Raw genomic sequence first — 115,343 nt, 5'->3', positions numbered from 1 at the left:
TTTTTAGCATTCCATAGTATAGAAGAACCTGTACCTAAAGTAGCTTTTGCCATTCCATTTGTAAAACATTCTTCACCAAAAAATGCTGCTTGAGAATCACCAATAATTCCTGTTATAGGAAGTGCTATACTAAGCGTATTCTCAAAAGTGGAATCGCCAAAATAGTCTGAAGAAAAAGTTACTTCTGGTAAGTTTAATGAATCAATATTAAATGCTTTTAAAAGTGATGCATCCCATTCTAAATTATAAATATTATAAAATAAAGTTCTTGATGCATTTGTATATTCCGTTTTAAAAACACTGCCATTGGTAAGCTTATAAAGTAACCAAGTATCTACGGTGCCAAAATAGGCTTCACCTTTATCAATAGCTTTTTTAACTGTAGCGTTATTTTCATATAACCAAATTACTTTTGTTGCAGAAAAATAAGGGTCTATAGTTAATCCTGTACTTGTTTGTATGTTCTCTTCTAAATTATTTTCTTTTAAACGCTCACAAACTTCAACAGATCTTTTGCATTGCCAAACTACAGCATTATGAAGTGGTTTGCCATTTTTGTCCCAAAGTACAAATGTTTCTCTTTGATTTGATATTCCGCAAGAAACGATTTTATGTTTTTCTTCAGGAAAAGAATCATTAAATTTCTTGATACAATTTTTAACGGCTTTTATAACAGATTCATAAATTTCTTGTGGATCTTGCTCTACAAAACTTGGAGTAGGGTAGTATGATTTTAATGGTTCTATAGTTTTTATGATTACAGTACCAAATTCATCAAAAATAATTGCTTTGGTACCACTAGTTCCTTGATCTATAGATAAAATATATGATTTTGACATGAATCATGAATTGTTTTTTTGATAGTAAACCTATGAATTAATTAGGTTTACACACATTTTATAAATTCCATCTTCTGAAATTCCATAGTGATTAAAAATTTCTACTTGCGATCCAGTAACAGTATATTCATCTGGAATCCCCATTATTTTAAAAGAATTTTTAAATCCTTTTTGAAATAAATAGGCAGCACAAGCTTCTCCTAAACCACCATAAACCATATGTTCTTCAACTGTTATTATTGGTTTACCATTTGCAGCTAAGTTTTCTAATAATTGTACGTCTAAAGGTTTAATGGTGTGCATACTTACAACAGTTGCTTTTAAGCCTTTTTCTTCTTCTAATTTTTTGGCAGCTAACCAAGCAGGATATACAGTTTCTCCGCAAGCGATTATGGTTAAATCGTTACCTTTTTTAACAACTCTTCCTTTACCGAATTCAAAGGTTTTGTCGTTTTCGTTTAAAAAAGGCATCGCTTTTTTACCATAACGCATGTAAATAGGTGTCTTTGTTTTTGCTGCTAATTTTACAGCTTCTGCTGTTTCAAAATTATCTGCAGGAGCTACAATTGTTAAATTATTGATGGCTCTTAAAACAGCAAAATCATGTAAACTATGGTGTGTTGTACCCAATGCACCATAACTTACTCCAGAACTAATGCCTACTAATGTTACAGGATTGTCAGAATAACAAACATCGTTTTTAATTTGCTCTAATGCACGCGCACTTAAAAAACATGCAGGAGAAATTGCAAATGTTTTTTTTCCTGCGGATGCTAAACCTGCTGCAACACCTACTAAATTTTGTTCTGCAATACCAACTTCTACTATTTGTTTTGGGTATTTTTGTGCAAAAGGAACTAATTTTCCTGAACCTCTAGAATCACTTGTAACAACAATAATATTTTTATCATTTTCTGCTAATGCCTGCAAGGTTTCAGAAAAAATTTCCTGATTTGCTTTTCCCATTTTTAAATTTTTCTCTTCAATTTTGTCTAACTCCATACTAATTAGATTAACGCTTCCGCTTCATTTAATTCATTCATTGCAATTTCATATTGTTCAGGACTAGGCACTCCATGATGCCATTTGATATTCCCTTCCATATAACTTACTCCTTTACCTTTAATAGTATGCGCAATTATAAAGTTTGGTTTTCCATCTATAAAAGGACCATTGTTTAATGCATCCTCTAATTCTTCAAGATTATGACCATCGACTTCTTTTACTGCCCAACCAAAAGATTCTAGCTTTTCTTTTACGGAGCTTGTATTCATTACATCTTCATTATTACCCGTAATTTGCTGTTTGTTATAGTCTAAAATTGCATATAAGTTGTCTAATTTATAATGTGCTGCTGCCAAAAAAGCTTCCCAATTAGAACCTTCTGGTAATTCACCATCACCTATTAATGTAAATATTCTATGCGTTTTATCATCTAGTTTAGCTGCAATAGCTTCACCAACACAAATTGGTAAACCATGTCCTAAAGCACCAGTATTTTGTTCTACGCCATTTACTTTTTTAGTAGGATGACCTATATAATGTGATTGATATTGACAAAGTGTTTCTAAATCTGATTCTGGAAAAAAGCCTCTATCTGCCAAGGTTACAAAAAGAGCTTCTACACAATGACCTTTACTTTGGATGTACCTGTCTCTATCTGGATTTCTAAAATTTGTTGAATCTACATTTAAAACACGATTGTACAAAACATTTAAAGTATCTACACAAGATAAACTACCACCTGTATGACCTGCTTTGGCTTTGTAAATATATTTAAGGAGATTTCTTCTAAGAAAAACCGATTTTAATTTTAATTCTTTATTTGTCATATTTTATTAATTAGCATAAAAGTAACTACTTTATGTATTAAGCTTTATGATTGTATAATTCCCATCCCATGTAATTTCCAAGAGCTTCTTCTAAAATAGAACCGGTTTTTGAAGCATTCATAACTACATGATGTTCAAAACCATTTCTACAAACATGATTCATTAAACCTTGTAAGTTTCCAATTTGTGCAACAGCTCTATTTCCAAAAGTTTTTAAAGGATCGTCTGTTAATTCTCCTTCACCAATATAGGCTTTTATAATGCCTTTTGGATCATCTGTGCTAATTCTACCATAGGTAAGTGGCATTGCTGGAGTTCTTCCATCTAAAGCTCCATAAGTATTTTCTATGCCCACAGAAGTTCCTAAAATAGGCGCATTACTAATTTCAATATCAGGTAAAAAGGATTTTGCCCAGTTTCCACAATGAAATAACACACATTTATTTGGGTCTTCAGCATAATTATTATTCCAATCTACCAAAGCACTTGGAGAGCCAGAAGCCAATTGCATTGCATACATACTTAACGTTCCTGTAACATCTACTTCACAAGCAGAAGGCAACATATTTTCTGACATAATACTCATAGTTGTACAAACGTTACAACCAAAATTTTGCTGTAAAGATGTCCAACATTGAATTGCTGTAGCATCTAAAGCATATTCTTCTACATAATCATTTAAAACTACGTCTAACTTTGCAATTTGAATCATAGCCTCATTTGGTGTCTTCCCTTTAGAAGCGTAGGCATTTATTTTTTCTAAATGTTGTTTTACAGATGTATCATCTTTTGTAAGTTTATTCGCTTTTCCTAAAATTTCCGATAAGTCTACAGTAGTAACTGTTATGCCATTTCTTTGTAATATTTTCTCTGAATAACGAACTGTATTAAAGGCTCCAGGTCTTGCGCCCACTGCACCAATTCTAACATTTTTTAATCCTTTTACAACTCTACAAACAGCAACAAAATCTTTTAAATCTTTTTGAAAAACAGCTTCTGTAGGAAAGGAAACATGCTGACTTGTTAAGGAATATTTAATTCCATATTGGTATAAATTATTGCAAACAGATATTTTACCACACCAAGAATCTCTACGGTTTACCACATTCATTTTAGACAATTCATCTGGATATGCTTGTATTAAAACTGGTACATTTAAGTTTGCTAATTTTAGAGTATCTGCAACACCTCTTTCGTCTCCAAAATTAGGTAAAAGCACTAAAACACCTGCTAATTCGTTACTGTGTTTTTTGAATAAATCAGCGCATTTTTGTGAGTCTTTATAGGTTTCTACACCACCTAATTTGGTGTCTGTAGTTTCTAATAAAATAGGTTTAATGGTTAATTTTGCAAAAACTTCTATAATTTCTGTTCTTGCTTTTTCTACTAAACTATCTGGAAAAAAATCACGATTTCCAATAATGATTCCAATACTTATTGCGTTTTTTGACATTTTATACTTTAAAAATTTAAGCTAATATTATCTAAATAATAATAAAACAATGTAATTTTTAAACGATGGTCAATTCTGTAAAGGCTTTTATTTTTTTTGTATGTTAGTTGGTTTTTGAGTCTTTTTTTAGCTTTTATACTTTCCAGGACTTATTCCAACACGCTGAGAAAAGGTTGAAGTAAAATGTTGTAATGATGAAAATCCGCAAGCAAAGGCGATGTCAGACATATTCATTTCTTTATTGTTTTTTATCAAATCAATCGCTTTTTCAATTTTTAAATTGATAATAAAACTATTTGGAGGATATCCTGTTAGTTTTTTTACTTCATAGGTAAATTTAGTTTTACCCATTCCAAATTTATAAGCCAAATCATCAATAATCCATTTTTTATTTAAATCATTGGTAACAAGTTGGGTTAATTTCTCAATAAAATGATCATCTTCATCTGTTTTTTGTTTTCTAAAAGATAAATGTCTGTGCAAATCAATAAAAAAATTCTCGATAATATTACCAACCATTATTTCAAAACCTTCTTCTTGATTTAGTAATTCGTTTTGCAGTTCGACAAAATATTTTTTAAAAACCTTTGTTTTTTCTAAAACTAAGGTGTTTTCGTTAATCATCATTGTTCCAAGATTTTCTTGAAACTCTTTTGTTAATTTAGACCAAGAACCAAGTTTTAAAGGTTTCTTAAGATCAAACTCTTCTGGTTTTATAACAATCCAATTTATTTTACCAATATCCATTTTACCTGTAGAACTACCATTTAATTGCCATGGTGTAGTAATTGATAAACTCTCTGGTAAAAGTTCTATTTCATTTTCATCTACAACCCATTTATATTTACCACTGTTAACAAAATGTATTTCTATGCCATCATTTAAATGAGGTAACATCGTTTCATCCATTCTAACTTTAGAAAATTTCATGCAGCCAAATTGCATGATATAAGGTAGTTTTTTTAGTGGTCCTAAATTATTCTTATGCCACCAAATACCAGAGTTACCAGAGTTCTTTTTTTTTGAAGAATCATCAGTATTATTCAAACTTTCCATTATAAATTTTTATGTTTTCAATTAAGTATTTAGTTTTAATCAATTTATATAACTTATTGGGTAATATACTATAACTTAATCAAAAATAAATAAAAAACGTTTATAAAATTGACCATCGTTTAAAAATAACATTGTTTTATTGCTAAAATACTAATTTAGCTTTTAATATTTTTTTGAGTGTACGTGTTTCAATTCAAAAAAAATATTGTCAATAAAATAAATAAATTATATAAAGTCTTACATTAATAGACTTTAACTTAAAGAATAAAACAATAAATGAAGTTGAATAAATGCTTGAACACCCTTTTAATCCTGTTGTTTTTATGTGTTGAATGTGCATATAGTGCTACCGAAATTTGGGTTAGTGAAAACGGAAAAGACACAAATATTGGTAACAAAGAAAATCCGTTAGCAACTTTAAATATGGCTTTAAGAAAAGCCAGGAATATGCGTCGTTTAAACGACCCATCTATAAAAGATGGTATTCATATTATTTTAATGGATGGTACTTATTTTTTGGATGAACCAGTTTTTATTAGATCTGAAGATTCTGGTACAAAAGAAAGTCCAACAATTATACAGTCTCAATCTGGAGCAAAACCTATTTTAAGTGGAGGGTTAGAAATAAGCGGATGGCAACCTACACAGACCTCTATAAATGGAGTAGAAGCTGGAAAAATTTGGGTTACAGATGCACCTAAAAAAGCGGGCTCTCTATTGGAATACAGACAATTGTGGATTAATGAAAAAAAAGGAGTAAGAGCAAAAAGCACTTCTGGTACTAAAATGGAAAGAATTTTATCTTGGGATAAAAAGTCTGAGACTTGCTGGATTCCGTATAAAGATAAGTCAATTAAGTTTGAACCTGGAATGGAAATGTTTATCATACAATGGTGGGCAATTGCTAATTTACGTATTAAAGATATAGAAGTTCAAAAAGATAGTGCAAAGGTATATTTTGAGCAACCAGAAAGTAGAATTCAAAGTGAACACCCATGGCCTGCACCTTGGATTTCGAAAAATAATGGAAATTCTGCATTTTATCTAAACAATGCAAAGTCTTTATTAAACGAACCAGGAGAATGGTATGTAGATAAACAAAATGCAAAAATTTATTATTACCCTAGAGAAGGAGAAAATATTGCTACAATAAAAGTAATGGCGCCTGTTTTAGAAAACCTTTTAGAAATAAAAGGAACTATAGATTTTCCCGTTCATCATGTATTTTTTAAAGGTATTTCTTTTGAGTATAGCAATTGGTTAAGGCCTTCTAAACAAGGGCATGTACCATTGCAAGCAGGTATGTATTTATTAGATGCTTATAAGTTGAAAACTCCAGGAACTCCAGATAAAGCAAGTTTAGAAAATCAAGCTTGGGTTGGCAGGCCAAGAGCTGCTGTAGAAGTTAATTTTGCTAATAATTTAGAATTTGAATCTTGTCGTTTTGAGCATTTATCTTCAACAGGATTAGATTTAATTAAAGGTACAAATCATAACACAGTAAAAGGGAATTTATTTAAAGATATTGGTGGAAGCGCTATAAACATTGGTGTTTTTTCTGAAGAGGGTTTTGAAGCACATTTGCCATACAATCCAAAAGACGAAAGAGTTGTAAGTTCTGATGAAGTAATTTCTGATAATTTAATTACCAATGTTACAAATGAAGATTGGGGAACTATTGGTATTGCAGCTGGTTTTGTGAAGAACTTAACTATAAAACATAATGAAATTTCTGATGTTTCTTACTCTGGAATTTCTTTAGGATGGGGTTGGACACCAACTTTAAGTGTTATGCGCAACAATAAAATTATTGCAAATAAAATACATCATTATGCTAAACATTTGCATGATGTTGCTGGTGTTTATACACTCTCCTCTCAGCCAGATAGTAGAATAGAAGAAAATTATATAGATAAAGTATATCATAGTCCGTATGCACATGATCCTTTTTTGTGGCTGTATTTGTATACAGACGAAGGGACTTCTTATTTTACTATTAAAAATAATTGGATTCCAGTTGAGAAAAATTTAAGAAATAATAATGGTCCTGCAGGAAATATTTGGAAAGATAACAACGCATATGTTAGCGAAACCATTAAAAATAATGCAGGTATTAGAGCTCCTTATAAAAGTGATTTACAAAAGGAAGTTGTTATAGATGAGTCTTGGGGGATGCAAAAATTACCAGATCCTGTTGTTGTAGAATTAATAGGTACTGATTTTGATGTTGCTAAAATTAAATCAACAATTAAAGGATTTAGAATTGTAGATCAACAATTATATCAATGGAAAAATCATTTAGTGATTTATGGAAAATTGAATCAACCAGAAAGAGTAAAAAGGAAATTGTCTTTAGCTTTCCCAAAACTTAAAATTAAAATTTACGAAAATCCTATTTATGATTTTAAAAAAATTGATAGATGTGAAAAATCTAAGCCAGAATCAGAATGGGATCATATTATACTAACAGCTAATTTAGTTAAAAATAAAAAGCTGCAGCAAGAGTATTTAGACTATCATAAAACACAATTTGAAAAATGGCCAGAAGTTTCTAAAGGCTTTTGTAATGCAGATTTTCAACAATTACAAGTTTTTAAAACAGATAGCCAATTAATGTTAATTATAAGCATCCCTAAAGGAGAAAGTTTAGATAAGTTAAATCCTAAAACAAGAGAAAACAACCCTCGTGTAAACGAATGGAATGCGTTAATGAAAAAATATCAAACAGGAATTAAAGGCACAAAAAGAAAAGAAATTTGGGTGTTTTTAAAGAAAATAGCCAATTAATGAAACTAACTAACCATCAGTTTTTTGATTTTCTAGATTTTGATACAAATTTACCTCTAGAACAAGGAATATCAAGACTTTGGAAAGCCTGTAAACCAATAGCTATAAATCAAAGTGATTTAGGTATTGTGTTAACAGTGCCATTTCAATGTCAATTATTATCAAATGAAATAGCGCCAGATACTTCTGTAGAACAGAAAAATTATCAAGTCTATTTACGAGCTTTTGGTAGTAAAATATTAAGAGTAAGTATAGGTTTTGATAAAGAAATAATGCAAACATCTGATATGTTAGACATAGCTTCTGACGTAAAAGAAACAAAATTAAGTTTTGAAAAGTCTCAAGAAGTTTGGGTTGTAAAAGATGCAGAGGGAGTTAAACGTGCAGTCTTTAACTTATCAGATTCCGAAATTGATTATTGGAGTGATTTACTACCAAATCCAGAAGAATCTATGGAAGCTACTTTTTATCCTGATGGTAAAAAAGAAGTTGTGGTAAGTGCATACGATCAATTTTTTCCAAACAGAATGGATGCTATGTGTCTTTCTTTTATAGAAAAAAATGGAAAACCTAATAAAGCGTCTATTTCATTTCATGCAAAAGCAGATGAAAAATTTGTAGGTACAGGAGAACGTTTTTCTAAAATGGATTTGTCTGGTCATACATTTCAACTTAAAAATCAAGATGGACAAGGTGTAAATAATAAAAGAACTTATAAAAATATTCCATTCTATTTGTCTAGCGAAATGTATGGAATGTTTTTGCATACATCATCCTATTGCAAATTTTCTATGGCAGATTTTTCTACAAGATCTGTTCAATTATTAGTTGAAGAACCCATTTTAGATATTTTTTTGATAGGAGAAGATACTCCAGAAAAAATAATTTATCAATATAAAAAACTTACAGGTTTTCCTGTTGTTCCTCCACTTTGGAGTTTTGGAGTTTGGATGAGTAAAATGACATATTTCTCTGAAGATGAGGTGAATGAAATATGTGATCGATTGAGAAATGAAGATTTTCCTTGTGATGTAATTCATTTAGACACTGGCTGGTTTAAAACAGATTGGTTGTGCGAATGGAAATTTAATTCAGAAAGATTTCCTGATCCAGAAAGATTTGTATCAAACTTAAAAAAGAATGGATATAGAGTAAGTCTTTGGCAAATGCCATACATTTCTGAGCAAGCAGAACAATATGAAGAGGCTAAAAATGAAAATTATATAGGTACTTTAAATGGTCAAGTTTTACAAGGAGGTTCAAATTTTAGCACACTAGACTACGCAGGAACCATAGATTTTACAAACCCAAAAGCGGTAGAATGGTATAAAGATTTGTTACGGAAATTGCTAAAAATGGGTGTTGCTTGTATAAAAACCGATTTCGGTGAAGAGATTCATTTAGACGCAGATTACCAAAACATGGCACCAGAATTTCTAAACAATTTGTATGCGTTATTATATCAAAAAGCGGCCTTTGAAGTTACACAAGAAGTAAGAGGAGAAGGAGTTGTTTGGGCTAGAGCAGGTTGGGCAGGTTGCCAACGCTATCCTATTCATTGGGGGGGTGATGCAGCTGCTTCTTGGGATGGAATGGCAGGTTCATTAAAAGGCGGCCTTCATTTAGGATTGTCTGGGTTTGGTTTTTGGAGTCATGATGTACCTGGTTTTCATGGAGTACCTAATTTTATGAATTCTATAATCCCTGATGATTTATATGTAAGATGGACGCAATTTGGTGTTTTTACTTCACATATTCGTTATCATGGAACATCAAAAAGAGAACCTTATTATTATCCAAAAATAGCATCTACTATTAGAAAATGGTGGAAATTGCGTTATGCATTACTTCCATACATTATTAAGCAAGGAGAAAAAACTACATCCACAGGTTTTCCTGTCTTAAGAGCTTTATTAATGCATCATCAAGATGATAAAATGTGTTGGCATTTAGATGATCAATATTATTTTGGAGATGATTTTTTAATAGCTCCAATGATGAATTCAGAAAACAAAAGAGATGTTTATTTACCAGAAGGTAATTGGATTAATTTTTTTACTGGAGAGTATTTTAAAGGACAACAATGGTTAAAGTCATTTGAAGCACCTATGCAAGATATGCCAGTTTGGATTAAACAAAACACAATACTTCCTATTTATCCAGAAGCTGTAAATTGTACAGATGAGATGGATATGAATAAAGTAGCGCAAATAAAAATAGATAAAAGCTTTAAAGGAATTTGGAATCATATAGATTTTATAGAATAGTCAATAAAGTAAGCAAACAACATTAAAAATTATAAATATGAGTAAAGTTATATCTAACGAGCAATTGCATCAGTTTAAAGAAGACGGTTTTTGCATTTTAAAAAATGTAATTCCGCAAGAACTTATAGAACGATTAAGAGGAGAATGTCAACGTTTTATCAAAGAAAAAGATGATGAAATGGATAGAAAAGGTGTTGAGGTAGATGAAATAAATCATAAAGGAAAGCGCTATTTTATAGCTTTACGTTATAAAGATAGTCAAACTATGCAAGACCTAATTTTTGGAAAAGAAATGGAACAAATCACAAGAAAAATATTAGGTGAAGATGTTTTTTTATTTTTAGAACAATATGTGGTAAAAGCTGCAGATAAAGGGATGACTTTCTCATGGCATCAAGATTCTGGATATTTAGATTTTGACCACAAACCCTATTTATCGATTTGGTGTCCATTAGACGATGTAACAGAAGAAAACGGAACTGTTTATTTACTACCATACAAAGATGCTGGTGTAAAAAATAGAATAGATCATGTACTGCAAGAAGGTACTAATGATAAAATTGGTTACTTTGGTGATAATCCAGGAGTACCTGCAGTATTAAAAGCGGGTGATGTTGCTTTATTTTCAAGTACCTGTTTCCATAGAAGTGGGTCTAATAAGACCAATAAATCAAGACGTGTTTTATTAATTCAATATTCTGCAGAACCAATTTTAAAAAGCACTGGAGAACCATTATATTGGGCAGAACCATTTATAAAGGAAGGGGAAAATATTAGTACACACACTGTTTAATTACAGTTTTAAAAAATAATTAACTAAAAATTTATTTTTAGACAAACTATAAAAATGAATATATACGATCAATTAGATGTCCTAGATTTTGCAGTTGTAGGTATATATCTTTTAGTATTAATAGCAATAGGAGCTTGGATAAGTATTAGAAATAAAAGACCTGCAGATGAAAATTATTTTTTAGCAGGTAATTCCCTAAACTGGACTAGTATTGGCTTTAATATGTGGGGTACTAATGTAGGTCCTTCAATGTTAATAGCTTCTGCAAGTATAGGTTATACAACAGGTATTGTTGCAGGTAATTTTTCTTGGTATGCATTTATATTTATCTTTCTTTTAGCAGTTGTTTTTGCACCAAGATATTTAGGAGCTAGAGTACAAACCTTGCCAGAATTTATGGGGAAACGCTTTGGTGATTCTACACAAAATATTTTAGCTTGGTATACTATTGTAACAGTTTTATTAAGTTGGTTGTCTTTAACCCTATTTGCTGGAGGTATTTTAATTAAGCAAATCTTAAATTTACCTATGTGGTTATCCGTAGTTATATTGTTACTTATTGCTGGGTTTTTTACCATGGCTGGTGGCCTTAAAACAATTGCATATACCAATGTAATACAAATGGTTTTACTCATAATTGTATCATTTGCTTTAATGTGGGTAGGTCTAGAAAAAGTAGGTGGAGTAAGCGGAATCATAGAAAAAACACCATCAAATTATTGGAATCTTTTTATGCCTTCAGATGATGCAAACTATCCATGGGTTGCTATTTTATTAGGGTATCCAATTATGGGAGTTTGGTTTTGGTGTACAGATCAATCTATGGTGCAATCTGTATTAGGAGCTAAAAATATAAAGCAGGGTCAGTTAGGTGCAAATTTTACAGGATGGTTAAAAATTATTGATGTTCCTCTATTTATTTTACCAGGAATTATGTGCTTTATTTTGTTTCCTGATCTTAGTAATCCTGATGAAGCTTATATGACAATGGTAACAGAATTATTTCCAACAGGAATGAAAGGTTTGGTTATGGCAGTTTTAATTGCGGCTTTAGTAAGTACAATAGATTCTGCGTTAAATGCACTAAGTACTGTGTTTACAATGGATATTTTTGTTAAAAAATTTCAGCCAGATGCAAGTCAGAAAAAAATAGTTAAAGTAGGTCATATGGTTACAGTTTCTGGAGCTATATTATCTATTTTTATTACTATGGCAATAGATAGCATTAAAGGATTAAATTTATTTGATGTATTTCAATCCGTTCTAGGTTTTATTGCGCCACCAATGTCTGTAGTGTTTTTGTTTGGTGTTTTATGGAAAAAAACAACAACAAAAGCAGCAAACATAATTTTAATATTTGGTACTTTATTAAGTTTATTAATTGGGGTTTTATATTTATGGGTTTTTCCAAACGATCCCAATTCAGCTGTAAAAATATGGCCACATTTTTTACTTTTATCTTTTTACATATTCGTATTTCTATCAATTATGATTGTAATTATATCAAAATTGGATAAACAAAGTAATCCATATTTAAGCACATTAAATTATACAAAGGCAAAATTATCTCCAAAAGTTAAATTTCTTTGGATTACCTTAATTACAGTAATGATCTGTTTGTACCTATTTTTCAACGGAAATTATTAGTACGATTACTTTTGATAAGAATAAATTTATAATTAATTATGATAAAAAATACAAACGATGGTTCTAAAAATGCCCCATCATTACGTATTGATATAAATTATGGAACCTGTGAAGATTTACCATCTTTTTCAACAGGGCCAAAAGGAAATGACAGAGAAAAACACATTAGAATAGTAAAAGCAGGTTTTCAAGGTATTCAAGATGGAAATCCAGAACTATGTAAAGAATTTGGATTGCAATTAACGGCACATGCTAGAATTAATGACGTTGGAGATTTAGATGAATTAGCACCAAAATGGAATGCAGAAAATTATAATTGTGCAACCATTCATTTAGGTTGGGGTATAGAATCTGATGAAAAAGTAGATGAATTGGTTAAATATGTTTTAGAGATATCTTCTAAATTCGACTTCCCAATTTACATAGAAACACATCGTGCAACAATTACTCAAGATATATTTAGAACAGTAGAATTAACAAAAAGATTTCCAGAAATTCGTTTTAATGGAGATTTTTCTCACTGGTATACTGGGCAAGAAATGGTTTATGGAGGTATAGAAAATAAATTGAATTTTATTCAACCTATTTTTGATAGAGTAAGATTTATGCATGGTAGAATTGGAAATCCAGGAAGCATTCAGGTAGATGTTAAAAACGATATAAATCTTGAATATGTAAATCATTTTAAAAAAATGTGGAAACGTTCATTTATAGGATTTTTAAAAACAGCAGAACCTGGAGATTATATCTGTTTTACAGTAGAATTGTTAAAAGCTGAAATTTTTTATGCAAGAACAATTCCTAACGGTTCAGGTATCGAACAAGAAGAAGGAGATCGTTGGCAGCAAGCATTGTTATATAAAGAAATTATAGAAGAATGTTGGAGAAATGCAAAACAAGAAATGTAAATTTCTGATAAAATTTTCAATATTAAACGAGACTAGTTTTAAATGATACCTTAAATTATATATAATAAAAATGGAACATAAAAAAGGAAGCTTAAAAAGTACGATTGCTGTATCGCTTACTAATTATCTTGATGCTGGAGCAATTGTAGCGGGAGCAAGCGGATTGACGCTTTGGCAAAATTACCTAGGACTTACTGAAGGGAATCTTGGCTGGCTTAATGCCATTAGTGCCAACTGTTTTGGTGCTGCAATCGGTGCGATTATTGGTGGTTTTCTTGCCGACAAGTATGGACGAAAAACGATTTACACCTACAATATGCTTGTGTATATGTTGGGGATTGCAATAATTATGTTTACAGTCAATTTCGAAATGCTGTTGATTGGATTTCTTATTACTGGCATCTCTGTAGGAGCAGGTGTTCCTGCCTCGTGGACATATATTTCCGAAAATTCAGAAGTCAATAATCGTGGACGTAATATGGGAATTTCTCAGTTTGCTTGGGGAGTTGGCCCTACAATCATTTTACTTCTGGGAATGCTGCTTGCTCCGGGCAAAGCTGATGCTGCAGCCGGTGTGCTATTCAGCTATGTAGAAAAAATCGCGACATTATTTTTAGGTAACGATGTAAGCCTTGAAGCAGTCAATGTATTCAGCAGCCGTATTATTTTCGGTTCCTTGTTTATTGTCGCGTTTATTGCATGGGTTTTACAACGAAAACTCAATGAATCAAAAGATTGGGAAGATGCTCAACTAGCTCAAGGGAAGGAGAAACAACCGAGTGTTTTTGCTTCGTTCGGATTACTTTTCAAAAATAAGGTAAATATTCGCACCATGCTTTTTCTTGCAAGTATTTACGTGTCCTGGAACATGGTTGCTTCGGTCATGGGTTTCTTTCAACAACATATTTATGAAAACGCAGGCGGTCTTTCCAACGGAGAAGCTAATATGGTATCGGCCGTACAATGGATTGTGATTATTGCGGTAACTTATTTCGGCTTTGCTATGATAGTCGACAAGGTAAATCAGCGTTTGTTGTATTTTATTGGCACGTTGATAGGTATAGTGGCATGGTGCATCCTCATTTTTATTGGAATAAAAAATTATGCCGCTTTATGGACTTTTACAATTCTTTGGGGTATTCACGCAGGTATAAGTGTACAGGCATTTTATGCACTTTGGGCTTCAGAACTCTTTCCAGCCAAATATCGAGCGGGAGCACAAGGGGTTATGTTCTTTGTGGTAAGAGCTATCGCCGCTATATGGGGATTAGGATTTGTACATATTTACGGTGAAAATGGTGAAGGATTTAACACAGCAGCCTACATTATGGTAGGATTGCTTCTTGTCGCTTTAATAATAGGAACTATTTGGACACCAAATACTCGTGGAAAAACTTTGCAACAAATAACAGAAGAAAGATACGGAGATCATATTTAATACGGAATTTAAATTATCATAAAAAAAACAAATAAATGGGTAAAACTTTTTTACCAAATAACTCTGCTACTTCAACTTGGATTTGGTATCCGGGCGATTTCGAAATTTGGTTGAGTAATAAAATGCAAGTAAGGCGAACAGAACGAGAAGCTGTATTTCCTCCGCTTTGGAAATATTACAGTCCTGATCCTTTGGTTACCTTTCAAACAGAAGTTGATATTCCAGAACAAGATGAAGTGAAAATTTACTCAGAGGGTACGTTTCAACTACTTGTTGATGGTATTCAAATTTATGGGCTACCTAAATCAATTACAATTCCGGCTGGAAAGCATAAAATTTCTTTTAAAGTATATAATCAAGAAGTACTGCCAGCTATTTATGTTGAAGGCAAATACGTTAAATCTAATGCAAATTGGATTGTAACGAACGAGGATAAACTTTGGATTGATGAGACTGGAAAAGCGCAGCAATCTGGAACGCCTTGGATACCTGTTGGTTCATGGAGTTTTAATTCACCTAAAGATAAACCTTCTGAATTTAGATTAGCAACCAAACCGTGGAATGCAAAAAAAATAGAAAAAATTGGTGATGGAAAATTGATAGATTTTGGAAAAGAAACCTTTGGTTATATTAAAATTAATGGTTTAAAAGGAAAAGGGAATTTAGCTTTGTATTATGGAGAATCTCGTGAGGAAGCTTTAGATTCTGAAAAATGCGAAACATTAGACTATATCCATTTTGATGGTAACCAGCCAAAAGAATACACCCATAATAAATCTAAAGCATTTAGGTATGTGCAAGTTCAAGCAGATGCAACATTAGAGTATGATTCTATTTCGATGCTTCATGAATATTTGCCATTAGAATATCGTGGCGAATTTAAATCATCAGATGATTTATTGAATGATATTTGGGATGTGTCAGCATATACCATGCATTTAACATCTCGCGAATTTTTTATCGACGGAATTAAACGGGACCGTTGGATTTGGTCTGGTGATGCCTATCAAAGTTATTTAATGAATTATTATTTGTTCTTCGATTCTCCATCTGTAGAACGAACTTTAATAGCCCTTCGTGGAAAAGATCCTGTAACAGCTCACGTTAATACCATTATGGATTATTCGCTTTATTGGTTTATGGGGATTTACGATTACTATTTATACACTGGCGATACGAGTTTTATAAAGACATTTTATCCAAGAATGAAAACACTCATGGAATTTTGCTTAGGCAGAAGAAATAAAAATGGCTTCTTAGAACCTTTAGAAGGTGATTGGGTTTTTATTGATTGGGCAGATGGATTAGCAAAAACAGGAGAAGTTAGTTTCGAGCAAATGCTATTGGTAAGAAGTTTAGAAGCTATAGCAGTTAGTGCAGACATAGCAGGAGAAAATGAAGACCAAAAACAATATCAAAAATTAGCCGATGATTTAAAAGAGAAATTATTTGATGTATTCTGGGATAAAGAAGCGCAAGTCATGAAACATCAGTATATAGATGGCGATGTGCAAGATACTGTTACCAAATACGCTAATATGTTTGGTATCTTTTTTGATTATTTTGATGAAGTACAAAAGCAAAGTGTAAAAAATAAGGTGTTATTAAATGATAATATTCAGAAAATAACCACGCCCTATATGCGTTTTTTTGAGTTAGAAGCGTTATGCGCTTTGGGTGAACAAGAATTTGTTTTAGATGAAATTCGTGATTATTGGGGAGGTATGTTAAAACTAGGAGCCACGTCTTTTTGGGAATTATATAACCCTAGTGATAAAGGAGAAGAACACTTAGCAATGTATGGTAGACCTTATGGAAAAAGCCTTTGTCATGCTTGGGGAGCAAGTCCTATTTACCTTTTTGGGAAATACTATTTTGGTGTAAAACCAATATCAGCAGGATATAAAACTTACGAAGTGAAACCTAATTTAGGGGGTTTACAATGGATAGAAGGAAAAGTGCCTACGCCTAATGGTTCTGTAGATATATATTGTAGCACGAAAGAAATTAAAGTGAAATCTTCAGAAGGAGTGGGGATTTTAATATTTAAAAGTACAACGAAGCCATTAACAAATTCAGGCAGTATCACTGCACTAGGGGAAGGTAAATATGAAATGAAAATTGAACCTAATAAGGGCTATCAAATAACATACAAAGCATTATAAATTCAGATGATTAAAGCAAAATATATATTTATTCTAATTTGTACTCTAGGAAGTTCTTTCGGAGTGGCTCAAAATTCAAATTCGAATTGGAAAGCAGCTTTATTTAAGATTGTAGATTCTAATTATGAAACTTTTGAAATTACACAATATGCGCATGTGTTTTCAGGAAGCAAACATAATATTGTACGAATCGCTTCAGAATTAGAAGGTTTAAAAGGTATTAAGTTACCTCTAGAAAATACAAACCCATTAAAATTAAAATTTAAAGTACCTGTAAAAGTTCTTGTTGGTGTATTTCAAGACGAAAAACCTATAGAAAATGCGGAGCTTGTTTTAAAAAATGCGCTTACTATAACAGGATTACCTCCTGTAAATGTATATGCTATATCTTATAAGAAAGGCACACATACAATTAATCCAAATTATAAAGAGTTGTTTACAGTTTTGGGTGTGGTTGAAAATAATCAAGAATTAGTGTTTCGTAATGCAGAATTTCCAGACGGTAATCTTTGGAATCCAACATTTATTGTTGAAGGTTTTTCAGATGAAAAACCAATCTTTGAAATATTAGGAGGTGAAAATGCACCAACTATAGATGAAGGCATGTCAGGAACAGAAGGTATACAAGGTGGTTTTGAAGGAGGTAGAGTTGTGAAAGTAGGAGATACTTATCATATGTTTCCAACAGAACGTGCTGGAGAAATTGGCGTAGAAGCTTATTACGATCGTGTAAAAACTAAAATTGGACATTGGACAAGCAAAGATGCTATTCATTGGAAACGTAAATCAACAATATATCAAGCAAGTGGAACGTATGCGGTTACAGATGACGATAATCCAATGAATGATAGAAGAGCTGCTATATGGTCTTATATGCCAGTTTTTAATAAAAAAGCGAATAAATGGTATGGATATTATTTGGCGTACACAGTTAGTAAAACAATAGAACCAAATCATTCTTTTGGACGTATTTGGCGATGCGAATCTGAAGTAGAAGGTATTGAAGGTGTTGGCGGACCATACAAAGATATAGGAATTATTATTGAACCTGGTTTGAATTCAGAACCTTGGGAAGGTCGCCAAGGAGTTGCTTCTTTTTTCCCATATCAAATAAATGAAAACGAATTTCTTGGTTTTTATAGTGGTGCATATCCTTTTAAAACTTGGGATGATTATCCTAAGAAAACAGGCAAAGGTTGGTTTGTGGCACTTGCTAAATCTGAAAGTTTAGAAGGTCCTTGGAAACGTTTAGATGCTTCCGTAAATCCAATCACTTCAATGCATCCTTTTTTCGTTGAAAACCCTATTGTTTCTAAACTTCCAGACGGAACCTATATAGCTGTTTTTGATGGTGGGCCAGATGGTTGGGGACATCATTTACCAAACATGATGGCATATTCGTTGTCTAAAGATGGCTTAAACTGGTCTGAAGCGCGTTATTTACCTATTGAAAAAAAGGTCGATAAATGGTGGGATATCATGCGAACGCCTTTGTGTTTAATTCCTGAAGGTAATGATATTTATACCATTGTGTATGCTGCTATAGATTTGGAAAAGAGATTTCATCCTATGGGTATGGTAAAAGTGAAATTGAATAGAGAAGCACTCGCTGAACGTGTTAAAAAGTTGTAAAGAATTGATAGATTTAAAATAGCAATTAGAAAATTTAAATATGAAGCCATTAAGTTATTGTATCATCATCCTAATTTCAGTCATATTTACTGGTTGTGGTCAGGCAAAATTTAAAAAACGAGAGATTACTAATGAGGTGATGCAAGAAATTTACAATGAAATTAAAACACCTTATAAATACGGGTTAATTATGGTGCCAACTGATAATTCCTATAAAATAGATTGTCCGAGTATTTTCAGAAAAGACGATAAATGGTATATGACGTATTTAATTTTTGAAGGACGTGGTTACGAAACTTGGTTGGCAGAAAGTGATGATTTGTTAAACTGGAAACATTTAGGAAAAGTGATGTCGTTTTCAAAAGACACTTCGGAATGGGATGTGAATCAAAAAGCAGGATACATTGCTTTGCAAGACCCTACTTGGGAAGGTTCTTATAAATGGGAATCTTATGATGATAAGTATTGGATGAGTTATTTTGGTGGAAATACAACAGGTTATGAAGCTGGAATATTATCTATGGGAATGGCTTATACTGATGAGTTACCAACAACTCCAAAAGAGTTTAAAAGATTGTCAGAACCCGTTTTAAAACCAAATGATGACAAAGCCAAATGGTGGGACAACAGTACCATGTATAAAAGTTCTGTGATTAGAGATGTGGATAAAGAAACAGGACATGATTTTGTGATGTATTACAACGCTCGTGGAGATAGTATTAACCCAGCCAAAGGAGCAGAACGTATTGCCATGGCTGTTTCTAATGATATGAAACACTGGAAACGTTTTGGAGATGGACCTGTAATCAATCATCATAAAGGGATTTCAGGAGATGCCTTTATTCAAAGAATTAACAACACTTGGGTGATGTTTTATTTTGGAGCTTTTTGGACAGGTTGGGATCAAGGGGCTTTCAACAGATTTGCAGTGTCTAATGATTTGATTCATTGGAAAGATTGGGAGGGAGAAGATTTAATTCAGTCATCAGAACCTTATGATGATTTGTTTGCTCATAAATCATTTGTGGTTAAACATGAGGGGATTGTGTATCATTATTACTGTGCTGTAAACAAAGCAGGGCAACGTGGTATTGCATTGGCAACTTCAAAAGACATTGGAAAAAGTGATATTCATTTTGTGACTCCTCCAAAAGATGAAATAGAGATTAAATAACCATGTGTCACCCTGAATTTATTTCAGGGTCTCATTAGGTTAGGTTGTAGAATATGAGATACCGAAACAAGTTCGGTATGACAAAACAGAATGTTTTAATAGATAATTAATGAATATAAAAACGCTTGTCATATTAATTTTTGCCTGTTGGATTTCAAATATGAAGGCACAAACAGTTACAGGAGAGCCTGCAGGGATTCCTAATGCCCCTCAGAAATATAAATCTACACCTTGGGAAGATCCGTTGGTAACAAGCATCAACAGGCAACCTGCAAGAGCTACGGCTTATTCTTATAAAACCGTTGCAGATGCTTTAGAAGGGAATAGAGAAAAAAGTCGTTTCATCATGTTAAATGGTGAGTGGAATTTTAAGTATGCAAAAAACTTAGTACAAGCTCCTAAGGATTTTTACAAGCAAGAAGTAAAGGAATGGGATAAAATAGAAGTGCCTTCTAATATAGAATTATTTGGTTACGGAATTCCAATTTACAAAAGTGCTGTGTATCCTTTTAGACCTATCAATCCACCTTTTGTTCCTAAGTATGACAATAGTGTAGGGTCTTATCAACGTAAATTCACAGTGCCTAGTGATTGGCAAAAAGACATGACGGTTACGCTTCATTTTGGAGCGGTTAGTTCTGCTTTTCAAGTATGGATCAATGGCGAGTTTTTAGGGTATGGAGAAGATAGTTTTTTACCATCAGAATTTAACATAACACCATATTTAAAAGAAGGGGAAAATGTATTGTCGGTTCAGGTAATTCGCTATAGTGATGGTGCTTATTTAGAAGATCAAGACCATTGGCGAATGAGTGGGATTCAGCGAGAAGTTTTTGTGATGGCTGAACCAAAACTACGCATTCAAGATTTTTTCTATCAAACAAAATTAGATAAAGAGTATAAAGATGCTGTTTTTCAATTACGTCCAAAATTAGAAAACTTAACTGGAGATACTATTAAGAATGCTTCGTTTGAGTTTCAGTTGTATAATGATAAAAACGAGGCTTTATTTGAAAAACCTATAGATACTTTAGCCAAAGCTATTGTAAATGAAAGTTATCCTCGTTTGGATAATGTTCGTTTTGGTTTTTTTGAAAAGACGATCAAAAATCCTAAAAAGTGGAGTTCAGAAGCACCAAATTTATACACGTTGGTCATGACTTTAAAAGATGAAAATGGAAATATTTCGGAAGTAAAATCTTGTAAAGTAGGGTTTCGTTCTATTGAGTTTTCTAAAGAAAACGGGAAGTTATTAATCAATGGAAAAAAAACATATATCTATGGGGTTAATCGTCACGATCATCATCCTATTAGAGGAAAAGCATTGATGAGAAAAGATATTGAAGATGATGTAAAAACCATCAAACAATTTAATTTTAATACCATCAGAACAAGTCATTACCCTAACGATCCATATTTCTACGAATTATGTGATGCATATGGAATTATGGTGATGGATGAAGCCAATTTAGAAACGCATGGTTTGGGTGGAAAATTGAGTAATGATCCAAGTTGGACAAATGCTTACCTAGAGCGTATGACCAGAATGGTAGAGCGTGATAAAAATCATTCAAGTGTAATTATGTGGAGTTTAGGGAACGAAGCAGGAAAAGGACCAAACCATGCAGCCATGGCTGGTTGGACTCATGATTTTGACATTACAAGACCAGTGCATTTTGAACCTGCACAAGGAAATCCAAGGTTAGACGGATATATTGACGAACGAGATCCAAGATATCCATCCACTGGAGATCATTCACACCGTTTTGAAAACCCAAAAGATGAACCGTATGTAGATATGGTCAGTCGTTTTTACCCAGGAGTATTCACACCACAGTTTTTGGTGGATAATAAAGCGGATACACGACCTATTTTATTTGTGGAATATTCACATTCTATGGGGAATTCAACAGGAAACCTAAAAGAATTGTGGGATGAGTTTAGAAGATTACCTAGAATAATTGGTGGTTGTATTTGGGATTTTAAAGACCAAGGTTTATTAAAGGTAGATGAAAAAACAGGGCAAGAATTTTATGCTTATGGAGGTGATTTTGGAGAAGTAAGACACGATGGGAATTTCTGTATTAATGGTGTGGTAGCATCTGATGGTAGACCAAAAGCAGCGATGTACGAAAACAAATGGGTGTATCAACCTGTGACTTGTCAATTAGATGGAAATACACTAATTATTAAAAACAGACAAGCCATAAAATCGCTGAAAGATTATACTCCTATTTTACAAATTTTAAAAAATGGAAACGTAGTAAAAGAAGTTGTTTTAAAACCTTTTGAATTAACAGCAGGACAAAAAATGGATTTGGATATAAAAAAGTACATCCAGAAACTTAAAGCTGATGCAGAATATTTTGTCAATATTAAATTTCAATTATCAAAAGATGAGCTATGGGCAACAAAAGGACATACTGTTGCAGAAGATCAGTTTTTAATTAAGAAAACTACGACTTCTTATCTTTCTGAAATTGATGGAGAGATAGATGTTTTAGAAAGTAATGATGTTTTTTCTATCAAAGGAAAAAGGTTTAATATAAAAATAGATAAACATAATGGAGCATTAAATTCATATGTTTTTAAGGGGACAGAACAAGTGTTTGCTCCATTAATGCCAAACTTTACACGTCCTTTAACCGATAACGATAAAAAAGGATGGAAGCCACATAAAGTGTTGAAGCAGTGGTATGAAAATAAACCAAAAATAACATCAGTAAAAACTAAAAAAGCAGGAAATGAGATATTGGTAATTTCTAATTACGAGGTGATCAAAGACAGTGCAAATGTTTTTATCACTTACAACATCAAACCGAATGGTTTAATTAGGGTTGATTATGTATTAAACGCTTCTTCTGATTTGCCAAATATTCCGAAAATAGGAATGCAGATGGGGGTTGAAAATAATTTCAATCAAATTTCTTGGTATGGAAAAGGACAATTAGAAAACTATATAGATCGTAGTCACGGGTTTATGGTTAACAAATATTCATTGCCTTTAAAAGATTTTACAGAGCCTTATGTAATGCCTCAAGAAAATGGAAATAGAACCGATGTAAGATGGTTGGCTTGTACAACTTCCACTCAAAACGAAGGGCTTTTGGTTGTAGGAGCACAGCCTTTAAGTATGAGTGTTTGGCCATATACACAAGAAAACTTAAATCAAGCCAAACATACTTTTAATTTGGTTGATGTAGGTTATTTAACCTTAAATATTGATTTGATTCAGATGGGAATTGGAGGAAATGATAGTTGGTCTCCGGTTGGTGCTCCCATGGAAAAATATCAAATTCCGTCAAAAAATTATGAATACAGTTTTTATTTATTACCGTTCAACACAACCAAAAATGGATTAAATAAGAATCTTGAAAAATTTAAGTATTAAATGAACTTAAAACACCTAATATACTTTGTTCTGTTTTTGGTTGTATTTAATTGTAAAACCAACCAAGAGGAAAAGCTGTCATTTTTTGAACCTACGGAAGACTCGTCGAAACCATGGGTGTATTGGTATTGGATGAAAAGCGCCTACTCTAAAACAGGAATTACAGCCGATTTAGAAGCCATGAAACAAGGAGGTATAAGAGGCGCTTATTTAATGACGATTAAAGGCCCTGATGATAAACCGCTAATTGATCCGCCTGTTTTACAATTAAGCAAGGAATTTTGGGACATGGTGCATTGGGCTTTAACCGAAGCCGATAGATTAGGGTTGAAAATCGCGTTTCATGCAGCCGATGGATTTGCAGTAGCTGGAGGACCATGGATTACACCTAAAATGTCCATGCAAAAAGTAGTTTGGACAGATACCATAGTTTCTGACAATGAAACCAATCATTTAAAATTACTCGTTCCAAAGCATTATCAGGATTACTATAAAGATATCGCAACGTTTGCGTTGCCAGTGAAAGAAGTTTTTAAAACTTCAATTAATTTACAGCCAAAAGTAACTTCAACTTTACAAGATTTTGATGCCTCTTTTTTAACGGATAGATCCACTGAAAAAAAACAATTCAGATTGTACGAAAACGGTTGGGTGCAATATAAATTTGAGGATTTTTTCAATTGTAAGTCTATTCAAATTGAAACCAAAGGCAATAATTATCAAGCCCAACGATTATTAGTAGAAGTTAGCAATGATGGTGAAAATTTTACAAGTTTAGGCAGATTGGAGGCACCAAGACATGGGTGGCAAGATACAGATGCTTTTTACACGCACAGCATAAAACCAACTAAAGCAAAGTATTTTCGATTTGTTTACAACCCAGAAGGTACAGAGCCAGGTGCTGAAGATTTAGATGCTGCCAAATGGAAACAGGCTTTAAAAGTGACTAAAATTATACTCTCAAACGAGCCTTTAATTGATAATTATCAAGGGAAATCTGGTGCTGTTTGGCGTATTAGTCCGCAAACAAGAAAAATTAATATGCAGGATGAAGATTGTATTGATGGATCTAAAATGATTAATATTTCAGAATTTGTTGATGCTGATGGTGTTTTAAACTGGAAGGCTCCCAAAGGACATTGGCGTATTTTAAGAATGGGGCATACATCTACAGGTCATGAAAATGCTACTGGTGGTGCCGGAAAAGGTTTGGAAGTAGATAAATTTAATCCGGATGCTATTCGTTTTCAACTCGATCATTGGTTTGGTGAAATGCTTAGAACGGCTGGTCCAGAATTAGTATCAAGAGTGGTTGAAATTTTACATTTAGATAGTTGGGAATGTGGCAGTCAAAACTGGTCGCCTGTTTTTAGCGATGAATTTAAAAAACGAAGAGGTTATGATTTAGTAGATTATTTACCTGTAATGGCTGGGATTCCTCTTGAAAGTATTGAAATGAGCGAGCAAGTTTTGTACGATGTTAGAAAAACCATTTCAGAATTAATTACCGATAATTTCTTCGGAACTTTAGCTGCAGAAGCAAAAAAAGCAGGTGTAAAATTCAGTTCAGAGAATGTAGCGCCTACCATGTTGAGTGATAATTTATTGCATTTTAAAACGGTCGATTATCCAGGAGGTGAATTTTGGTTAAAGAGTCCAACCCATGATAAACCAAATGACATGCTGGATGCTATTTCTGGCGGACATATTTATAATAAAGATATTATTCAAGCAGAAGCTTTTACAGAGTTGCGAATGGATTGGAATGAGCATCCAGGGAATTTAAAAACCTTAGCAGACAGAAATTATGCCTTAGGAATCAACCGATTTTTTTATCATGTATTTGTTCATAATCCGTGGTTAGATAGAAAACCAGGAATGACATTGGATGGCATTGGTACATTTTTTCAACGCGACCAAACTTGGTGGGAACCTGGCAAAGCATTTTTCGATTATTGTCAGCGCGTACAATTTCAATTGCAAAAAGGAAAACCAGTAATTGATTTAGCTGTTTTTACAGGTGAAGAGATTCCGTCGCGTTCTGTTTTACCAGATCGTTTGTTGCCTTTTTTACCAAATATTTTTGGAGAAGAACGTTTGGCTTTAGAAAAAATGAGATTAGAAAATTTAGGGCAGCCAACGGCGACCATGCCTAAAGAGGTGACGTATTCAAAAAACACAACCGATTTGTCGCAATGGGTAAATGCCTTAGATGGCTATAAATACGATTCTTTTAATGCCGATGTTTTGCTGCACAATGCAAAAGTTGTAAACGGTAAAGTGATATTTAGTAATGGGGTTTCTTACAGTATTTTGTTGTTTCCAGGAAAAACAAAAATGAATCCCAATAACAAAATGTCTTTGGCTGTTGCAGAAAAAATTCAAGCATTAATGAAAGCTGGAGCTACTCTTTTAGTTGGTGAAAAACCAAATGGTATTCCAGGAAAATATTCCAAAGAAGATAAAGTAACATGGCAAAAAGCAGTAGATTTTATTTGGAAATCGGATGTAAAACGTTTGCCATATTTAGGAGGTACGTTTTCTGAGTTTGGAGTGGCTCAAGATGTGAAATTTTTGAATTTAGAAAGAAAAGAAGTGGGTTCCATCGCTTGGACGCATAGAGAGAGTAATAAAGAGTCTATTTATTTTCTATCTAACCAAAAACAAGAAAAACAGGATTTAGAAGTTTCATTTCGAGTGTCTGGGAAAACACCGATATTATTCAATCCAGTAACAAATACATATACAGATTTATCAACTTGGAAGATTGAAAATGAAAGAACGATTATTCCAATAAAGCTTGATGCAAATGCATCTTATTTTGTTATATTTAAAGATAATACAAATAAAAAACTTTCAGAAGAAAACAAAAACTGGTCAACATTTGAAACTGTTAAAACTTTAAATCAAGATTGGACCATTCAGTTTGATAAAGCATTTCACGGTCCATCAAAACCAATTGAAATTCATGAACTTTTTGACTGGACTACTTCAACCAATGATAGTATTAAATATTATTCTGGAACCGCTATTTATACCAAAACATTTGATTGGAATAAGGAGGTTGAAAAGGATATGTTCCTAGAGTTTGATGAAATCAATAATATTGCTGAAATCAGTTTAAACGGAAAAGATTGTGGTGTTTTATGGACGTATCCATATAGAAAAAACATTTCAAAAGCTTTAAAAAATGGAGAAAACACCTTGATTATAAAAGTGACCAATACTTGGGCTAATAGATTGATTGGTGATGAAAAACTATCAAAACAAGATCGTTTAACATGGAGCACTGCACCTTATAGGTTAGATGAAACCATGATGGTGAAATCAGGGTTGTTAGGAGATATTAAAATTCAAAAAAAATTAAAAAAATGAGAAAATTAGTGACCATAACAATTGTTTGTTTGTATGCTGTTATGAATATACAAGCAGAAATTAAATTACCTGCTTTGTTTACAGATAACATGATGTTACAACAAGAAAGTATTGTTCCTATTTGGGGTTGGACAAACAAGCATGAAAAATTGACGATTTCTACTTCTTGGGATGCAAAAGAATATCAGGTTAAATCTGATAAACAAGGAAAGTGGAAAACAAACTTAACAACTCCCAAAGCAGGAGGACCATATATAATTATAGTATTAAATGGTAGCGAAATAAAAACCATTAACAATGTGTTGATAGGGGAAGTATGGTTGTGTTCTGGACAGTCTAATATGGAAATGCCTTTAAAAGGTTTTCCTGGACAACCGGTCATAGAAGGGAACGATGCTATTGTTAAGTCATCTAATAAAAATATTCGTTTGATTACAGTACCAAGAGCCACTGTTTTAGAACCAAAAGATGATTTTGAAGGGCATTGGGAGGTAGCAGGTCCACAAACAACAGGTCGTTTTAGTGCCACTGCTTGGTATTTTGGAAGTTTGTTGCAAGAGGTGTTACAAGTTCCTGTGGGGTTAATTCATGTGTCTTACGGTGGTTCTAATGTAGAGGCTTGGATGAATAAAGAAATGTTAGAAGATTTTGATAATACTTTACCATTCCCAAAAACAGAAAGTGATTTAAAAAGCAATCCAAATCGTGTACCCACAACTTTATTTAATGGAATGTTATCACCTGTGATTGGTTATGGAATTAAAGGGGCTCTTTGGTATCAAGGAGAATCTAATTACGAAAGACCTTTTGAGTATAAAGATTTGTTCAAAAAAATGGTAGGGTCATGGCGTGAGTTGTGGAATCAAGGAGCGTTTCCATTTTATTATGCCCAAATTGCACCGTTTAATTATGCACAATTTCATCCAACCGATCAGAAAGAAGAATACAATTCGGCTTATTTAAGAGAAGCACAATTAAAGGCTTCAAAGGAAATTTCTAATTCTGGTATGGCAGTGTTAATGGATGTTGGAGAAGAAAATAATATTCACCCAAATAACAAAAAAGTGGGTGGATATAGATTGGCTTATATCGCTTTGGCAAAAACTTATGGAGTAGATGGTTTTGAATATTTAAGTCCTGAGTTTAATGCCATGGAAATAAAAGGAAGTACGGTAACGGTTTCTTTTAACAATATACCTAATGGAATTACTTCATATAACAAAGAAGTAGTAGGCTTTGAAATAGCTGGAGAAAATAAAGTGTTTTACCCTGCCACAACTTATATGAGAAGAAAATCAGTGATATTATCTTCTCCAAATGTAGAAAAACCTTTAGCTGTTAGGTATTTGTTTAAAGATTTTACCAAAGCAGAAATTTTTAGCACAGGAGGTTTGCCTATGTCCTCTTTTAGAACCGATAACTGGTAATAAATATTGAAGAAAATCAAATCATGAAAAAGATCATAATTTACTTTTTTTGGATGTTTTCGATTATACTAAATGCTCAAATTCCTGAGCTTAACGATTACAATCAAGTTTGGACAAGCCAAAGTAAAAATGCTTCAGAATCTATGCCTCTAGGAGGTGGAGATATTGGAGTAAATGTTTGGGTTGAACAGGGAAGTGTATATTTTTATTTTTCAAGAAGTGGAACCTTTGATGAGCACAATACCCTATTAAAATTGGGTCGTGTAAAAGTGGAGTTAAGTCCAAATCCATTTAAAAATAAAGATGGGTTTCATCAGGAGTTGGTATTACATGATGGTTATGTGAAAATCTCTCAAAATAATACGGACATAAAACTTTGGATAGATGTTTCTCTCCCTGTAATTCATGTAGATATAAAAAGTAAAGAATCTTTAAGTGTAAAAGCCTCTTACGAAAGTTGGAGACATAAAAATAGACCAGTAAAAGGAAAAGCCAATAATGCAAATTCGTACAAATGGGCTCCTCAAGGAGATATTATTACCTATAAAGATTCCATTGATTTTGAAAACAACAGCATTTCTTTTTATCATCAAAATAGAGAAAAAACTGTGTTTGATGTGGCGGTAGCACAGCAACAAATGGGAGTTGTAAAAGACCAAATGATGAATCCTTTAAAGTACTTAACTTTTGGAGGTGTTATGAAAGGAAAAAACATGAAGATTGCTGGAACGTATACTGGAAAATACCAAGATACCGATTTTAAAGGATTTAGTTTAGAGAGTGAAAAACTGAGTAAAAAACATCAATTATCAATTTATTTACATATCGCTCAAAATAAAAGCATTTCGGTTTATAAACAAGGTTTGCAAGATTTTATAGGTTCTTATAAGGCAGACAAAAAAAAAACAAAAAAATGGTGGAATCAGTATTGGGATAGGAGTTTTATTTACACTCAGAATGAAAATGTAAAAGAACAGGATTCTGTATATCAAATAGGACAAAATTATCAGTTGTTTCGTTATATGTTGGGAGCCAATGCTTATGGAAAATATCCAACAAAATTTAATGGTGGTTTATTTACAGTCGATCCGGTTTATACAAAAGAAGATCATCCTTTTACGCCAGATTTTAGAAACTGGGGAGGGGGAACCATGACCCAACAAAATCAACGTTTGGTTTATTTTCCAATGTTAAAAAGTGGTGATTTTGATATGATGGATTCGCAATTGGATTACTATTTAAGTCTTCAAAAAAACGCCGAATTACGCAGTCAAGTTTATTGGAATCACAAAGGCGCTGCATTTACCGAGCAATTAGAAAATTTCGGATTGCCAAATCCTGCAGAATACGAATGGAAACGACCAGAAAGCTATGATCCTGGTATGCAGTATAACGCGTGGCTAGAATACCAATGGGATACCGTTTTTGAGTTTTGTAACATGATGTTGGAGCAAAAAGAATATGCTAAGAAGGATGTAAAAAAATACAATAAATTTATTTTAAGTTGTCTTCGTTTTTTTGATGAGCACTATCAATATCTAGCTAAAAAACGTGGCAGAAAATCTTTAGATGCTAATGGGCATTTAGTGTTGTATCCAGGGTCAGCAGTCGAAACTTATAAAATGGCAAATAATGCCAATAGTACAATTTCAGCTTTAAAAGTCATTTCAGAAAAGTTGCTAAAAGTGTCTTCTAAAGATTTAATTCAAGAAGAAATAGACTATTTAAAAGCATTTCAAACCAGAATTCCGCCTTTAAATTTTAGAGAAATCAATCATCAAAAAGTATTAGCTCCTGCAAAAACATGGGAACGTATCAACAACACAGAACCCGCTCAATTATATCCTGTGTTTCCTTGGAAGTTATATGGCATTGGACAAGCAGATTTGGAAGTTGCTCAAAACACATATTTTTTAGATGAAGATGCACTAAAATTTAGGAGTTACGTGGGTTGGAAACAAGACAATATTTTTGCTGCCAGACTAGGTTTAACAGAGGAAGCTTCAAAATATAATTTGCTAAAAATGGCAAATTCTGAAAGACGTTTCCCTGCGTTTTGGGGACCAGGATTTGATTGGGTTCCAGACCACAACTGGGGAGGTTCTGGGATGATTGGTATGCAAGAGATGTTATTACAAGAAATTGATGGAAAAATTTTATTGTTCCCTGCATGGCCTAAAGAGTGGAATGTACATTTTAAATTACATGCTTCAAGAAATACCACTGTAGAAGTTAAACTAGAAAACGGAAAAGTAAATATTATTCAGGTAACGCCTGAATCACGAAAAAAAGATATTCAAAATCTATTAGAATTAGATTTAAACCAAAAACTAAATTTGAATTAAATGAAAACTATTAATTATATACTGAAATATTTTATAATGACGGTTTGTGTTGTTATAAACATACAATGTCAAACAAAGCAAGATAACACCGTAAAACAAAGTCTTAAAGTAGATTTCGATTTTGCAGGAAGAAGGTTAGATGAAGTTCATGATCCCACATACAAATCATGGGTAATAAATGAAGCAAAAGAAAATGAAAAATCTTTTGACGATGTCTCGATTAAGTTAAAAGGTGATTTTACTTCGAAATGGTTCAAGTTAGGTATGAGTGCACCTCATTATGCTCAGTTGGTGAGCGACGGATTGTTCTCTAAAGCACCATTAGAAATGACAATTTTAGGATTAAAACCGGGAATACATTCTTTAATTACATTTCATAATACCTTCGATAAAATAGGAGATAAAAAGTATACCTCTATAAATATTTATGTAAACGATAAATTAATAAAAACGGTTTCGCAAAGTAATCGTGTATTTGCTAAAATAGCATCTGAAACAGCTTACTTAGAGTTTGAGGCAAAAGAAAATAAACCAGTTATTATTCGTTTTGAAATCAATTCAAAATCAAATTCAGAAATAGCAGAAATGCTTTTTAATGGTTTCGAAATTGATACACCCGATTTAAAAAAACAAACCAATACACCTTTTCCTGAAAATGGAGATGAACACGTTGTAGTTAATAAAGATTTAGAATTAAAATGGGCATCTCCAAAAGGAACGTCTTCATTTCACATGTATTTTGGAGAAGATAAAAATAAGGTGATTAATGCAAATAAAAATACAGATGAATTTAAAGGTGAATTAACTGATAGTAGGTTTGTAGTTTCAGATTTATATAGCATGCAAAAGTATTTTTGGCGCGTAGATGCTATTGATAATAAAGGGAATATTACAAAAGGAAATTTATGGTCTTTGAAACCAGCACAATTAGCATTTCCAGGAGCTGAAGGTTATGGGAGATTTGCTATTGGTGGTCGTGGAGGAAAAGTAGTTACAGTAACTAATTTAAACGACGACGGACCAGGAAGTTTTAGAGATGCTGTAAATCAGGAAATAGGGTCTAAAACCATTATTTTTAATGTATCTGGAAATATTGAATTAAAATCACGATTAGTAATAAATCAACCTTACACAACTATTGCAGGTCAAACAGCACCAGGAGAAGGAATAACAATTACTAGAGCTCCTGTCGGTTTAACAGGTGATGATGGAATTGCTCGTTTTATAAGAGTAAGAATTGGAGCTGGTAGAACTTATGATGGAATGGGGCTTACTGGTGCAAACCATAGTATTATTGATCATTGTTCTATTAGTTGGACAATTGATGAATCTTTCAGTTCAAGAGGAGCTCATTATATTACTTTACAACGTACTCTAATTTCTGAAGCATTAAACGTAGCTGGTCATGGTAAATATGAAAATGGAAAAATGCATGGTTATGCTGCAACTATTGGAGGAGATATAGGAAGTTTTCATCATAATTTACTAGCACATAACTACGGAAGAAACTGGAGTATGGGAGGTGGATTAAATGGTGATGGTTATTACTCTGGTCGTTTAGATATCAGAAATAATGTGGTATATAACTGGGGACATAGAACTACTGACGGAGGAGCTAATGAAGTAAATTTTGTGAATAATTATTACAAGCCAGGTGGTGCTTCAGATATTTTTATAGCCTTAACAGCTGATCACGAAGGCGTAGGAAAAGGAAGTCAGCGTTATTTTTTCAAAGGAAATGTGATGCCTGGATACTTTGATGAAAATAGTCAAGAAAAAGGAAGAAGGTCTAAGATAAGAAATAATGAAATAGTGAAATATGAGACTTTTGTAGATGAACCATTTTTCCTATCATATATAAATACACAATCTGCCAAAGAGGCTTATAAAAATGTACTATCTGATGTTGGTGCTACTCAGCCATTTTTTGACAAACACGATCACCGTATTATAAAGGAAACTTTAAAAGGAACACACAGTTTTAAAGGAAAGAAAAGTAATTTACCGGGGATGATAGATACAGAAAAAGATGCAGGCGGTTTTCCTGATTATGTAAGTGAAATAAGACCTAAAGATTGGGATACAGACAATGATGGGTTGCCAAATTGGTGGGAAACAATACATAATTTAAACGTAAATTCTACTGAAAATGATTTTTCAGATTCAAATTTAGATGATGATAAAAATGGCTATACACAATTGGAAGAATACTTACATTGGATGGCACAACCTCATTTTTTTATAAATGAAAATGACATATTAGATTTAAAATTAGTAAACTATTTTAAAGGTTTTGAGAAAAAACCAAAATACAGCTTCTCTAATGTTAAAAATGGAGAGATTTCCATTAAAAAAGATAAACTTGAATTTAAAGCAATATCAAAAGGGATGAGTTCTTTTGAGATAAAAGTGATAGATGCAGATGGAGATTCAATGACACGTAAAATCAATGTATTTGTAAAATAAAAACAATCAAATGAAAAAAAACATCATAGTAATATTCAGTTTATTTCTTGTAAATACTTTTGGTTTTTCACAGAATAATGGTTTGGTAGACAATTCAAATAGTCCACATACAAAATTGAAAAGCGTTAATTTACAAGATGTTATTTGGACTGATGGTTTTTGGAAAATCCAATTTGATGTAGAAACCCAAAATACACTGCCATATATGTGGGATCTATATCATAATGATACCATTTCACACGCCTATAAAAATTTCGAAATAGCTGCAGGTTTAATGAAAGATAAACATGCGGGTCCTTCATTTCATGATGGCGACTTTTACAAAATTTTGGAAGGAATGGCATCTGTCTATGCAATTACAAAAAATCCCAAACTAGACAAACAAATAGATGAAGCAATTGCATTATTTACAAAAGTGCAAAGAGCAGATGGTTATATAAATACACCTGTTTTAATTGAGGAGCGTTGGGGTACTTTAGGACCAGAAGAGTTAAAAAAGCAATTGGGTTTCGAGAAATACAACATGGGACATTTAATGACTTCTGCTTGTGTGCATTACAGAGCTACAGGTAAAACTAACTTTTTAGATGTTGCCAAAGGTGTAGCAGAATTTTTATATGATTTTTATAAAAAAGCATCTCCAGAATTGGCAAGAAATGCTATTTGTCCTTCTCATTACATGGGTATTATCGAAATGTATCGAACAGTAAAAGACCCTCGCTATTTAGAGTTAGCAAATAATTTAATAGATATACGTGGCACTACCAATGATGGGACGGATGATAATCAAGATAGAATTCCATTCCGAGAACAAAAAAATGCTATGGGGCATGCAGTAAGAGCCAATTATTTATATGCAGGAATAGCAGATTTATATGCAGAAACAGGTGAAGTAAAGTTAATAGAAAACCTAAATTCTATTTGGAATGATGTAGTGTATAGAAAAATGTATATCACAGGTGGTTGTGGTTCTTTATATGATGGGGTTTCTCCAGATGGAACTTCTTATAACCCAAAAGATGTTCAAAAAATACATCAAGCTTATGGTAGGCCTTTTCAATTACCAAACGCAACTGCTCACACAGAAACGTGTGCTAATATTGGTAATGTATTATGGAATTGGAGAATGTTGCAACTAACTGGCGATGCAAAATATACAGATGTTATGGAATTAGCTTTGTACAATAGTGTTTTATCCGGAATAAGTTTGGAAGGGACAGAGTTTTGTTATAATAATCCTTTAAATGTTTCAGACAATTTACCTTTTACACAACGTTGGGGTAATCAACGAGAAGGCTATATTGCTTGGTCAAATTGTTGTGCACCAAACGTAACTCGAACTTTAGCTCAGGTTAATAATTATGCTTATAATGTTTCAGAAAAAGGGTTGTATGTAAATTTATATGGAAGCAATGATTTAAAAACAAAATCTTCAAAAGGTGAACTTATTGAAATTGAGCAAAAAACAAATTATCCATGGGATGGAAATATCACTTTAAAAATTGTAAAAGCACCTAAAAAAGACTTTTCAATCTTTGTTAGAATTCCAGGATGGAGTACAAATTCAGAGATAAAAATAAATGGGAAGAAAGTAAGTGCTGATTTGAAATCAGGAAGTTATGCTGAACTTTCCAAGAATTGGAAAAAAGGAGATGTTATTGAATTGAATATTCCAATGCCTGTGGAACTTATGCAAGCAAATCCTTTAGTAGAAGAAACTAAAAATCAAGTTGCTGTAAAAAGAGGGCCTGTTGTTTATTGTATAGAGTCTGCGGATCTTTCAGAAAAAACAGATATCAATAGTATTGTTTTGGATGTGAATTCTACGTTCAATACAGAGAAATTTAATCTTAAAAATAGAGAAGTTGTTTGCATAAAAGGAAAAGCTTTTGTTGAAGACACAAACTGGACGAAGGCACTATATAAACCTTTAAATAGGGATAAAAAACAAATCGATATTACGCTGGTTCCATATTATTCTTGGGGGAATCGTGGTAAAGGAGAAATGACTGTTTGGATGCCTTACTAAAATATAAAAATAAAAAAAATGAAGTTTAAAAGTTTAATTGGAGAATTACCAAAGATTGGAATTAGACCTGTTATTGATGGTAGATTGGATGGTGTAAGAGAATCTCTTGAAGTATCAACCATGAATATGGCAAAAAATGCTGCTGATTTTTTATCAAAAAATTTAAGACATGCAGATGGTAGCACAGTAGAATGTGTTATTTCTGATACTTGTATTGGTGGTGTTGCAGAAGCTGCAGCTTCTGCAGACAAATTTACCAGAGAAGGTGTGGGAGTTAGTTTAACAGTAACCCCTTGCTGGTGTTATGGTAGCGAAACTATAGATATGGATGCAACCATTCCAAAAGCCATTTGGGGTTTTAATGGTACAGAACGTCCTGGAGCTGTTTATTTAGCAGCTGCTTTAGCAGGACATAATCAAAAAGGGATTCCTGCTTTTGGTATTTACGGTAAAGATGTACAAGATAGTAACGATACCAGTATACCTGAAGACGTTCAAGAGAAATTATTGCGATTTGCCAAAGCTGGTCTTGCAGTTGCAACTATGAAAGGGAAATCATACTTGTCAATGGGGTCTGTTTCTATGGGAATTGCGGGCTCTATATTAGACCCTGATTTTTTTGAAAGTTATTTGGGCATGCGTTGCGAAAATATTGATATGACTGAGTTTATCAGGAGAATAGAATTAGGTATTTATGATAAGGAAGAGTATGAAAAGGCTTTAAAATGGACTAAAGAAAACTGTAAAGAAGGCAAAGACTATAACCCAACTGAAAAACAAAAATCAAGAGAAGAATTTGATAAAGATTGGGAATACGTTGTAAAAATGGCTTTAATTGGTCGCGATTTAATGATAGGCAATCCAAAACTAAAAGACATTGGTTTTGCAGAAGAAGCTCTGGGTAGAAATGCTATTTCAGGTGGCTTTCAAGGCCAACGCCAATGGACAGACCATTTCCCTAATGGCGATTTTATGGAAGCTATTTTAACATCATCTTTCGATTGGAATGGCATTCGTCAACCTTTTATGTTTGCAACAGAAAATGATAGTTTGAATGGTATTTCTATGTTATTTGGACATTTACTAACGGGTGCAGCACAAATTTTTAGTGATGTTCGTACCTATTGGAGTCCAGAAGCCGTAAAACGTGTTACTGGTCATACATTAACAGGAGATGCTTCAGACGGATTTATACATTTAATAAATTCGGGAGCTTCAGCTTTGGATGGTACTGGAGAGCAAGAAATTGATGGTAAACCAGTTATGAAACCCTGGTGGAATATCACAGAAAATGAAGTCGAAAAATGTTTAGAACATACCACTTGGGGTCCAGGAATGTTAGAATATTTTAGAGGAGGAGGTTATTCATCAACCTTTAAAACCAAGGGAGGTATGCCTATTACCATGTGTAGAATTAACATCGTAAAAGGTATTGGTCCCGTATTACAAATTGCTGAAGGACAAACAATAGAACTTGCTGAAGATGTGCATAATACCATTAACGAACGTACCAATCCTACATGGCCAACTACATGGTTTGTACCAAATTTAACAGGACAAGGGCCTTTTAAAGATGTTTATAGTGTTATGGCTAATTGGGGGGCTAATCATGGTGCATTTACTTATGGGCATATAGGAGCAGATTTAATAACACTTGCATCAATGCTTAGAATTCCGGTAAACATGCACAACGTGCAAGAAAATCATATTTTCCGTCCAAGTGCATGGGCATCTTTTGGGATGGACAAAGAAGCATCAGATTACAGAGCATGTGCTACTTACAAGGGATTGTATAGTTAACATAATTTGGGCGTTTCCTAAAGGTGAGACTTGGAGTTTACCTGAGCGAAGAAGAAGAGTTATAATCTTTTTATCTCCTTCTCAAAAAGGATTTCCACTGCAATCCCTAACGCAAAAAAGCGGCTTCAATTTTTTAATTGAAGCCGCTTTTTTTATATAATTAAGTCTTTGATTTCATTAAAGACGATACCAAAAAACCAACAAGAAAAATAGCAATAGTTCCAAATACAATGGTTAAATACGTATGGAACGATGCACCAATAGAATCTGGTCCAAAAATAACCTCAGAAAAGGTTAACCACAAAATTATTAAGATTCCTGTAATCATACCAATAATGGCACCTGTTACATTTTTGGTCTTTGAGAAAATTCCAAGTAAAAATAAACCTAACATACCACCGCTAAAAATAGATGATAATTTCCACCAAGCATCTAAAGCACTTTTTACATTTATCATAGCAATTGCAATGGCAATACCAATAATACTAATTATAAAAGAAGATATATAAAGCACTTGCATACGTTTTTTATCTGAAGCATCTTGTTTAAAATATTTGTTATAATAGTCTGTTAAAAACACGGTAGCAGAACTATTAAAACTTGTAGAAATGGTACTCATGCCTGCCGCAAAAATCGAGGCAATCATTAAGCCAGTTAATCCTGGGGGTAATGCATTAACTATAAAATGAGGAAAAACACGGTCAGCTTTACTAATATCCTGCAGAGCTTCAGGTAATACTTCAACAGAATTATAATAAGCAAAAAGCGATGTACCAATAAATAAGAAAAGTGCAGAAATTGGTAAGTAAATTAAACCACCAATTAAAGCAGAACGTTGTGCTTCTTTATCTGATTTTAAAACCATATAACGTTGCACATAATTTTGGTCAATTCCGTAATTTTGAAGATTTATAAAAACACCATAAATTAAAACTACCCAAAATGTAGGTTTACTAAAATCTAAATCAAAACTTCCTAAGCTAAATTTATCATTCTCAGCAGCAATATTAAATATTTGAGAAGGTCCTTCAGGTAAGTTATAAAATATAAACCCAATGCAAACAAAAGCACCAATAATTAGAATAATGCCTTGTATAGCATCCGTCCAAAGTACAGCTGTAATACCTCCTAACATCGAATAAACTGCTACAATTAGTCCTGTAAAAACAATAACAGTAGTAATATCCCAACCTGTAATAGCATTAAGAGTTAAAGCTAATAAGTACAAGATGGTTCCTATACGCATCAACTGCGTTAATAAATAACAAAGGGATACATAAATTCTTGCCCAAGCTCCAAAACGCTGCTCCATAAAAGTATATGCAGAAGGGCTGTTTATTTTTCGATATAATGGAACAAAATATTTAACAGCAATTAGGGTAGCAATAGGCAATGATAAACTAAAAACCAAGGCATTCCAATTAGATTGAAACGCATTTCCTGGTAATGCCAAATAGCTAATACTACTTACAAAAGTTGCAAAAATAGACATGGTAACCACCCAACTAGGAATATCTTTATTTCCTAAGGTATAAGAAGACGAAGTTTTGTTCTTTTTAAAAAAAGAACCACCAAAAAGAGCAATTCCTCCTATATAAATAAAGAATACAATAATATCTATAGTGTTCATTGGTGGTTATATTTAACTACTAATTATTTAAGAATTTTGTCAAGTTCTACTTTTATTTTCTCTATATTTTCTCTAACAAGTTTCATTTCTTTTTCTTCAAAAGAATGAAATGGTGGAGCAATATTTGTTTCGATAATTCCTAAAGCTGCTAAACCTCCTTTCATTCCTTTTAAATAACTTGAGCCAAAAGAACCTAAGCTATAAATTTTGGTAGATATTTCCATTACCAAATGTTGAAGTTCATCAATTCTTTTAAAATCTTTTGCATTTGTTGCTTTGTAAAGCTCTACATATAGTTTTGGAAACATATTAGACCCACCATTTACGCCACCATTTCCGCCCATTAAAACAGTTTCAGAAGTAACTTCTTCAGGACCTACTAATAAACAAAAATCTTTATTTTTAAATAAATGACAAAGTTTTTGAAAATAAACGGTATTGGCTGAACTATCTTTTAAACCAATAATATTGGGATGCTCAGAAAGTTTAAGCGTCGTATCAATATCAATATTTGTTTTGGTATGTGATGGCATGTTATATAAGTAAAGAGGCAAAGATACTTGGTCTGCTAAATTCCAATAATATTTATAAAGTTCGATTTGTCCAAGTCTATAATAGTATGGAGGTGCAGCCACAACAGCTGTAGCTCCTGCTTCTTTAGAAATAGAGGCAAGTTTTATACTTTCTTCTATAGAAGTATCTGTAATACCAACAAATACGGGAATTCTATTATTTACAATTTTACAACTTTCAATAATAAGTTCTATTCTTGTTTTATAGCTTAAATTCGTAGCTTCACCAGTTGTTCCAAGAATAAATAATCCATGCACACCACCAGAAATAATATGTTCAATTAGTTTTTTAGTGCCAATTAAATCTAATGATAAATTATCAGATAAAAGTGGGGTAACCATAGGTGTAATAATACCGTTTATCATATTTTATTTGTATTAATATATTTTATTAACTTGTATTGAATATCAAGGTATTATTTTAAATATATAAAAATAATAGCAATGATTAAATTTGTAATTGATAGTAAAGAGGTATATTTATTATCATAATGTCAAAGTTCTGTAAATAAAATATAAGAGATTTATAAAATTGGTCGCCGTTCAAAAATAGCATTTAATTATCCTTAAATTGACAATATTAGCACTCTGAAATCAATCAATTTATAATCTTAAAAAGATACAATTTGTTCACCTATTATTTTAAATGATTGTAAACTAAATAAATAAGTATGAATAAAATATTTATAAAGACATGTATTGTGTTTTTTGTTAGTATGTTAAATTTCTCTGTACTAGCACAAAATACTGGTGGTAAAATAACTGTTACAGGGACTGTCATTGATGAGGCAGGTGTTACTTTGCCTGGAGTTTATGTTATTGAAAAAGGAACATCAAACGCTGTTGCAACAGATTTTGACGGAAACTTTACTCTTTCAGTAAAACCTAAAGCTATCTTAGTTTTTTCTTTATTAGGGATGAAAAAAGACGAATACCCAATAGGAGATAAAACAACTTTTAGAATAGTATTAAAAGAAGATGCACAATCTTTAAATGAAATAATTGTAGTAGGTTATGGTTCTCAAAGAAAAGAAGCTATTACAGGTGCTGTTTCTAGTATTAAAGGTGATGAAGTAGAAGATTTACCTGTTGGTAATTTAGCTTCTGCACTTGTTGGACGTGTTTTAGGGGTTAGTGTGACTGGGGGTGAATCTAGACCTGGTGTTTCTGCTAGAATCAGTATTAGAAGTCCACTTACAGGTGAAACAGCTAGGTCTAAGTATGCTACTGCACTTGGAGCTACTGATCCTTTGTATGTTATTGATGGTGTAGTTCAGATAGATCCTAATACAGGTTTTAGTGATCCTACTCAGTTTAATAACTTAGATGCTTCACAAGTAGAAAGTATTTCTTTCTTGAAGGATGCAGCAGCGGCTATTTATGGTTCTAGAGCTTCTCAAGGTGTAGTTTTGGTTACAACAAAACAAGGTAAAAAAGGGCCTGCAAAGTTTTCTTACAGTGGTAATTTTTCTATTTCAGATGAGAATTATAGACCAAAAGTTTTAAATGCCTACGAGTATGGTAAAACATTTAATATTTTAAATAGTATTAACCCAATAGGTAATATTGGTAATTCTTATGATCCTTCAGATCCATACCCTAATAGTCAATATTTCTTTTCTCCAGTAGAATTGGAGCATTTTAAAACGATAAAGTATAATGCTTTAGATGAATATTGGTCTTCTGCAGGAACTCAGAGACATAATTTAAATTTATCTGGAGGTACAGAAGATGCAACTTATTTTGGAGGTATTTCTTACTATACACAAGATGGTAACTTAGGCTCTTTAAATTACGATCGTTGGTCCTTTAGAGCTGGTTCAAACGTGAATTTAGGAAAAAGTTTAAAGGTTGGTTTTCAAGTTTCAGGATATTTTACTGATGTAAGTAGAACAGCAAGTTCTATTGGAGCTCAATCTGGTGAAGATGATTATAGGCAATTACAAAATAGAACACCTTTTATGCCTATGTATGTAAATGGTCTACCTGCAGTACTAAATGGTTCTGATGGAGGAGATGAGTTGTTTCAATTTCATTATGGTGAGTTATTAAGATTAAATAATCTAGCTCAAACATCGAGTAATAACATTACAACCAATATAAATTTAACGTATGAAGTACCTTTTATAGAAGGATTGAAATTTAATCTTAATTATTCTAGACAGCAGGCTAGTAATAGAGGAGATCAAAAAGGAAGTGTTTATAATTTATACCAATTTTTTGGAGCAGATCAACTTACAACTACTACGCAAGGGCAAACTTATATTGTTTATGAAGATGGTTCAGGGCCTTTAGGTACAAATTCTGTTAGATTAACGCAAGAAGTTGTAAATAGTGATAGAATATTAATTGATTATGGTAAAAGTAAAAATGAACAGGCTCGTTTTCAAGCTTCGTATGATAAAGATTTTGGAAACCATAGTTTTTCAGGTTTATTTGCAGTAGAAAGAGCTGAAAGACAACTTAACGAACTTCGTGTAATTAAATTTGGTATTCCAGAGTACTTTAATGGAAATTTACTTCAAACGACTGGAGATTTTGACCAAAATAACTCAACAAATAAAAAATCTGAATCTGGTGATTTAGGTTATATTGGTAGGCTAAATTATAATTATGATAATAAGTATTTTGTAGAAATTTTATTTAGATCTGATGCTTCGGCAAAATTTGCACCTGAAAATTATTGGGGTACTTTTTACTCTATTTCTGGTGGATGGATAGTTTCAAAAGAGAGTTTCTTTAAATCTAATGTAATTGATTATTTAAAAATTAGAGGTTCTGTTGGTTTAGCTGGGAATGATGATATTAGACCATGGAAATGGCGTCAAACTTTTCAATTCCAAGATGGTGAGGGTGCTATTTTTGGAGACGACTCTACATTATCAGTTGGTTTAGAAGATAATGGTCAAGCGAATAGAGATGTTAGATGGAGTAAGGAATTAAAAAGAAACCTTGGTATTGAAGCAAGATTTTTAGACAATAGATTGTCTACAACAATTGAGAATTATTATAATGTCGGTACTGAGCAATTAGTAGACTTAACTGCGGGAGTTCCTTTTACGGTTGGTGGGTCTACAGCACCATCAAATTCAGGAAGATGGGATAGATGGGGTTCAGAAGTAGGTATAAGCTGGGATGATACTATTGGAGATGATTTTAGTTATGGAGTTAACTTAAATACAGGTTGGTCTAGGTATGAATTAATAAAAGGTAATTTTGCCAATCCAGATTTTTGGTTTCCTTGGCAATCTAAACAACCTGGAGGAGATAGAGGAGTTTGGGGATATGATAATTTAGGGATGTTTAAAACTCAAGATGATATTGATAAGTATATTGCAGAGACTGGAGTTACAAAAGTATTTGATATAGATTCAGATCAACTTAAACCAGGTATGTTGTATTATAGAGATGTAAGAGGTGCTTGGGATCCAGAAACAAGAACATTTGCAGAAAAAGATGGAGTTATTGATCAATATGACCAAATTCAATTACAAAAACCAGCAAGAGGTCCTCAAGGATTTTCTTCAGTAATTAAAATGTCTTATAAAGGATTAAGTTTAAGTACTGTTTTAACCGCAAATTGGGGAGGTTATAGAGAAATTGGTAGAGCAAAAGATAGTTTTGACTCTTATGTAATTGGTGGAAATTATGAAAATAGACCTGCTTTTTGGGCAGATATGTATCACCCAGTTTTAAACCCAACAGGAAGCATTCCAAATCTTTCAGAATCTATTAATAGAGGTTCCCCAAATAGTGAAGGAGGTATAAATACTGTAAGCTCAAAATTTTGGCAAGTAAGCAGCTTTAGCTTGGTTATGAGAAATATTAATGTGGGATATACGATACCTAAAAAAATTACAGATAAAATGGGTATAAGTGCCTTTAGATTTAATTTTGTGGCTATAAACCCATTTATTTTATACAATCCGTATAAAAAATTCGGATTACCACCAACAGGATCATATGATAGTTATCCAAATCTTAGAACATTTTCATTGGGTGTAAATGTTGGTTTTTAATTTTATTAAAAGTATTTTATTATGAAATATATAAATATTAAAATTTTAGTTACTCTTTTAACTGCAGTCTTTATTTGTAGTTGTAGTGCAGATTTTATTGAAGAAAAAAGAGATTTTTCTAGTGTTAATGTAGAGGTATATCAATATGAAGAATTATCAAAAGCATATTTAGATCATTTGTATTATTTAATGTTACCAGATAGAAATTCTAATATGGCAATGTGGTCTAGAGCAGCAGTAGAACATTCTACCGCAGATTTATTTACAAAGTCATCAGATGAAATAGCTGGACAAACTGATTTAAATAGAGAATACCCAGATATTTCACCATTAAATAATCATTGTTTATTTTCAATTGGGCAAGCAATTAGAGCAAGTGTTACAAATAACACTTGGACAAGAATTAGGTATTGTAATTTATATTTGAGTAATGTTGATGAGTACTCAGGTCTTGATGAAGATTTTAAAGATCAAGTAAAAGGGCAGTTTTATTTTTGGAGAGCATGGCAATATTTTGAATTGGTTAGGTTATATGGTGGTGTTCCATTAATATTAGAACCTCAACCTAGTAATGTAGATGATTCAGAAAATCAAACACCAAGAAGTACTTCTAGTGAAGTTATAGATCAAATTGTAGCAGATTTAGAAATGTCTCAAACTCTTCTTGAAAACGGAAGACCATACACGCAAAATGATGCAGGTAGAATTACAGCAGCAGCAGCAGCAGCTTTAAAAGGGAGAGTTTTATTAACATGGGCAAGTCCTATGTTTAATAGAACTGATGATCAATCAAGATGGCAACGTGCTTACGATGCAAATTTAGCAGCTTATAATAAGTGTATTGCTTCAGGAAATAGTTTAGATTCAGATTGGAAAAACATGTGGTTCAATTTAAATACTCCAGAAGCTGTTTTTGGGTATAGATTTAACGAGTTTGCTTCAAATTCTGGAGAATTCCAAAAAAACAACTATACAGAGTATCAATCTCGTACTAGAGATCAAGGTGGTAATGGAGGTATTCATCCAACTAAAAATATTATGGATGCATTTCCAATGGCTGATGGCACACCATATAATCCTAATGGAAATCTAAATCAATTTTATAGAAATAGAGATCCTCGTTTTTACAATACTTTTGCTTATAATGGAAGCATATGGCCTTATGCACAAAATCCAAATTATAAGCATTGGGAATATTATTGGTATCCATTAGCAGCGGAACCAGGTAAGCCCACTATAGAAACAAATAATCAAAGAGATGGTACTGGTATTTTTTTAAGAAAATTTACAAACAGTAATTCTTCCAATATTAATTCATTCCAAAACAATGGCAATCAATATATGGAAATTCGTTTTGCAGAAGTAATATTAAATTTAGCAGAATCTGCAATAGGAATAAATAAACTACCTGAAGGAAAAGAATATTTAAAATCAATAAGAGCAAGAGCAGGAGTAACAAATAATGATGGAGATTATGGTTTAGCAACTGCTACATCAAGAGATCAGCTTTTTGCAGCATCAATTAATGAAAGAAAAGTTGAGTTTGCTTATGAGAATAAACGTTTTCATGATTTAAGAAGATGGTTACTTTACAATAATGATTATGGAACTTGTTCACGATTAAATCAAACACCTATAGAAGGCTCTAGAAGACAAGGGTATTATACGTTCGTAAAATTAGACGAGAATACAATTTATGAAAACGGTAGAGGAACAGATCCTCTTAAAGGGCCAAGTGCACCAATTATTAATAGAGATGCTACTACATATCCAAACGGAATTACAACATATGAAGAATATGTAGATTATTTATATGACAATCACTTTGAAGTTACAGTTAGAGATAACGTAGATCAAACGGATTTTAATTTTAAATGGTATAATGAATATTATTTCTTTGGTATTTACCAAAATTTATTAAACACAGCACCATATTTAGAACAAACGCAAGGTTGGGGCGGTACCTTTAATCCTTTGGATTAATTTATATTATTATTTAAATTAAAATACCTGCTTTTATTTTAGTGCAGGTATTTTTTTTAAATAATTTTAGCTGATTAAGAAAAGTAAAGATTTTAAAATATACTTATTGTGGTATACAATTTGTAAATAAATTATAAAAGTAAAACCTAATTATAATGAAGAACACAATTTATTACACATTATTCATTTTATTTCTTGGAATATTTAATGCAAATGCACAATATCCAAAATTAACAGATGAAGATAGACAAAAAGAAAAAGCAATTAAGGATGAGGCTTATAGACATTCTGATGAAGCCTGGGAAAAAGCAAAAATAATAGTTCAAAAAGAAGCTAGAGAAGGGAAACCATATATTCCTTGGGCAAGTAGACCAACAGATTTACCACAAGCAGAAATACCAGCATTTCCAGGAGCTGAAGGTGGAGGTATGTATACTTTTGGTGGACGTGGAGGAAATGTCTACACAGTTACTAGTTTAGCAGATGATGGACCAGGCTCATTAAGAGAAGCTTGCGAAAAAGGCGGTGCACGTATTATTGTTTTTAATGTTGCAGGTATTATCAAATTAAAAACACCTTTAATTATAAGAGCGCCTTACATTACAATTGCAGGTCAAACAGCTCCTGGAGATGGAGTTTGCGTAGCAGGAGAAACTGTTTGGATAGATACTCATGATGTTGTAATTCGTCATATGCGTTTTCGTAGAGGTGATACTTTTGTAGGTAGAAGAGATGATGCAATTGGAGGAAATCCTGTTGGGAATATTATGTTAGATCATATATCAGCAACCTGGGGACTAGACGAAAATATGTCGATTTATAGACACATGTACAGTCCAGGTGCCACTTATAAAGATGAGAAGAAACCTACTGTAAATATTACGATTCAAAATAGTTTATTTGGTGAAGCATTAGATACGTATAACCATGCTTTTGGAAGTACTTTGGGTGGAGAAAATTGTGCATTTATTAGAAATATGTGGGCAAACAATGCTGGTAGAAATCCATCTATAGGATGGAATGGTATTTTTAACTTTGTTAACAATGTGATGTTTAATTGGGTGCATCGTTCAGTAGATGGTGGGGATTATACAGCAAAATATAATATTATCAATAATTTTTACAAACCAGGACCGCTTACACCAAAGGATGAAGCTATTAGTTACCGTATTTTAAAACCAGAAGCTGGTAGAAGTAAATTAGATACAATGGTTTATGGAAGAGCTTATGTTAGAGGTAATGTTGTAGAAAATAACTCTAAAATCACTAAAGATAATTGGGCAGGTGGTGTACAAATTGAAGGTAAAAACGGTGAACTTTTAGATTTTAAAGGAGCAAAACCATATTTTGATTATATGAATGCATCAAAACCATTTCCAATGCCTTGGTTTAGAAATATTATGACTGCTAATGACGCTTATGACTTTGTTATCGCAAATGCAGGAGCTACTTTGCCAATGAGAGATGTAGTAGATACAAGAATTGCAAGAACAGTAAAAACGGGTGTGCCAGAATATGTAAAAGGTTTAGATCCAGATTCTTTTTATCATTTTAAACATAGACGTTTACCTAAAGATTCTTACAAACAAGGAATTATAACAGATATTGCACAAGTTGGTGGTTACCCAGAATATAAAGGAACACCTTATAAAGATTCAGATAAAGATGGTATACCAGATGCTTGGGAAAAAATTAATGGATTAAATCCAAATGATGCTTCAGATGCAAAAGGAGACCAAAATAATGATGGTTATACGAATATAGAAGATTACATCAATGGAATAAATCCTAAAGCAAAGGTAGACTGGAAAGATTTAAAAAATAATAAAGAAACATTAACAAGTCCACTTTTAAAATAAAATCATGTTTATCAAAAAAGAAAGTTTAAGTTTTATATTAATTGTATTATTTACAATTAGCATAAATGCGCAGCAATATTTAGACCCAGAATACATAAAGGTTACAGAAAAAAGAGCGTCAAAAATTGTTGATAATTTAGAGATATCAGATAAAAATAAATCAGAATTAATTACCCAGATTATTGCAAAACAATATCAGAATTTAAGTAAAATTCATGATGAAAAAGATGCGAAAATTGAAGCTGTAAAAAAATTAAATATATCAGGAGAAAAGCAAAAGTCTAAGATTGAAAAGATAAATGCGAAAGCAGATAAGTTGTTAAATAAATTACATAAGTCTTATTTAAAACAATTATCGGCTAATTTATCTAACGATAAAGTTGATGCAGTAAAAGATGGTATGACCTATGGAGTAGTGCCTAAAACTTTTTTTGCTTTTAAAGATATGATTCCTAGTTTAACCGATGAGCAAAAAATATATATTTATGACAACCTAGTAGAAGCAAGAGAACATGCAATGGATGCAGGTTCCTCTAAAGAAAAACATGCTTGGTTTGGAAAATATAAAGGAAGAATAAATAATTATTTATCTGCAAAAGGGTACGATTTAGAAAAAGAAAGAGATGGCTGGTACCAGCGTATTGAAGCTCGTAAAAAGAAAGAATCTAACTAGATTAAAAAAGCTAAAATAGTATTAAAATGCAAAATTTAACACATAAACAATTTCAAAAAGGTTTCGTTTTTACAATCTTATGCTTGGTTTATCAAATGTCGTTCGCACAATACCCAGAAATCCCTCATGAACTTCAGGCAAAAACAGATTCAATTTTAGCAAAAGAAAATGTAAGACTACAAAAAATCTGGGAAGATAATTATGACATTATTTTAGAGGAAGCTAAAAATGGTAGACCATACATTCCTTGGGCTGCATATCCTGGAGATTTGATAAAAGCAGAAATTCCTGCTTTTCCTGGAGCAGAAGGAGGTGCTGCATTTACTCCTGGTGGACGTGGTGGAAAAATATTTGTAGTAACAAGTTTAGAAGATTCAGGAAAAGGCACATTTAGGGAAGCTTGTGAAGCTGTTGGAGCAAGAACTATTGTGTTTAATGTATCTGGCATTATTCATTTAAAAAAACCGATTAGTGTTAGAGCTCCTTATATTACTATTGCAGGTCAAACTGCTCCAGGAGATGGTATTTGCATAGCTGGAGAATCAGTATTATTAGATACACATGATATCATTATTCGGCATATGCGTTTTAGACGTGGAGCAACAGATGTTACAAGAAGAGATGATGGTTTAGGAGGCAATGTTATTGGTAATGTTATTATAGATCATTGCTCTATAAGTTGGGGTTTAGATGAAAACATATCTTTATATAGACATCAGTTTAGAGCAAATTCCAAATCGAAATTAGAAAAATTACCAGCAGTAAATGTTACCATACAAAACAGTATTTCTTCAGAAGGTTTAGATACTTATAATCATGCCTTTGGTAGTACTATAGGTGGTTTAAATAGTACTTTTACAAGAAATCTATGGGCAAATAATATATCTAGAAATCCATCTGTTGGTATGTTTGGTAGTTTTAATTTAGTGAATAATGTTTTATTTAATTGGTGGAATCGTTCTGTAGATGGAGGCGATTATCGTTCTATGTTTAACATCATAAATAATTACTACAAACCAGGACCAATGACACCAGAAGATAAGCCTATCCGTTACAGAATTCTAAAACCAGAAACAGGTTATATGGAACCAAAAGCTTACGGGCGTGCTTATGTTAACGGAAATTATGTAGCAGGTTCTCCAGAAGTAACAGCTAATAACTGGAATGGAGGAATTCAACTAGGAAGCAATAAAAATGCCAAAGATTATTTAGAACTTATAAAACAAGATAAACCATTTCCAATGGCTCATGTATCAATTATGGATGCTCAAGAAGCATATAATTTTGTGCTAAATAATGCTGGTGCTACATTGCCAAAACGTGATGCAGTAGATGAGCGTGTAATTACATACGTAAGAACAGGAAAGATTACTTATAAAGAAGGTTTAGAGAATACTATTGGTAAAGAATTTATTAAAAGAAGACTACCTGCAGATTCTTATAAAAAAGGAATTATAACGCATCCAGATCAAGTAGGTGGTTATCCAAAATATCAAGGGAAACCTTATAAAGATTCTGATGGAGATGGTATCCCAGATAAATGGGAAAAAAAGTTTGGATTAGATCCAAAAGACCCAACTGATGCAAATAAAGATTTAAATGGAGATGGATATACAAACATCGAAAAGTATATCAATGGTATCAATCCTTTACAAAAAATAGATTGGACCAAAACAGAAAACAATACAGATACGTTAACTAAATTATCAAACGGTTTGTTAGAATAAATGAAAACTTAAAGCAATAAGGTTGACTATTAATTACTTACAATTTAAATTTTTTACATTATACAGAGAGCAATGTTTTATTATACTAGCTTTCTGTTTTTGCATTTCTCACATTTTTTCTCAGCAAAAAATTCCAGATCTTGTTAAAAATAAAAATGGAAGTATTTCTTATGTTTCAGATAATTTAGGCAATAAAATTCCAGATTTTTCATTTGCTGGTTATCAAGCTTCAGAAGTTGCAATTCCAACTGTTAAAGCAAAAATATTTGTACCAAATCAAGATACAGATGCTACTCAAAATATTCAAGCAGCTATTAACTATGTAAGTAATTTAAAACCAAATGCTGCTGGTTTTAGAGGAGCAGTTTTATTAGATAAAGGAACTTTTAAAATTAAAGGAACTTTATATATAAAAAAATCTGGTGTAGTTTTAAGAGGTAGTGGAAATAAAAACAATGAAACAATACTTTTAGGAACTGGCTTTAAGCGTGAAGCTATTATTAGTGTTCTTGGCACAAATGATAAAAAATTTAAAGATACGCTAAGTTTTAGTGTGAACTATACGCCATTAGGTAGTCAAAAAATTCAATTAAAAGATGTATCAAAGTTAAAAGTCTATGATGATATTGTGATTCAAAAATCATTAACTCAAAATTTAATTGACACCTTACAAATGAATGAATTTGGAGGAGAAACAGGTTGGATTGGTTGGAAAACGAGAGATTGGGACATCAGATGGAACAGGGTAGTTAAAAGTATAAAAGGGAACGAAGTAACTTTAAATGCACCGTTAACGATGACTTTAGATGATAACTTTGGGAAAACTAAAGTCATTAAATATTCTTGGTCTGGAAGAATAGAAAAAATTGGAATAGAAAATTTAATGATTTCATCAACTTTTAATGAAAATAATACAAAAGACGAATTACACAGATGGTTTGGAATTACAATGCAAAATGTAAAAAATGCCTGGGTTCGTCAAATACATTTTAAGCATTTAGCTGGTGGTGCAGTTTCTTTATTAAAAACTGCGCAACAAATTACTGTAGAAGATTGTATTGCAACAGCACCTATTTCTGAAATTGCAGCATTTAGGCGTCACACATTTTATACAGAAGGAGAACAAACGTTGTTTCAAAGATGTTATTCAGAATATGGTTATCATGATTTTGCAGTTGGTGGTTATGCAACTGCAGGTCCAAACGCTTTTGTACAATGCGAATCGTATTTACCTTATAGCAATAGTGGTACAATTGGTAGTTGGGCAACAGGCGTTTTATTTGATGTTGTAAATATTGATGGTAATGCTCTAAGTTATAAAAATCGTGAACAAGCAGGAAGAGGTGCAGGTTGGTCTGCAGCCAACAGTGTAATTTGGGAATCTTCTGCTTCTAAAGTAGAAAATTACAGTCCACCAACTACACAAAATTGGGCATTTGGTGTTTGGGGTGGTATAATGACAGGTAATGGTAAATGGAAAGATGTAAACAATCATATATTTCCAAGAAGTTTATTTTATGCTCAATTAGAAACCAGATTAGGCAAGCTTCCTGTAAACCCTAATATTTTTCCTTTAGGTTCAGAACCCACATCAAGTCCAACTATAGAACAAGCGCAACAATTAAATGAAGAGGCGCTAAATCCCGCAAAAACGCTAAAAGAATGGATTATAGAAGTTTCAGAAAAAAACAGATTTTTTGAAGAAGCTAAAAATATACAATCTATTAAAGAGGTAAAGAATATTAGTTTTTTAGAAGATGATAAAAAAAATACATCAAAAATTATAATTAAAAATGGTTGGTTAACTTTTAAAGGAGAAGTTATTACAGGAAATACAGTAAACGTGCAATGGTGGAGAGGAAGCTTAAAAAATCATGAAATTAAAAATTCATCTGAACATATTACAAGGTTTGTTCCTGGAAGAAAAGGAAAAGGTTTTACTGATGATATAGAAGAAGTTGTAAATAATTTTTCGCAAAAGAACATTGTTGCTTTAGAGCATAATTATGGTTTGTGGTATGAAAGAAGAATGGATGATCATGAAAGAACTCGCAGAATAGATGCAGATGTTTGGCCACCTTTTTATGAGCAACCTTTTGCAAGAAGTGGACAAGGTTTAGCTTGGGATCATTTAAGTAAATACGATTTAACAAAATATAATGATTGGTATTGGAATCGCTTATCAAATTTTTCTGATTTGGCGGAATCTAAAGGTCAATTATTAATTAATCAACAATACTTTCAACATAATATTATAGAAGCTGGTGCACATTGGTCTAGTTCGCCTTGGCGTTCTGCAAACAACATTAACAATACAGGTTTTCCAGAACCAGTGCCTTATGCAGGTGATAAACGTATTTTTATGGCAGAACAATTTTATGATGTTTCTAATAAAAATAGAAAAGAATTGCATCAACAATTTATAAGAAAATCTTTAAATAATTTTAAAGATAATAGTAATGTAATTCAACTTACAAGTGCAGAATATACTGGTCCACTTCATTTTATAGAATTTTGGTTAGACGAAGTTAAAAAATGGAAAAATGAAACTTCTGGAGAAGGAATTATTGGTTTAAGTGCTACAAAAGATGTTCAAGATGCCATTTTAAGAGACTCTAAAAGATCAAAAACAGTAGATTTAATCGATATTCGTTATTGGCATTATAGACAAGATGGTTCAGCTTATGCACCTGAAGGAGGAAAAAATTTAGCACCAAGACAACATGCTCGTAAAATGAAAACGGGCAAAGAAACAGAAGAGCAGATATATAGAGCTGTTAGAGAATATCGAGAAATTTATCCAGAGAAAGCAGTTTTATATTCTACAAATTCAGCACCAAGATTTGGTTGGGCAACATTTATGGCTGGTGGTTCTCTAGCTCCAATTCCAAAAATAGATATTACAAGTTTTTATAAGCATTTAGCTAATACAAAAGTATCTCAAAATCAAAATTACAAAAGTGATTATTGGTCCTTAGAAAATGCCGGAAATGCATATTTATATTACTTAGTAAAGACCAATGTTATTACTGCAGATTTAAGTAATTATAAAGGAATTTTTGATGCTTTTTGGATTGATGTAAATACAGGTGAAGTTATATCAAAAACGACAATTAAAGGCCAAAGAAACCATAAGTTAACAAACCCAACAAATAAAAAAGTAGCAGTATATATAGTAAAAAAATAAACGTTTTAAAGATGATAAACCATAAAAATTTTAGTAAAATTTTTAGCATTATAGCTTTTATAAGTGTATTAGTTTCTTGTAAAGAATCGAAAATGGAATCGAAAAAAGAAACAATTGAAGGCGTTCAAAAATTGCAAGTTTCTGAAAATGGTCATTATTTTCAAACAGAAGATGGTAAACCTTTCTTTTGGTTAGGAGATACAGGTTGGTTAACTTTTAAAAAGTTAAACAGAGATGAAATTAAAACGTATTTTAAAGATCGTAAAGAAAAAGAATATAATGTAATTCAAATAATGACGTTGCATTCCGAAGAAATGGCGAATGTTTATGGAGATTCTGCATTGGTAAATAAAGATGTTTCTAAACCATTAATAACAAAAGGTAACGATTTTAACATCCCAGAAGAATATGATTTTTGGGATCACGTAGACTACGCTTTAGATGTAGCAGAAGAAAATGGTTTATATATTGGTATGGTACCAATTTGGGGAACATCCGTAAAAAAAGGAAAGGTAAATTTAGAGCAAGCAAAATCTTATGCATCCTTTTTAGGAGATAGATTTAAAGATAGAAAAAATATTATTTGGTTAAATGGAGGTGATACTCCAGGTGAAGAAAACACCGAAATTTGGAATGCGATAGGAAGCATATTAAAATCTAAAAACCCATATGCTTTAGTAACTTTTCATCCTTTTGGGCGCACAGATTCTTCAGATAATTATCATGATGCATCTTGGTTAGATTTTAACATGTTTCAATCTGGTCATAGACGATATGATCAAGAAACTGAAGGCAAAATGTATGCACAAGACAATTACAAATATGTAAATGTAGATTTTAAGTTAAAACCAACCAAACCAACTATAGATGGAGAACCATCTTATGAAGGAATTCCACAAGGATTGCATGATACCTTACAACCACTTTGGATAGATAAAGATTTAAGACGTTACGCATATTGGTCTGTTTTTGCTGGTGGTGCAGGTTTTACATATGGTCATAATGCAGTAATGCAAATGTTTAGAGAAGGTGATAATCCTGCATATGGAAATAAAAAAATATGGAGAGAAGCTTTACATGATTCTGGAGCAAAACAAATGAAATATGTAAAACAGTTGATGATGCAATTTCCTTATTTCAATAGAATTCCAGGTGCAAGTTTAGTTGTAAATCAAGGCGAAAAGTACAATTACTTAGCCGCAACAAAAGGAGAAGATTACGCTCTAATTTACACATATAATGGTAGAAATATCTCTGTAAATATGGGTAAAATTAAAGGAGATAAAGTTGAAGCTTCTTGGTTTAATCCTAAAAATGGGATCACTAATAAAATTGGCGATTTCAAAAATACGGGAGTTCAAGATTTTAAGCCTGAAGGAGAAGTTGAAGATGGTAATGATTGGGTATTAATTTTAACCTCTAAATAATATTTCTGATGAAAAAAAACATATCTATATTTTTAATTTCTTTTTTTATTTCTGCTTTTTCAACTTTAAAAGCAAACAATAATAGTGGTTGGATAAATATTTTAGAAGCAGGTGGGAATAATAAAGGAGAACTTTGTACGCAAGCTATTCAAAATGCAATTAATAAAGCAAATAAATCTGGTGGTGGCACCATTTATTTCCCAGCAGGAAATTATTTAACAGGTGCTTTAAAATTAAAAAGCAATATAATAATCAACTTAGAAGCAGGTGCAATTTTAAAATTTTCTTCCAATTTCGATGATTATTTACCATTCGTGGAATATCGTTGGGAAGGAACTGTTTTAAAAAGTTTTTCTCCTTTGTTGTTTGCTAAAGACCAAGAAAATATTACTATCACAGGACGTGGAATTATAGATGGACAAGGTGAAGCTTGGTGGAAAGAAATTTGGCGAATAGAATCTGCCAAAGAAAAATTACCGCTTACTAAATATCAAAAAATGACGCAAGAAGCGAATAAAGATGTAAAAACAGCACCTTATTATGCAAGAACTAGAAGTTATTTATTTCATAGACCACCATTATTTCAAGCCTATCACTGTAAAAATATTAGAATAGAAGGTGTAACTTTTCAGAATTCACCATTTTGGACCATCAATCCAGCTTTTTGTGACAATGTAACTATAGATAATGTTACTATTTTTAATCCATATTCACCAAATACAGATGGTATTAATCCAACCTCATGCAAAAACGTTCATATTTCTAATTGTCATATTAGTGTTGGCGATGATTGTATCACCATAAAATCTGGTAGAGATGAGGATGGTAGAAAATATGCTACACCAACAGAAAATGTTACCATAACTAATTGTACTATGATGAGTGGTCATGGAGGTGTGGTTATTGGTAGTGAAATGTCTGGTGACATCAAAAAAGTTACAATTACGAATTGTGTTTTTGATGGCACAGATAGAGGTATCAGAATTAAAGCAGCTAGAGGTAGAGGTGGTGTTGTAGAAGAAATTAGAGTTTCTAATATTGTAATGAATAATATCAAAAAAGAAGCTTTTATGTTTAATCTTTTTTATGATAAAAATACTGTTGTAGAACCTGTAACAGAGCGTACACCCATTTTTAGAAACATTCATATTAGTAATGTTACAGCAACTAACGTAAATACTGCTGGACGAATTATTGGAATTCCAGAAATGCCAATTCAAAACATGACATTTTCTAACATAAATATAGAAGCAAAAGAAGGTTTTAACATCTCTACAGCTTCAGATATTGAATTTCATGATGTAAAAATAAATACAACTTTAGGAGCTTCTGTAAAAATTGAAGATTCAAAAAATATCATATTAGATAATGTGGCAACATTAGCACCATTAAAAAACACACCTGTTATAAAATTAAATAATGTTTCTAATTTGATGTTGAACAATAACTTTCCATTTAATTTAACTGATATTTTTTTAGCAGTTGATGGAGAAAAAACTCAAAACATTTTCCTAAAAAATAATGTTTTTAAAAATGTAAAAACAGTTTTAGTAAAAGGAAAATCAGTTAAAAGTGAAATAAAAGTAGAATAATTAAAATATCTGGGCACATGAAAAAAGTATTGTTTTTATTATTATTTTCAATTGTTATGAGTTGCACTTCAAAAAAAGATATTTATTTATTTACATCTTTTAGAGAACCTGCAACAGAAGGTCTTTATTTAGCCTACAGCAAGGATGGTTACCATTGGAAAGATTTAAAAGGACCTTATTTAAAACCAGAAATTGGTGCAAGTAAAATTATGCGAGATCCATCAATTGCCAAAGGTAAAGATGGTATATATCACATGGTTTGGACAACTGATTGGCGAGGTGGAAACGGATTTGGATATGCTAGCTCAAAAGACTTAATAGATTGGAGTGAACAAGAATTTATTCCTGTAATGAGTCATGAACCAGATGTTGTAAACGTTTGGGCTCCCGAAATTTTTTATGAGGATGATAATGATCGCTATATTATTATTTGGGCATCAACCATTCCTTTTCGATATGAAAAAGGAGAAGAAGATGAAAAAAATAATCATAGAATGTATTATGTTACCACAAAAGATTTTAAAACCTTTTCAGAAACAAAACTATTCATAGAACCAGGCTTTAGTGTAATTGATTGTGTAATAGTTAAACGAGCTAAAAATGATTATGCACTTATTGTTAAAGATAATACAAGACCTAACAGAAATTTAAAAGTAGCTTTTGGAAAATCACCTTTAGGACCTTTTAAAAATATTTCAGAACCGTATTCAGGTTTCCTTTCTGAAGGACCAACCGTGTTAGAGCAGGATGGAAAGTTTATAATTTATTACGATAATTACGGTGAGAAAAATTATAAAGCACTCAAAACATCAGATTTTAAAAGCTTTAAGGATATTACAACTGAAATTGATTTGCCAGAAGGTCATAAACACGGAACAATTACAACAATTTCAGAAGACGTTTTGGAAAAATTAATACAAAAAAGTAAAGAGAAATAATGACTAATTTTCTAAAGATAAAATATTATATATTCTTTCTGTTACTATTACAAGTATCAATTGTAGTAAAAGCACAACAAGACACAATACATTATGTGGGCAATACCATTTCTAATATCGATTATCATCATGGTCAACTAAGTCCTGCAGTTGGGGTTCATGCAACTCAAATTATGCGAGCAAGCAGAGAGCATCCAGAAAAAGCAGATGGTTTTGGCTGGACGTATAATCATGCTACTAATATGGCATATTGGAATGGACATTTTTATTTAAATTATTTAAGTGACCCTGTTGGAGAACACATTCCACCAAGTCAAACACTTTTAATGACTTCTAAAGATGGCGAAAATTGGGGAATGCCAAAAGTAGTTTTTCCAATTTATAGAATACCAGATGGTTATCAAAAAGAAGGTGTAGAAGGTGTTGCAAAAAAATTAGATGCAACTATGCATCAACGTATGGGCTTTTTTACATCATCAGACAATCGTTTTTTTACATTGGCGTTTTATGGTATTTCAATGAATAAAAAAGACAGTCCAAATGATGGAAAAGGAATTGGAAGAGTAATTCGAGAAATTTACAAAGATGGTAGTTTTGGGCCTATTTATTTTATCAGATATAATAAAGGATGGAATGACAAAAACACAAATTTTCCGTTTTATAAAAAAAGTAAAGACAAAGGATTTAAAAAAGCTTGCGAAGAATTATTATCTAAACCCTTGCAAATGCAACAATGGGTAGAAGAAGCAGATAGAGATGATCCTTTAATTCCTTTAAAAAAACAATACAAAGCTTTTAGTTATTATCATTTACCAAATGGAAATATAATAGGTTTATGGAAACATGCCTTAACATCTTTAAGTAAAGATGATGGAAAAACTTGGGAATACAATCCACTTAGAGCTCCAGGTTTTATAAATAGTAACGCTAAAATTTGGGGTCAAAAAACATCAGATGGACGTTATGCAACTGTTTATAATCCATCAGAATATCGTTGGCCTTTAGCCATATCAACAAGTAATGATGGATTAAATTATACAGATTTATTACTGATTCATGGAGAAATTACACCTATGCGTTATGGAGGTAATTATAAATCTTACGGGCCACAATATGTACGTGGTATTTTAGAAAATAATGGCACGCCACCAGATAATAAGCTTTGGGTAAGTTACAGTGTAAACAAAGAAGATATTTGGGTAGCTTCTGTACCTGTTCCTGTAAAAAGTAAAGTAGAAAATGATGTAAATGATATTTTTGATAATTTACCTAATGGAAAAGAATTAGATTTTTGGAATACTTATGATTTGTCTTGGGCGCCAGTTAGTATTGAAAAATTAGGTGGTGAAAAGGGTTTAACATTGCGTGATTCAGATCCTTTTGATTACGCTAGAGCAGAAAGAGTTATTCCAATTGCGCAGCAAATGCAAGCAACTTTTACTGTAATTCCAGAACAAAATAATCATGGACTTTTACAAATAGAATTTCAAAACGAACAAGGTTTACCTTCTATTCGTTTGATTTTTGATGAAGATGGAAAATTAAAAACAAAAGCAGGTTCTCGTTTTAGAACATTAACATCTTATGAAGCTGGAAAAAAATATACGATTCACCTTTCGTTAGATACTACCTCTAGATCTTATAAAGTAATTGTAAATGACCAAAAAGAATCGAATCAAATATTTTATGCACCTGCACATAATATTGCAAGAATTATGTTTAGAACAGGAGAGCAACGTCATTTTCCAACTCCAGACACTCCAGCAGATAAAGGAGATTATGACGATTTGCCAAATACTGGTATGTCAATTCCAGAAGCTGTTTTTCATATCAAATCATTAATAACTAAAAAATTATAAATGAAGCTTTTTAAAGCCATATTTGTGTTTGTTATATTACTTTCAAGTTGCACATCTGAAAATGATTTCTCAGTTTCTAATGTAACTTGTGAGATGGCTAAAAATCCATTAGCTCTTGATGTTAAGTCACCAAGATTTAGTTGGCAAATAGTTTCTAGGAAAACAAATATTTCTCAAAAATCTTATCAAATTATAGTTTCATCATCAGAAGAAAAATTAAGTAATAATTTGGGTGATGTTTGGGACAGTGGAATAGTTAATTCTAACAAAAGTCAGTTAGTAAACTATCCAAATAACAATTTAAAAAAAGAAACAAAATATTTTTGGAAAGTAAAAATTTGGAATCAAGATAACAAAGAATCTAGTTGGAGTGAAACCGCATTTTTTAGATTAGCACCAGAAACTTCAAATTTAAAACCAACATGGATTGGTGCAATAACTAAAGCAGATAGCCATTTGCCAGAAGGCAGACATTATCATACAGCAACTTTTAACAGAGCAAAAAAAGATTCAATTATAAACGCGTCAGATTCTTTGTCAAGACAAAGTATTATGCTTCGTAAACCATTTTCGATTTCAAAAGAGATTAAAGAAGCCGTTGTTTATATTTCTGGTTTAGGGCATTATGAATTATCATTAAATGGAAAAAAAATTGGAAATAGCGAATTTGCACCACTTTGGACAGATTATGATAAATCAGTAAATTATAATGTTTACGAATTATCTCAAGAACAATTTCAAGATGGTGAAAATGTAATTGGGGTTGTTTTAGGAAACGGAATGTATAATGTGTTAGGAAAACGTTACTCTAAGTTTTTTGTAAGTTTTGGTCCACCAACATTATTTTTAAAATTAAAAGTAACTTTTGATGATGGTTCTGAACAAATTATAAATACTGATAATACCTGGAAATATTCAAAAAGCCCAATTACTTATAATAGTTTGTTTGGTGGCGAAGATTACAATGCAAATTTAGAACAGAAAGGTTGGGGTACATCAAAATTTAATGATACTTCTTGGAAAAAAGTAATTTTACAAAAAGCACCAAAAGGAATTCTAAAAGCACAACAAGCACCACCAATTTCTGTCCAGAAAAAATATGATGTCAAAGAAGTAAAAGAACTCCAAAAAGGTACTTATGTGTTTAATATGGGACAAAATTTATCAGGTTTCCCAACTATAAAAGTACATGGTAAAAAAGGACAAAAAGTTACACTTTGGGTTGGCGAAGGTTTAAAAGAAGACGGTACTATTAGTCAAGGGCGTTCTGGTAAACCTTATTATTTTGAGTATACTTTAAAAGGAAATGGTATCGAAGAATGGCAACCAAAATTTAGTTACTATGGTTATCAATATATTCAAGTAGATAGTATTAATTACAAAGAAGATAAAAATTCTAAATTGCCAACGCTTTTAGATATTACATCAAATTTTATTTATAATGATGCTGGCGAAGCTGGAACTTTTGAAAGTTCTAACGAAATTTTTAACAAAGCACATGAGCTAATTAATAACGCAATTAAAAGTAATTTTCAAGCAGTTTTAACGGATTGTCCACATCGTGAAAAATTAGGTTGGTTAGAGGAAGCACATTTAAACGGTCCTGGATTAATTTATAACTACAATATGGAAACTTACATTCCTAGCATCATGAAAAATATCGAAGATGCACAGCGTGAAAATGGAATGATTCCAACCACTGCACCAGAATATGTAATATTTGGTGGAGATTTTACTGATTCTCCAGAATGGGGTGTTACAGGTATTATTTTATCTTGGATGTATTACGAATATTATGGAGATGATAGTTTGATAAAAGAATATTATCCAGTCATGAAACGTTATATAGATTACTTAACATCCAAATCTGAAAACTATATTTTGTCTTATGGTTTGGGTGATTGGTATGATTATGGAGAGCATGCAGCTGGGTACTCTAAAAATAGCCCAATTGCTTTATCTGCAACAAGTCACTATTATTATGCATCTCATTTATTTGCAAAAGCAGCAAAACATTTAAATAAAACTGAAGATATTTCAAAATATGAAACTTTGGCTTTAGGTATTAAAAAATCGTTTAATAGCGAGTTTTTTAATGAAGAAACCAAACAATATGGTACAGGAAGTCAGTTTAGTAATGCAGTTCCAGTATTCATGGATATTGTTGAGCCTCAAAATAGAAAAGGTGTAATGGATAATCTTTTAAAAGATATTAAATCCAGAGGATATAGGCTTACTACAGGTGATGTTGGTAACCGTTATTTATTTCAGGCATTGGCAAGAAATAATCAAAATGATGTGATGTATAAAATGAATAATCATTATGATACGCCTGGTTACGGATTTCAAATTCAATTCGGGTTAACCACATTAACAGAACAATGGGATCCTAGAAAAGGGAATTCATGGAATCATTTTATGATGGGGCAAATTGAAGAATGGTTTTACCGAAGTTTAGCAGGAATCGTTCCCGATCCTGAAAATCCAGGGTTTAAACATTTCTTCATACAACCAGAAATTGTGGGAGATATGACGTTTGTCAAGGCGAGTTACAAATCGGTTTATGGGAAAATTATTTCTGAGTGGGAAGTGAAAAAAGACGTAATAGATTTTAAAATAGAAATACCAGTAAATACAAATGCGACTGTTGTTTTACCTGTTGCAAAACAATCAAGAATAACTATAAATGGTAAAGCTTTAGAGAAATTTGAAAGTATAATTGAAATAAAATCAAACACAGAAAAACCAACAATTACTTTAGGTTCTGGTGTTTATCATATAGAATCTTTTTTAAATAATTGATATAATGAAAAAGATAAAATATACAATACTATTTTCTATTCTAATGATTACTTTGTCAAGTGCACAAACGCAAACATCAGATACAAATTATAGAAATAGTATTATTGAAACTATTAAAAAAATAGAAACAATTTTTAAGATAAAAGTTGTTGATGATAGAGGATTGTTAAAAGGTAAAGAATTAGATTTTTCTGATTGGAGAATTGAGCAAGGAAATTTAGAAGTTTCTTTGTCAAATGTATTGTCTCCTTTTAATTTAACTTATTTTAAAAAACCAGATGGATTTTATCAAATTAGAAAATATGAACACTACAAAGTTTCTATAGATAAAGCAACACAACGTTTATCTTTTCTAACAAATTTATACATAACAAAAGAAGATTGGGTAAAAAGAAAAGCCGAAATAAAAGACTGTATGAAGCTTTCTTTAGGATTTGATAAAGCACCTGAAACTCCAAATTCTAAACCGATTTTAACAAAAAAAAGAAAATATAAAGGATATTCAGTAGAAAATATTGGTTTAGAAATTCTTCCTGGTGTCTATACAACAGGTTCTATTTACAAACCTTATCCGTTAAAGAAAAAATCTCCAGTAATCATTATGCCAAATGGTCATTTTGGAGATGGGCGCTATAGAAAAAGCGAGCAAATTAGAGCAGCAATCTTAGCAAAAATGGGCGCAATTGTTATCAATTTTGATTTGTTTGCTTGGGGAGAATCATTATTACAATTTCCATCAACAACACATAGAAACAGTATAGCAGCAACAGTACAAGTTTTAAGTGCTGTAAGGTTATTAGATTATGCAGCAACTTTAAAATATGCAGATATGGATAAAGTTGGGGTAACAGGAGGTTCTGGTGGAGGTTCACATACCATGTTTTTAGCGGCTTTAGATGATAGAATTAAAGTATCTGTGCCAGTTGTAATGGTGTCTTCTCATTTTTCTGGTGGATGTCCTTGTGAAAGTGGAAGGGGAATCCACTTATGTGCAACCGGAACAAACAATGCAGAAATTGCAGCTATGGCAGCTCCAATGCCACAATTAATAATTTCTGATGGAAAAGATTGGACAAATGCTGTACCAGAATTAGAGTTTCCTTTTATTAAAAGAGCGTATAGTTTGTTTGGTGAAACAGAATTGATTAAAAACGCACATTTTGCTAATGAAGGTCATGATTATGGAGTGTCAAAAAGAATGGCAATGTATCCATTTATGGCAAAATATTTAGGCTTAGATTTAGATAAAGTAACGAATAAAAAAGGTGAAATAGATGAATCTAAATGTGTTGTAGAACCTTACGAAAAGTTATTTGTTTTTGGTAATAAAGGAGAAAACTTACCAAAAAATGCTTTAAAAGATATTAATGAATTATATAAATTATTTGGCGAAGAAAACCATAGAGAAGATGAAGTTAAAAAGTAAAAAAAGAATATTATTTTGTAGTTTATTTTTAATCTTAGGATTACAAAATCTTAGTTCTCAAAATAATAAAGAATTAAAACTTTGGTATGATAAACCTGCGGAAATCTGGAATCAAGCATTACCACTTGGTAATGGTCGTTTAGGAGCAATGGTTTTTGGAGACCCAGCAGTAGAACGTTTGCAATTAAATGAAGAAACCATTTGGTCAGGTTCGCCTAACAGTAATGCTCATGACAAAGCACTAGGAGCGCTGCCTATTGTTAGAAAATTAATTTTTGAAGGAAAGTATAAAGAAGCACAAGATCTAGCTACAAAAGATATTATGTCGCAAACCAACAATGGTATGAATTATCAAACCTTTGGTAGCGTATATTTATCATTTCCTGGTCATCAAAACTATACAGACTATTATCGTGATTTAAATATAGAAAACGCCACAGCAAGCGTAAAATATACTGTAAATGGTATCACATATACCAGAGAAATTCTTGCTGCATTTTCAGATCAAGTGATTGCAGTTAAATTAACCGCAAGTAAACCCAATAGTATTACTTGTAATATGTTTATGAACAGTCCTTTTGATAAAACAAAAACGCTTACAGAAGATAATCAAATAGCACTCTCAGGAACTACAAGTACTTACGAAAAACAAAAAGGACGTATTAAATTTCAAGGAAGAATTTTTGCAAAAAATAATGGTGGAAATAAGTCTGTAAAAAACGGAATTATTAGTATAGAGAATGCCAACGAAGTAACTTTGTATATATCAATTGCTACCAATTTTAAAGATTATAAAACACTTACAAAAGATCAAGAAGAAAAAAGTAAAGCTTATTTAGACAAGGCCATTACAAAAGACTTTAAAACCATAAAAAAATCACATATAGATTATTACCAAAAATTTTTTAATCGAGTTTCTTTAGATTTAGGAATTACAGAAGTTGCAAACCAAACAACAGATGAGCGTATTCGAAAATTCGATAGCCAATTCGATCCTCAATTAGCCTCTTTATATTTTCAATTTGGTCGTTATTTATTAATTTCTAGTTCGCAACCTGGTGGACAACCCGCAAATCTTCAAGGTATTTGGAATGACATGTTATTTCCCCCATGGGAAAGTAAATACACCATGAATATTAATGCAGAGATGAATTACTGGCCAGCAGAATTAACCAATCTTTCAGAATTGCATGAGCCTTTTATACAAATGGCAAAAGAGTTAAGTGTTTCTGGTAAAGAAAGTGCCAAAAGATTGTACAATGCAAATGGTTGGGTATTACATCATAATACAGATATCTGGCGTATTACAGGTCCTGTTGATTATGCAACTTCTGGTATGTGGCCTTCTGGAGGTGCTTGGGTTTGTCAAGATTTATGGGAACGTTATTTATATACGGGAGATAAAAAATATTTAGAAGAAATTTATCCTATAATGAAGGGAGCTGCAAACTTCTTTTTAGACTTTATGATCCCAGAACCTTCATCTGGTTATTTGGTTGTTGTACCCTCTAATTCTCCAGAAAATACACATGCAGCAGAAGATGGAAAATCATCTATTACTGCAGGAACAACTATGGATAATCAATTGGTTTTTGATTTATTTACGAACGTAATGAAAGCATCAAAAATACTTTCTAAAGATGTTGATTTTGCAAATAAATTAAACATAGCTTTAAGCAAAATGTCTCCAATGCGAATTGGAAAACACGGTCAATTACAAGAATGGATGCATGATTGGGACGACCCAGAAGATCATCACAGGCATGTTTCTCATTTATACGGATTGTTTCCAAGTAATCAAATATCACCATTTAAAACACCAAAATTATTTCAAGCAGCAAAAACTTCTTTAAAATTTAGAGGTGATGAATCTACTGGTTGGTCTATGGGGTGGAAAGTAAATTTGTGGGCGCGTTTATTAGATGGAGACCATGCATATAAATTATTACAAGATCAGTTGCATTTAGTCACTGCCGATCAAAGAAAAGGTGGAGGTACTTATCCTAATATGTTAGATGCGCATCAACCGTTTCAAATTGATGGAAACTTTGGTTGCACAGCTGGTATTGCAGAAATGTTAATGCAAAGTCATGAAGGTGCAATTCATTTATTACCAGCATTACCATCTGTTTGGAAAGATGGATCCATAAAAGGTTTAAAAGCTAGAGGTGGTTTTGAATTTGATGTAACTTGGAAAAATAATAAAGTTTCTGTTCTTAAAATTCAACCAACATTAGATGGTAATTGTAGATTAAGAAGTGAAACTCCGTTAAAAGGTAAAGGACTAAAAAAAGCAAAAGGAGACAATAAAAATGATTTGTTTTTTGATGTAGAAGTAAAGACTCCTATCATTTCTTCAGAAGCAAAAATCGATACATTTAAGCTTCCTAAGTTTTATGAATATGATGTAAAAATGAAAGCAGGAAAAACCTATTTTTTTTATGCGAAATAAACTTTAAAGTAAAAGAATGAATTTAAAATCAAATATATATATATTAATTTTTTTAGTAGGTGTAACACTTAGTAGTTGTAATTTAGCTACATCAGATAAAAAAACTGCAGCTGTTTTAAATGTTGAAGATTATAAACATTATGTAGATTATTTTAATAGGATGGAAGATGAAAACATCGCCAAAGCAATTCCAAATGATAGTGCTTGGGCATGGATGAAATCAAATATTCCTTTGTTTGAATGTCCACAGGATAATTTTGAGGAAATGTATTATTTCCGTTGGTGGAGTTTACGCAAGCATATTACAAATACACCACAAGGTTATGCAATTACAGAATTTTTGGTACAACGTTCTTATGCCGATAAATACAATTTAATAGCGTGTGCTTTAGGACATCATATTTACGAATTTAGATGGGTTCACGATCCAAAATATATTGAACAAAATGTAAATATTTGGTATAGAGGAAATGAAGGGAAACCAATGAAAAAGCTCCACAAGTTTAGTAGTTGGACTGCAGATGCTTTATACAATCGTTATTTAGTAAATAAAGATGAAAACTACCTTTTAGATCTGTATCCAGATTTGGTGAATGATTATACAACTTGGGAAGAAGAAAGACAAAGAACTGATGGTTTGTTTTGGCAAAATGATGTAAAAGACGGAATGGAAGAATCTTTAAGTGGTGGACGTCATGTGCGCAATGCAAGACCAACTATTAACAGTTACATGTATGCCAATGCTGAAGCTTTATCTGAAATGGCAAAAATGAAAGGTGATACTGAAAAACAGCAATATTTTGAAGCAAAAGCAGATACACTTCAAAACTTGGTAGAAGCTAAACTATGGAACAAAGATGCTGAATTTTTTGAAACGTTAACCGAAAAAGATACGTCATCAAATGTTCGTGAAGCGATTGGTTTTATTCCATGGTATTTTAATTTACCAGAAAAAAATAAAGGATTTGAAATTGCTTGGAAACAAATAAAAGATGAAGCTGGTTTCTCAGCGCCTTTCGGATTAACAACTGCAGAACTTAGAAGTCCACGTTTTAGAAGTCATGGTACAGGAACTTGTGAATGGGATGGAGCTATATGGCCTTTTGCAACTTCACAAACGTTAACAGCTATGGCAAACGTACTAAATAATTATAAGCAAGATGTAGTTTCGGAAGCCGATTATTTCAAACAAATGAATTTATATGTCGAGTCTCAATATTATCGTGGACGACCATACATTGGTGAATATTTAGATGAAACTACAGGGTATTGGTTGATGGGAGATAGAGAACGTAGTCGCTATTACAATCATTCTACATTTAATGACTTAATTATTACAGGTTTGGTTGGTTTACGTCCAAGAGCTGATGATAAAATTGAAGTAAATCCTCTAATTTCAGAAGAAAAATGGGATTGGTTTTGTTTAGACAATGTATTGTATCATGGTGATATCATTACTATTCTTTGGGATAAAACAGGTGAGAAATACAAAAAAGGGCAAGGTTTTAAAATTTTTAGAAATGGAAAAGAAATTGCAGCCTCAAACAAATTAGAAAAGTTAATTTCAGAATAATATATTAATGAAAAAACACTTATTTATAATTATTATTTTATTAATTTCAGGATCAATATATTCACAAAATATAGGTGTTCGCAATCTACAATGTGAAATGTTAACCAATCCTTTGGGAATAGATGTTTTACAGCCAAGATTGAGTTGGCAATTCGATACGAATGCTTCTGAACTAGAGCAAACAACTTACCATATTTTAGTTTCTTCGTCGCTAGAAAAATTGAATAATAATCAGGGTGATTTATGGGATTCAGGAAAAGTTGAAAGCAATCAATCTATAAATATTGTTTATTCAGGAAAAACCTTGGATAGCAGAGATGAAGCGTTTTGGAAAGTAAAAGTTTGGACCAATAAAGGTGAAACAGAATGGAGTGATTCTGCGTTGTGGAGTATGGGGATTTTAACGTATGCAGAATGGAAATCTACACGTTGGATAGGTAATAATCATTTATTTGAAGGTGACAGCATTGGGCAGTTTTCAAAATTATCAGCCAGATATATTAGAAAACAAATCGATTTAAAAAAGAAAGTCAAAAATGCCAAAGTATATATTATGGGTATGGGCTTGTATGAATTGTATATGAATGGAGAGAAAATTGGAAATCAAGTATTAGCACCCGTTCCAACAGATTATACTAAAAATGTAAAATATAATGTTTTTGATGTTACTTCAAATCTAAAAGAAGGCGAAAATGTATTGGGAACTATTTTAGGAAACGGACGCTTTTTTGCAATGCGTCAAGAATACAAACCTTATAAAATCCAAACATTTGGTTTTCCAAAAATGGCGTTGCAACTGGTTGTAGAATATATAGATGGATCCAGAGAAACCATAAAAACAGATGAGTCTTGGAAATTTACACCTTATGGCCCTATCAAAAGTAATAACGAATATGATGGAGAAACCTATGATGCCCGAAAAGAAATGCCAAATTGGAACAACGTTGGTTTTGATGATAGCAATTGGCTAAACCTCATGTGGGTACAAGAACCAGGTGGATTTCTAGAAGCTCAAATGACCCCGAATATGGTTGTTAAAAGTGAGGTAGCACCAATATCAATTACAACCACAAAAAATTACAGCTATATTTTAGATATGGGCCAAAATATGGTGGGTTGGTTACAACTTAAGGTGAAGGGAAATCGAGGTGATAAAATAACCATGAAATTTGCCGAATCTTTAAAAGATGATGGTTCATTATACATAGCCAATTTAAGAGATGCTAGAGTAACTGATACATATATTTTAAAAGGTGAAGGAGTAGAAATTTGGGAACCAAAATTTGTGTTTCACGGATTCCGTTTTGTTGAAGTTTCAGGATTTAATTACAAGCCAACAATAGATGATTTTGTTGGAAAAGTAGTTTATGATGATATTGAAACTACTGGAACTTTCGAAAGTTCTAACGAAACCATGAATCAAATATTTAAAAATGCTTTTTGGGGTATTCGTGGAAATTATAAAGGGATGCCAATTGATTGCCCGCAAAGAAATGAACGTCAACCTTGGTTAGGAGACAGAACAACTGGTGCTTATGGAGAAAGCTTTTTATTCGACAACCAAACACTTTACGCAAAATGGTTAGACGATATTAAATTTTCTCAAACTTTAGATGGTGGTATACCAGATGTGGCACCTGCATTTTGGCGTTATTATGGTGATGGTGTGACTTGGCAAGGTGCTTATATAAAAGTTGCTGATATGCTATATCATCAGTTTGGTGATAAAAAAGGGATAAAAGACCATTATCCATATATGAAGAAATGGATGGATTATATGGAACAAAATTATTTGAAAAATGATTTAATGACGAAGGATAAATATGGAGATTGGTGTGTGCCACCAGAATCGTTAGAAATTATTCGTTCTAAAGATCCAACTAGGCTAACTGATGGTGAAGTATTATCTAGTGCATTTTATTATCATTTGCTTCAAATTATGAAGAAGTTTGCTGAAATTACAAATCAAAATAAAGCAGATATAGTACATTATGATGAATTATCATCACGTATTAAAAAGGCTTTTAATGATAAATATTTTAATAAAGAATCATTTAGTTATGCTAATAATACAGTTACAGCTAATGTGTTGCCTTTGGCTTTTGGTATGGTACCAGATAATTTGGAAGATAAAGTTTTTCAAAATATGGTCTATCAAGTTGAGGTGGTTAAAGGTGGTCACGTAAGTACAGGTGTTGTTGGTATTCAATTTTTAATGCGAACGCTAACCGATTTTGGTAGAGGTGATTTAGCATACAAATTAGCATCCAATAAAACCTATCCAAGTTGGGGATATATGGTTGAAAATGGTGCGACTACTATTTGGGAATTATGGAATGGAAATACTGCAAATCCAGAAATGAACTCCCAAAATCATGTAATGCTTTTAGGCGATTTAATGATTTGGTATTACGAAAATATGGCAGGTATTAAAAGCAGCGCAAAATATCCTGGTTTTAAACAAATTATTATGAAACCAGACTTTGAAGCAGGTTTAAGTTTTGTAAATGCCTCATATGAATCGAAATATGGAAAAATAAAAAGTCATTGGAAAAAAACGAAAAGTAAACTAGAATGGGAAATTACGATTCCTGCAAATACAACAGCAGTTGTTTATTTACCAACTATAAAAGCATCAAAAGTAAAAATTAATAAAAATAGATTGATTAAAACTTCCGTAAGTTATAAAACGGAAGAAAGTGGAGTAGTTTTAGAGTTAAAGTCTGGAACATATTCGGTTCAAGTAAACTAAAATAATTAGAATTAAAATAGCAATTTTATGAAATTCATACACACCACATTTATACTCTCATTTGTCCTACTTTTTGTAAGTTGTAATCAGCCAGAACAAAAGAAAATAGCATTAGCTGATAAAACTTGGAGAGAAGGAATTATTGTTGATGAATTTATTAATAATGATGCTCCTTATTTATCATGTCATGCTTCAACAATTGTAGAAACAACAAAAGGTGATTTAGTAGCATCTTGGTTTGGTGGTACACATGAACGTCATCCAGATGTAGGTATTTGGGTATCTAAACTTAAAAATGGAAAATGGACAGAAGGCATTGAGGTTGCAAATGGTATTCAAAATGATACACTGCGTTACCCAACTTGGAATCCTGTTTTATATCAAGTTCCAGATGGTGATTTAATGTTGTTCTACAAAGTGGGGCCAAGTCCGTCAACTTGGTGGGGCATGTTAATGCGCTCTAAAGATGGAGGTGATTCATGGTCAGATCCAGAAAAATTACCAGAAGGTTTTTTAGGACCTATAAAAAACAAACCGGTTTTGTTAGATAACGGAAATCTTTTGCTACCCTCTAGTGTAGAAGGTAATGGATGGAATTTACGTATGGAATCAACCCCAGATTTTGGGAAAACTTGGAAAATGGGAGATACACTTCCTAAAGGTCCAAATAAGATAAATGCCATTCAACCAAGTGTTTTATTTCATCAAAATAATAAACTTCAACAAATTGGAAGAACAAGAAATAGACATTTATTTAGTACATGGTCTGAAGATAGTGGTGAGACTTGGTCTGATTTAGAATTATTAAACATGCCAAATAACAGTTCTGGAACTGATGCTGTTACCATGAAAAATGGTGAACATGCTTTAATTTACAATCATGTTTGGCCAGATGAAGGAACAACCAAAAGTTATAGAAGCCCTTTAAATATAGCAACGTCTAAAGATGGTATTCATTGGAATGCAGCTTTGGTTTTAGAAGACTCTAAAATAAGTCAATATTCTTATCCTGCTATTATTCAAGGTACAGATGGAATGTTACATTGTGTATATACGTGGCGTCGTCAAAAAATAAAATATGTAAAAATAGAACCATCAAAATTAGTGACTTTTCCAATTGAAGATGGTGTTTGGCCAGGACCAACAAAAGAACGTTACAAAGTAGCTGTTTGCGATTGGATGATTTTAAAGCGTCAAAAATTAGGTGCGTTTGGACGCGCTAAAGAAATTGGAGCTGATGCTATTGAAATGGATATGGGAGGCTTAGGAAATAGAGAAACTTTTGATAGTAAATTTGTACGTGGAGATACTGCAAGCGTAAGAGTATTTAAAAACAAATCCTTAGAAACTGGAGTAGGTATTAGTTCTGTTGCCATGTCTGGTTTTTATGCACAATCTTTTGCCAAACGTCCAACGTATAAAAAAATGGTTTTAGATTGTATTGATGTGATGAAAATGTTTAATGTTGAAGTTGCTTATTTACCATTAGGAACACAAGGAGATTTAGTGAAAAATCCAGAATTAAGACCTGCTATTATTGAAAGATTACGTTGGGCAGGAAAAGAAGTGGAGAAAATTAACGGAATCATTGCTGTTGAAACATCTTTATCTGCTTCTGAAGAAAAAAAGTTATTAGAAGAAATAGGAAACAGAAATATTAAAATAGCATTTAATTTTGCCAATGCTATAGAAAATGGACGAGATATTTCTAAAGAATTAAAAACATTAGGACGTGATAATATTGGAGAAATTCATGCATCAAATACTGATGGAAATTGGATTGAAAACGACCCAGCAATCGATTTACCAAAAATTAAACAAACTTTAGACAAAATGCATTGGAAAGGGTGGTTGGTTGTAGAACGTTCTAGAGATACATCTATGGTTCGTGAAGTCGTAAAAAACTATGGAGCCAATGTGCGTTATTTAAAGAAAATATTTAAAAATCAATAAATTTAAAAATCATTTATTTAATGAAATATCTTAATCTTCTATTTATATTTTTAATCATTTCATGTTCAACAGAAAAAAAAGTAACAATTGTTGGTGATGCTACATCTCCAAGAATCACTTTTGGTGTAAAAAAGCTTTCAGAAACTTTATCAGATAAAGGATATATTGTTGCTGTTGCAGACAAAGTTTCAAAAGAAAATAAAAATCAAATAATTGTTGTATCCGTAAAAAATGATGCAAACAAGAAAGAAAGTTTTCAAATAGCAACATCAAATAAAACTATTTATATTGCTGGCAGTGATGCTTCTGGTGCTTTGTATGGCGCATTAGAATTAGCTGATAGAATAAAAGAAACAGGAAATATTCCTTCAGAAATCACTTTTAAAGATAGTCCAGAAATGGTTTTACGAGGTACTTGTATCGGACTTCAAAAAACAAAATATTTAGAAGGTAGAGGAGTGTATGAATACCCATACACACCAGAAAATTTTCCATGGTTTTATGATAAAGAACTATGGATACAGTATTTAGATATGATGGTTGAGAATCGATTAAATTCTTTGTATTTATGGAATGGTCATCCATTTGCATCATTGGTAAAGTTAGAAGAATATCCTTTTGCCTTAGAAGTAAGTGATGAAGATTTTAAGAAAAACGAAGCTATTTTTAAGTTCATTACAGAAGAAGCTAATAAGCGAGGTATTTGGATTATTCAAATGTTCTATAATATTATTGTATCTAAACCTTTTGCTGAACATTACAACATCGAAACTCAAGATAGATCTAGACCTATTATACCAATTATTGCAGATTACACCCAAAAATCTATAGCTGCTTTTATCGAAAAATATCCAAATGTTGGGTTGTTGGTAGCATTAGGTGAAGCTATGGAACGTGAATATGATTTGGAATGGTTTACAAAAACCATTATCCCTGGGGTTAAAGACGGTTTAAAAGCCTTAGGACAGACGGAAGAACCTCCCATTATTTTAAGGTCACACGATACTGATGCTCCATTAGTTATGGAAGAAGCACTACCGTTATATAAAAATTTGTATACCATGAGTAAGTATACGGGCGAGTCTTTAACAACTTACGAGCCACGTGGACCTTGGGCAGAAACTCATAGAGCATTAAGTTCATTGGGTTCTGTACATATTTCAAACGTTCATATTTTAGCTAACTTAGAACCGTTTCGTTATGGTTCGCCCGATTTTATTCAAAAAACGGTAAAAGCGATGCATCAAGTTCATGGTGCGAACGCACTACATTTGTACCCGCAAACATCATATTGGGATTGGCCTTATGCACCAGACAAAACATCACCAAGACTTTTAGAAATGAATCGCGATTGGATTTGGTATAAAGCCTGGGCACGCTATGCATGGAAAGATAATAGAGATAGAAATGACGAAATTTATTATTGGGGAAATCAATTAGCAAAAATGTATGGAACCAACAATGAAGCTGGAAAATACATTTTAGAAGCTTATGAAGAAACTGGAGAAATAGCTCCTAAAACATTAAGAAGATTTGGAATTACAGAAGGTAATAGACAAACACTACTTTTAGGAATGTTCGAAAGTCAATTAGTGAATCCCTATAAATGGAGAGTATATCCAGGTTTTTACGAATCTTGTGGGCCTGTTGGCGAAATTTTACTAGAATATGCTAAAAAAGAATGGGAAAATGAACCTCATGTTGGTGAAACTCCAGTCCAGATTATCAATGAAATTGTAGCTCATGGTAAAAAAGCAGTGAATGCAATAGAAAAAGCAAAACCAGAAGTTACAGAAAACGTTGAAGAATTTAATCGTTTAAAAAATGATGTGTATTGTTATCAAGCATTTGCAAACTGTTTTTCAGAGAAAGTAGAAGCTGCCTTGTTAGTTTTACGATACAGTTATTCTAACGATATTAAAGATTTAGACCAAGCACTTCCACATTTAGAAAAAAGTATAGATCACTATAAAGAATTAGTTAATCTTACAAAAGATTCATATTTATATGCAAATAGCATGCAAACTGCACAACGCAGAATTCCTATTGGTGGAGATGATGGTAAAAATAAAACTTGGGAAGAATTATTACCACATTATGAAAGAGAACTGGCAAATCTAAAAAGAAATATTGCGCTTTTAAAAGCATCAAAAGACGGGAAAATTGTTAGAGAAAAAGGCGCAGCTTTTAAAACAGTTGATGTTACTATTCTAAGTAACAATAAAAAAACATACAAGTTAAAAAAGGGAACAAAAGTATACGGAACTCCAGAATCTGAAGTGCTAGAATTAGCACCAGAATTAGAAAATTTACAAGGTATTTATTATGTGATTGATAATCAAAATAAAAAAGGATCTTACATTAAATTTAAAAATGACAAGCCTGTAAAGTTAGTTGTTGGCTATTTTAATACAGATCAAAAAAGATTTTTATTTCCGCCTAGTTTAGAAACAAATGCAGCAGGAAATACACGTGGAGAAGCAGAAGTTATTTTAGCAAACGCAGTAAAGTTAAAAGGACTGCCAAGGGTAAATATTCATACGTATGAGTTTCAACCAGGAGAAAATGAAATAACTTTTGGTAAAGGGCGTGTGTTGATTTTTGGTTTTATTGATGCAAATCAACCTATAAAATCTAGAGATGTTGGTTTAATTGATAAAGATGATAAAGAAGCTGTGGACTGGCTTTTCTACTAAAATGAGATACTTAACGTACATATTATTTATTGCTTTAGCTTGTTTATCCTCATGTAAAAAAAAAGATGATTTAACTGAGGTTAGAAAAGTAATTTCCTTAAATAAAGACTGGCAATCTATTGTTTTAGATTCTATTTCTAAACCAGAAAAAGATTTTGTAAAAACAATTAAAACAGATACTTCTTGGAAACAAGTTTCAGTACCACACAATTGGGACCAATATTATGGGTATAGAAGAAGCTCCCATGGCAATTTACACGGAACAGCTTGGTATTATAAAACACTAGAATTAGAAGCTTCAAATAAAGAAAAACAACATTTTTTATTTTTTGAAGGAGTTGGTTCATACGCTACAGTTTGGGTAAATGGCAAAAAAGTGGGAGAGCATAAAGGAGGAAGAACCACTTTTACGCTAAATATTTCAGATGCCATTACTTTTGATGCTGAAAATAAGATCATCGTTAAAGCACATCATCCTTCTTTTATAGCAGATTTACCTTGGGTTTGTGGTGGTTGTTCTGGCGAATGGGGTTTCTCAGAAGGCTCACAACCTATGGGGATTTTTAGACCTGTATCATTAATTATTACAAATGATATCAAAATAGAACCTTTTGGTGTTCATATTTGGAATGATAATTCAACTACAAGAGATAAAGCTGTACTTCATGTTTCAACAGAAATTAAAAACTATGGTGCTTCTACTAAAAATATTTTAGTAATAAATACTTTGTTGGATAAAGAAGGAAAAGAAATAGCTTCCGCTAAGTCTGAAATAAAAAATATTTCTGATGTAAAAGAACTAAAACAAACACTTCCAGAAATCAAAAATCCGAGTTTATGGTCTCCTAAAAATCCTTATTTATACCAACTATCAACAAAAATTTATGAAAATGAAGAATTAGTTGATGCGATAACAATACCATATGGAATTCGTTGGGTAAGTTGGCCTATTGACAGAAAAGGAGATGATAATCGATTTTTTATAAATGATGAACCGTTGTTTATAAACGGAACTTGCGAATATGAGCACGCTATTGGGAAAAGTCATTCCTTTTCAAATACCGAAATAAAAACAAGAATAGAACAAGTAAAAGCGACCGGTTATAATGCTTTTAGAGAAGGACATCAACCTCATAATTTAAAATATCAAGAGCATTTAGATAAAGAGGGTATTTTGTTTTGGAGTCAGTTTTCAGCACATATTTGGTATGATACACCTGAGTTTAAAGCCAATTTTAAAACCTTATTAAGAGAATGGATTAAAGAGCGTAGAAACAATCCTTCTGTTGTAATGTGGGGTTTACAAAATGAAAGCACTATTCCAAAATCTTTTGCAGAAGAGTGTATCCAGATTATTAGAGAACTTGATCCAACTTCTGCAAGACAACGTATTGTAACAACTTGCAATGGTGGTGAAGGTACTGATTGGAATGTGATTCAAAATTGGTCAGGAACCTATGGTGGCAATCCATATAATTATGGAGAAGAACTAACAACACAATTATTAAATGGTGAATATGGCGCTTGGAGAACAGCCGATTTACATACCGAAGGCGACTTTAATCAAAAAGGTGCGTTAAGTGAAAATCGTTTTTCACAATTGATGGAAATAAAAATCCGAGAAGCAGAATCTGTAAAAAATAAAATTGTTGGTCAATACCATTGGTTATTATATTCTCACGAAAATCCAGGACGGACTCAAAATGGCGAAGGTTACAGAGATATTGATAAAGTTGGTCCTATAAATTACAAAGGCATTTTTACTATTTGGGGCGAACCTTTGGATGCTTTTTATATGTATCGTGCTAATTACGTTTCAAAAAAAGAAAGTCCGATGGTATATATCGTTTCCCATTCTTGGCCTAATCGATGGTTATCTGCAGGAATTAAAAACGATATTAATGTATATTCAAATTGTGATGAAGTAGAACTTTTTAATGATATAGATAATAGCTCACTTGGTAAGTTGAAAAACTCAGGAATTAAAGGAGAACATTTTACATGGAGTAATGTAAATATAAGATATAATGTGTTGTACGCAGTTGGTTATGTAAACGGAAAAGCAGTTGCCAAAGATTATATTATTTTAAACAATTTACCAGAAGCACCAAATTTTAATAAGCTGATCTCAGATAAAAATGATATTTTAAAACCACAAGTTGGTTATAATTACATATATAGAGTAAATAGTGGTGGCGCTAATTATGAAGATACTTTTGGGAATACTTGGTTTGCAGATGTTCATCAAACCAAAGATGATACTTGGGGTTCTAAATCATGGACAGATAGTTTTGAAGATTTACCAGCTTTTTATGCAAGTCAACGAACAACATTTGACGCTATTAAAAATACAAAGGATTGGAAATTATTTCAAGATTTTAGATACGGAGCAGATAAACTACAATATAAATTTCCAGTTCCAGAGGGAGATTATTTAGTAGAACTATATTTTAACGAACCTTGGTATGGTGTTGGAGGTGGCATGAATTGTAAAGAATGGCGTGTTTTCGATATTGCTATTAATAACGAAAAGGTAGAGGAAAATTTAGATATTTGGTCTGAAGTAGGAACAAATACGGCGCTTAAAAAAACATATAAGGTTAATGTAAAAAATGGTCGATTAAATATTTCTTTTCCCATCGCTAAATCTGGACAAGCTGTTATTTCTGCTATTGCTATTGCAAGCTTAGATAAAAAGATACAACCAGCAAATGCTTCTCCTAAAAATATTCAGAATGCTTCTATAAATACAAATTATGAAGTGGTATCATGGTTAAATATTACAGATAAACAATATCAAAATTCTGATGTAAATTTCACGAAACTACCATCTTTACTATATGGTGCTGATTATATACGTTTTCCAAATGTTCTAAAAGAAGAAATTGTTGGAAGCTTTATTTCTAAAGAACACTCAAATATTTACATAGCTGTGGAAGCTAAATTAATTGAAAAACCAAACTGGTTAAACGACTTTAAAGAAACCACAGATACCATTCAGAATTCAAAAGGAACTTTGTTTGTTGTATATCAAAAAGAAGCCGAAAAAGGAGAAAAGATTGTTTTTGAAAGTGTGAAAAATTGTGCTGATTGCGATATGTACACCATTGCTGTAATTCCAGTATATAATATGGATGAGAAAGAAAATCGTGCTATCTTAAAATTAGAAGCCGAAAATGGAACAGCCACTGGTTACGGAATTAAAAAAGCGTTTTTCAAGAAAAGTGATTATATAGAATTTACACAAAATACAAAAAACAGTTTGACTTTTATAGTAAATCCTGGTGTAGCAAATATGTATTTAATGCGTTATCGATTTATGAATATGAATGATAACCCAATAAAAGTTAGATTAAAAATTGAAGATGCAAACGGTATTTTACTTAGAAATGATGATATAGAATTTCCGATTCAAAAAGAAAAATGGAAAATTTTAAATACCACATCAGGAGGATTTATAAATGCAGGAACTTATAAAATCACCATCGAATCAAATAATATGAAAGGTTTGAGACTGGAGTCTTTTGAGTTTCAATAAATAGATTGATAAAACTATGAAGCATATAAAAATTATATACATATTACTAATCACTATTTTTTTTGTTGGATGTGGTGCCGAAGAAAATAACGTTAGAATTGTTAAAGATTTTAATTTTGATTGGAAATTCAATTTGGGTGATGTTCCTGAAGCTAAAGTTACTTCTTTTAATGATGAAAATTGGCGAACTCTAAATTTACCACATGATTGGAGTGTTGAAGGTGAATTTAGTATTGATAATCCTGCTAAACCAGAAGGAGGTGCTTTGCCAACAGGAATTGCTTGGTATAGAAAAACGTTCACACTTCCAATTGAATATGATAATAAATCAATTTCAATAGAATTTGATGGTATTTACCGAAAAAGCGAAGTATGGATAAACGGACAATATTTAGGTATTCGTCCAAATGGTTATGTATCATTTGCCTACGATTTAACTGATTATTTGAAATATGGTGATAAAGAAAACGTCATTACTGTTAAGGTTGATAATTCTGAACAACCAAACTCTAGATGGTATTCTGGTTCTGGCATTTACAGAAATGTACGTTTGGTGGTTGCTGAAAAACTTCATATAGCACATTGGGGAACATACGTTACTACACCAGAAATTTCAAAAGAAAAAGCTTTGGTAAACTTCGAGATAACGCTTCAAAATGATGCAAATTTAGATAAAAAATACAAAGTTGTTAGCTCAATTGTAAATAACGAAGAATTTGAGGTTGCACAAGCTACTTCAGAAGAAAGTATCAATAAAAATAGTGTAAAAAAACAGATACAAAATTTTGAGATATTAAACCCTAATTTGTGGGATACCAAGAATCCTTATCTCTATAAAATTAAGACTAAGGTTTTTGAAGGTTCTAAGTTGGTAGATAATTACACAACACCTTTAGGAATTCGTTATTTTAATTTTGATGCGAAAAATGGTTTTTCTCTAAACGATGTTCCAATGAAGATTCATGGCGTTTGTTTGCATCATGATAATGGTGCTTTAGGTGCAGTTGCAAATTATGAGGCAATTAAGCGTAAACTCACCATAATGAAAGATATGGGTGTAAATGCTATTCGCGTTTCACACAATCCATCTTCATTAGAGTTATTACAATTATGTGATGAAATGGGGTTGATAGTACAGGTTGAAGCTTTTGATTCCTGGAAAAAGAGAAAAGTAAAATATGATTATAACCTATACTGGGATGAATGGCATAAAAAAGATTTAGAGGATTTTGTAAAACGGGATAGAAATTTTCCATCAGTTATGATGTGGAGTATTGGAAACGAAATCCGTGAACAGTTTGATAGCACAGGAGTCGCTATTACTAAAGAGCTTGTAAGTATTGTAAAATCTTTAGATAAAACCAGACCTGTAACTTGTGCTTTAACAGAAAACATCCCAGAGAAAAATTTTATTTATCAATCTGGAGCGTTAGATTTATTAGGATTCAATTATAAACATAAAGATTTTTATGATTTTCCAGAGAAATTTAAAGGTGAAAAAATACTAGCGTCAGAAAGTGTTTCGGCTATAGAAACACGCGGACATTATGATATGCCTTCCGATACAATAAAAAGATGGCCACCAGCGCATAACGCACCTTTTGATGGGAATGATGATTATACAGCATCTGCTTATGATCAAATATCTGCGTATTGGGGAGCAACACACGAAGAAAACTGGAAAACAGTAAAGTCTTTAAACTTTATTGCAGGCACTTTTATTTGGACAGGTTTTGATTATTTAGGAGAACCAATTCCATATCCATATCCTGCAAGAAGTTCGTATTTTGGGATTGTTGATTTGGCAGGTTTACCAAAAGATGTGTATTATATGTACCAAAGCGAATGGACAAAAAAGGATGTTTTACACGTTTTTCCACATTGGAATTGGGAAGAAGGTCAAGAAGTGGATGTTTGGGCGTATTACAACAATGCAGATGAAGTGGAATTGTTTTTAAATGGAAAATCTTTAGGAAGTAAATCAAAACAAAATGATGATTTACATATTATATGGCGTGTTAAATACGAGCCAGGAACTATTAAAGCAATTTCTAGAAAAGATGGGAAAGTGGTTCTAGAAAAGGAAATACACACTGCAGGCACTCCATCAAAAATAGAATTAATTGCTAATAAAGAAAGTATTAAAAATAATCATTACGATTTGGTTTATGTGATGGTAAATATTAAAGATGCTGATGGTAATTTAGTGCCAAAAGCAAATAATTCACTTGATTTTGAAGTTACTGGTGGAGGTTCAATTGTAGGTGTTGATAATGGATATCAAGCAAATTTATCATCATTCAAAGCATCAAAAATAAAAGCTTTTAATGGAAAGTGTGTTGTAATTATTCAATCAAACGGAAAGTCTGAAACGATAAGGTTAAAAGCTTCGTCCAATATTGGAAATACAGAAAAATTAATAAAAATTAAGACAGATTAAAAATGAAATAAAACTAGTTGTGAAGTTTCAAATATGTTTGTTCTTATGGAAAAATAATTTTTTGTTAATAACAAAAACTTAGCTTTTATACAATCAACCGTTGAACAAAATAAACATCCATATTCTTTAAATATGGATATTTTTATAAATTAGACAATTAGATTCTACTAAATGAAATTTTTTATTACCTTAATTACATTCTCATTATTTTTAAGCTGTAAAAACAAACCGAATGAGGTTTTAGATTATAGTAAATTAGAATCTATACCTACAAAAAATGAAGTAGGTCATTTCGTTTTACCAGAAAATATTTCTCCTGTTTCTGCACCTTTTGGTATGCCTGAATTTAAAAAACCTACATTTCCTGAAAGAAGTATTAAAATAAAAGACAATTGTATTAGTACTGGAGATTTGGTTACCGAGTCTATTCAAAATGCTATTGACAAAATAAATGCATTAGGAGGAGGTTCAGTTATCGTTCCGAAAGGTACATGGAAAACCGGTCGAATTTCATTGAAAAGTAATGTAAATCTTCATTTTGAAGAAGGGGCAATTCTAGAATTCAGTACAAATGTAAAAGATTATCAACCTGCAGTTTTTACTCGTATTGAAAGTATAGAAGCAATGTCTCTTGCTGCTTGTATTTATGCTAATAATCAAGAAAACATAGCCATAACAGGAAAAGGATTACTTATTGGACCTTATGGTGGTGAAATAAAAGAGCGTTCTTATATGAAACCCATAGAAGGTCTTGTAGATTTAAGTAAACCAGGCAAAGATCGTATTCATGATGGATCAAAAGAAGATTGGATATTTCCACCAAAATTCATCTCACCTATTAATTGTAAAAACGTCTATATTGAAGGTGTTTCGTTGAAAAACACAGCATTCTGGAACATTGTTCCCACTTATTGCGACAATGTTGTAATAAGAGGGGTTTATATAAATTCTTATGGGATTCCTAGAGGTGATGGCATTAATATAGAATCCTCTAAAAACGTATTGATAGAATATTGCACTTTAAATACAGGTGACGATTGTATTACCATGAAAGCAGGACGAGGAGAAGATGGATTAAAAGTTAATAAAACAACAGAAAATATTGTGGTTCGCTACTGTTTAACAGAAAAAGGGCATGGAGGTATCACCTGTGGAAGCGAAACAGCAGGAGTTATCCGAAATTTATATGTACACGATTGCGTTTTTGATGGCACTGTGGTTGGGATTAGATTTAAAACACGTCGTCCAAGAGGAGGAGGAGGAGGAAACTTGTATTATGATAGAATACGCATGAATCTTGAGGCCACTGCTATAAAGTGGGATATGCTTGGTACACCTGCTTATGTAGGTGAATTGGCTGAAAGATTACCCTTTAGAGAAATTAATAAGCTCACGCCATTTTACAGAGATATTTCTATAAGCAATGTTATTATTGAAAATAGTACACATTTTTTAAAAATTTATGGAATCCCAGAATCCCCACTCGAAAATTTAAAAATTCAGAATATAAAAGCTAAAAGTTCTAAGCTAATTATTCTTCACGATGCAAATAATGTTAGTATTAAGAATGCAAAAATTGAAACAGAAGACAATATTATTGATGTTCTTGGTGGTAACAATATTGTGTTAGATAATGTTTATTTAGATACTGATGCCATAGAGTTAAGTTATCCCAATGAAAAAATAGAGACATCAAATGTTAACTTAAAAAAATAAATAGGAGTGTTAAATAGAACTTTTATATCAATACTGTTTTATTCCTTTTTTTTAAAAGATGTTGTTAAAAACTTTATATTTTTTTGTGAATTAGCTGTAAAAAGAAATTAAAATAGATGATGCTTAAAACAAGCATTGCTTGCTAATAAATAAAGCCTTAAAATAATAATGTAGTTCCAAAAGCTAATATTAAAAAGTCTTAATAGAAATTGGAATATCAGCATCAAAAACCAATCATATAATATAAAATTCTAATAATTAATGGAAAGAGTTTTTGCAGAATATCTTATAGAAACGCCTTACGATGTAGGACAAGCTGCAGCAGTTTTGGCTGGCGAACAATCTTCGGGAACATTTGTTGCTGTGCCTGGTGAAACAGAAGAACTAAAACAACGTTTTGCGGCAAGAGTTGAACATATTGAATTATTGGACTTAGTCAATGAACCTTCAATTCCAGGTGGCAAGATTTCTGGTAAAAAATATCAAAAAGCAAAAGTTAAAGTAAGTTGGTCCATTGAAAATTTCGGTTATAATTTACCTGTTTTGATAAGTACATTACAGGGAAATTTATATGAAATTACTCAATTTACAGGCTTGAAATTAATGGATTTAGAACTGCCTGATTCTTTTAAAAATCATTATAAAGGGCCTCAATTTGGCATTAAAGGTTCCAAAGCATCTTGTGGTATAGGTTGTGAAAGACCCATGATTGGAACCATCATAAAACCAAGTGTAGGCATGTTTCCAGAAGAAACTGCAACTTTGGTGCAAACATTAATTGATGCAGGTATAGATTTTATAAAAGATGATGAATTAATGGGGTCTACAGCTAATTCCCCTTTTAATGAGCGCGTAAAAGCGATTATGAAAGTCATCAGAAATAACGAGCAGAGAACAGGAAAAAAGGTGATGTATGCATTTAATATTTCAGATGAAATAGATGTAATGCAACGAAAGTATGATTTAATACTTCAAGAGAAAGGCAGTTGTGCAATGATTAGCGTTAATAGTGTTGGTTTAGCAGGTACAAAGAAAATTTGTGATAATGGTCAGTTAGTTATTCATGGTCATAGAAATGGCTGGGGTATGTTAAACAGGCATCCTATGTTGGGCATTGAATTTCCTGCATATCAAAAACTTCAGCGATTGGCAGGTGTCGATCAATTACATGTTAACGGTATTCAAAATAAATTTTGGGAATCTGATGATTCTGTGGTAACTTCCATTAAATCATGTTTAAAATCATTTTTAGGCGGGAATGAAATTTTACCTGTGGTATCTTCTGGTCAATGGGGTGGACAAGCTTTTGAAACCTACAAAAGAACGCAAACTACTGACTTGTTGTACATGGCAGGAGGTGGCATTTTAGCACATCCAATGGGACCAAAAGCAGGTGTAAATGCATTGCAACAAGCTTGGGAAGGTGCTGTAGATGGTTCGTCAATTGAAGAAACAGCCAACAAACACAAAGAATTTGCGGCATCCGTTAAGAAATTTTCTAAATAATGAAACAGAAAAATTTACTTTTAGCTTTTTACGGTGATGATTTCACAGGCTCTACAGATGCGTTAGAGTTTTTGACTTTGGCTGGAGTAAAAACAGTATTGTTTTTAAAAATGCCTGAGCAAAAAGATTTAGATAAATTTGAAGGTATACAAGCCATTGGTTTAGCAGGAAAAAGTAGATCGATGTCTCCTTCTGAAATGGAAACAGAATTAGTTCCTGCATTTAAGAATCTAAACAGTTTTAAACCAGCTCACTTTCATTATAAAGTGTGTTCAACGTTTGATTCAGCACCTCATGTTGGCAATATTGGAAAAGCGATAGAAATAGGTAGTGAAGTTTTTAATCAAAAAACAGTAATGATATCTCCTGCAGCACCACATTTAGGGAGGTATTGCGTATTTGGTAATTTATTTGCTAAAATGGGAACTTTCGGAAATGGAGAGGTCTATAGAATTGATAGACACCCATCAATGAGTAAGCATCCTGTTACACCAGCAACAGAAGGGGATTTAACAGTTCATTTAGCAAATCAAACTTCAAAAACTATCGGTCTTGTTAATTTAACAGTCATAGAAAAAGGCAAACAATCTGTTTTAGAAGAAGTACAAAACAATACAAAAGATATTTTATTTTTTGATGGTTTTAATAAAGAACACTTACAAGTGATTGGGATAGTATTTCATCATTTAGCAAAGAATAAAACAGTGTTTTCAGTAGGATCGTCAGGTATTGAAATGGCATTAGGAATTGCGTGGAAACAAGAAAAAATCATTAGTGAACCTGAAGCATTTAAACCTTTAGGCGAAGTTGGACCTATTTTAGTTTTGTCAGGAAGTTGTTCGCCAGTTTCTGCAAAACAAATAGAATATGCTTTGGAAAATGGATTTGAACAAATTGCTTTAGAAAGTAAAGCAGTAAATGTTCAATATCATTCAGAAATAATCAAAAATTCAGTTGCAATCGTTGTTGAAAATTTCAAAAACGGTAAAAGCACCATAATTCATACCAGTATTGGTCCAAATGACACTCGAATTAGAGAAACTGAACTGTATTTTAAAAATCAGGGATTAAATGAAGATGCAATTCAAAAACAATGCAGTAAAATCTACGGAAATATTATTGGACAAATCACCAAAAAAGTTGTTTCGGAAATTAACATCAAACGAATTGTTTTTGCTGGTGGAGACACATCAAGTTACGCAGCATCAGAATTAAATATTTCTGCGCTTGAAATGATTGCACCATTAGCTCCAGGAGCACCATTGTGTAAAGCAATTTCGGATGATGAATACGTAAACGGGTTAGAATTAAATTTTAAAGGCGGCCAAGTTGGAACCGACAATTATTTTATAAAAGTTTTAAAAGGAGAGAAATTATGAAGGCAAAAACATTAGGTTTTGTTCACACATCTGCAACATTAGTACCATTATTTCAGCAATTAACAAATGAGTTTTTAGAAGGCGTAGATACTTTTAACATTGTTGATGATAGTGTGATTAAAGATGTTATAAGAAAGAATGAATTAACACCAAATACGGCTGCAAGAGTAGTAAATCATATTCAAGCTGCTGAAGCTGCTGGAGCAGATATTATTTTAGCAACATGTTCGTCAATTGGTTCTGCCATTGAAATAGCAGCTACTTTATGTAACGTTCCTGTTATTAGAGTCGATCAAGCTATGGCTGATGAAGCAGTACAAATTAGCAATAAAATAGGGGTGATTGCAACTTTACCAACCACTTTAGCACCAACAAGCGATTTGGTAAAAAGAAGAGCTGAATTAGCTGGTAAAAATGTAAGTATAACATCAAAATTATGTGAAGGTGCTTTTGAAGCATTGATGAGTGGTGATGCAACAAAGCACGACGAGATGGTTGCTTCAGCTTTAAAAGAATTAATGAAAGAAGTTTATGTGATTGTTTTAGCACAAGCATCTATGGCTCGTGTTGTCGAGGGTTTAAGTGCAGATGAAAAGTTAGTACCTATTTTAGCAAGTCCTGCAATAGCAATGAAGAAATTGGCTGAGGTATATTTTAAATAAAATGAAGCTACGAAAATACTTTCTTTGGATTTCCCTTATTCTTTTTTTAACTGCTGTTTTTGGAGGATTTCAAAACGTGGATTTACTTTGGAAAATAGGCTTAGTAGCTGGATTTTCAAGTTTAGCAATTGGAGTTGGATGTTTAAAATCCTTAGAAGTTTATCAATACACATTTTGGATTATAGCAGCAGTGTTTTCGGGTCTATTATTTCCAGAAACATTTTTAAATATTGGTTGTTTAGATTTACGAAACAAATGGCTTATTCTAATCATTATTCAATTGGTAATGTTTGGAATGGGAACTCAAATGAGTATCAAAGATTTTACAGGAATTAGAAAGTCTGGAAAAGGAGTTTTAGTTGCCCTTTTAGGGCAATTTACAATTATGCCAATAATTGGTTTTATCATCGCAAAAACTTTTGGTTTTGATGCAGAAATAGCTGCTGGTATTGTGTTAATAGGTTCTTGTAGTAGTGGTTTAGCTTCAAATGTAATGACATATATTGCTAAAGGTGATTTGGTTTTGTCGGTTACAGTTACAGCTATTTCAACAATAACAGCACCAATCATGACAACTTTTTTAATGAAAGTTTTTGCAGGTACTTTTATAGAAATTGATGTTTTAAATATGATGATGAGTATTGTAAAAATTGTATTAGTACCATTATCAGCAGCATTAATTCATGACGCTCTAAAAACATATGAACCAAAGGTTCAAATAAAAATACATTATTTAGCCATTATTTCTAGTATTTGGTTACTGATAGCTGTAATATTTTGGAATTCTTTTAAGTTGGTTGATGGAAGCACATCTGTTATTTTATTTGAAATTTTAAATTTTATTTGTGGTGCTTTTGTAGTTGGAGTTTTATATCATTTATTATATAAATTGAATACTAAAATAGATGCATTTATGCCTTATTTTTCAATGTTTGGCATTGTTTATTTTACATTAGTAACTACAGCAGCAGGAAGCGAACATCTTCTTGAAATTGGAGGGTTATTATTTTTGGCAGCCATCATACACAATACATCTGGTTATTTATTTGGTTATTGGTTAAGTAGAGCAAGTGGTTTAGATAAAAAACAAAGTCAAACTATTGCCTTTGAAGTTGGTTTGCAAAATGGAGGGATGGCTTCTGGTTTAGCAGGTTCTATGGGTAAGTTAGCTACCTTAGGTTTAGCAGCAGCAGTATTTAGCCCATGGATGAATATATCAGGTTCTTTATTAGCTAATTACTGGCGAAGAATGAGAGAGAAATTAGAAAATTAATTAGTATTATTTATATCAAATTAGAAAAATAAAGAATGAAATATATTATTTGTGAAGAACCAAATAAATTTGTTTTAAAGGAAAAAGAAAAACCAAATAGAACAGAAAATGAGGCACTTATTAAAATACATAGAGTAGGTATTTGTGGTACAGATTTACACGCTTATTCAGGCAATCAAGCTTTTTTTTCCTATCCTAGAATTTTAGGACATGAATTAGCTGGTGAGGTTCTTGAAATCGATGGGAATTCACAAAACTTAAAAGTTGGTGATAATATTATAGTGATGCCTTACGTAAGTTGTGGTAAATGTTTAGCATGCAAAAACGGAAAAACAAATTGTTGTACTAATATTAGAGTTTTAGGGGTTCATACAGATGGTGGAATGCAAGAAGAAGTAGCTATTAGAACAGATTTATTAATTCCAGCAAAAGCTTTAACTTTTGAAGAAATGGCAATTGTAGAACCGCTAGCAATTGGTGCACATGCCATAAGAAGAGCTAGAATAACTGCAGGCGAAATAATTGTTGTAATTGGATGTGGGCCAATTGGAATTGGTTTAATGAAATTAGCTCAAATAAAAGGAGCTGAGGTAATTGCTTTAGATATAGATGAAGCAAGATTAGAGTTTGTAAAAAACGAAATAGGTGTAAAGCATGTTGTAAAAGTTGCTGATACAGCAATTAATGAAGTTTTAAAAATTACAAACGGAGATTTAGCAACAGCCGTATTTGATTGTACTGGAAACAAAAGAGCTTTAGAATCTGGTATAGGGTATATGTCTCATGGAGGGAGATATGTTTTGGTTGGTTTATCTAAAGGAGAGTTAACCTTTAGTCATCCAGCAATTCATGCAAAAGAATCTACTATAATGTGCAGTAGAAATGCAACTTTAGAAGATTTTGATTTTGTAATTGATAATCTTGATAAATTTCCAACAGAAGCATTTGTAACTCATAAAGTAAATTTAACAGAAATGATTGATAATTTCGATTCTTGGTTAGATCCAAAAACAAAAGTTATCAAAGCTATGGTTAATTTTAACGTAGAATAATTTTAATTAAAAATGAAATTTAATTTAACAAATAAAACAGCAATTGTTACAGGAGGTGGAAGCGGAATAGGTAAAGCCATTTCAAAAACTTTAGCAGAACAAGGTGCTTATGTCCATATTTTAGAATTGAATATAGACAGTGCAAAAATTACAAAAGAAGAAATTATTGCTGCTGGTGGATCAGCAGAGATACATCAATGTAACGTTGTAAGTCAAGAAAATGTAATTGAAGTTATAAGTAGAATTGCAGAAAATAGCACAATTAATATTTTAATTAATAATGCTGGAGTAGCTCACATTGGAAATGTTGAAAACACATCAGAAGAAGACTTAGATCGTGTTTATAATGTAAATGTTAAAGGAGTTTATAATTGCATATTTGGTACAATTCCTCACATGAAAAAAAATGGAGGAGTCATTTTAAATATGGCATCAATTGCATCATCAGTGGGTATTTCAGATAGGTTTGCCTATTCCATGTCTAAAGGAGCAGCACTTACTATGACGTATTCTATAGCTAAAGATTATGTTAATTATGGTATAAGGTGTAATTGCATGTCGCCAGCAAGAATACATACACCTTTTGTAGATGGATTTTTAAAAAATAATTACCCAGGTAAAGAGCAAGAAATGTTTGAAAAACTTTCTAAAACGCAACCTATAGGTCGCATGGGGGTACCACAAGAAGTTGCCAATTTAGCATTGTATTTATGTTCAGATGAAGCATCATTTATAACAGGAACAGATTTTCCAATAGATGGTGGATTTATAAAATTAAACGGATAAAATAACAAATAATATTAAAAAGAAATAAAATGAAACTTATACGATTTGGAGAAGTTGGTTCAGAAAAACCAGGAGTACAATTATCAAACGGAAATAAAATAGACGTATCTAATTTTGGAGAAGATTATACAGAACAGTTTTTTCAAAATGATGGCATAGAAAGATTAGAAGCTTGGTTAGAAATTAATCAATCAAAATGCGATATAATATCTGATGATGTAAGACTTGGGTCGCCAATTTGTAGACCATCAAAAATTGTTTGTATTGGTTTAAACTATGCAAAACACGCTGCAGAAGCAGGTATGAAAATTCCTAATGAACCAGTATTGTTTTTTAAATCTACAACAGCAGTTGTTGGTCCAAATGATGATGTTATCATTCCAAAAGGAAGTACAAAAACAGATTGGGAAGTTGAGTTAGCAGTAGTAGTTGGTAAAAAAACATCGTACATTTCTAAAGAGAAAGTAGCTAGCCATATTGCAGGTTATGTTTTGCATAATGATGTAAGTGAACGTGCATTTCAAATAGAAAAAGAAGGGCAGTGGTGTAAAGGAAAAGGATGTGATACATTTGCACCTCTTGGACCATTTTTGGCGACTAAAGATGAAATTAAAGACCCAAATAACCTACACCTTTGGTTAAAATTAAATGGTAAAATGATGCAAGATAGTTCTACATCAGATTTTATTTTTAATATAGAAGAATCTATCAGTTATATTAGTCAGTTTATGACGTTATTACCTGGAGATGTCATATCAACAGGAACCCCTTTTGGAGTTGGTTTAGGATTAACACCACCATTGTATTTAAAACCTGGTGATGTTATGGAATTAGGTATAGAAGGTTTAGGAGTTTCTAAACAAAATGTAGTAGCATACTCAGGAAAATGATTATAGATAGTCATCAACATTTTTGGAAATACGAACCAACAAAACATGCTTGGATAGATGATGAAATGTCTGCTATCAGAAAAGATTTTTTACCAAGTCAATTACAAAAAGTCTACCAAGAAAACGGAATTGATGGTTGTGTAGCAATACAAGCAGACCAAACAATTAATGAAACTGATTTTTTATTGGAATTATCTAATGATTTTGATTTTATAAAAGGAATCGTTGGTTGGGTAGATTTAAGAAACAAAAATATTGATGCAACTTTAGATACATACTCTCATCATAAAAATATAAAAGGCTTTAGACATGTAGTACAAGGTGAAGCTGATCATAATTTCTTGCTTCGTCCTAATTTTTTAGGAGGAATTTCTTCCTTAGAGAAATATGAATATACGTATGATATATTGATTTTTCCTCATCAATTAGGGGCAACTTTAGAGTTTGTAAAGAAATTTCCTAATCAAAAATTTGTAATAGATCATATTGCAAAACCTTATATAAAAGATGGTTTTTATGATGGTTGGGCAATTTTAATGAAAAAATTAGCGAAGTACGAAAATGTGTTTTGTAAACTATCAGGAATGATAACTGAAGCAGATTACAATAATTGGACACCAAAACAAATAGAGCCTTATATAAATTTAGTTTTAGAATCTTTTGGGGCAGAACGTTTAATATTTGGTTCTGATTGGCCTGTTTGTTTAGTTGCCGGAAATTATGCAAAAGTAAAAAGCTTAACAACCAATTTTATTGCAAAACTTAGTGCAGATGAGCAAAAAAAAATTATGGGTACAAATGCAATAAAATTTTACAATCTATAACTTATGGATTTACAATTAAAAGATAAAATAGTTGTTGTTACAGGTGCAGCAGGCATTAAAGGAAGTATTGGAGAAACCATTGTACAATCTTTAGCAAATGAAGGTGCTATTCCTGTAATTGTTTGCAGAAATAATCGTGGATATGGTTATGAAAAAGAGTTGCAAGAAAAAGGAATTGATGCTCTTTTTGTGAAAACAGATGTTACAGAAACTAAGCAAATTGAGGCTGCAGTAAAAATAATTGTTGCTAAATATGGCAAAATAGATGTTTTAATAAATAACGTTGGTGTAAATGATGGTACAGGATTAGATGCTTCTATAGATGATTTTGTGTGGTCTTTAAAATTAAACTTAATTAGTTATTTTGCTATGACTAAATATTGTTTGCCTTACATCATAAAATCAAAAGGTAATATTTTAAATATTGGTTCTAAAGTAGCACTTACAGGACAAGGAGGTACATCTGGTTATGCCGCTTCTAAAGGTGGAGTTCTTGCACTAACCAGAGAATGGGCTGTAGATTTAATAAAAGAAGGCATTCGTGTAAATGCTTTAATTATTGCAGAAAGTTGGACGCCAGCTTACGATAATTGGATTAAAACACTAGAAAATGGTGAAGAAAAACTAAAAGCAATCGTAAATAAAATTCCATTGGAAAATAGAATGACTACACCACATGAAATTGCAGATTCTTGTCTGTTTACTATTTCTAATAAATCATCACATACAACAGGTCAATATATATTAATAGATGGTGGCTATGTAAATTTAGATAGATCTTTATTAACAGAATAAATCAACCAAACAATTAACTAAACTAAATGAATAAATTTAAAAAAATACCTGTAGTTCCAAAGGAATTATTAGTTCCATTTATTGCTGCTACATCAATTTTTGCATTGTGGGGTTTTGCAAACGATTTAACAAATCCTATGGTTGCAGCGTTTAAAAAAGTAATGATTTTATCTAATAAAGAAGCCTATAATGTTCAGTTTGCTTTTTATTTTGGATATGGAGTTATGGCAATTCCTGCAGCATTATTCATTAGAAGGTTTAGTTATAAATCTGGCATTTTAGTTGGTTTAGCGTTGTATGCTTTAGGCGCAGTATTATTTTATCCTGCAGCTTTAGAAGGCAATTATACGTATTTTTTAATATCATTATTTGTAATTACATGTGGTTTAGGTTTTCTGGAAACAACTTCAAATCCATTAATTTTATCAATGGGAGATCCATCTACATCAACTCAAAGATTAAACTTAGCACAGTCTTTTAATCCTATTGGTTCTCTTACAGGTATGATGATTGCCAAGTTTGTAGTTCTTGATAGAATACTTTCTTCAGATTATGAAAATAGTTCAGAGATTATAACCTTAGGAAAAGAAAAAGCAGCAGAAATAAAAGTACATGATTTAGATGTTATTAGTACACCATACATTGCAGTAGGTATTTTTGTAGCCTTGGTTTTTGTAATAATTTGGAAAACAAACATTCCAAAAATGACAATGGGTGAACACTTAACAATTAAAGAATCTTTGCAAAGAATTTTTAAAAGCAAAACGTATGTATTTGGAGTTATTGCGCAAACTTTTTATGTTGGAGCACAAATTATGTGTTGGACTGCTATTTTTCAGTTAGTAGAATATATAAATATTGGTAATGAAAATCCTATTGATGGTACTTTTTGGAATATTGGTGCAATGGTACTATTCGTAACCACAAGATTTATTGGTACAGCAGTAATGCGAAAAATCAATCCTGCAAAAATGTTAGCAATTTTTGCAATTGCAGCAGCATTTTTATGTTTAGGCGTTGTATTAACAACTGGTATCACCAGTCTAATTTGTTTGGTTTTAGTTTCTGTTTTTATGTCTATAATGTTTCCAACAATTTATGGGTTAGCATTAAAAGATATGGGAGAAGAAGCAAAGCTAGCATCATCTGGTTTAATTATGGCTATTGTTGGTGGTGCATTTTTACCAAAAATACAAGCAGTAATTATGGATTTTGGTGATACTATTAAAGGAGAAGAAGTTTTTGGTGATGTAATAACTGGTAATATAACAGAAATTCATTTTTCATTTATTTTACCAATGTTATGTTTAATTATTGTTGGTTTTTATGGTTTGTATGCATATAAAGTAAACAAAAAAACTACTTAGTTTTTTTAGAATGAATACAAAAAGATATTGTTTGGTTTGTGATTTAAAAGATGATCCTATTCTTATTGAAGAATACAAAGAGCACCATAAGAACGTATGGCCAGAAATTCTAAAAAGTATTAAAGAATCTGGTATAGAAAAAATAAATATTTATAATCTAGGAAACAGACTTTTTATGGTAATTGAAGTTAATAAATCTTTTTTTTTTGATAAAAAAGCAACGTTGGATGCAAATAATCCGAAAGTACAAGAGTGGGAAGAGTTGATGTGGAAGTACCAACAGGCATTACCCTTGGCAAAAAAAGGAGAAAAATGGCTTCTTTTAGAAGAGATATTTAAGGTGTAAAATTTATATATATTACATATAGTTCATTTCATTAATTTTTCAATATTAAAATCAATAAATTAGTTATTTAATTTACTCTTATTCAATAATTTTATTTAAATTTTCTGTAATAAAAAAGAGGTATATGCTTGCATATACCTCTTTTAGATTTTAATAAGATTACTCTTATCTATTTGTAATGAATTTTACTGCTTTAGTACCTTGAGCTGTTTTAACAGTTGCAATATAAAGACCAGTTTTTAATTCAAATTGAGTGTCTTGATCTGTTTTTATAGATCTTACTAGGGCTCCATTAATACTATAAACTTTTACCTCTGTTTTAGATTCTACATTAGAAATAAATACCGTATTCCCATAAGATCTCACATTTGATGTAACTTTAGAAAGTTCATTTACTCTATCTACACTTAGCGTAAAGTCTGAATTTTCGACCAAAGTAGATGGAACAGGTATACCTGTTAGTTTATAAGCTGCGTTTCTCCATATTGTTAATGCTTCTGGAGATATATTTGCTCCATCATTTCTAATGATTGCACCATAATTAAAGGCTAAAGCAACTATTGGTGCTTGTAAAACATCTGTAGCTACAGTTCCAATTTGTGTTCCAGATGGGATATCATTTATAATAACTGATGTATCTGGAGATGTAGTTAAATCTGAAACAGTTGCTAGATTTGTTCCTGTAGTGCTAATTTCAAGGTTTTGTAATACATCTATAGCATTTGTTCCAACAGCACCATTATTGTCTGATTGTTCAGCATATAATCTTACATCATTAGAGCTAGAAAAATCAATTCCATTAAATAAAGTATTGGTCTGATTGCTAGGGTCTATAGTAACAGATACATCTCCTGAAAGTACAACAGCAGCTCCAGCTGAAGAAATTCCTTTACCATCTCTCAAAGCCCAAGTCTTATTATAAATAACAGGAATTGTAATATTCTGAATTCCAAAAGGTCCTGTAGATTTCCATATAGCGTCACCAGAGCCAAAAGTCTCTTGTGCAATAGCTAAATCGTAACCTGTAAAATCTACACCTGTTCCATCTCCATCAGATTCAATAACAGTAATGTTAAAGTTTTCATCGTTTGTTAACATTCTAATAATTGGATCATCTGTTAATGCAGAAGCATTTGCTGCAGGAGTAAAACCTGCATTAGTTACGTATAATACATTTTTTGTTAAAAAGAATGCTGGATTATCTACTAATGTTGTTGGAACTTCTGTAGGTCCGTAAGTAAGCATATAAGCTGCATTTCTCCATATAGTTAAAGCTTCTGGGCTAATGTTAGCGCCATCTCCTAAAATTTGAGCACCATAGCTAAATGCTAAGGCAATTGCATTAACTTGTAATACATCTGTTTCAGTTTCCCCTAGCTGTGTTCCTGCAGGCATATAGTTTACTAACATTGCTTTTGAAGCATCTGTAATTTCAGGAACCGTAGCAACTGAACCTGCTGATGTACTTGAAAATTCTAAATCATTTAAAATATCTATAGCTTTGTTACCTCCTGTACTACCATCGTCATTAGCAGTAGCTGATTTAAAAATTCTAATATCATCTCCTCCAGAAAAATCAATACCACTAAATAAGGGGTGTGCAGTATTTGTTGCAGTTATAGATAAATTTTGAGTACTAGTAACTGCTGCATCAGCATCAGTTACAGCTTTGCCATTTCTAAATGCATAAGATTTATTATAAATAATAGGTACTGTAACATCTTTTACACCTAACACTCCACCTGGTTGAAACATTGCAGCACCAGAACTAATAGTTTCTTGTGCAATAACTAAGTCATATCCAGTAAGGTCTATAGCAGAACCGTCAGAAGGAGTTTCCAAGTAAGTTACATCAAACTTTTCATCTGCCATTAACATTTTAATTACAGGATCTTGGCCTGGAGCAGAAGCTCCTTCACCTTGTCCAACACCAACTTGGTTTACGTACAATATTTTTTTAGGTAAGAAGAACACTTCATTTTCTACAAGTGTTGTTGGTACTTCTAAACCAGCAAGTATATAAGTTGCATTTCTCCATATAGTTAAAGCTTCTGGACTAATATTAGCACCATCGCCAAAAATTTGAGCACCATAACTAAATGCGAAAGCAAAAGCATCAACTCCTAAAACATCTGTACTAGCTTCTCCTAATTGTGTTCCAGCAGGAATGTGGTTGATTAAAATTGATTTTGATGCATCTATTACCTCTGGAACAGTTGCTAGTGTACCAGCATTTGCATTAGAAATGTCTAATCCATTTAATACATCTATAGACTTATTCCCTCCAGAACTTCCATCATCTCTAGCATTTGCTGCTTTAAAGATTCTTACATCATTACTACTAGAAAAATCAATACCACTAAAAATAGAGTTTGTTTGATTTACTACATCTACAGTAACAGATAAATTTTGAGTACTAGTAACAGCAGCATCAGCATCAGTTACAGCTTTACCATTTCTAAAAGCATAAGATTTATTGTATATAATTGGTATAGAAACATTATTGATCCCCAGAACACCATTTGGTTGAAACATTGCAGCACCAGAGCTAATTGTCTCTTGTGCAATAACGATATCAAAACCAGAAAGACTTGGGACTGCTGATCCATCACTAGGTGTTTCTATGTAAGTTACATCAAAATTTTCATCTGCCATTAACATTTTAATTACTGGATCTTGACCTGGAGCAGAAGCCCCTTCACCTTGTCCAACACCTGCTTGGTTTACATATAAAACCTTTGTTGGTTTTCTTTTTAACATTGGGTATTCTACATCTATGTAAGGTAAATAGATATCACTACCTCCATTAGTTGCATCTGCCATTAACTCTAAGTTTTGTCCACCTCCATTTGGAAAGTATTCTATGGTAATAAACTCATTTAAATCATTACCATCAGTAGCAGTAGCATTTAAGGTTTCTTGATATGTAGTTTTTGATGGAGAAGAGGTAGCAACACCATTAACTTTTATATAAGCTTTATTGTTGTTATTAGGCATTTTCACTTCTAAGCCTAAAGTTGAAAATTCAGATAATGGAATTTTAACAATACCAGTACCAGCAGGTTTTATAAAAACTCTAGCGCCAGCTTTCATGTTTAATCCATAAGTACTGCTATGAAAGTTATCACCAGCAGCATGTCTATATTGTAATATTCCATCTGCACTTAAAAATCTATCAGTCTGTGGTTGAGCATCTGCCTCAGGAGATCCTTGAATAACATAACCATCAACAGGATTCGGAATGATTGATCCATCAGTAAAATCATATCTAGTTGTCTCTGTAGTGATTTCATATTTATTATACACAGGGTTTGTGTATAGTGTAGTAGGAACAGTCTGTCCTGTTAACTTGTAAGCTGCATTTCTCCAAATAGTTAAATATTCTGAAGTAACGTTTCCACCATCTTTTTTAACAGTAGCTCCATAACTAAAACCAAAAATTACAATGTCTTTTGTGGTAACCTCATTACTTGCTCCAAGAGTTGTACCTGTAGGAATATAATTAATTACTGCAGCTTTATCTTCATCTCCAGTAGTAACTTGTTCTACTTTCGCTAATAAAGTACCAGTAGCAGAATTATCTAAACCATTTAGTACATCTATAGCTTTATAACCTTCTTCTCCTTTATCGTTAGAAGTAGTTCTAAATAATGGAATTTCTGTACCTCCAGTAAAATCAATACCACTAAACATATCATTTGCAGAATCTAATACAGTTACAGATAAATTTTGGGTTTGTGTTACAGTTGATCCGTTGGTTAAACTAACAGCATCTGTATTTTTAATCGTGTTATTGTCATTTGTATCAACATATCCACCTCTAAAAGCAAATGTTTTAGAATAAATAACGGGTAATGCCAATTCATCAACATGTAATGGGTTTCCATCCTTAAAAACTCCATTTGAAGAAGCCATTGAATCTGATACAATAATTAAATCGAAACCTGTAAAATCTATTGGACTGCCTACTGCATTAGCTCCAGTATTGTTTTCACCAATTTTTGTAACAACAAAATCTTGACCTATTTCTACATAAGAAATAGTAAAATTAGTGTCTGCATCTAGCATTCTTGTAATTGGATCGTTACCAGGTGTTGAGGCTCCAGATCCAGGTGGTACTTCTACACCATCTTGATTAATGTAGAGAACATTTTTTTGTGCTTGCATAGTACTGAAAGCAAAAAATAATGTTAACAATAAAAATGTAATTTGTTTTTTCATAATTAACTTAAGTTTATTTATTAATATTTAAATTAGAGAACATTCAGAATGAGATATGTCTAATTTTCAGGGTACTAAATTGTATAATATATAATAAATTAGCAATATTTTTGAACAATGGTCGATTTTATAATTGATGTTTTCTTAAGGCTGCAAAATGGATGTTTTTATTTTTCACTTAAAATCCCCATAAAAAAGATTTAATTTTTTTTTATGGGGATTTAAATAAAGTTTTAGAAGTAAAAATGATTTACTTTTTACATCCTAAATAGAAATTTTAAAATGTACTTATTTTAAAACAATTCTTTTCTGAAAAGTATCAGAATTAGAAATTAATTTTAAGAAATACACACCTGTTGGAAAGTTATCTACTTTTATTTTATTAATTCCAGATTCAAATTTGCTAATTCTTTTAACTACTTGTCCAATAGAGTTGATGATTTCTGCTTTAAAATCTTTTTCAATATTGCTGTTTAATTCGATATTTAATTCAGTTGATGCAGGATTAGGCCAAATTTTAAGAGAAGATTCTAAATTAGAAATTTTTACTGAAAGTGCGCTGTTATATGTAAACTTTAAAATAGTTCCAGGATTTTTCATTGTGGTAACAACGTTCATTCCAGAAGCATCAGCTGTTTTACCAGATCCATCTGTTATGATATAAAAAGATTTACCATTAGGATCTGTTACAATATCTCTATATCTATTTTGTGTGTAGAAATGTTGCGTTGCATCACCTTGTACAGCTGTGCCATTAGTATTTAATTTTAATCTATAAATTCTCCCTTTTTTTAAACTGGTGATTAATAATGAATTTGCCCAAGTAGAAATTTCATCACTTTCATAAATACCAAGACTAGATGGGGCAACATTTGGACGACACATCCAAGAATTTGTACAATCTGGATCTTGACTAGTATTTGGCAAGAACAAAGACATTAAAGGATCTTGATAATTTGGTTTATTAAATGAAGTTTCATTAGTAAGGCAACCATCACTATCATACATTAAATTATCTTTAACACCAACTACAAATGGCCATCCATAATTTTTACCAGAGTTTATAATATTTACTTCATCATCAGAGCTAGGTCCATGTTCGTCTGCATATAACAAACCATTTGAACCAAAAATTAAACCTTGTGCATTTCTGTGTCCGTAGGTAAATATGTGGCTTTTTACACCATCAATAATTGGATTGTCATCAGGAATTGAACCATCTAAATTAAGTCTTAAAATTTTACCAGGATACTTTGCCCAATTCTGGTTATCTATTTCTTGTTGTGTTGGTAAAAACTGTGCTAAATTTGTGTTACAATCTTTTACACCTTGATCTCCAATTGTATAATAAAGTTTGTTATCTGCTCCAAAAACAAGTCTACCAGAATTATGATCATTACTTGCAGGTAAATTTGTAATAATTGTAACTGGTGATGACAAAGAATTATCGGTTCCGTTATTTTGATACGTATATCGTACTAATTTTTGAGCTCTTTTTCCTGATTTAGAATATGTATATGATACATAAACATAAGGTTCTCCAGAAAGGATTTCTTTATGGAGTGCCATTCCTAATAATCCGTCTTGTCCGCCAGTAGCATATACATCAGAAATTTTTACCAACTCATCTTTTTCAGCTGTTTCAGGACTTACCCTAATAATAACTCCATTAGTTCTTTCTGTAACCCAAAGATATCCTTCTGGACCATAATGTAAATCCCAAGGGTTATTTATAAAATTATTTGCACCAATTTGAGTCATTGTGAATGTTTCATCTTGAGCATTTCCAGAAAAACTGATTAAAATGAAAAGAATATAAAATGTAAAACGAGACGATATTTTTGATTTCATGATTTTAAGGTTTTTTTTGTAAAGAAACAGTTTTTTTTAAAATAATAAATAAAATGTAATCGATTGTATTTTTTAATAAGCTTATAAACTAAATGTTAATAATTTTCTAAATAGCTATTTAGGAAGTTTAATAGGGTATGGAAAGGTTTATACTAAATTATTTAGATATATGTAAAATTTAAATAACCCATGGTCATAGTCTATCTTTTAGAATTAATCAAATAGATATAAAGAAAAAACTATAAGCATTGCATTTAAAGGGTTTTTAAATGGTACTCTGTCACGTTCTAAAATAGTGTTACAATCACAAACGTGATTCAATATACAAAAAGCGTACGTAAAAAAATACAGTTTAAGTTTAAAATTACCAATTATTCAAGAGATTTAGTAAGATTTGTTAACACTCTAGCAAGCCACAAATAAATACAAAATTCAAGTAAGGTCTACGATTCGAACTTGGTTAAAAATATGGTAACTTTTGATTATCAATATACAATTCAGAAAGGGATGTCAAAAACTCCAGAGCAACGCATTTTAGAATTAGAACAACAAGTCAGGTTGATAGAAAAGTAAATTAAAAGAACAGAATATTTGGCTGATATAGCAGATAAAAAAGCGATTCTGTTCGATGGAATGATTGATTTGTAGAGAAAAAGTTTAATATTCCTATCAGAAAAAAGCAAGACCCCAAGTAATGCACTATTTTAAAGAGAACACAAACAAATAGTATAGCTACCTGTGATTTATTTGGGGTTCATAGACAGGTGTAATATCGATATATAAAATCTAAAGAAGAGAAATTAAAGTTGAGTTTTAGGTTAGTAGAGTTGGTAAAATCGAAGCGTATTTTAATGCAGAAAATCGGCACAAGAAAATTTTATTATCTGTTACAAAATGAGTTAAAAGTACTAAAAGTTAATAGAGGTAAATTTTTCATAATACTAAAAGCCATTCAGTTTTTAATGAAACATAAAAATCAAATTAAACATTTATCCCGTCTTAAAATAGTTATACACTAAAACATTAGTATAATGCAGAGTACTGAAAAAACTTGGTATAAAAACCGTAACATTTAAATGTTACGGTTTTTATATAAATAAAATATAATTCGAAGTTTTATATTATTTAAATCTTATTTAGTTGAATCATTAAAACATCATGTGAATTCAATTTTTGGATTAAATTTTTAGATGTATCTCCTAAGTTTTTATGATTAAATAAATCTCTAATTTTAAATGTATTGTTTTTTAAATCCATTCTTTTTCCATTAACATCATCTCCAATATCATGTTTATTCCAATCAAAATTAATTTCCATTGGTGTGTCTGACATGTTTACAAAAGTCATTGCCCAATTATCGTTTTCTAAAGGTTTTAACCAAATTTCTGTGTTGTTTTCATTTGTAAATCTAAATCCTTGAATTCCTAATTTATCTTGATTTACAGAAATAACCTCTTTATTAGTTAATGTTTTTATAGTTTCTTTAGAAGCTGTTCTTAAATCATTTCCCATTATTAAAGGAGATGCTAACATGCTCCACATAGCAAAGTGAGTTCTATCTTCTGCATCTGTCATACCATTACCAACTTCCATCATATCAAAATCATTCCAATGACCTGGTCCAGCAGCTTTTCTGATATCTTTTCGCATATTAATAATTTTCCAAATTCCCCAAGAAGACCAAGATCCATGGCCAACTTCACAATCCCAACAATTAATAATATCTCCAGTAACTCTCCATAAATGGCCAACTTCTTTTCCCCACTTCCAAGGTTGATTATCACCCCATTCACAGATGCTAAATACAATTGGTCTTTCTGCAGCTTTTAATGCATCTCTCATGGTTATATAGGCACTTTCTGCATTTATTTTTCCTGTATTACACCAGTCATATTTTAAAAAATCTACATTCCAAGAGGCATAACTTCTAGCATCTTGATACTCATAACCTCTACTACCAGGATAACCTGCACATGTTTTTGAACCTGCACAATTATATAATCCAAACTTTAAGCCTTTGGAATGGATATAATCTGCAAGAGCTTTCATTCCGTTTGGAAATTTTATAGGATCTGCAATTAAATTACCATTAGCATCACGTTCTTTAGCCATCCAACCATCATCTAAAACAATGTATTCATAACCTGCGTCTTTTAAACCAAGCTCAACAAATTTATCTGCTATATCTTTTACTAATTGCTCATTAATATCTGTTGCAAAAGTGTTCCAACTATTCCAACCTAAAGGAGGTGTTTTTGCAAGTCCTTCAAATTTTTGAGATTGAATATTTATTGATGCTAAAATCAATAATAAAAATAGTGCTTTCTTCATATATATAAGTTTAAAAAAAGCACCTTGAAGATACAAGATGCTTTTAATTAATTAAAAACTAATTCAAAATAATTTTTATTAATCTACGGTGTAAGAAAAATCATCAAAATAATAATTATGAGATTCTCCAGAAAATTCTTGAAAAGAAATATTTTGAACTCCATCTGGCATACCTCCTAATTCTTCCCATGAATAACTAACTACTTGCCATTCTGTTGTTGTGTCAAAAGCTCTAGTTTCATCTCCCCAATAGTTACCATTAAAAAGAAAAATTAATGTACCAGGGGTATCTGATTTTACAGCAAATCTAACACCTGTATAGGCACTAATTTGATCATCCCAAATCCATTCACTCTGTATATTATCCCAACCTGAAATTTCTTTATGTATAAATGTTTTACCTTGGTATGCATTTTCTGGATCTGTTAAATATTCGTGATTATTCCAAGCTGGGATATCCCATGCTCCATAAAAATTATCATCATAAATAGAAGTACCAACAGCTGTGCCCCAAGAAGACTCTCCAGAAATAGTAGTTACTGTTAAATATTTATTTTGAGCTCCAGCAGGAACAATTGCAACGATTTCAGTTAACGTATTTGATACAATTGTAGCTTCTATTGATCCAAAAGTTACGATAGGATCTAGAAAGAAGTTTCCGTAAATTGTAACTTGATCTCCTTCATTTGCATTTACTGGTTGAAACCCTCTTGTTACTTGTGGTGCAGGTGGTGCTACTACAAATTGATAAGTTACAGTACCATTTGCAGTCACTACTTTTAAAATGCTTGAAGCATTTTCATAAGGAGTATTTTGATCAATTGTTACAAAAATAGTATTATCAGTAACTAAAGCTGGGTTAAAATAGGTGTCAGTATCATTAAAATAAATTTTTTCTACTGATGTAAATCCAGAACCTTGAATGATATACATGTTATTAGCATACCCAATAGTTATAGGTGTTAAATCTCCTGCTTCTGCCCTGCTTACAGATTCTATTACTGGTGGTCCTGAAGACACCATATCGTTTTCTTCTTCATCAGAACAAGATGATAGAAGACTAACAAACATAAAGACCAGCATAAGTGGCTTTATCAAGTTTTGTTTTTTAAATTTTTTCATATTCTATGTTATTAAAATTAATTAAAAGTATAAGGAACAGGTGCATCCAATAATTTTGGATTTATAGCAACATCGTTATCTGGGTAATCTATATAAAAATCATTTGCTCCATGGTCTGAAGCAGAATATACTGGTGTGTAATATTCAGCATTATTTCTGTTTCCTCTATTCTGTGCAGACATAATTTCGATAGCTTTTGCTTTGTCTATTCTACCTAAATCAAACCAATAATCACCTTCAAAACACAACTCTAACCTTCTTTCTTCAAAGATATCATCAAATGTAATTGAAGTTTTAGCTGTTAAACCAGCTCTTTGCCTTACAGCATTAAATGAATTTAATGCATTAGCATCTGATGTACTTCCTCCACCTGCTAAAATAGCTTCTGCATGAATCAATAATAATTCTGCATATCTCATAATGTAAGTACTATTATCCATCATTGCCCAAGCATCTACTGGTCCAGTTTCATTAGATTGTACACCAAGACAATATTTTTTAATTCCTCCACCAGAACCTTGTGCATTATCTTCATCTGGTACAGTAAATCCTACACCAATGCTAGTGTTCATGTTAGGATACACATCACCTGGAACCATTACTGTTTCATGACCTCTTAAATCGTTAGCAGCATACAGTGTAAGTACATCTTGAGATGGCCCCATTACGCCTCCATAAGAAGCGTTTGATGTTGATACTGTACTAGAACTTATTCCAAATTGAGTGTTACTATTATTAGCAGATCCATATTGTCCATCTCCTTTCCATTGAAGAGCAAAAATTGATTCTTCATTATTATTATGACTATAAGTAAATAAATCCGCAAATGATTTTGAAGGTAATGCACTTCCACCTAATAATTTAAATTCACCGCTATTAATTACTTCCTCAGCCATTAACCTAGCATTTGGATAGTCTTCTTGATATAAATATACTTTAGCAAGCATTGCTTTTGCAGATCCTTTTGAAACATGTCCGTTTTCACTATAATTACTTCCTCTGTTTTTACTTTTTAATCGCTGAATAGCATTAGTGTAATCTCTAACAATTAAAGTGTAAATGTCAGCTACAGGGCTTGTATTAATAGCAGGGTCACTAGAATAATCTAAATTATTTTCAATAATAGGTACTGGACCCCATAAACGAACTAAATAAAAGTATGCTGTAGCTCTCATGAAATAAGCTTCTCCTACAGTATTATCAATTACTGATTGATCTACAGTTGGACCAACTCTAGTTTCTAAAAAATTAATGATAGCATTTGCTTGTGCAACGTTTGCCCATAATGAAGCCCAACCATTTGCCAATTCAGGATCACTCCCATTTAAAGAGAATGTTCTTAAAGCAGCTACATCAGGTGATCCAGAATACATGTTTCCAGATCCTACTTCTAACGCCCAGAAAAACTTGTTACATAGTTGAAACCAAGTTCTACTATACATTCCGTTTGTTGCAGAAGCAACTTGACTATTGTTGTTGTAATAAGCGTCTAAACTTATTGAGTCTTCAGGTGGTCTATCTGTAAAGTCGTCAGAACACGAGACAAAAGCTATAAAAAGTATTACTACACTAAGTAATTTGTAATTTAAAAAAGTTTTATGTTTCATTTTATTTTTTTTTTAAAATTCTAAATTGATACCGAATGAAAAAGTTCTTGGAGAAGGGTATCTTCCATTATCTATACCTGATAAAAGAGGGCTTTGATTAAATGAACCTATTTCAGGATCGTAACCAGAGTAGTTTGTGAAAGTGTATAAATTTTGTGCAGATCCATAAACTCTTAATCTAGACATCTTAAGTTTATCTAAAACGTTTTGAGGCAAAGAATAACCAAATGTTAGGTTTTGTATTCTTACATAAGAACCATCTTCTATATAACGATTAGATATTAACAAGTTAGTATTTGAATCACTTTGAATAGGTCTTGGGATATCTGTATCTGTATTTGTAGGAGTCCAATAATTTATAGCTTCTACTAATTGATTTTCATATAAAGAAGTGTTTTTTGTACCTGCTCTTCTTGTTAAGTTCATAATTTCATTACCATATGATCCTTGTAAAAAGATTGATAAATCGAAATTTTTGTAATTAAAATTATTGGTAAACCCAAATGTGAAATCTGGGTGAGGAGAACCTAGTAAAGTTCTATCTAAAGCATCTACCACACCATCTTCATTTATATCTTTATATTTTATATCTCCTAGATAAGTTTCTCCAACAGCAGTTCCAACTGGTTGTCCAAATTGTAAAGGCGCACTATTTAGAACTGATAAGTCATTAAAAATTCCTTCTGAAACATAACCATAAAACATACCTATTGGGTTTCCTATTAATGTATTCGTTACAACAACTGGTTGATACCCATTTGTATTTACTTGTTGAGTTAAAACGATACCATCTTGTATTTTTACTAGTTTATTCGTGTAATGAGAAAAATTTAAAGAAGTATTCCAGTTAAATTTATCTTTATTTAAGTTATAGCCTATAGTAAATTCATAACCTTTATTTTGCATTTCACCTAAGTTTGAATACGGTGCAGAAATACCACCATATTGACCACCACCACCAGTTAAATATACTGGTAAAGGTACTTGGAATAAAAACCCTTCAGAAGTTTTATCATAAAAATCAAAACTTGCAGATAAATTTGAATCAAAAAGTGTAAAATCAACACCCACATTAATTTGATTTAAAGATTCCCAAGTTAAAAAAGGGTTAGGAGAATTTGAGACTAAAAAACCAGTTCCTAAATTGGAGTTTTGTGCCCCTAATAAAGCTGTATATCTATTGTTTTCTATCTGTTGGTTTCCTGTTTCCCCATATCCAACTCTAAATTTAATATTATCAATATAGTCTTTAGTGCTTTCCATAAAAGATTCATTTGATAATTTCCAAGAACCAGAAAGAGCTTTAAAAGTACCTGTTTGGTTATCTGATGAAGGGTCAAATTTAGATGAAGTATCAGATCTGATAGAAGCTGTAAAGCTGTATTTATTATCGAAATTGTAAATTAAACGCGAAAAGTACGATGAAATAGCTGCGCTACCTTTATAACCAGTTACAGTATTATTATCCGGATTTGCAAGATTTATAGTGTGGTTTTCGTTTGTTTGAAAATCATTTGAAGAAGTTACTAAACCTTCCCAATGACTATCATTTGCTTCTTGACCTAAAAGTATTGTAAAACTATGGTTACCTAATCTTTTATCGTAAGTTAATAAGTTTTTAAAGTTTGTTGAATACCAATTTTGATTTCTAGTATCTAAATCTGCTGTAAGGTTAACTTGAGAGCCCCACTTATAAGATGGTCTAAAATCTTCGTTTTGTGAAAACTCTGTATTTGCTGAAAATTCAACTCGGTATTTTAACCCATCTAAAATAGTAGCTTCTGCATAAACATTTCCTAAAAAGTTTTTTCTTATCAGTTTATTTTCTCTTGTTAAAGCTTCTGCTACAGGATTATAGTAAGTTACACTTTGGCTTGGATCTGGAGGTCCAGCAAAACTTCCATCAGCATTTCTTACTGGTATGTCTGGAGCTTGCAGTAATGTATTGCTAATTAAACCAGAAAAACTTTGATTAACCGTAACTTTTTCATTTGTAATTCCTGAGGTTAAATTTGCCCCAACCTTTAACCAACTTTTTATATTTGCATCTACATTTAATCTTACAGTATATCTTTTAAGACCTGAACCTATAATTGTTCCTTGCTGATCTAAAAAACCTCCAGATAGATAATAATTTACCCCTTCTTTTGCTCCTGAAAATGATATTTGATGATTTTTTGCAATAGCAACTCTGTATACTTCATCTTGCCAATCAGTTCCTTTTCCTAATAATTCTGGATGAGAAAATTCTGGACGAACTTCGTTGCCATAAAGAACAGCTAGATCCGTTTTATTCTTTGCAAACTCTTGTAAGTTCATTACATCAAGATTCTTATAATTTGACATAATTGAAATATAGCTTTCATAAGCTACTTTACCATTTCCTTTTTTTCCAGATTTTGTTGTTATAATAATTACACCATTAGCTCCTCTTGAACCATATATTGCTGTAGCAGATGCATCTTTTAATATATCTACAGATTCAATATCATTTGGATTAATCATAGACAATGGACTAACAGCATTATTACCTCCACCTCCTTCAGAAGAGAAACCATCTCTACCTACTAGTGGTTGTCCACTTGTAGATCTTCCTGTTGCATCACCAGAAATTGGAACACCATCAATAATATATAAAGGTTCATTGGTTCCTGTTAATGAAGTTGTTCCTCTAATTCTAATAGAAGCAGCTCCTCCTGGAGATCCTGAATTTGCTGTAACTGAAACCCCAGCAGCTTTACCTTGTAGCATTTGATCTATAGATACTTGCTTTATATTTGCCAAATCAGCAGCTTTTACAGAAGAAATAGAAGAGTTAATATCACTCCTCTTTTGAGTACCATAACCAATAACTACAATTTCATCTAAAGTTTCAAAACTTTCTTCCATTGTTACGTTGATAGTGTTACTTTCTTTTAAAACGACTTCTTTAGTTTTATAACCCAAATAACTAAAAACTAAAGTTGCATTACTTTTAACTGTAATACTATATACCCCATCAGAATTAGTAGAAACACCGTTAATGGTTCCTTTTTCCTGTACACTTACACCAGGCAATGTTATTCCATCGGAATCAGTTACAACTCCTTTCACTTGCTGCCCAGCAACAATCTGACTTAAAAAAACAAAAGCAACTATAAAGTAGAAAGCTTTTGATTTACAATAAGCATGATTTAAATTAATTTTTCTCATCCTTTGGATCATATTTATGATTAATTGATTATTTAACGATAATATTAGAAAATACACAATATTTGTCTATTATATTATCAATATCCAAAATTAAAGGAATTGTTAATTCTTAGTTAATATTATTTTGTCATTTACTAATAAAATCTTTTCTTTAAAGTAAGGTTATCTTGAAATAAGCTTAATTTTTTCATCAATTCGATAAAAAACAGTCTCGAATTTTGAAAAATTAGAAATAAAATGGATATAAATTTAAAGACAAAATACTATAAGATTCTTTTGATGCCTGAAAACTCATTTTTATATTGACTTGGGGTGCACTTCTTAACCTTTTTGAAGACGCGATTAAAATTTGCAATATTATTAAATCCGCAGAAATAAGCGATTTCAGAAATGCTGTTATCTTTTTCAATTAAGCGAATTGCTGCATAGCCTATTCTAACATCATTTACGTAGTCTACAAATGTTTTTCCTGTTCTTTTTTTCATAAACCTATTAAAGGAAACATGGCTCATACTTACCAGGTCTGCAACCTCTGCTAGGGTTATTTTTTTACTAAAATTCTCTTGTACATATTCATATACAGTCTTAATCTTATCGCTATTTTCAAAGCTCTCTCTGTTTGCAGTATAGGTTGATAAGAGTCTTTGGTTTCTTGAGTTTGCTAGATCGTGTAGAATAGAAATTAATTCTAAAAAATAGTCCATACTATCTAATTTTGAAAGCTGAGAAATTCTTTCATAGATCTCTAGTGAAGCCTTTTTAGAAAACAAAATTCCATGTATAGATCTTTCAAACATGTCTTTTATAGGTTTCATTATCTTTCTAGTTAAAAGACCTTCATTAAATAGATGTTCATGAAATTGAATTGTAATTTCATGAATTTTACCACTTTCACAAACATTTGTAAGCCATCCATGATGTAGATTAGGTCCAATTAAAACCAGTTCTACATTATCTATTTCTTCGATACTGTCTCCAACAACCCTTCTTACGCCTTTACCATTACTAATAAAATTTAATTCATATTCTGGGTGAAAATGAATAGGAAAATCAAAATCACTTTTAACCCTATCAAAGACTAAAAAACTATCTTCTGGAGATAGTGGAGTAATCTCTCTATGTACTTTTTTTAATATATCCATAAAAATATGTTATAATATTTTAATATAATGATAAAATAATACCATCAAAATGTTATATGTATGTTTAATTTTGAATAATTGAAATTAATGTATGTAATTTTAATATTTTTACAATAAACACATCACAAATTTATCAATAATAAATTAATGAAATTAAAAAAACAAATATTAAAGAATTCATTTTTTAAAAAAAACGCATTTTTAATTATTATAATTATATTATTCTCTTCTTGTAGCTCACTATATAATTCAGTTTACACAAAACCAAAGTTGGTTGATATTAAAGTGTCAAAAAACACAAAAATTTTACACAAAAAGCTTTTTTACACAGCAAAAGAAGGCTTTGCAGTTGGGCATCAAGATGCCACATCTTATGGAATTGGTTGGAAAGAAGCTGATTTTTCTAACATCATAAAAAGTGATGTAAAAGATATTGTTGGAGATCTTCCAGCAGTTTTTGGCTTTGATATTGGAAGAATTGAACATGAAAATGATGCAAATTTAGATTCTGTTCCTTTTGAAACCATGAGGAAATTAATAATTGATGCTCATAAAAATGGAGGAATAATTACAATTAGTTGGCACGCAGACAATCCCACAACTGGAGGTGATTCTTGGGACAAAACACCAGCTGTAAAAGACATTATTGGAAATGGAATTTATAAAGAAAAATATGAGAAATGGCTAAATAATGTTGCTAATTTTATAAAAACTTTAAAATATAAAGGCAAATTAATTCCTATTCTTTTTAGACCATATCACGAAATGAATGGAGCATGGTTTTGGTGGGGAGAAGGAAACTGTACCTCTGAAGAATATATTCAGTTATGGCAAGAAACTGTAACTATTTTGCGTGATAAACATAAATTACATAATTTATTATATGTTTATTCTCCAAACAAATTAAACCCAGGTGATAATTATACAAAGTATTACCCAGGTGATGATTATGTAGATATTTTTGGAATTGATATTTATGATTTTAAAAACTCAGAAGAATATGCGAATGCAGTTAAAAGTAGTTTGGAATTAGTGAAACAAATTGCCACAGCAAAAAATAAATTATTTGCTTTTACAGAAACAGGTTTAGAAACAATCTCAACACAAAATTGGTATTCAGAGGTTTTATATCCTAAAATTGAAAATTCTGGAATTGCTTGGATATTATTTTGGAGAAACCATAAAACAACACATCATTATATGCCTTATAAAGGACACTCTAGTGAACAAGATTTTATAAAATTTAAATCATTTTCTAAAACTTTATTTTTAAAAGATTTGCCAAACCTAAAAACTAAATAAATTCTATTTATGAAATTATTGCATTCTGTAGATATTCTAATTATTTCACTTTATCTAATTACCATTGTTGTAATTGGTTTGGTACTTAGAAAAAGAGCACAAAAAAGTAAAGATGATTATTTGTTAGGAGGAAAATCCATTCCTTGGTACATGCTAGGACTTTCTAACGCGTCTGGAATGTTTGACATTTCTGGTACAATTTGGCTAGTAACTTTAATGTTTGTTTACGGAATAAAAAGTGCATGGATACCTTGGTTATGGCCTGTTTTTAATCAAATTTTCTTAATGGTTTATTTATCAAAATGGTTAAGAAGATCTAATGCAACAACTGGTGCAGAGTGGATTGGAACACGATTTGGTTTTGGTAAAGGAGCAAAAATGTCGCACATTATTGTGGTTGTTTTTGCACTTGTAGTATGTCTTGGTTATTTAGCATATGGATTTATTGGTTTAGGAAAATTTGTTGAAATATTTGTTCCTTGGGAAGTAGTAAGCAACTATGTTCCTTTTGCAGTTTCTCCAGAATATGTTCCTCATTTTTACGGAACAATCTTTACGCTTTTTGCAGTTTTCTATTCATTATTAGGAGGAATGTCTGGAATTGTTTGGGCAGATGTTGTTCAGTTTGGAATTATGACTGTTGCTGCTTTAGTAATTGGTTATTTAGGTTGGCAAGCAGTTGGAACTGGAGGCTTAAATGTTCCTGAAAATTGGATGAGTCCTTTTCAAGGAGGTTTAGATTTAAATTGGAAAGAAATTATACCAGAAGTTACTCAGAAAATTAAATCTGATGGATTTGGAATATTTACTATTTTCTTATTTATGATGTTGTTTAAAGGAGTACTTGTAAGTGTTGCAGGTCCTGCACCAACATATGATATGCAGAAAATTCTATCTACAAAATCACCAGCTGAAGCAGCTAAAATGAGTGGGTTTGTATCTGTAATATTAATGCCAATTCGTTATTTAATGATTGCAGGTTTTGCAGCATTAGCATTAATTTATTATGATAAATTAGATTTACTAAACGCAGCAGGAGATATAGATTTTGAATTGATTTTACCAACTGCAATTAAAGAATTTGTACCAGTTGGATTATTAGGATTGTTATTAGCAGGATTAATAGCAGCATTTATGTCAACCTTTGCAGGAACATTAAATGCAGCACAAGCATATTTGGTAAATGATATTTATTTAAAATATACAAAGCCAGACGCAACTACCAATCAAATTAAAAACATGAACTACTTAACAGGAATTGTGGTAGTTATTGTAAGTATTGTTTTAGGATTATTTGCAGAAGATGTAAACTCAGTATTAAATATTATTGTTTCTGTTTTATACGGAAGTTATGTTGGTGCGAATATTTTAAAATGGCACTGGTGGAGATTTAATGGAGAAGGATTTTTCTGGGGAATGGTTGCAGGTTTACTTGCAGCGTATTTTGCACCCATGTTATTCCCAGATGTAAATGTATTGTATTTATTTCCAATATTGTTAGTGGTTTCATTAATAGGAAGTATTGTTGGTACTTATTCTGCACCACCTACAGAAGACAAAGTATTAAAAGATTTTTATAAAAATGTAAAACCTTGGGGGTTTTGGAAACCAGTACATGAAAAAGTAATTGCTGATGATCCAACTTTCAAGAAAAACGAAGGTTTTAAAATGGATATGTTCAATGTAGTAGTAGGTATTGTAGCGCAAACAGCGTTAGTAATTATACCTATGTATATTATTTTTAGACAAACAACACCAATATATATAGGTATCGCAATATTAGTTGTGTGTTTGTTCTTGTTGAAGAAATTCTGGTGGAACAAATTAGAAGAAAAAATCAATTAACTAAAAAAAATCAATCAATTGTATAAAGTAATCACAAAATTAGACGACGTAAAGAAACACCATCAAAAATTGATAGGTAAAACAAACAAACAAGTTTCTAAATCGAATGGAATTTATCATAGATATAAAAACCCTGTAGTCACTGCAGATCATATTCCTATTCATTGGAGATATGATTTAAATCCGGCAACAAACCCAAAAGCTTTAGAAAGAATTGGTTTTAATGCAGCTTTTAATGCAGGAGCCATGAAATGGAATGATACATATGTATTATGTGTTCGTGTTGAAGGAAATGATAGAAAATCGTTTTTTGCAATTGCAGAAAGCCCTAATGGAATAGATAATTTTAAATTTTGGGACAAACCTTGTGTAATTCCTCAAATTGAAAATAATCCCGATACAAATGCATATGATATGCGTTTGGTTAAGCATGAAGATGGTTGGATTTATGGAATTTTTTGTACAGAAAGAAAAGACCCAAATGCAGCTCCAGAAGATACAAGTTCTGCAATTGCAAATGCTGGAATTGTAAGAACAAAAGACCTTTTAAATTGGGAACGTTTACCAGATTTAATTTCAGATTCTGGACAACAAAGAAATGTTGTAGTTCATCCAGAATTTGTCAATGGAAAATATGCAGTTTATACACGTCCTCAAGATGGGTTTATTAGCGTTGGAAATGGTGGTGGAATAGGTCTTGGATTTATTGATGACATGACAAATCCTGATGTGAAAAATGAAAAAATCATCAACAATAAACAGTATCATACTATTTATGAGTTAAAAAACGGATTAGGACCAGCTCCAATTAAAACAGAAAAAGGTTGGTTGCATTTAGCACATGGAGTAAGAAATACAGCTGCAGGTTTACGTTATACTATATATATGTTTATGACTTCTTTAGATGATATTGCTAAAGTAACTCATCAACCAGCAGGTTATTTTATGGCGCCAATTAATGAAGAAAGAATAGGAGATGTTTCTAATGTTTTGTTTTCAAATGGTTGGATTGCAGATGAGGATGGTAAGGTTTTTATTTATTACGCATCATCAGACACAAGAATGCATGTAGCAACTTCAACAATAGACATATTAATAGATTATTGTCAAAACTCACCTAAAGATACTTTTATTTCTTCTGGTTCTGTGCAAACAATTATAGACCTTGTTGATAAAAATAAAGGATTGTATTAATGATTAATGAGTACAAAAAACTAAAAAAGGAACTTAATGTTGAACTAAAAAACATATTAAGTTATTGGGTAGATAACACAATAGATAAAGAGTTTGGTGGTTTTTTAGGAAAAAGAGATCACTATAATAAAGTTGTAGAAAAAGCTTCAAAAGGAGTTATTTTAAATACAAGAATTTTATGGTCATTTTCTGCGGCTACAAATCACTTAAAAACTGATACATATAAAGATGTTTGTGATAGATCTTTTAAGTATTTAAAAGACTTTTTTAATGATAAAATTAATAAAGGTGTTTATTGGGAAGTAGATTATTTAGGAAACCCAATTAATAAACGAAAACAAGTTTATGCACAGTCTTTTACAATTTATGCTTTATCAGAATACTACCTTTTTAGTAAAAATGAAGAAGCAAAAACTTGGGCAATTGAGCTTTTTAATCAGTTAGAAAAATACGCAAAAGACACTAAAAATGAAGGTTATTTTGAAGCCTTTAATGAAGATTGGAGTCCTATTGAAGATATGCGCTTAAGTGATAAAGATATGAATGCATCTAAAACAATGAATACACATTTGCATGTTTTAGAAGCATACACATCACTATTAAAAATTTATGATAATAACGAATTGAAAGCTTCATTAAAAATGCTAGTAAAAGTGTTTTTAGAAAAGTTTTTAAACACTAAAAATCACTATGAATTGTTTTTTGATGACCACTGGAACTTATTAAGCAATACTGTCTCTTATGGTCATGATATTGAAGCAGCTTGGTTAGTAATTGATGCTGCAAAATTAATTGATGACCCAGAATTATTACATCAATCAGAAGAAGTTGCAGTAAAAGTTGCAGACACTTTTTTATTAGAAGCCATAGATAAAGAAGGAGCAGTTATCAACGAAAAGAATTTAACTACAAATCATATAGATACAGACAGACATTGGTGGCCACAAGTTGAAGCTTTAATTGGCTTAAAATATGCAAATGATTTAAAAAGTGATGAAAAATATATTAGTTCATCATTAAAAATATGGGACTTCACAAAAAACAATTTAATAGACTATAAGAACGGAGAGTGGTTTTTTAGAGTTGATGATAAAGGAATTGTATATGAAGATGAAGATAAAGTAAGTATGTGGAAAGCACCTTACCACACTTCAAGAGCTTGTATCATATTAAATAAATAATAGAATGAATAAACTACTTTTCTTTTTTGTTTTATCGATATCTATTTCAAGTTTAGCACAAAAAAACCTTATAAAAAATGGAGGTTTTGAAACAAAACTAGATAATTGGAGAGGCAATAGTGCATCTATAAATCCTTATGAGAAAAAATCAGGAGAAAACAGCTGCATAATTACTCAATATGTTGGTAAAGAATGGAAAGGTATTGACCAAATAGCAAATATTCCAGAAAACAGTTATGCTTTAGAAATTAGTATTTGGACAAAATCTGATGCAATTAAAGGAGGTAAAGAAAAATACAATGCAGGTGTTGCAATTGCAGAATTTGTAAATAATATTGACGCCAAAGTAAGTAGTACAAATATTGCAGAAGTAACAGGAACAACTACTTGGACATTAAACAAACAATTAATAATTGTGCCTAAAGAAGCTAGTAAATTAAGAATAATGCTGGCTTTAGCACAAACAAATGGAGTAATTATTTTTGACGATTTAAATGTGGTTGGCGTTACAAAAGAAGATTATTTAAAGAAGAAAGAAGAATATCTTTTAGAAAAAAAACAAGAACAAGTAGAACAAACTACCATGCCAAAAGTACTATTAAATGGCGATTTTCAAAATGATTTAAGTAATTGGAATGGTACAGGAAAAGTAATTTCAGATCCAGAAAATTCAGAAAATTTTTGTGCTTCAATATCATCAATTACAAATGAATGGGTTGCTATAGACCAATCTGCAGATATACCTGAAGACGCTAAAATAATAGAAATAAAAGGTTGGTTAAAAGCAGAAAATATAATTCAAGGCACAGAACCTTGGAATAGTGGTTCTTTTATTGTTCAATTTACAGAAGATGGAACCACAAAAACAGCAGACGATCAAACAATAGGTACAGTTACAGGTACAACAGAATGGAAATTTTTTAGAAAAATATTTGCTATACCAAATGAAACTAGAAGTTATAGAGTAATGTTGGCAATGAGTAATTGCACAGGAATATTACTAGCAGATAATATTCAAATAAAAATTATTAAATGATACTAAAAAAACAGTATTTAATTGCAACAATATTTTTAATTTTAATAACCACTAGTTGTTCTAAGGAATCTATTATTCCAGAAATTGAGATAGAAGAAGAAATTGAAGAAGAAGTTGGGTTTGTACTTAAACCAGAAGAAACAAAAAGCTATATGGTAAATCCAAATGCAACAGAAGAAACGGTTGCATTATTTTATCACCTAAAAACAATATCAAAAAATAAATTTATTATTGGGCAACAAGATGCCTTTAATGCATTTTATAATAACAATAGTGGAGAATCTGATATTAAAAAAACCACAGGAAGTGATCCAGGATTATTAGGATCCGATTTTATGTTTATTGCAGACGATCTTAATGATGAAACTTCTGGTAACTGGTTTTATCAACAAGAACAAATAATCAAAGGAGATGTTATTGAAGCCTATAATAAAGGGATGGTAAATATCTTTTCTTGGCATTTAAGAGAACCTTATGAAGGAACAGATTTTTACACTAGTAACATGACAGATCATCAAAAAAACAATGCTTTTAAAAGTATTTTGCCTGGTGGAGAAAATCATGAATATTATAAACAAAAACTTCAAAAAGTAGCTGATGTTGCTACTAGTATAATTGGTAATGATGGTAAATTAGCACCAATTATATTTAGGCCTTTTCATGAGTTTGATGGTAATTGGTTTTGGTGGGGAGCAGCATATTGTTCACCTCAAGAATATATTACGCTTTGGCAATTTACAGTAGAATATTTAAGAGACGTCTTAAATGTAAACAACATGCTTTTTGCATTTTCTCCAGATA

At 31.7% G+C, this 115,343-nt stretch carries 67 protein-coding genes (2 of these 67 running past the window's edge); 53 read left to right on the top strand and 14 right to left on the bottom strand.

Features of this window, described 5'->3' with window-relative positions:
• The 5 genes from LPB03_RS10540 to LPB03_RS10520 form a co-directional block, all read right to left on the bottom strand.
• Window positions 1-839, bottom strand: the 5' portion of a protein-coding gene (locus LPB03_RS10540; RefSeq protein ID WP_065319577.1) for an FGGY family carbohydrate kinase. The gene continues 661 nt to the left of window position 1, outside the view; 839 of the gene's 1,500 nt are visible here — the first part of the coding sequence; its start codon is at window positions 837-839; its stop codon lies beyond the left edge, outside the window.
• A gap of 30 nt (window positions 840-869) precedes the next feature.
• Window positions 870-1,841, bottom strand: a complete 972-nt coding sequence (locus LPB03_RS10535) for a transketolase family protein (RefSeq protein ID WP_065319576.1) — start codon at window positions 1,839-1,841, stop codon at window positions 870-872.
• A gap of 5 nt (window positions 1,842-1,846) precedes the next feature.
• Window positions 1,847-2,671: a transketolase gene (locus tag LPB03_RS10530; RefSeq protein ID WP_065319575.1), complete on the bottom strand. Its 825-nt coding sequence runs from the start codon at window positions 2,669-2,671 to the stop codon at window positions 1,847-1,849.
• 37 nt (window positions 2,672-2,708) lie between these two features.
• Entirely contained in the window at window positions 2,709-4,124 is a 1,416-nt protein-coding gene (locus LPB03_RS10525) for an L-fucose/L-arabinose isomerase family protein (RefSeq protein WP_065319574.1), read from the bottom strand.
• Window positions 4,125-4,250: 126 nt separating this feature from the next.
• The gene (locus LPB03_RS10520) at window positions 4,251-5,180 is read right to left on the bottom strand and encodes an AraC family transcriptional regulator (RefSeq protein ID WP_065319573.1); all 930 of its coding nucleotides are present in this window, start codon (window positions 5,178-5,180) and stop codon (window positions 4,251-4,253) included.
• Between the two features lie 276 nt (window positions 5,181-5,456).
• Between LPB03_RS10520 and LPB03_RS10515 the strand changes: the two genes are divergently transcribed.
• From LPB03_RS10515 to LPB03_RS10440, 16 genes are all read left to right on the top strand, one after another.
• Entirely contained in the window at window positions 5,457-7,967 is a 2,511-nt protein-coding gene (locus LPB03_RS10515; RefSeq protein WP_065319572.1) for an L-rhamnose mutarotase, read from the top strand.
• Complete coding sequence (locus LPB03_RS10510; RefSeq protein ID WP_065319571.1) at window positions 7,967-10,234, top strand: glycoside hydrolase family 31 protein; 2,268 nt, start codon at window positions 7,967-7,969, stop codon at window positions 10,232-10,234. The genes LPB03_RS10515 and LPB03_RS10510 overlap by 1 nt, the downstream gene beginning before the upstream one ends.
• A gap of 37 nt (window positions 10,235-10,271) precedes the next feature.
• The gene (locus tag LPB03_RS10505; RefSeq protein WP_065319570.1) at window positions 10,272-11,027 is read left to right on the top strand and encodes a phytanoyl-CoA dioxygenase family protein; all 756 of its coding nucleotides are present in this window, start codon (window positions 10,272-10,274) and stop codon (window positions 11,025-11,027) included.
• 54 nt (window positions 11,028-11,081) lie between these two features.
• Window positions 11,082-12,674: a sodium:solute symporter gene (locus LPB03_RS10500; RefSeq protein ID WP_065319569.1), complete on the top strand. Its 1,593-nt coding sequence runs from the start codon at window positions 11,082-11,084 to the stop codon at window positions 12,672-12,674.
• Window positions 12,675-12,712: 38 nt separating this feature from the next.
• On the top strand, window positions 12,713-13,582 hold the full coding sequence (locus LPB03_RS10495) for an IolE/MocC family protein (protein ID WP_065319568.1): 870 nt from the start codon (window positions 12,713-12,715) through the stop codon (window positions 13,580-13,582).
• A gap of 70 nt (window positions 13,583-13,652) precedes the next feature.
• Complete coding sequence (locus tag LPB03_RS10490) at window positions 13,653-15,020, top strand: MFS transporter (protein ID WP_065319567.1); 1,368 nt, start codon at window positions 13,653-13,655, stop codon at window positions 15,018-15,020.
• 35 nt (window positions 15,021-15,055) lie between these two features.
• On the top strand, window positions 15,056-17,185 hold the full coding sequence (locus tag LPB03_RS10485) for an alpha-L-rhamnosidase-related protein (protein ID WP_065319566.1): 2,130 nt from the start codon (window positions 15,056-15,058) through the stop codon (window positions 17,183-17,185).
• 6 nt (window positions 17,186-17,191) lie between these two features.
• Window positions 17,192-18,817 carry a glycoside hydrolase family protein gene (locus tag LPB03_RS10480; RefSeq protein WP_065319565.1) on the top strand — a complete coding sequence of 542 codons (1,626 nt, stop codon included), beginning with the start codon at window positions 17,192-17,194 and terminating at the stop codon, window positions 18,815-18,817.
• Between the two features lie 40 nt (window positions 18,818-18,857).
• Window positions 18,858-19,991, top strand: coding sequence for a glycoside hydrolase family protein (locus tag LPB03_RS10475; RefSeq protein ID WP_065319564.1), 1,134 nt, complete (start codon window positions 18,858-18,860; stop codon window positions 19,989-19,991).
• Window positions 19,992-20,151: 160 nt separating this feature from the next.
• The gene (locus LPB03_RS10470) at window positions 20,152-23,382 is read left to right on the top strand and encodes a glycoside hydrolase family 2 TIM barrel-domain containing protein (protein WP_231953091.1); all 3,231 of its coding nucleotides are present in this window, start codon (window positions 20,152-20,154) and stop codon (window positions 23,380-23,382) included.
• Window positions 23,383-26,757 (top strand): glycosyl hydrolase, encoded by a 3,375-nt coding sequence (locus LPB03_RS10465; RefSeq protein ID WP_065319562.1) that lies wholly within the window; start codon window positions 23,383-23,385, stop codon window positions 26,755-26,757.
• Entirely contained in the window at window positions 26,754-28,184 is a 1,431-nt protein-coding gene (locus tag LPB03_RS10460; RefSeq protein ID WP_065319561.1) for a sialate O-acetylesterase, read from the top strand. Before LPB03_RS10465 ends, LPB03_RS10460 begins: the two co-directional genes overlap by 4 nt.
• Window positions 28,185-28,207: 23 nt before the next feature.
• On the top strand, window positions 28,208-30,529 hold the full coding sequence (locus LPB03_RS10455; protein ID WP_065319560.1) for a DUF5703 domain-containing protein: 2,322 nt from the start codon (window positions 28,208-28,210) through the stop codon (window positions 30,527-30,529).
• Window positions 30,530-32,995: a pectate lyase family protein gene (locus LPB03_RS10450; RefSeq protein WP_065319559.1), complete on the top strand. Its 2,466-nt coding sequence runs from the start codon at window positions 30,530-30,532 to the stop codon at window positions 32,993-32,995.
• Between the two features lie 10 nt (window positions 32,996-33,005).
• Complete coding sequence (locus tag LPB03_RS10445) at window positions 33,006-35,024, top strand: aceric acid hydrolase (RefSeq protein WP_065319558.1); 2,019 nt, start codon at window positions 33,006-33,008, stop codon at window positions 35,022-35,024.
• Between the two features lie 18 nt (window positions 35,025-35,042).
• Entirely contained in the window at window positions 35,043-36,824 is a 1,782-nt protein-coding gene (locus tag LPB03_RS10440; RefSeq protein ID WP_065319557.1) for an L-fucose isomerase, read from the top strand.
• Window positions 36,825-36,984: 160 nt separating this feature from the next.
• Here the strand turns inward: LPB03_RS10440 and LPB03_RS10435 are convergent, their stop codons facing one another.
• Window positions 36,985-38,454 carry a sodium:solute symporter family protein gene (locus tag LPB03_RS10435; protein WP_065319556.1) on the bottom strand — a complete coding sequence of 490 codons (1,470 nt, stop codon included), beginning with the start codon at window positions 38,452-38,454 and terminating at the stop codon, window positions 36,985-36,987.
• 23 nt (window positions 38,455-38,477) lie between these two features.
• Window positions 38,478-39,392, bottom strand: coding sequence for a dihydrodipicolinate synthase family protein (locus LPB03_RS10430; protein ID WP_065319555.1), 915 nt, complete (start codon window positions 39,390-39,392; stop codon window positions 38,478-38,480).
• Window positions 39,393-39,697: 305 nt separating this feature from the next.
• Between LPB03_RS10430 and LPB03_RS10425 the strand changes: the two genes are divergently transcribed.
• From LPB03_RS10425 to LPB03_RS10275, 31 genes are all read left to right on the top strand, one after another.
• Window positions 39,698-43,045: a SusC/RagA family TonB-linked outer membrane protein gene (locus LPB03_RS10425; protein WP_065319554.1), complete on the top strand. Its 3,348-nt coding sequence runs from the start codon at window positions 39,698-39,700 to the stop codon at window positions 43,043-43,045.
• Between the two features lie 21 nt (window positions 43,046-43,066).
• Window positions 43,067-45,028, top strand: a complete 1,962-nt coding sequence (locus LPB03_RS10420; RefSeq protein WP_065319553.1) for a RagB/SusD family nutrient uptake outer membrane protein — start codon at window positions 43,067-43,069, stop codon at window positions 45,026-45,028.
• Between the two features lie 155 nt (window positions 45,029-45,183).
• Window positions 45,184-46,887 carry a pectate lyase family protein gene (locus LPB03_RS10415; RefSeq protein ID WP_065319552.1) on the top strand — a complete coding sequence of 568 codons (1,704 nt, stop codon included), beginning with the start codon at window positions 45,184-45,186 and terminating at the stop codon, window positions 46,885-46,887.
• A 4-nt stretch (window positions 46,888-46,891) separates the two neighbouring features.
• Window positions 46,892-47,560 (top strand): DUF3826 domain-containing protein, encoded by a 669-nt coding sequence (locus tag LPB03_RS10410; RefSeq protein ID WP_065319551.1) that lies wholly within the window; start codon window positions 46,892-46,894, stop codon window positions 47,558-47,560.
• 26 nt (window positions 47,561-47,586) lie between these two features.
• Window positions 47,587-49,287: a polysaccharide lyase gene (locus LPB03_RS10405; RefSeq protein ID WP_065319550.1), complete on the top strand. Its 1,701-nt coding sequence runs from the start codon at window positions 47,587-47,589 to the stop codon at window positions 49,285-49,287.
• Window positions 49,288-49,309: 22 nt separating this feature from the next.
• Window positions 49,310-52,474 (top strand): DUF6298 domain-containing protein, encoded by a 3,165-nt coding sequence (locus LPB03_RS10400; protein ID WP_139058970.1) that lies wholly within the window; start codon window positions 49,310-49,312, stop codon window positions 52,472-52,474.
• An 11-nt stretch (window positions 52,475-52,485) separates the two neighbouring features.
• Window positions 52,486-53,901, top strand: coding sequence for a glycoside hydrolase family 140 protein (locus LPB03_RS10395; protein ID WP_065319549.1), 1,416 nt, complete (start codon window positions 52,486-52,488; stop codon window positions 53,899-53,901).
• A gap of 8 nt (window positions 53,902-53,909) precedes the next feature.
• Entirely contained in the window at window positions 53,910-55,493 is a 1,584-nt protein-coding gene (locus LPB03_RS10390; protein ID WP_065319548.1) for a glycoside hydrolase family 28 protein, read from the top strand.
• 17 nt (window positions 55,494-55,510) lie between these two features.
• On the top strand, window positions 55,511-56,431 hold the full coding sequence (locus LPB03_RS10385; protein WP_065319547.1) for a glycoside hydrolase family 43 protein: 921 nt from the start codon (window positions 55,511-55,513) through the stop codon (window positions 56,429-56,431).
• On the top strand, window positions 56,431-58,290 hold the full coding sequence (locus LPB03_RS10380) for an exo-alpha-sialidase (RefSeq protein WP_139058968.1): 1,860 nt from the start codon (window positions 56,431-56,433) through the stop codon (window positions 58,288-58,290). The genes LPB03_RS10385 and LPB03_RS10380 overlap by 1 nt, the downstream gene beginning before the upstream one ends.
• The gene (locus LPB03_RS10375; RefSeq protein WP_065319546.1) at window positions 58,291-61,092 is read left to right on the top strand and encodes a glycoside hydrolase family 78 protein; all 2,802 of its coding nucleotides are present in this window, start codon (window positions 58,291-58,293) and stop codon (window positions 61,090-61,092) included.
• Window positions 61,093-61,096: 4 nt separating this feature from the next.
• Window positions 61,097-62,518 (top strand): acetylxylan esterase, encoded by a 1,422-nt coding sequence (locus LPB03_RS10370; RefSeq protein WP_065319545.1) that lies wholly within the window; start codon window positions 61,097-61,099, stop codon window positions 62,516-62,518.
• The gene (locus LPB03_RS10365; protein WP_231953089.1) at window positions 62,460-64,970 is read left to right on the top strand and encodes a glycoside hydrolase family 95 protein; all 2,511 of its coding nucleotides are present in this window, start codon (window positions 62,460-62,462) and stop codon (window positions 64,968-64,970) included. Before LPB03_RS10370 ends, LPB03_RS10365 begins: the two co-directional genes overlap by 59 nt.
• A 16-nt stretch (window positions 64,971-64,986) precedes the next feature.
• Entirely contained in the window at window positions 64,987-66,543 is a 1,557-nt protein-coding gene (locus tag LPB03_RS10360) for an MGH1-like glycoside hydrolase domain-containing protein (RefSeq protein ID WP_139058967.1), read from the top strand.
• A gap of 7 nt (window positions 66,544-66,550) precedes the next feature.
• A complete protein-coding gene (locus LPB03_RS10355; RefSeq protein WP_065319543.1) occupies window positions 66,551-69,295 on the top strand; it encodes a glycoside hydrolase family 78 protein in 2,745 nt (914 codons plus the stop codon).
• Between the two features lie 27 nt (window positions 69,296-69,322).
• Entirely contained in the window at window positions 69,323-71,248 is a 1,926-nt protein-coding gene (locus LPB03_RS10350; protein WP_065319542.1) for an exo-alpha-sialidase, read from the top strand.
• A 20-nt stretch (window positions 71,249-71,268) separates the two neighbouring features.
• On the top strand, window positions 71,269-73,944 hold the full coding sequence (locus LPB03_RS10345; RefSeq protein WP_065319541.1) for an alpha-d-galacturonidase: 2,676 nt from the start codon (window positions 71,269-71,271) through the stop codon (window positions 73,942-73,944).
• Complete coding sequence (locus LPB03_RS10340; protein WP_231953088.1) at window positions 73,910-77,482, top strand: malectin domain-containing carbohydrate-binding protein; 3,573 nt, start codon at window positions 73,910-73,912, stop codon at window positions 77,480-77,482. Before LPB03_RS10345 ends, LPB03_RS10340 begins: the two co-directional genes overlap by 35 nt.
• Before the next feature lie 16 nt (window positions 77,483-77,498).
• Window positions 77,499-79,922 (top strand): glycoside hydrolase family 2 TIM barrel-domain containing protein, encoded by a 2,424-nt coding sequence (locus LPB03_RS10335; RefSeq protein ID WP_065319539.1) that lies wholly within the window; start codon window positions 77,499-77,501, stop codon window positions 79,920-79,922.
• 171 nt (window positions 79,923-80,093) lie between these two features.
• Entirely contained in the window at window positions 80,094-81,638 is a 1,545-nt protein-coding gene (locus LPB03_RS10330; RefSeq protein ID WP_065319538.1) for a glycoside hydrolase family 28 protein, read from the top strand.
• A gap of 261 nt (window positions 81,639-81,899) precedes the next feature.
• A complete protein-coding gene (locus tag LPB03_RS10325) occupies window positions 81,900-83,144 on the top strand; it encodes a ribulose-bisphosphate carboxylase large subunit family protein (protein WP_065319537.1) in 1,245 nt (414 codons plus the stop codon).
• Window positions 83,144-84,523, top strand: coding sequence for a four-carbon acid sugar kinase family protein (locus LPB03_RS10320; RefSeq protein WP_065319536.1), 1,380 nt, complete (start codon window positions 83,144-83,146; stop codon window positions 84,521-84,523). Before LPB03_RS10325 ends, LPB03_RS10320 begins: the two co-directional genes overlap by 1 nt.
• Window positions 84,520-85,185, top strand: a complete 666-nt coding sequence (locus LPB03_RS10315) for an aspartate/glutamate racemase family protein (protein ID WP_065319535.1) — start codon at window positions 84,520-84,522, stop codon at window positions 85,183-85,185. The genes LPB03_RS10320 and LPB03_RS10315 overlap by 4 nt, the downstream gene beginning before the upstream one ends.
• Before the next feature lies 1 nt (window position 85,186).
• Window positions 85,187-86,458 (top strand): bile acid:sodium symporter family protein, encoded by a 1,272-nt coding sequence (locus LPB03_RS10310; RefSeq protein WP_065319534.1) that lies wholly within the window; start codon window positions 85,187-85,189, stop codon window positions 86,456-86,458.
• A gap of 35 nt (window positions 86,459-86,493) precedes the next feature.
• Window positions 86,494-87,510: a zinc-binding alcohol dehydrogenase family protein gene (locus LPB03_RS10305; RefSeq protein ID WP_065319533.1), complete on the top strand. Its 1,017-nt coding sequence runs from the start codon at window positions 86,494-86,496 to the stop codon at window positions 87,508-87,510.
• Window positions 87,511-87,522: 12 nt separating this feature from the next.
• The gene (locus LPB03_RS10300) at window positions 87,523-88,296 is read left to right on the top strand and encodes an SDR family NAD(P)-dependent oxidoreductase (RefSeq protein WP_065319532.1); all 774 of its coding nucleotides are present in this window, start codon (window positions 87,523-87,525) and stop codon (window positions 88,294-88,296) included.
• A gap of 29 nt (window positions 88,297-88,325) precedes the next feature.
• Entirely contained in the window at window positions 88,326-89,186 is an 861-nt protein-coding gene (locus tag LPB03_RS10295; protein WP_065319531.1) for a fumarylacetoacetate hydrolase family protein, read from the top strand.
• A complete protein-coding gene (locus tag LPB03_RS10290; protein ID WP_065319530.1) occupies window positions 89,183-90,010 on the top strand; it encodes an amidohydrolase family protein in 828 nt (275 codons plus the stop codon). The genes LPB03_RS10295 and LPB03_RS10290 overlap by 4 nt, the downstream gene beginning before the upstream one ends.
• A 3-nt stretch (window positions 90,011-90,013) precedes the next feature.
• Complete coding sequence (locus tag LPB03_RS10285; protein ID WP_065319529.1) at window positions 90,014-90,805, top strand: SDR family oxidoreductase; 792 nt, start codon at window positions 90,014-90,016, stop codon at window positions 90,803-90,805.
• 26 nt (window positions 90,806-90,831) lie between these two features.
• Window positions 90,832-92,172 carry an L-fucose:H+ symporter permease gene (gene fucP / locus LPB03_RS10280; protein WP_065319528.1) on the top strand — a complete coding sequence of 447 codons (1,341 nt, stop codon included), beginning with the start codon at window positions 90,832-90,834 and terminating at the stop codon, window positions 92,170-92,172.
• 10 nt (window positions 92,173-92,182) lie between these two features.
• Window positions 92,183-92,518 (top strand): L-rhamnose mutarotase, encoded by a 336-nt coding sequence (locus tag LPB03_RS10275; protein WP_065319527.1) that lies wholly within the window; start codon window positions 92,183-92,185, stop codon window positions 92,516-92,518.
• Window positions 92,519-92,683: 165 nt separating this feature from the next.
• Here LPB03_RS10275 and LPB03_RS10270 read toward each other — a convergent pair whose 3' ends face one another.
• The 7 genes from LPB03_RS10270 to LPB03_RS10240 all read right to left on the bottom strand — a co-directional run bounded on the left by LPB03_RS10270 (window position 92,684) and on the right by LPB03_RS10240 (window position 107,984).
• Complete coding sequence (locus tag LPB03_RS10270) at window positions 92,684-96,739, bottom strand: T9SS type A sorting domain-containing protein (protein ID WP_065319526.1); 4,056 nt, start codon at window positions 96,737-96,739, stop codon at window positions 92,684-92,686.
• 288 nt (window positions 96,740-97,027) lie between these two features.
• A complete protein-coding gene (locus LPB03_RS10265) occupies window positions 97,028-98,590 on the bottom strand; it encodes a PQQ-dependent sugar dehydrogenase (RefSeq protein ID WP_065319525.1) in 1,563 nt (520 codons plus the stop codon).
• A gap of 1,125 nt (window positions 98,591-99,715) precedes the next feature.
• On the bottom strand, window positions 99,716-100,921 hold the full coding sequence (locus tag LPB03_RS10260; RefSeq protein ID WP_065319524.1) for a glycoside hydrolase family 27 protein: 1,206 nt from the start codon (window positions 100,919-100,921) through the stop codon (window positions 99,716-99,718).
• 78 nt (window positions 100,922-100,999) lie between these two features.
• The gene (locus tag LPB03_RS10255) at window positions 101,000-102,043 is read right to left on the bottom strand and encodes an IPT/TIG domain-containing protein (RefSeq protein WP_065319523.1); all 1,044 of its coding nucleotides are present in this window, start codon (window positions 102,041-102,043) and stop codon (window positions 101,000-101,002) included.
• Window positions 102,044-102,060: 17 nt separating this feature from the next.
• Window positions 102,061-103,650 (bottom strand): RagB/SusD family nutrient uptake outer membrane protein, encoded by a 1,590-nt coding sequence (locus LPB03_RS10250; RefSeq protein ID WP_065319522.1) that lies wholly within the window; start codon window positions 103,648-103,650, stop codon window positions 102,061-102,063.
• Window positions 103,651-103,662: 12 nt separating this feature from the next.
• Window positions 103,663-106,842, bottom strand: coding sequence for a SusC/RagA family TonB-linked outer membrane protein (locus LPB03_RS10245; protein ID WP_065320108.1), 3,180 nt, complete (start codon window positions 106,840-106,842; stop codon window positions 103,663-103,665).
• A gap of 263 nt (window positions 106,843-107,105) precedes the next feature.
• Window positions 107,106-107,984 carry an AraC family transcriptional regulator gene (locus tag LPB03_RS10240; protein WP_065319521.1) on the bottom strand — a complete coding sequence of 293 codons (879 nt, stop codon included), beginning with the start codon at window positions 107,982-107,984 and terminating at the stop codon, window positions 107,106-107,108.
• Between the two features lie 147 nt (window positions 107,985-108,131).
• Between LPB03_RS10240 and LPB03_RS10235 the strand changes: the two genes are divergently transcribed.
• The 6 genes in view from LPB03_RS10235 to LPB03_RS10210 are tightly spaced (at most 18 nt apart) and all read left to right on the top strand, a layout consistent with a single transcriptional unit that may run on beyond the window.
• Entirely contained in the window at window positions 108,132-109,286 is a 1,155-nt protein-coding gene (locus LPB03_RS10235) for a glycoside hydrolase family 26 protein (RefSeq protein ID WP_065319520.1), read from the top strand.
• Between the two features lie 9 nt (window positions 109,287-109,295).
• Complete coding sequence (locus tag LPB03_RS10230; protein WP_065319519.1) at window positions 109,296-111,131, top strand: sodium:solute symporter family protein; 1,836 nt, start codon at window positions 109,296-109,298, stop codon at window positions 111,129-111,131.
• 18 nt (window positions 111,132-111,149) lie between these two features.
• Window positions 111,150-112,325, top strand: coding sequence for a glycoside hydrolase family 130 protein (locus LPB03_RS10225; RefSeq protein WP_197497424.1), 1,176 nt, complete (start codon window positions 111,150-111,152; stop codon window positions 112,323-112,325).
• Window positions 112,325-113,506, top strand: a complete 1,182-nt coding sequence (locus LPB03_RS10220) for an AGE family epimerase/isomerase (RefSeq protein WP_065319517.1) — start codon at window positions 112,325-112,327, stop codon at window positions 113,504-113,506. Before LPB03_RS10225 ends, LPB03_RS10220 begins: the two co-directional genes overlap by 1 nt.
• Window positions 113,507-113,510: 4 nt before the next feature.
• Window positions 113,511-114,542: a carbohydrate binding domain-containing protein gene (locus LPB03_RS10215; protein WP_065319516.1), complete on the top strand. Its 1,032-nt coding sequence runs from the start codon at window positions 113,511-113,513 to the stop codon at window positions 114,540-114,542.
• Window positions 114,539-115,343, top strand: the 5' portion of a protein-coding gene (locus LPB03_RS10210; protein WP_065319515.1) for a glycoside hydrolase family 26 protein. It continues 431 nt past the right edge of the window; the window shows 805 of its 1,236 coding nt (coding positions 1-805); the start codon lies at window positions 114,539-114,541; its stop codon lies off the right edge, out of view. Before LPB03_RS10215 ends, LPB03_RS10210 begins: the two co-directional genes overlap by 4 nt.

The organism is Polaribacter vadi (assembly GCF_001761365.1).
Taxonomy (GTDB): Bacteria; Bacteroidota; Bacteroidia; order Flavobacteriales; family Flavobacteriaceae; genus Polaribacter; species Polaribacter vadi.
The sequence above is the reverse complement of the archived record's forward strand: the minus strand, read 5'-3'. Positions and strand labels throughout refer to the sequence as shown.

Excerpts from the sequence above, each read along its gene's own strand:
- LPB03_RS10245 (WP_065320108.1), bottom strand. The coding sequence starts at position 106,842 with ATGAGAAAAATTAATTTAAATCATGCTTATTGTAAATCAAAAGCTTTC.
- LPB03_RS10325 (WP_065319537.1), top strand. The coding sequence starts at position 81,900 with ATGGAAAGAGTTTTTGCAGAATATCTTATAGAAACGCCTTACGATGTA.
- LPB03_RS10270 (WP_065319526.1), bottom strand. The coding sequence starts at position 96,739 with ATGAAAAAACAAATTACATTTTTATTGTTAACATTATTTTTTGCTTTC.
- LPB03_RS10305 (WP_065319533.1), top strand. The coding sequence starts at position 86,494 with ATGAAATATATTATTTGTGAAGAACCAAATAAATTTGTTTTAAAGGAA.
- LPB03_RS10415 (WP_065319552.1), top strand. The coding sequence starts at position 45,184 with ATGAAGAACACAATTTATTACACATTATTCATTTTATTTCTTGGAATA.
- LPB03_RS10360 (WP_139058967.1), top strand. The coding sequence starts at position 64,987 with ATGAATTTAAAATCAAATATATATATATTAATTTTTTTAGTAGGTGTA.
- LPB03_RS10470 (WP_231953091.1), top strand. The coding sequence starts at position 20,152 with ATGAAGGCACAAACAGTTACAGGAGAGCCTGCAGGGATTCCTAATGCC.
- LPB03_RS10260 (WP_065319524.1), bottom strand. The coding sequence starts at position 100,921 with ATGAAGAAAGCACTATTTTTATTATTGATTTTAGCATCAATAAATATT.
- LPB03_RS10510 (WP_065319571.1), top strand. The coding sequence starts at position 7,967 with ATGAAACTAACTAACCATCAGTTTTTTGATTTTCTAGATTTTGATACA.
- LPB03_RS10215 (WP_065319516.1), top strand. The coding sequence starts at position 113,511 with ATGAATAAACTACTTTTCTTTTTTGTTTTATCGATATCTATTTCAAGT.
- LPB03_RS10335 (WP_065319539.1), top strand. The coding sequence starts at position 77,499 with ATGAAGCATATAAAAATTATATACATATTACTAATCACTATTTTTTTT.
- LPB03_RS10330 (WP_065319538.1), top strand. The coding sequence starts at position 80,094 with ATGAAATTTTTTATTACCTTAATTACATTCTCATTATTTTTAAGCTGT.
- LPB03_RS10420 (WP_065319553.1), top strand. The coding sequence starts at position 43,067 with ATGAAATATATAAATATTAAAATTTTAGTTACTCTTTTAACTGCAGTC.
- LPB03_RS10355 (WP_065319543.1), top strand. The coding sequence starts at position 66,551 with ATGAAAAAACACTTATTTATAATTATTATTTTATTAATTTCAGGATCA.
- LPB03_RS10320 (WP_065319536.1), top strand. The coding sequence starts at position 83,144 with ATGAAACAGAAAAATTTACTTTTAGCTTTTTACGGTGATGATTTCACA.
- fucP (WP_065319528.1), top strand. The coding sequence starts at position 90,832 with ATGAATAAATTTAAAAAAATACCTGTAGTTCCAAAGGAATTATTAGTT.
- LPB03_RS10495 (WP_065319568.1), top strand. The coding sequence starts at position 12,713 with ATGATAAAAAATACAAACGATGGTTCTAAAAATGCCCCATCATTACGT.
- LPB03_RS10430 (WP_065319555.1), bottom strand. The coding sequence starts at position 39,392 with ATGATAAACGGTATTATTACACCTATGGTTACCCCACTTTTATCTGAT.
- LPB03_RS10310 (WP_065319534.1), top strand. The coding sequence starts at position 85,187 with ATGAAGCTACGAAAATACTTTCTTTGGATTTCCCTTATTCTTTTTTTA.
- LPB03_RS10530 (WP_065319575.1), bottom strand. The coding sequence starts at position 2,671 with ATGACAAATAAAGAATTAAAATTAAAATCGGTTTTTCTTAGAAGAAAT.
- LPB03_RS10380 (WP_139058968.1), top strand. The coding sequence starts at position 56,431 with ATGACTAATTTTCTAAAGATAAAATATTATATATTCTTTCTGTTACTA.
- LPB03_RS10500 (WP_065319569.1), top strand. The coding sequence starts at position 11,082 with ATGAATATATACGATCAATTAGATGTCCTAGATTTTGCAGTTGTAGGT.
- LPB03_RS10295 (WP_065319531.1), top strand. The coding sequence starts at position 88,326 with ATGAAACTTATACGATTTGGAGAAGTTGGTTCAGAAAAACCAGGAGTA.
- LPB03_RS10220 (WP_065319517.1), top strand. The coding sequence starts at position 112,325 with ATGATTAATGAGTACAAAAAACTAAAAAAGGAACTTAATGTTGAACTA.
- LPB03_RS10350 (WP_065319542.1), top strand. The coding sequence starts at position 69,323 with ATGAAATTCATACACACCACATTTATACTCTCATTTGTCCTACTTTTT.
- LPB03_RS10525 (WP_065319574.1), bottom strand. The coding sequence starts at position 4,124 with ATGTCAAAAAACGCAATAAGTATTGGAATCATTATTGGAAATCGTGAT.
- LPB03_RS10445 (WP_065319558.1), top strand. The coding sequence starts at position 33,006 with ATGAAAAAAAACATCATAGTAATATTCAGTTTATTTCTTGTAAATACT.
- LPB03_RS10490 (WP_065319567.1), top strand. The coding sequence starts at position 13,653 with ATGGAACATAAAAAAGGAAGCTTAAAAAGTACGATTGCTGTATCGCTT.
- LPB03_RS10425 (WP_065319554.1), top strand. The coding sequence starts at position 39,698 with ATGAATAAAATATTTATAAAGACATGTATTGTGTTTTTTGTTAGTATG.
- LPB03_RS10255 (WP_065319523.1), bottom strand. The coding sequence starts at position 102,043 with ATGAAAAAATTTAAAAAACAAAACTTGATAAAGCCACTTATGCTGGTC.
- LPB03_RS10285 (WP_065319529.1), top strand. The coding sequence starts at position 90,014 with ATGGATTTACAATTAAAAGATAAAATAGTTGTTGTTACAGGTGCAGCA.
- LPB03_RS10435 (WP_065319556.1), bottom strand. The coding sequence starts at position 38,454 with ATGAACACTATAGATATTATTGTATTCTTTATTTATATAGGAGGAATT.
- LPB03_RS10300 (WP_065319532.1), top strand. The coding sequence starts at position 87,523 with ATGAAATTTAATTTAACAAATAAAACAGCAATTGTTACAGGAGGTGGA.
- LPB03_RS10370 (WP_065319545.1), top strand. The coding sequence starts at position 61,097 with ATGAAAAAGATAAAATATACAATACTATTTTCTATTCTAATGATTACT.
- LPB03_RS10455 (WP_065319560.1), top strand. The coding sequence starts at position 28,208 with ATGAAAAAGATCATAATTTACTTTTTTTGGATGTTTTCGATTATACTA.
- LPB03_RS10520 (WP_065319573.1), bottom strand. The coding sequence starts at position 5,180 with ATGGAAAGTTTGAATAATACTGATGATTCTTCAAAAAAAAAGAACTCT.
- LPB03_RS10250 (WP_065319522.1), bottom strand. The coding sequence starts at position 103,650 with ATGAAACATAAAACTTTTTTAAATTACAAATTACTTAGTGTAGTAATA.
- LPB03_RS10365 (WP_231953089.1), top strand. The coding sequence starts at position 62,460 with ATGAATTATATAAATTATTTGGCGAAGAAAACCATAGAGAAGATGAAG.
- LPB03_RS10535 (WP_065319576.1), bottom strand. The coding sequence starts at position 1,841 with ATGGAGTTAGACAAAATTGAAGAGAAAAATTTAAAAATGGGAAAAGCA.
- LPB03_RS10345 (WP_065319541.1), top strand. The coding sequence starts at position 71,269 with ATGAAATATCTTAATCTTCTATTTATATTTTTAATCATTTCATGTTCA.
- LPB03_RS10410 (WP_065319551.1), top strand. The coding sequence starts at position 46,892 with ATGTTTATCAAAAAAGAAAGTTTAAGTTTTATATTAATTGTATTATTT.
- LPB03_RS10265 (WP_065319525.1), bottom strand. The coding sequence starts at position 98,590 with ATGAAATCAAAAATATCGTCTCGTTTTACATTTTATATTCTTTTCATT.
- LPB03_RS10385 (WP_065319547.1), top strand. The coding sequence starts at position 55,511 with ATGAAAAAAGTATTGTTTTTATTATTATTTTCAATTGTTATGAGTTGC.
- LPB03_RS10465 (WP_065319562.1), top strand. The coding sequence starts at position 23,383 with ATGAACTTAAAACACCTAATATACTTTGTTCTGTTTTTGGTTGTATTT.
- LPB03_RS10515 (WP_065319572.1), top strand. The coding sequence starts at position 5,457 with ATGAAGTTGAATAAATGCTTGAACACCCTTTTAATCCTGTTGTTTTTA.
- LPB03_RS10505 (WP_065319570.1), top strand. The coding sequence starts at position 10,272 with ATGAGTAAAGTTATATCTAACGAGCAATTGCATCAGTTTAAAGAAGAC.
- LPB03_RS10240 (WP_065319521.1), bottom strand. The coding sequence starts at position 107,984 with ATGGATATATTAAAAAAAGTACATAGAGAGATTACTCCACTATCTCCA.
- LPB03_RS10475 (WP_065319564.1), top strand. The coding sequence starts at position 18,858 with ATGAAGCCATTAAGTTATTGTATCATCATCCTAATTTCAGTCATATTT.
- LPB03_RS10450 (WP_065319559.1), top strand. The coding sequence starts at position 30,530 with ATGAAAACTATTAATTATATACTGAAATATTTTATAATGACGGTTTGT.
- LPB03_RS10395 (WP_065319549.1), top strand. The coding sequence starts at position 52,486 with ATGATAAACCATAAAAATTTTAGTAAAATTTTTAGCATTATAGCTTTT.
- LPB03_RS10275 (WP_065319527.1), top strand. The coding sequence starts at position 92,183 with ATGAATACAAAAAGATATTGTTTGGTTTGTGATTTAAAAGATGATCCT.
- LPB03_RS10460 (WP_065319561.1), top strand. The coding sequence starts at position 26,754 with ATGAGAAAATTAGTGACCATAACAATTGTTTGTTTGTATGCTGTTATG.
- LPB03_RS10390 (WP_065319548.1), top strand. The coding sequence starts at position 53,910 with ATGAAAAAAAACATATCTATATTTTTAATTTCTTTTTTTATTTCTGCT.
- LPB03_RS10230 (WP_065319519.1), top strand. The coding sequence starts at position 109,296 with ATGAAATTATTGCATTCTGTAGATATTCTAATTATTTCACTTTATCTA.
- LPB03_RS10235 (WP_065319520.1), top strand. The coding sequence starts at position 108,132 with ATGAAATTAAAAAAACAAATATTAAAGAATTCATTTTTTAAAAAAAAC.
- LPB03_RS10480 (WP_065319565.1), top strand. The coding sequence starts at position 17,192 with ATGATTAAAGCAAAATATATATTTATTCTAATTTGTACTCTAGGAAGT.
- LPB03_RS10440 (WP_065319557.1), top strand. The coding sequence starts at position 35,043 with ATGAAGTTTAAAAGTTTAATTGGAGAATTACCAAAGATTGGAATTAGA.
- LPB03_RS10290 (WP_065319530.1), top strand. The coding sequence starts at position 89,183 with ATGATTATAGATAGTCATCAACATTTTTGGAAATACGAACCAACAAAA.
- LPB03_RS10315 (WP_065319535.1), top strand. The coding sequence starts at position 84,520 with ATGAAGGCAAAAACATTAGGTTTTGTTCACACATCTGCAACATTAGTA.
- LPB03_RS10485 (WP_065319566.1), top strand. The coding sequence starts at position 15,056 with ATGGGTAAAACTTTTTTACCAAATAACTCTGCTACTTCAACTTGGATT.
- LPB03_RS10375 (WP_065319546.1), top strand. The coding sequence starts at position 58,291 with ATGAAGCTTTTTAAAGCCATATTTGTGTTTGTTATATTACTTTCAAGT.
- LPB03_RS10340 (WP_231953088.1), top strand. The coding sequence starts at position 73,910 with ATGATAAAGAAGCTGTGGACTGGCTTTTCTACTAAAATGAGATACTTA.
- LPB03_RS10405 (WP_065319550.1), top strand. The coding sequence starts at position 47,587 with ATGCAAAATTTAACACATAAACAATTTCAAAAAGGTTTCGTTTTTACA.